This window comes from Caballeronia sp. S22 (assembly GCF_964261745.1).
In the GTDB taxonomy this organism is placed as follows: domain Bacteria; phylum Pseudomonadota; class Gammaproteobacteria; order Burkholderiales; family Burkholderiaceae; genus Caballeronia; species Caballeronia jiangsuensis.
The window spans coordinates 169,289-284,123 of record NZ_OZ180035.1 but is presented as its reverse complement, the minus strand read 5'-3'; the positions used below and the strand labels follow the sequence as shown (position 1 = coordinate 284,123).

General features: G+C 63.0%; 104 protein-coding genes, 1 tRNA gene and 3 riboswitches (2 of these 108 cut by a window edge). Of the genes, 30 read left to right on the top strand and 75 right to left on the bottom strand.

Translation table 11 applies throughout. From position 1 onward, the window contains the following. On the top strand, nt 1-576 hold the 3' portion of the coding sequence (locus ACEN42_RS01305) for a heparin lyase I family protein (RefSeq protein ID WP_371880459.1). It extends 201 nt beyond the left edge of the window; 576 of the gene's 777 nt are visible here — the last part of the coding sequence; its start codon lies beyond the left edge, outside the window; the stop codon is at nt 574-576. Between the two features lie 3 nt (nt 577-579). Here the strand turns inward: ACEN42_RS01305 and ACEN42_RS01300 are convergent, their stop codons facing one another. The 11 genes from ACEN42_RS01300 to ACEN42_RS01250 form a co-directional block, all read right to left on the bottom strand. Beyond that, a complete protein-coding gene (locus tag ACEN42_RS01300; protein WP_187606547.1) occupies nt 580-1,662 on the bottom strand; it encodes a TraB/GumN family protein in 1,083 nt (360 codons plus the stop codon). A 53-nt stretch (nt 1,663-1,715) separates the two neighbouring features. After that, entirely contained in the window at nt 1,716-2,720 is a 1,005-nt protein-coding gene (locus tag ACEN42_RS01295) for a peptide ABC transporter ATP-binding protein (protein ID WP_187606546.1), read from the bottom strand. Continuing rightward, the gene (locus tag ACEN42_RS01290; RefSeq protein ID WP_035499241.1) at nt 2,717-3,709 is read right to left on the bottom strand and encodes an ABC transporter ATP-binding protein; all 993 of its coding nucleotides are present in this window, start codon (nt 3,707-3,709) and stop codon (nt 2,717-2,719) included. Before ACEN42_RS01290 ends, ACEN42_RS01295 begins: the two co-directional genes overlap by 4 nt. 1 nt (nt 3,710) lies before the next feature. After that, nucleotides 3,711-4,628, bottom strand: coding sequence for an ABC transporter permease subunit (locus tag ACEN42_RS01285; protein ID WP_238218119.1), 918 nt, complete (start codon nt 4,626-4,628; stop codon nt 3,711-3,713). A gap of 13 nt (nt 4,629-4,641) precedes the next feature. Then, nucleotides 4,642-5,652, bottom strand: a complete 1,011-nt coding sequence (locus ACEN42_RS01280) for an ABC transporter permease subunit (RefSeq protein WP_187606544.1) — start codon at nt 5,650-5,652, stop codon at nt 4,642-4,644. Nucleotides 5,653-5,778: 126 nt separating this feature from the next. Continuing rightward, nucleotides 5,779-7,410 carry an ABC transporter substrate-binding protein gene (locus tag ACEN42_RS01275; protein ID WP_371880458.1) on the bottom strand — a complete coding sequence of 544 codons (1,632 nt, stop codon included), beginning with the start codon at nt 7,408-7,410 and terminating at the stop codon, nt 5,779-5,781. Nucleotides 7,411-7,730: 320 nt separating this feature from the next. Further along, nucleotides 7,731-8,570: a methylenetetrahydrofolate reductase [NAD(P)H] gene (metF, locus tag ACEN42_RS01270; protein WP_371880457.1), complete on the bottom strand. Its 840-nt coding sequence runs from the start codon at nt 8,568-8,570 to the stop codon at nt 7,731-7,733. A gap of 38 nt (nt 8,571-8,608) precedes the next feature. Next, nucleotides 8,609-8,962, bottom strand: a complete 354-nt coding sequence (locus tag ACEN42_RS01265; RefSeq protein WP_035499250.1) for a phage holin family protein — start codon at nt 8,960-8,962, stop codon at nt 8,609-8,611. Nucleotides 8,963-9,040: 78 nt separating this feature from the next. Further along, nucleotides 9,041-10,459, bottom strand: coding sequence for an adenosylhomocysteinase (ahcY, locus tag ACEN42_RS01260; RefSeq protein WP_309881694.1), 1,419 nt, complete (start codon nt 10,457-10,459; stop codon nt 9,041-9,043). A gap of 31 nt (nt 10,460-10,490) precedes the next feature. Continuing rightward, nucleotides 10,491-10,624, bottom strand: a riboswitch (S-adenosyl-L-homocysteine riboswitch). 80 nt (nt 10,625-10,704) lie between these two features. Then, a complete protein-coding gene (locus ACEN42_RS01255) occupies nt 10,705-11,427 on the bottom strand; it encodes an LrgB family protein (RefSeq protein WP_371880456.1) in 723 nt (240 codons plus the stop codon). A 10-nt stretch (nt 11,428-11,437) separates the two neighbouring features. Beyond that, nucleotides 11,438-11,881, bottom strand: a complete 444-nt coding sequence (locus tag ACEN42_RS01250) for a CidA/LrgA family protein (RefSeq protein ID WP_371880455.1) — start codon at nt 11,879-11,881, stop codon at nt 11,438-11,440. Nucleotides 11,882-11,995: 114 nt separating this feature from the next. On the opposite strand from ACEN42_RS01250, the gene ACEN42_RS01245 reads away from it, so the two are divergent. Next, nucleotides 11,996-12,940, top strand: coding sequence for a LysR family transcriptional regulator (locus ACEN42_RS01245; protein WP_238295155.1), 945 nt, complete (start codon nt 11,996-11,998; stop codon nt 12,938-12,940). Between the two features lie 85 nt (nt 12,941-13,025). On the opposite strand, the gene ACEN42_RS01240 is transcribed toward ACEN42_RS01245, so the two are convergent. Then, entirely contained in the window at nt 13,026-14,705 is a 1,680-nt protein-coding gene (locus ACEN42_RS01240; RefSeq protein ID WP_371880454.1) for an OmpA family protein, read from the bottom strand. 310 nt (nt 14,706-15,015) lie between these two features. On the opposite strand from ACEN42_RS01240, the gene ACEN42_RS01235 reads away from it, so the two are divergent. Continuing rightward, a complete protein-coding gene (locus ACEN42_RS01235; protein WP_371880453.1) occupies nt 15,016-16,713 on the top strand; it encodes an isovaleryl-CoA dehydrogenase in 1,698 nt (565 codons plus the stop codon). Nucleotides 16,714-17,351: 638 nt separating this feature from the next. Here ACEN42_RS01235 and ACEN42_RS01230 read toward each other — a convergent pair. From ACEN42_RS01230 to fliE, 6 genes are all read right to left on the bottom strand, one after another. After that, nucleotides 17,352-17,666 carry an EscU/YscU/HrcU family type III secretion system export apparatus switch protein gene (locus tag ACEN42_RS01230; protein WP_371880452.1) on the bottom strand — a complete coding sequence of 105 codons (315 nt, stop codon included), beginning with the start codon at nt 17,664-17,666 and terminating at the stop codon, nt 17,352-17,354. Next, nucleotides 17,663-18,424 carry a flagellar hook-length control protein FliK gene (locus ACEN42_RS01225; protein ID WP_371880451.1) on the bottom strand — a complete coding sequence of 254 codons (762 nt, stop codon included), beginning with the start codon at nt 18,422-18,424 and terminating at the stop codon, nt 17,663-17,665. The genes ACEN42_RS01230 and ACEN42_RS01225 overlap by 4 nt, the downstream gene beginning before the upstream one ends. Then, nucleotides 18,403-18,765 carry a hypothetical protein gene (locus tag ACEN42_RS01220; protein ID WP_371880450.1) on the bottom strand — a complete coding sequence of 121 codons (363 nt, stop codon included), beginning with the start codon at nt 18,763-18,765 and terminating at the stop codon, nt 18,403-18,405. Before ACEN42_RS01220 ends, ACEN42_RS01225 begins: the two co-directional genes overlap by 22 nt. Before the next feature lie 43 nt (nt 18,766-18,808). Continuing rightward, nucleotides 18,809-19,138 carry a flagellar protein FliT gene (locus ACEN42_RS01215; RefSeq protein WP_371880449.1) on the bottom strand — a complete coding sequence of 110 codons (330 nt, stop codon included), beginning with the start codon at nt 19,136-19,138 and terminating at the stop codon, nt 18,809-18,811. Between the two features lie 28 nt (nt 19,139-19,166). Then, nucleotides 19,167-19,586, bottom strand: coding sequence for a flagellar export chaperone FliS (gene fliS / locus ACEN42_RS01210; RefSeq protein ID WP_035499264.1), 420 nt, complete (start codon nt 19,584-19,586; stop codon nt 19,167-19,169). Nucleotides 19,587-19,809: 223 nt separating this feature from the next. Then, the gene (fliE, locus tag ACEN42_RS01205) at nt 19,810-20,175 is read right to left on the bottom strand and encodes a flagellar hook-basal body complex protein FliE (protein ID WP_035499265.1); all 366 of its coding nucleotides are present in this window, start codon (nt 20,173-20,175) and stop codon (nt 19,810-19,812) included. 276 nt (nt 20,176-20,451) lie between these two features. Between fliE and fliF the strand changes: the two genes are divergently transcribed. The 13 genes from fliF to fliR all read left to right on the top strand — a co-directional run bounded on the left by fliF (nt 20,452) and on the right by fliR (nt 32,520). After that, nucleotides 20,452-22,224: a flagellar basal-body MS-ring/collar protein FliF gene (fliF, locus tag ACEN42_RS01200; protein ID WP_371880448.1), complete on the top strand. Its 1,773-nt coding sequence runs from the start codon at nt 20,452-20,454 to the stop codon at nt 22,222-22,224. Further along, nucleotides 22,214-23,209, top strand: a complete 996-nt coding sequence (fliG, locus tag ACEN42_RS01195; protein WP_035499267.1) for a flagellar motor switch protein FliG — start codon at nt 22,214-22,216, stop codon at nt 23,207-23,209. Before fliF ends, fliG begins: the two co-directional genes overlap by 11 nt. Continuing rightward, nucleotides 23,202-23,876 carry a flagellar assembly protein FliH gene (gene fliH, locus ACEN42_RS01190; protein WP_371880447.1) on the top strand — a complete coding sequence of 225 codons (675 nt, stop codon included), beginning with the start codon at nt 23,202-23,204 and terminating at the stop codon, nt 23,874-23,876. The genes fliG and fliH overlap by 8 nt, the downstream gene beginning before the upstream one ends. After that, complete coding sequence (gene fliI / locus ACEN42_RS01185) at nt 23,831-25,393, top strand: flagellar protein export ATPase FliI (protein WP_371880446.1); 1,563 nt, start codon at nt 23,831-23,833, stop codon at nt 25,391-25,393. The genes fliH and fliI overlap by 46 nt, the downstream gene beginning before the upstream one ends. A 65-nt stretch (nt 25,394-25,458) precedes the next feature. Beyond that, nucleotides 25,459-25,908: a flagellar export protein FliJ gene (gene fliJ, locus ACEN42_RS01180; RefSeq protein ID WP_035499270.1), complete on the top strand. Its 450-nt coding sequence runs from the start codon at nt 25,459-25,461 to the stop codon at nt 25,906-25,908. A 34-nt stretch (nt 25,909-25,942) separates the two neighbouring features. After that, nucleotides 25,943-27,289 (top strand): flagellar hook-length control protein FliK, encoded by a 1,347-nt coding sequence (locus ACEN42_RS01175; RefSeq protein WP_371880445.1) that lies wholly within the window; start codon nt 25,943-25,945, stop codon nt 27,287-27,289. A gap of 765 nt (nt 27,290-28,054) precedes the next feature. Continuing rightward, the gene (gene fliL / locus ACEN42_RS01170) at nt 28,055-28,543 is read left to right on the top strand and encodes a flagellar basal body-associated protein FliL (RefSeq protein WP_187609639.1); all 489 of its coding nucleotides are present in this window, start codon (nt 28,055-28,057) and stop codon (nt 28,541-28,543) included. A gap of 24 nt (nt 28,544-28,567) precedes the next feature. Beyond that, nucleotides 28,568-29,566, top strand: coding sequence for a flagellar motor switch protein FliM (gene fliM, locus ACEN42_RS01165; RefSeq protein ID WP_035499274.1), 999 nt, complete (start codon nt 28,568-28,570; stop codon nt 29,564-29,566). Between the two features lie 4 nt (nt 29,567-29,570). Continuing rightward, nucleotides 29,571-29,990, top strand: a complete 420-nt coding sequence (fliN, locus tag ACEN42_RS01160; RefSeq protein ID WP_371881045.1) for a flagellar motor switch protein FliN — start codon at nt 29,571-29,573, stop codon at nt 29,988-29,990. Then, the gene (gene fliO, locus ACEN42_RS01155) at nt 29,987-30,481 is read left to right on the top strand and encodes a flagellar biosynthetic protein FliO (RefSeq protein ID WP_371880444.1); all 495 of its coding nucleotides are present in this window, start codon (nt 29,987-29,989) and stop codon (nt 30,479-30,481) included. The genes fliN and fliO overlap by 4 nt, the downstream gene beginning before the upstream one ends. Nucleotides 30,482-30,667: 186 nt before the next feature. Further along, nucleotides 30,668-31,438, top strand: coding sequence for a flagellar type III secretion system pore protein FliP (fliP, locus tag ACEN42_RS01150; RefSeq protein WP_187609641.1), 771 nt, complete (start codon nt 30,668-30,670; stop codon nt 31,436-31,438). Between the two features lie 10 nt (nt 31,439-31,448). After that, the gene (gene fliQ / locus ACEN42_RS01145) at nt 31,449-31,718 is read left to right on the top strand and encodes a flagellar biosynthesis protein FliQ (protein ID WP_008352562.1); all 270 of its coding nucleotides are present in this window, start codon (nt 31,449-31,451) and stop codon (nt 31,716-31,718) included. Nucleotides 31,719-31,728: 10 nt separating this feature from the next. Next, a complete protein-coding gene (gene fliR / locus ACEN42_RS01140; protein ID WP_250482755.1) occupies nt 31,729-32,520 on the top strand; it encodes a flagellar biosynthetic protein FliR in 792 nt (263 codons plus the stop codon). A gap of 27 nt (nt 32,521-32,547) precedes the next feature. On the opposite strand, the gene ACEN42_RS01135 is transcribed toward fliR, so the two are convergent. The 13 genes from ACEN42_RS01135 to flgB all read right to left on the bottom strand — a co-directional run bounded on the left by ACEN42_RS01135 (nt 32,548) and on the right by flgB (nt 46,230). After that, nucleotides 32,548-33,441: a hypothetical protein gene (locus tag ACEN42_RS01135; RefSeq protein ID WP_371880443.1), complete on the bottom strand. Its 894-nt coding sequence runs from the start codon at nt 33,439-33,441 to the stop codon at nt 32,548-32,550. A 257-nt stretch (nt 33,442-33,698) separates the two neighbouring features. Further along, nucleotides 33,699-34,934, bottom strand: coding sequence for a flagellar hook-associated protein FlgL (flgL, locus tag ACEN42_RS01130; protein ID WP_371880442.1), 1,236 nt, complete (start codon nt 34,932-34,934; stop codon nt 33,699-33,701). An 11-nt stretch (nt 34,935-34,945) separates the two neighbouring features. Continuing rightward, nucleotides 34,946-36,889 (bottom strand): flagellar hook-associated protein FlgK, encoded by a 1,944-nt coding sequence (flgK, locus tag ACEN42_RS01125; RefSeq protein ID WP_250482757.1) that lies wholly within the window; start codon nt 36,887-36,889, stop codon nt 34,946-34,948. Nucleotides 36,890-37,743: 854 nt separating this feature from the next. After that, nucleotides 37,744-38,496, bottom strand: a complete 753-nt coding sequence (locus tag ACEN42_RS01120; protein WP_238209344.1) for a flagellar brake protein — start codon at nt 38,494-38,496, stop codon at nt 37,744-37,746. A gap of 282 nt (nt 38,497-38,778) precedes the next feature. Then, complete coding sequence (flgJ, locus tag ACEN42_RS01115; RefSeq protein ID WP_187609646.1) at nt 38,779-39,828, bottom strand: flagellar assembly peptidoglycan hydrolase FlgJ; 1,050 nt, start codon at nt 39,826-39,828, stop codon at nt 38,779-38,781. A 13-nt stretch (nt 39,829-39,841) separates the two neighbouring features. Then, the gene (locus ACEN42_RS01110) at nt 39,842-40,969 is read right to left on the bottom strand and encodes a flagellar basal body P-ring protein FlgI (RefSeq protein WP_187609647.1); all 1,128 of its coding nucleotides are present in this window, start codon (nt 40,967-40,969) and stop codon (nt 39,842-39,844) included. 2 nt (nt 40,970-40,971) lie between these two features. Continuing rightward, nucleotides 40,972-41,655, bottom strand: a complete 684-nt coding sequence (locus ACEN42_RS01105) for a flagellar basal body L-ring protein FlgH (protein WP_187609648.1) — start codon at nt 41,653-41,655, stop codon at nt 40,972-40,974. 26 nt (nt 41,656-41,681) lie between these two features. Next, a complete protein-coding gene (gene flgG, locus ACEN42_RS01100; RefSeq protein WP_035499290.1) occupies nt 41,682-42,470 on the bottom strand; it encodes a flagellar basal-body rod protein FlgG in 789 nt (262 codons plus the stop codon). A gap of 35 nt (nt 42,471-42,505) precedes the next feature. Next, complete coding sequence (gene flgF / locus ACEN42_RS01095; protein WP_371880441.1) at nt 42,506-43,258, bottom strand: flagellar basal-body rod protein FlgF; 753 nt, start codon at nt 43,256-43,258, stop codon at nt 42,506-42,508. Between the two features lie 47 nt (nt 43,259-43,305). Next, on the bottom strand, nt 43,306-44,523 hold the full coding sequence (flgE, locus tag ACEN42_RS01090) for a flagellar hook protein FlgE (RefSeq protein ID WP_187609649.1): 1,218 nt from the start codon (nt 44,521-44,523) through the stop codon (nt 43,306-43,308). A gap of 49 nt (nt 44,524-44,572) precedes the next feature. Continuing rightward, entirely contained in the window at nt 44,573-45,226 is a 654-nt protein-coding gene (locus ACEN42_RS01085; protein WP_273591689.1) for a flagellar hook assembly protein FlgD, read from the bottom strand. Nucleotides 45,227-45,315: 89 nt separating this feature from the next. Next, entirely contained in the window at nt 45,316-45,741 is a 426-nt protein-coding gene (gene flgC / locus ACEN42_RS01080; RefSeq protein ID WP_035499295.1) for a flagellar basal body rod protein FlgC, read from the bottom strand. A 9-nt stretch (nt 45,742-45,750) separates the two neighbouring features. Beyond that, nucleotides 45,751-46,230 (bottom strand): flagellar basal body rod protein FlgB, encoded by a 480-nt coding sequence (gene flgB, locus ACEN42_RS01075; protein WP_238209348.1) that lies wholly within the window; start codon nt 46,228-46,230, stop codon nt 45,751-45,753. Between the two features lie 203 nt (nt 46,231-46,433). Here flgB and flgA point away from each other — a divergent pair, with 203 nt between their 5' ends. From flgA to flhA, 5 genes are all read left to right on the top strand, one after another. Beyond that, nucleotides 46,434-47,723 (top strand): flagellar basal body P-ring formation chaperone FlgA, encoded by a 1,290-nt coding sequence (gene flgA / locus ACEN42_RS01070; protein ID WP_371880440.1) that lies wholly within the window; start codon nt 46,434-46,436, stop codon nt 47,721-47,723. A gap of 179 nt (nt 47,724-47,902) precedes the next feature. Further along, nucleotides 47,903-48,229: a flagellar biosynthesis anti-sigma factor FlgM gene (flgM, locus tag ACEN42_RS01065; protein WP_035499547.1), complete on the top strand. Its 327-nt coding sequence runs from the start codon at nt 47,903-47,905 to the stop codon at nt 48,227-48,229. Between the two features lie 100 nt (nt 48,230-48,329). After that, a complete protein-coding gene (locus ACEN42_RS01060) occupies nt 48,330-48,764 on the top strand; it encodes a flagella synthesis protein FlgN (protein ID WP_238209350.1) in 435 nt (144 codons plus the stop codon). 209 nt (nt 48,765-48,973) lie between these two features. Then, complete coding sequence (gene flhB, locus ACEN42_RS01055; protein WP_187609655.1) at nt 48,974-50,182, top strand: flagellar biosynthesis protein FlhB; 1,209 nt, start codon at nt 48,974-48,976, stop codon at nt 50,180-50,182. Next, nucleotides 50,179-52,287, top strand: coding sequence for a flagellar biosynthesis protein FlhA (gene flhA / locus ACEN42_RS01050; protein WP_187609656.1), 2,109 nt, complete (start codon nt 50,179-50,181; stop codon nt 52,285-52,287). Before flhB ends, flhA begins: the two co-directional genes overlap by 4 nt. Nucleotides 52,288-52,296: 9 nt before the next feature. Here the strand turns inward: flhA and ACEN42_RS01045 are convergent, their stop codons facing one another. The 10 genes from ACEN42_RS01045 to ACEN42_RS01000 all read right to left on the bottom strand — a co-directional run bounded on the left by ACEN42_RS01045 (nt 52,297) and on the right by ACEN42_RS01000 (nt 63,756). Beyond that, a complete protein-coding gene (locus ACEN42_RS01045; protein WP_371880439.1) occupies nt 52,297-53,049 on the bottom strand; it encodes a hypothetical protein in 753 nt (250 codons plus the stop codon). Next, nucleotides 53,043-53,507, bottom strand: a complete 465-nt coding sequence (locus ACEN42_RS01040) for a hypothetical protein (RefSeq protein ID WP_371880438.1) — start codon at nt 53,505-53,507, stop codon at nt 53,043-53,045. Before ACEN42_RS01040 ends, ACEN42_RS01045 begins: the two co-directional genes overlap by 7 nt. Before the next feature lie 201 nt (nt 53,508-53,708). Continuing rightward, nucleotides 53,709-55,097 carry an L-serine ammonia-lyase gene (locus ACEN42_RS01035; protein ID WP_187609658.1) on the bottom strand — a complete coding sequence of 463 codons (1,389 nt, stop codon included), beginning with the start codon at nt 55,095-55,097 and terminating at the stop codon, nt 53,709-53,711. Between the two features lie 21 nt (nt 55,098-55,118). After that, a complete protein-coding gene (locus ACEN42_RS01030) occupies nt 55,119-56,222 on the bottom strand; it encodes an alginate lyase family protein (RefSeq protein WP_371880437.1) in 1,104 nt (367 codons plus the stop codon). A gap of 126 nt (nt 56,223-56,348) precedes the next feature. Beyond that, nucleotides 56,349-59,279 carry an aminomethyl-transferring glycine dehydrogenase gene (gcvP, locus tag ACEN42_RS01025; RefSeq protein ID WP_371880436.1) on the bottom strand — a complete coding sequence of 977 codons (2,931 nt, stop codon included), beginning with the start codon at nt 59,277-59,279 and terminating at the stop codon, nt 56,349-56,351. A 54-nt stretch (nt 59,280-59,333) separates the two neighbouring features. Continuing rightward, entirely contained in the window at nt 59,334-59,714 is a 381-nt protein-coding gene (gene gcvH, locus ACEN42_RS01020) for a glycine cleavage system protein GcvH (protein WP_035499312.1), read from the bottom strand. A gap of 62 nt (nt 59,715-59,776) precedes the next feature. Next, on the bottom strand, nt 59,777-60,901 hold the full coding sequence (gcvT, locus tag ACEN42_RS01015) for a glycine cleavage system aminomethyltransferase GcvT (RefSeq protein WP_371880435.1): 1,125 nt from the start codon (nt 60,899-60,901) through the stop codon (nt 59,777-59,779). A gap of 117 nt (nt 60,902-61,018) precedes the next feature. Beyond that, a riboswitch (glycine riboswitch) is annotated at nt 61,019-61,148 on the bottom strand. Between the two features lie 9 nt (nt 61,149-61,157). Beyond that, a riboswitch (glycine riboswitch) is annotated at nt 61,158-61,261 on the bottom strand. Nucleotides 61,262-61,343: 82 nt separating this feature from the next. Then, nucleotides 61,344-61,736, bottom strand: coding sequence for a hypothetical protein (locus ACEN42_RS01010; RefSeq protein WP_250482771.1), 393 nt, complete (start codon nt 61,734-61,736; stop codon nt 61,344-61,346). 2 nt (nt 61,737-61,738) lie between these two features. After that, nucleotides 61,739-62,524 carry a hypothetical protein gene (locus ACEN42_RS01005; protein ID WP_371880434.1) on the bottom strand — a complete coding sequence of 262 codons (786 nt, stop codon included), beginning with the start codon at nt 62,522-62,524 and terminating at the stop codon, nt 61,739-61,741. A gap of 185 nt (nt 62,525-62,709) precedes the next feature. After that, complete coding sequence (locus ACEN42_RS01000; protein WP_371880433.1) at nt 62,710-63,756, bottom strand: oxidoreductase; 1,047 nt, start codon at nt 63,754-63,756, stop codon at nt 62,710-62,712. A 146-nt stretch (nt 63,757-63,902) separates the two neighbouring features. On the opposite strand from ACEN42_RS01000, the gene ACEN42_RS00995 reads away from it, so the two are divergent. Beyond that, nucleotides 63,903-65,990: a UvrD-helicase domain-containing protein gene (locus ACEN42_RS00995; RefSeq protein ID WP_187609666.1), complete on the top strand. Its 2,088-nt coding sequence runs from the start codon at nt 63,903-63,905 to the stop codon at nt 65,988-65,990. A gap of 84 nt (nt 65,991-66,074) precedes the next feature. Here the strand turns inward: ACEN42_RS00995 and ACEN42_RS00990 are convergent, their stop codons facing one another. Then, nucleotides 66,075-66,983 (bottom strand): cytochrome c5 family protein, encoded by a 909-nt coding sequence (locus ACEN42_RS00990; RefSeq protein WP_238286104.1) that lies wholly within the window; start codon nt 66,981-66,983, stop codon nt 66,075-66,077. A gap of 303 nt (nt 66,984-67,286) precedes the next feature. On the opposite strand from ACEN42_RS00990, the gene ACEN42_RS00985 reads away from it, so the two are divergent. Further along, nucleotides 67,287-67,362, top strand: a tRNA-Arg gene (locus ACEN42_RS00985). Between the two features lie 21 nt (nt 67,363-67,383). Here the strand turns inward: ACEN42_RS00985 and ACEN42_RS00980 are convergent. Then, nucleotides 67,384-68,385 (bottom strand): Rieske 2Fe-2S domain-containing protein, encoded by a 1,002-nt coding sequence (locus ACEN42_RS00980; protein WP_371880432.1) that lies wholly within the window; start codon nt 68,383-68,385, stop codon nt 67,384-67,386. 191 nt (nt 68,386-68,576) lie between these two features. Between ACEN42_RS00980 and ACEN42_RS00975 the strand changes: the two genes are divergently transcribed. After that, entirely contained in the window at nt 68,577-69,671 is a 1,095-nt protein-coding gene (locus ACEN42_RS00975) for a diguanylate cyclase (protein ID WP_371880431.1), read from the top strand. Between the two features lies 1 nt (nt 69,672). On the opposite strand, the gene ACEN42_RS00970 is transcribed toward ACEN42_RS00975, so the two are convergent. The 3 genes from ACEN42_RS00970 to flhF are packed head-to-tail and all read right to left on the bottom strand — an operon-like array spanning nt 69,673 to nt 73,135. After that, nucleotides 69,673-70,407 (bottom strand): RNA polymerase sigma factor FliA, encoded by a 735-nt coding sequence (locus ACEN42_RS00970; protein WP_187608075.1) that lies wholly within the window; start codon nt 70,405-70,407, stop codon nt 69,673-69,675. A 15-nt stretch (nt 70,408-70,422) separates the two neighbouring features. Further along, the gene (locus tag ACEN42_RS00965; RefSeq protein WP_187608076.1) at nt 70,423-71,340 is read right to left on the bottom strand and encodes a MinD/ParA family protein; all 918 of its coding nucleotides are present in this window, start codon (nt 71,338-71,340) and stop codon (nt 70,423-70,425) included. After that, entirely contained in the window at nt 71,333-73,135 is a 1,803-nt protein-coding gene (gene flhF, locus ACEN42_RS00960; RefSeq protein ID WP_371880430.1) for a flagellar biosynthesis protein FlhF, read from the bottom strand. The genes ACEN42_RS00965 and flhF overlap by 8 nt, the downstream gene beginning before the upstream one ends. Before the next feature lie 311 nt (nt 73,136-73,446). Here flhF and ACEN42_RS00955 point away from each other — a divergent pair, with 311 nt between their 5' ends. From ACEN42_RS00955 to ACEN42_RS00940, 4 genes are all read left to right on the top strand, one after another. Continuing rightward, nucleotides 73,447-75,153 (top strand): thiamine pyrophosphate-binding protein, encoded by a 1,707-nt coding sequence (locus ACEN42_RS00955; RefSeq protein ID WP_371880429.1) that lies wholly within the window; start codon nt 73,447-73,449, stop codon nt 75,151-75,153. A 78-nt stretch (nt 75,154-75,231) separates the two neighbouring features. Beyond that, nucleotides 75,232-75,495, top strand: coding sequence for a PepSY domain-containing protein (locus tag ACEN42_RS00950; RefSeq protein ID WP_035499328.1), 264 nt, complete (start codon nt 75,232-75,234; stop codon nt 75,493-75,495). 2 nt (nt 75,496-75,497) lie between these two features. Then, the gene (locus ACEN42_RS00945) at nt 75,498-76,031 is read left to right on the top strand and encodes a cytochrome b/b6 domain-containing protein (protein WP_371880428.1); all 534 of its coding nucleotides are present in this window, start codon (nt 75,498-75,500) and stop codon (nt 76,029-76,031) included. Between the two features lie 127 nt (nt 76,032-76,158). Then, nucleotides 76,159-77,058, top strand: coding sequence for an NYN domain-containing protein (locus tag ACEN42_RS00940; protein ID WP_238209363.1), 900 nt, complete (start codon nt 76,159-76,161; stop codon nt 77,056-77,058). Between the two features lie 80 nt (nt 77,059-77,138). Here ACEN42_RS00940 and ACEN42_RS00935 read toward each other — a convergent pair whose 3' ends face one another. The 4 genes from ACEN42_RS00935 to hemE all read right to left on the bottom strand — a co-directional run bounded on the left by ACEN42_RS00935 (nt 77,139) and on the right by hemE (nt 86,600). Next, entirely contained in the window at nt 77,139-78,287 is a 1,149-nt protein-coding gene (locus ACEN42_RS00935) for a branched-chain amino acid ABC transporter substrate-binding protein (RefSeq protein WP_187608080.1), read from the bottom strand. A 100-nt stretch (nt 78,288-78,387) separates the two neighbouring features. Next, on the bottom strand, nt 78,388-82,320 hold the full coding sequence (gene putA / locus ACEN42_RS00930) for a trifunctional transcriptional regulator/proline dehydrogenase/L-glutamate gamma-semialdehyde dehydrogenase (protein ID WP_371880427.1): 3,933 nt from the start codon (nt 82,318-82,320) through the stop codon (nt 78,388-78,390). A gap of 474 nt (nt 82,321-82,794) precedes the next feature. Then, nucleotides 82,795-85,041, bottom strand: coding sequence for a primosomal protein N' (locus ACEN42_RS00925; RefSeq protein ID WP_371880426.1), 2,247 nt, complete (start codon nt 85,039-85,041; stop codon nt 82,795-82,797). Nucleotides 85,042-85,502: 461 nt separating this feature from the next. After that, nucleotides 85,503-86,600, bottom strand: a complete 1,098-nt coding sequence (gene hemE, locus ACEN42_RS00920) for a uroporphyrinogen decarboxylase (protein ID WP_309881754.1) — start codon at nt 86,598-86,600, stop codon at nt 85,503-85,505. A 183-nt stretch (nt 86,601-86,783) separates the two neighbouring features. Between hemE and ACEN42_RS00915 the strand changes: the two genes are divergently transcribed. Beyond that, nucleotides 86,784-87,623, top strand: a complete 840-nt coding sequence (locus ACEN42_RS00915) for a transporter substrate-binding domain-containing protein (RefSeq protein WP_238209367.1) — start codon at nt 86,784-86,786, stop codon at nt 87,621-87,623. 3 nt (nt 87,624-87,626) lie between these two features. Here the strand turns inward: ACEN42_RS00915 and ACEN42_RS00910 are convergent, their stop codons facing one another. The 21 genes from ACEN42_RS00910 to ACEN42_RS00810 form a co-directional block, all read right to left on the bottom strand. Continuing rightward, on the bottom strand, nt 87,627-88,574 hold the full coding sequence (locus ACEN42_RS00910; RefSeq protein WP_238286056.1) for an alpha/beta hydrolase: 948 nt from the start codon (nt 88,572-88,574) through the stop codon (nt 87,627-87,629). Between the two features lie 618 nt (nt 88,575-89,192). Next, entirely contained in the window at nt 89,193-90,923 is a 1,731-nt protein-coding gene (locus ACEN42_RS00905; RefSeq protein WP_371880425.1) for an AMP-binding protein, read from the bottom strand. 277 nt (nt 90,924-91,200) lie between these two features. After that, on the bottom strand, nt 91,201-91,626 hold the full coding sequence (locus tag ACEN42_RS00900; RefSeq protein ID WP_029672474.1) for a F0F1 ATP synthase subunit epsilon: 426 nt from the start codon (nt 91,624-91,626) through the stop codon (nt 91,201-91,203). Between the two features lie 75 nt (nt 91,627-91,701). Next, nucleotides 91,702-93,096 (bottom strand): F0F1 ATP synthase subunit beta, encoded by a 1,395-nt coding sequence (gene atpD, locus ACEN42_RS00895; RefSeq protein WP_222946708.1) that lies wholly within the window; start codon nt 93,094-93,096, stop codon nt 91,702-91,704. A gap of 44 nt (nt 93,097-93,140) precedes the next feature. Further along, nucleotides 93,141-94,025: a F0F1 ATP synthase subunit gamma gene (gene atpG, locus ACEN42_RS00890; RefSeq protein WP_187608087.1), complete on the bottom strand. Its 885-nt coding sequence runs from the start codon at nt 94,023-94,025 to the stop codon at nt 93,141-93,143. Between the two features lie 64 nt (nt 94,026-94,089). Beyond that, nucleotides 94,090-95,631 carry a F0F1 ATP synthase subunit alpha gene (atpA, locus tag ACEN42_RS00885; RefSeq protein WP_035499351.1) on the bottom strand — a complete coding sequence of 514 codons (1,542 nt, stop codon included), beginning with the start codon at nt 95,629-95,631 and terminating at the stop codon, nt 94,090-94,092. Nucleotides 95,632-95,687: 56 nt separating this feature from the next. Then, a complete protein-coding gene (locus ACEN42_RS00880) occupies nt 95,688-96,230 on the bottom strand; it encodes a F0F1 ATP synthase subunit delta (RefSeq protein ID WP_371880424.1) in 543 nt (180 codons plus the stop codon). A 2-nt stretch (nt 96,231-96,232) separates the two neighbouring features. After that, the gene (locus ACEN42_RS00875) at nt 96,233-96,703 is read right to left on the bottom strand and encodes a F0F1 ATP synthase subunit B (protein WP_029672469.1); all 471 of its coding nucleotides are present in this window, start codon (nt 96,701-96,703) and stop codon (nt 96,233-96,235) included. A gap of 133 nt (nt 96,704-96,836) precedes the next feature. Continuing rightward, nucleotides 96,837-97,106: a F0F1 ATP synthase subunit C gene (gene atpE / locus ACEN42_RS00870; RefSeq protein ID WP_007180033.1), complete on the bottom strand. Its 270-nt coding sequence runs from the start codon at nt 97,104-97,106 to the stop codon at nt 96,837-96,839. Nucleotides 97,107-97,195: 89 nt separating this feature from the next. Further along, nucleotides 97,196-98,047 carry a F0F1 ATP synthase subunit A gene (atpB, locus tag ACEN42_RS00865; RefSeq protein ID WP_035499356.1) on the bottom strand — a complete coding sequence of 284 codons (852 nt, stop codon included), beginning with the start codon at nt 98,045-98,047 and terminating at the stop codon, nt 97,196-97,198. Nucleotides 98,048-98,224: 177 nt separating this feature from the next. Beyond that, nucleotides 98,225-98,770 (bottom strand): ATP synthase subunit I, encoded by a 546-nt coding sequence (locus ACEN42_RS00860; RefSeq protein WP_029672587.1) that lies wholly within the window; start codon nt 98,768-98,770, stop codon nt 98,225-98,227. A gap of 210 nt (nt 98,771-98,980) precedes the next feature. Beyond that, nucleotides 98,981-100,117, bottom strand: coding sequence for an SLC13 family permease (locus tag ACEN42_RS00855; protein ID WP_371880423.1), 1,137 nt, complete (start codon nt 100,115-100,117; stop codon nt 98,981-98,983). Nucleotides 100,118-100,129: 12 nt separating this feature from the next. Next, nucleotides 100,130-101,032, bottom strand: a complete 903-nt coding sequence (locus ACEN42_RS00850; RefSeq protein WP_371880422.1) for a ParB/RepB/Spo0J family partition protein — start codon at nt 101,030-101,032, stop codon at nt 100,130-100,132. A 46-nt stretch (nt 101,033-101,078) separates the two neighbouring features. Beyond that, the gene (locus ACEN42_RS00845) at nt 101,079-101,858 is read right to left on the bottom strand and encodes a ParA family protein (protein ID WP_238209372.1); all 780 of its coding nucleotides are present in this window, start codon (nt 101,856-101,858) and stop codon (nt 101,079-101,081) included. 80 nt (nt 101,859-101,938) lie between these two features. Next, complete coding sequence (gene rsmG / locus ACEN42_RS00840; RefSeq protein ID WP_371880421.1) at nt 101,939-102,604, bottom strand: 16S rRNA (guanine(527)-N(7))-methyltransferase RsmG; 666 nt, start codon at nt 102,602-102,604, stop codon at nt 101,939-101,941. Further along, on the bottom strand, nt 102,601-104,565 hold the full coding sequence (mnmG, locus tag ACEN42_RS00835; RefSeq protein ID WP_371880420.1) for a tRNA uridine-5-carboxymethylaminomethyl(34) synthesis enzyme MnmG: 1,965 nt from the start codon (nt 104,563-104,565) through the stop codon (nt 102,601-102,603). Before mnmG ends, rsmG begins: the two co-directional genes overlap by 4 nt. A gap of 158 nt (nt 104,566-104,723) precedes the next feature. Beyond that, complete coding sequence (locus ACEN42_RS00830) at nt 104,724-105,491, bottom strand: ABC transporter ATP-binding protein (protein WP_238209375.1); 768 nt, start codon at nt 105,489-105,491, stop codon at nt 104,724-104,726. After that, on the bottom strand, nt 105,491-107,263 hold the full coding sequence (locus ACEN42_RS00825; protein WP_371880419.1) for an ABC transporter permease subunit: 1,773 nt from the start codon (nt 107,261-107,263) through the stop codon (nt 105,491-105,493). Before ACEN42_RS00825 ends, ACEN42_RS00830 begins: the two co-directional genes overlap by 1 nt. 4 nt (nt 107,264-107,267) lie before the next feature. Further along, entirely contained in the window at nt 107,268-108,323 is a 1,056-nt protein-coding gene (locus ACEN42_RS00820; RefSeq protein ID WP_035499368.1) for a branched-chain amino acid ABC transporter permease, read from the bottom strand. Between the two features lie 146 nt (nt 108,324-108,469). Then, nucleotides 108,470-109,642: an ABC transporter substrate-binding protein gene (locus ACEN42_RS00815; RefSeq protein ID WP_250482789.1), complete on the bottom strand. Its 1,173-nt coding sequence runs from the start codon at nt 109,640-109,642 to the stop codon at nt 108,470-108,472. Between the two features lie 276 nt (nt 109,643-109,918). Continuing rightward, on the bottom strand, nt 109,919-110,989 hold the full coding sequence (locus ACEN42_RS00810) for an ABC transporter substrate-binding protein (protein WP_371881138.1): 1,071 nt from the start codon (nt 110,987-110,989) through the stop codon (nt 109,919-109,921). Between ACEN42_RS00810 and ACEN42_RS00805 the strand changes: the two genes are divergently transcribed. Then, the gene (locus tag ACEN42_RS00805; protein WP_371881139.1) at nt 110,886-111,173 is read left to right on the top strand and encodes a hypothetical protein; all 288 of its coding nucleotides are present in this window, start codon (nt 110,886-110,888) and stop codon (nt 111,171-111,173) included. The genes ACEN42_RS00810 and ACEN42_RS00805 overlap by 104 nt on opposite strands. Before the next feature lie 398 nt (nt 111,174-111,571). Here ACEN42_RS00805 and ACEN42_RS00800 read toward each other — a convergent pair whose 3' ends face one another. From ACEN42_RS00800 to ACEN42_RS00785, 4 genes are all read right to left on the bottom strand, one after another. Beyond that, nucleotides 111,572-112,543 (bottom strand): branched-chain amino acid ABC transporter permease, encoded by a 972-nt coding sequence (locus ACEN42_RS00800; protein ID WP_238210491.1) that lies wholly within the window; start codon nt 112,541-112,543, stop codon nt 111,572-111,574. Next, nucleotides 112,543-113,427, bottom strand: coding sequence for a branched-chain amino acid ABC transporter permease (locus ACEN42_RS00795; RefSeq protein WP_035499373.1), 885 nt, complete (start codon nt 113,425-113,427; stop codon nt 112,543-112,545). Before ACEN42_RS00795 ends, ACEN42_RS00800 begins: the two co-directional genes overlap by 1 nt. A 93-nt stretch (nt 113,428-113,520) precedes the next feature. After that, nucleotides 113,521-114,741 (bottom strand): ABC transporter substrate-binding protein, encoded by a 1,221-nt coding sequence (locus tag ACEN42_RS00790; RefSeq protein WP_035499375.1) that lies wholly within the window; start codon nt 114,739-114,741, stop codon nt 113,521-113,523. Between the two features lie 74 nt (nt 114,742-114,815). After that, on the bottom strand, nt 114,816-114,835 hold the 3' portion of the coding sequence (locus ACEN42_RS00785) for an ABC transporter ATP-binding protein (RefSeq protein WP_035499377.1). It continues 742 nt past the right edge of the window; only the last 20 of its 762 coding nucleotides appear in the window; its start codon lies beyond the right edge, outside the window; its stop codon occupies nt 114,816-114,818.

Sequence of the window (114,835 nt, the reverse complement as noted above, 5' to 3'; positions counted from 1 at the left end):
GTCGCACTGAAAACGTCAATGAATCGCGGCGATGATTTCGCGCATGTTGCGAACGGCGCGCCGCGTGCGGAAATCGCGTTCGACGACGTAGCGCATTTTTCCAACGGCAACGAATACGAAATCAAGTGGTCGATGATGGTGCCGGAACGATACACGTTTGACTCGCAACAACCAGAGATCATCGCGCAAGTGCATCAGAGCCTCGCCGCAGGCTCGCCTCCGTTCTCGCTTCTGCTGGCAGATAATCGGTATCGTGTCGAAGTTCGTAGCGGCCCAGGACGACCGATCAAATCGTTCGCCTTCGGCTCGCCGGAACGAGACGCAGGCAAGGTGATAACCTGGGTGCTTCGGTACCGTCCGGACGACAGCGGAGCGCGAGCGCAAACCGACCTGTACGCAGACGGAATACGTGTAGTTCATTGCATTGATTGCCCGAATGCCTACCCTGCGGAAAAGGAAGCCTATCTGAAGCTTGGCGTCTACAAATGGTGGTGGCAGACACGGTCTTCAGACATCAGTGAGCGCACGATGTACTACGGCGACGTCGAGATTTGGGCTCGGCCTTCTAATCTTTGAACATCACCCCGGCACCACCACAAACCCCCGCTTCCTCAACAGTTCGAGCACGCCCCTCGGCCCCCCGAGATGCAACGCCCCGATGGCAACAAAAACGGGCTTATCCGGAGCAGCCAACCCAACCATCCTCGCGACAAACCTCCGATTCCGCTCATACACGACGCGATTATCGACCTGCGCCGCCAGCGCCGGATTCCTCGCGAGCTTGCCGCTCTTCGCATCATCCCAGGCCTTCAAAGCGTCCGCATCGCCGATACGCCATAACCGATGCAACTCCTTCACATCGACGACATTCTCCGCAGGCGTTTGCACCAGATCCTGCGCGAGCATCTCGCGCTGCTGCGCCGACGTGAGTCGCGTGAATGTAGAGATCTGCTCGTTCAACGTCTCCAGTCCGACGATCTTCCCGCGCGCCCGCAGATACACATTCTGCAATTGCGCCTCCGTGCCGTACTCGCTCTGAAACCCCGCCTTCAACGTGTCGTACGTTTCGATCAGCATCGACGCGAGCCACGGACGCGTATGCCGCAACTCCTTCAACGCCTCCGGATTGCCGCGCATGCGCGTCTCGACTTTCTTCCACATCGAGTCCGGCAGATAATCGATCAGACACTCGCTGCGGCACATGCCATAGCGGTTCACGTCGTCCTGAGACAGCAGCAGTTCATCGGGGGAGATTTCGAGCGCCAGCGTGGGCGATGCATCGAGCGCCGCGAGTATCGATTTGCGAAAGGGCTGCTCCGGCGGATAGTCGCTCGCGAAACCCACATGGAGCGTGCCGAGCACATAGATGGTCGTCGTGCCCTTCGTCGCGACATAGAAGGGCATCCGCGGCGGCTGCGCGCGCACCGGACCGCTCGCGGTCGTGCCGTCCGAGCGATCCGCCCGCGGCGGCGAAGCAGGATTGGCCGGCGCGGCGGCGGACCCGGCATCGCCCGCGGCCTGCGGCGTGCGCGATCCGACCACGGCGAAGCCCGCCGACGGGACCGAAACACCCGCCGTAAACAGCACGAACGACAGCACGATGGCTGTCGTTTTGGCGAACGCCGCGCATGAGAAGCGCGGCTTGTCGTATGAATCCGGCACGGCTCACATCTTAAAACATTCGCGTGACGCACCGAACACCTGCCCGGCGAGATTCAGACTTCGACTTCGCCCACCTCCTCGGCGCGATGACACGACACCTCACGTCCGTCGACCGTGCGCAGCTTCGGCTCTTCCGCGCGGCATCGCTCGATTGCATACGGGCAGCGCTGATGGAACGTGCAGCCCGACGGCGGATTGAGCGGCGACGGCATCTCGCCCTGCAGCTTGATCTTGATGCGGCGGTCTTCCTCGAAGATCGCGGGCGTCGCGGACATCAGCGCGCGCGTGTACGGATGGCGCGGATTCGCGAAGATCGTCTTCTTGTCGCCCACTTCGGCGACGCCGCCGAAGTACATCACCATCACGTCGTCGGCGATATGCTCCACCACCGACAAGTTGTGCGAAATGAACACGTAGCTCGTGCCGAACTGCGCCTGCAAATCCATGAACAGATTCAGGATCTGCGCCTGGATCGACACATCGAGCGCGGACACGGGTTCATCCGCGACGAGGATCTGCGGATCGAGAATCATCGCCCGCGCGATCGCCACGCGCTGACGCTGCCCGCCCGAAAACATGTGCGGATAACGCGTCGCATGTTCGGGCCGCAGGCCGACGGTGCGCATCATCTTCGCGATGCGCTCGGCGCGTTCCGTCGACGAAAGCGACGTGTTGATCGCGAGCGGCTCGCCGAGCGTCTGCTCGACGGTCTTGCGCGGATTCAGCGATGCGAACGGGTTCTGAAACACCATCTGCACGCGCTGCCGCAACTCGGCGATCTTCGCCTTGCTCGCGCCCGCGACATCGTCGCCGTCGATCAGCAAGCGGCCCGACGTGGGCGGCTCGATCATCGTCAACTGGCGCGCGAGCGTGGACTTGCCGCAGCCCGATTCGCCGACGACCGCGAGCGTGCGGCCGCGCCGCAACTCGAACGACACGCCGTTGAGCGCTTTCACCGTGCCGTGCTGGAACGCGCTGCGCTTCACGTCGTAGTACTTCGTGAGCTGGTCGGCGGCGAGCACGATGTCCTGATTGATTTCCTTCGGTACGGCGTTCATCGCGCGCCTCCTTCCACCACCACATCGATGTTCAACGGCCTGATGCAACGCGCGCGCACGGCCGGGTCGTGCTTGTCGAGCTGAAACAGATTCGGCCGGCCCTTCCAGCAATCGTCGACGACGTACTTGCAGCGCGGCGCGAAGAGACATCCGCTCGGCCGGTCGTCCTTGCCCGGCACCATGCCCGGCAGCGCGGCGAGACGCTCCGCGCCGCGGCTATGCTCGGGAATCGCGGCGAGCAGCGCTTCCGTGTACGGATGATGTGGCTCGCTGAAGATCGTCGGCACGTGATTCGTTTCGATGACCTCGCCCGCGTACATCACCGCGACGCGCTGCGCCACCTCCGACACGACCGCCAGATCGTGCGAGATCAGCACCAGCGCCATGCCGCGTTCCTTCTGCAGCGTCACGAGCAGTTCCATGATCTGCGCCTGAATCGTCACGTCGAGCGCGGTAGTCGGCTCGTCGGCGATCAAGAGCTTCGGATTGCACGCGACGGCCATCGCGATCATCACGCGCTGGTTCATGCCGCCCGACATCTGATGCGGAAACGCGTTGATGCGGCTCTTCGCATCCGGAATGCCGACCTGATCGAGCAGTTCGAGCGCGCGCTTGTTGAGCGCATCGCCGCGCAAGCCTTCGTGCAGCTTCAGCACTTCCTTGATCTGATAGCCGACGGTATAGCTCGGGTTCAGGCTCGTGAGCGCGTCCTGAAACACCATCGCGATGTCCTTGCCGATGATCCTGCGACGCGCGCGCGCCGACGCCTTCAGCAAGTCCTTGCCGTCGAACGTGACCTGATCGGCGGTGACCTTGCCGGGCGCGTCGATGAGTCCCATCAGCGCCATCATCGTGACGCTCTTGCCGGAGCCGGATTCGCCCACGACGCCGACCACTTCGCCCGGCTTCACGGAGAGGTCGATGCGATCGACCGCCTGCGTGCCGCCGAACGTCACCTGCAAATTGCGGATAGTCAGAAGATCGTTCATGTCAGCCCATCCGTTTGAGTTTCGGATCGAGCGCGTCACGCAGACCGTCGCCGAGCAGGTTGATGACGAGCACCGAGACCAGAATCGACAGGCCCGGCATCGTCACGATCCACCATGCGCTCTCGATGTAATCGCGCGCCGATGCCAGCATCGCGCCCCACTCCGCCGCCGGCGGTTGCACGCCGAGGCCGAGGAAGCCGAGCGCGGCGGCATCGAGAATCGCGGACGAGAAGCCGAGCGTCGCCTGCACGATCAGCGGCGCGGCGCAGTTCGGCAGCACTTGCGAGAACATCAGCCGCACGGTGCCCGCGCCCGCGACGCGCGATGCCGTCACGTATTCCTTCTGCAGTTCGCCGAGCGCCGACGCGCGCGTCAGACGCACATAGCCCGGCAGCGCGACGATCGCGATCGCGAGCATCGTGTTGACGAGCCCCGGCCCGATGATCGCGACGACGGCGACCGCGAGCAGCAGCGACGGCAACGCGAGCAGCACGTCCATCACGCGCATGATCGGCGTATCGAGCCAATGGAAGAACGCAGCCATGAGACCAAGCACGACGCCCGGAATCAGCGCGAGCACCACCGACACGAAGCCGATCCAGAACGACAGCCGCGCGCCGTACATCAGACGCGAGAGGATGTCGCGGCCGGCTTCGTCGGTGCCGAGCGGGAACATGCGGTTGCCGCCTTCGAGCCACGCGGGCGGAATCTTCACGTAGTCGCGGTATTGCTCGATCGGGCTGTGCGGCGCGATCAGTGGCGCGGTAAGCGCGATGAGGATCAACACGAGCACGATCAGGCCCGCGACCACCGCGCCGCGATTGCGCGAGAAGTTCGCCCAGAACTCGCGCGCCGCGACCATGCGGCCGGAAGGCGGTGTCAGCGCCTGGGGCGGGAGATTGTTTTGAATGTCAGCCATAACTTGTTTGACCTCAGCGAGTATGGCGAATGCGCGGATTCAACACGCCGTAGAGCAGATCGACGACCAGATTCACGACGATCACGAGTGTCGCGATCATCAGAATGCCGCCTTGCACGACCGGATAGTCACGACGCGAAATGGCGTCGATGAGCCACTTGCCGACGCCCGGCCACGAGAACAGCGTCTCGGTCAGCACCGCGCCCGCGAGCAGCGTGCCGACCTGCAGGCCGATCACCGTCACCACCGGAATCAGCGCATTGCGCAACGCATGTACTACAACCACGCGCAGCGGCGACAAACCCTTCGCGCGCGCCGTGCGGATGTAGTCCTCGCGCAGCACTTCGAGCATCGACGAACGCGTCATGCGCGCGATGACCGCTAGCGGAATCGTGCCGAGCACGATGGTCGGCAGAATCAGATGCGACACCGCCGACGTGAACGCGCCTTCATCGGTGGAGAAGAGCGCATCGATCAGCATGAAGCCCGTGACGTGCGGAATGTCGTACTCGACCGCGATGCGGCCCGACACCGGCGTCCATCCGAGCTTCGCCGAGAAGAACATGATGAGGATCAAGCCCCACCAGAAAATCGGCATCGAATAGCCGGTGAGCGCGGTGCCCATCACGCCGTGATCGACGACAGTGCCGCGCCTGAGCGCAGCCGCGACGCCCGCAGGCAGCCCGACGACGAGCGCGAAGATCATCGCGCAGATGGAGAGCTCGACCGTCGCGGGAAAGCGCGCGAGGAACTCGCCCATCACGCTCGTATTCGTGATGATCGAGGTGCCGAGATCGCCTTTCAGCGCATGCCCGACGTAAGTGAGGTATTGAACCGGAAGCGGCTGATCGAGGCCGAGGCGCTTCATGGCTTCGGCGTGCATCGCCGGGTCCACGCCGCGCTCGCCCATCATCACTTCGATGGGGTCGCCAGGGATCAGGTGGATGAGCGCGAACGCGAGAATCGTAATGCCGATGAACGTCGGTATCACCATTCCTATGCGTCGCAAAACGAATCGGAACATGATCGCCCTTTTCGGTATTGGAGGGACTAAAAACGTGTACGGCGGCTTGGATCGTTCTTCGACCCGCGCCGCCGGACCTTTTCGATTAGTTATGGTTTAGTGCAAAAAGCGTTCCGCAGCAAAACCTTATTGCATCCCGACGCCATCGAAACGCACGTAGCCAAGCGGCTCGATCTTCATGTTCGTCACCTTCTTGCTGACAGGCTGATACACGGTCGAGTGCGCGATCGGCGAGAACGGCAGTTGCTGCGCGAAGATCTGCTGCGCGTCGGTGTAGGCCTTGGTGCGCGCGGCGACATCGGTGGTCGAGCGGCCCTTCACGACGAGATCGTCGAACGGCTTGTAGCACCACTTCGAGAAGTTGCTGCCCTTCACGGCGTCGCAGCCGAGCAGCGTGCCGAGCCAGTTGTCGGGGTCGCCGTTGTCGCCCGTCCAGCCGATCAGGAGCGCATCATGTTCGCCCGCGTGCGCGCGCTTCAGATACTCGCCCCACTCGTACGACACGATGTTCGCCTTCACGCCGATCTTCGCCCAGTCGGCCTGGATCATTTCCGCCATCAGGCGTGCGTTCGGGTTGTACGCGCGTTGCACGGGCATCGCCCACAGCGTGATCTCGAAGCCGTTCGGGAAGCCCGCTTTCGCGAGCAGTTCCTTCGCCTTCGCGGTGTCGTACGTCTGACCCTTCAGGTTCTTGTCGTAGGACCACTGCGTGGGCGGCATCGGTGCGGTGGCCGGCTGGCCTGCGCCCTGATACACGGAATCGATGATCGCCTTCTTGTTGATCGCCATGTCGAGCGCGCGGCGCACGTCGGCGTTGCCGAGGTCCTTCTTCGTCACGTTGTACGCGACATAGCCTTCGTTGAAGCCTGCCTGCGACGGCGTATCGACAGTCGACACCGACTTCAGCGTCGAGATATCGCCCGGACGCGGATAGCTCATCACCTGGCATTCGTTGTTCTTCAGCTTCTGCACGCGCACGGCGGCATCCGGCGTGATCGAGAAGATCAGCTTCGAAATCTGCACCGCGTTCGGCTTCCAGTAATCAGGATTGCCGTCGAAGCGGATGGTCGCGTCCTTCGTGTAGCTGCGGAAAATGAACGGGCCCGTGCCGACCGGCTGCTGATTGATGTCGGCTGCCTTGCCGTCCTTCATCAGCTTGTCCGTGTACTCGGCGGACAGGATCGACGCGTATTCCATCGCCATGTTCTGGATGAACGGCGCGCTCACTTCCTTCAGCGTGAACTTCACGGTGTACGGGTCCACCTTCTCGATCTTCGAGATCAGCTTGTCCATGCCGAGGTCCGTGAAGTACGGAAACTGCACGTTGTACGCCTTGCGGAACGGATTGTTCGGATCGAGCATGCGGTTGAACGTGAAGATCACGTCGTCCGCGTTGAATTCGCGCGTCGGCTCGAAGTACGACGTCGTCTGGAACTTCACGCCGTGGCGCAGATGGAACGTGTAGGTGAGGCCGTCGGACGACACGTCCCACTTTTCCGCGAGCCCCGGCTCGACCTTCGTGCCGCCGCGCTCGAACTCGACGAGACGGTTGTACACGGTGAACGTGTTCGCGGTGAAATCGGTGCCGGTCGTGTACTGGGCCGGATCGAAGCCGGCCGGGCTGCCTTCGGAGCAGTACACGAGCGTCTTGTTCGGGATGGCGGCATTTGCCGCGGTCGCTGCGAAGAGCGTCGCCGTGACCACGGCGCCCGCGAGCGCCGAACCGCGGACGGCTCGCAACAGGCTGTTTTTGTTCATGTTTCCTCCAAGTCAATGCCGGCTTCTGGCCGGCGTAGCGCGAGTTTACTTGATCGCACCGCCCGTTTTTCGGCGCGTGTGCGCGAAGTCGGGCGCTACCCTAGCACGAACAAAAGTGACATGCGCGCTTGGTTTTCCCCACTAGAACTTGTCGTCGATGACGCTTCGATAAGGGTAGGTTATCTGCCATGCGTGGAGGTGATAGGCGCAAGGCGAAATATTGCGCGAGACGGCATTTGTTCGCGCAAAAAAGTGAAGAACGAAGGAGGAAGGAAAAGAACCGCGCGGCGAGCGCCGCGCGGGTGAAACATTGATGCTGGTCAGGCGTTCTTCAAGCCGAGACGCTCGCAAACCGTCTTCGACGCCCACGCGCCGTTGAGCGTGTAGAAATGCAGCCCGGGCGCGCCGCCGTCGATGAGGCGGCGGCACAGACCCGTCACCACGTCGACGCCGAATGCGCGAATCGATTCGCGATCGTCGCCGAAGCTTTCGAGCCGGCGCGCGATCCACTTCGGCACTTCCGCGCCGCACATGTCGGAGAAGCGCATCAGTTGCGTGAAGTTCGTGATCGGCATGATGCCCGGCACGATCGGCACGTCGACGCCGAGCTTGCGCGCTTCCTCGACAAACTTGAAGTACGAATCGGCATTGAAGAAGTACTGCGTGATCGCGGAATTCGCGCCCGCCTTCACCTTGCGCGCGAAGTTTTCCAGATCCGCGCGCGGCGACTTCGATTGCGGATGGAACTCCGGATACGCGGCCACTTCGATGTTGAACCAGTCGCCGTGCTCCTGGCGAATGAACGCCACGAGCTCGGACGCATAGCGCAACTCGCCGACCGCGCCCATGCCCGAAGGCAGATCGCCACGCAACGCGACGATATGGCGAATGCCGTGCTCACGGTACTGCGCGAGAATCGCGCGCAGATTCTCGCGCGACGAACCGATGCACGAAAGATGGGGCGCGGCTTCGAAGCCTTCCGCGGCCATTTCGAGCACGGCGTCGAGAGTGCCTTGCTGCGTGGAGCCGCCCGCGCCGAACGTCACGGAGACGAACTTGGGCGAAAGCGTCTTCAGCTCGGCGCGGGTAGCGCGCAGCTTGTCCACGCCTTCCTGCGTCTTCGGCGGGAAAAACTCGAATGAGAGTTCGATCGGTTTCATGATGTTTTCTGACGAACGGCAGCGTTCGCGCTCCAGCGTCACCCGAAATTACGATTCCCGAACACCAGCGCCGACAGCAGCCACGACACGATGCTGTACAGAATCGAGCCGAAGAACGCGGACCAGAAGCCCGATACTTCGAAGCCCTTCAACAGCGACGAGCACAGCCAGAAACACAGCGCATTCACGACGAGTATGAAGAGCCCGAGCGTGACGATCGTCACCGGCAGCGTGAGGATGATGAGGACGGGTCTGATGACCGCGTTGATGAGCCCCAGCACGATTGCGATGATCAGCGCCGTGCCGAAACTGCGAATGTGAATCGACGGCACCAGATACGTGATGATCAACAGCGCGAGCGCGTTGATCAGCCATGTCAGGAGCAGGGTCATCGAGGAATCTCCGGTTGATGCGTGTTGGTTGCGCGGGGCGATCTCCCGCCCCGCGCAACGATTCGCCGCCGCTCGCGATCAGTAGCGGTAGTGGTTGGGCTTGAAAGGACCGTTCTTGTCGACGCCGATGTAGCCGGCCTGCTCGTCCGACAGCACGGTCAGCTCCGCGCCGATGCGGCCGAGGTGCAGACGCGCGACCTTCTCGTCGAGATGCTTCGGCAGCACGTAGACCTTGTTCTCGTATTTCTTGCCCTGCGTGAACAGTTCGATCTGCGCGAGCGTCTGGTTGGTGAACGAGTTCGACATCACGAACGACGGATGGCCCGTCGCGCAGCCCAGGTTCACGAGACGGCCTTCAGCCAGAAGGATGATCTTCTTGCCGTCCGGGAAGACGATGTGATCGACCTGCGGCTTGATGTTGTCCCACGTGTACTGGCGCGTGGAAGCAATATCGATTTCCGAATCGAAGTGACCGATGTTGCAGACGATCGCGTTGTTGCGCATCGCCTTCATGTGGTCGTGGCTGATGACGTGGTAGTTGCCCGTTGCCGTCACGAAGATGTCCGCGCGGCTGGCAGCGTATTCCATCGTCACGACGCGGTAGCCTTCCATCGCGGCTTGCAGCGCGCAGATCGGATCGATTTCCGTGACCCACACCGTCGCGCCCAGACCGCGCAGCGATTGCGCGCAGCCCTTGCCCACGTCGCCGTAACCGGCCACGACCGCGATCTTGCCCGCGATCATCACATCGGTTGCGCGCTTGATGCCGTCGACGAGCGATTCGCGGCAGCCATAGAGATTGTCGAACTTCGACTTCGTGACCGAATCGTTCACGTTGATGGCGGGGAACGGCAGGCGGCCTTCTTTCTCCATCTGATACAGACGATGCACGCCCGTAGTGGTTTCTTCCGTCACGCCCTGAATGTGCGCGAGGCGCGTGGAGTACCACGTGGGATCCGCGTCCAGATGCTTGCCGATGGACTTGTACAGCGCGACTTCTTCTTCGTTCGTCGGCTTGGCGATGACCGAGCGGTCCTTCTCGGCCTTCGCGCCGAGGATGAGCAGCAGCGTCGCGTCGCCGCCGTCATCGAGAATCATGTTGGCGAACTGACCGTTCGGCCATTCGAAGATGCGATGGCTGAACTCCCAGTATTCGTCGAGCGATTCGCCCTTGAACGCGAACACCGGCGTGCCGCCATCGGCGATGGCCGCGGCTGCGTGATCCTGCGTCGAGAAGATGTTGCACGACGCCCAGCGCACGTCCGCGCCCAGCGCCGTCAGCGTTTCGATCAGCACGCCCGTTTGAATCGTCATGTGCAACGAACCGGCGATGCGCGCACCCTTCAGCGGCTGCTGCGCCTTGTATTCCTCGCGCGTCTGGATGAGGCCCGGCATCTCCGTTTCGGCGATGTCGAGTTCCTTGCGGCCCCATGCGGCGAGCGACATGTCGGCGACGACGTAATCCTTGGTATTGGAATCGAGAACTGCGGCGTTCATCACGCCCTCCTTTCTAAATAGTCTAGAAATGTTGACGTGAGCGCCGTTCGATGCGGTGGCTCAGCGGGCGCCTTGCTTGCGTGGCGCTTTCGAACCGTCCGGATTGAATGCTTCCGAGCCTGGCGGCCTGTGTGTTGTCTGGCCGTCGCAACGCTCCTCGGAAGCGAGCATCGATTGTAGCAAAGTCTCGTGGGAACGATCCTATTCTGAGACACGCGCGTGGGCTTTCGCGGTGCCGTCCGGGATCAGAACGGCAGAACGCTCAGCAGCGGCGCGAGCAGCACCATCGCGACGCCCGCGATCATCATCGTGAGACTCGCGACGACGCCCTCTTCGCTGCCGAGTTCGCGCGCCTTCGCCGTGCCGACGCCGTGCGCCGCCGCGCCGAACAACGCGCCGCGCGCAAGCCGCGTGCGCAAGGGCACGAGCGCGAGCACGATTTCGCCGAACAGCATGCCGCAGACGCCCGTCGCGATCACGAAAAGCGCGGTCAAATCCTTCGGCGCGTGGATCTTGTCGGAGACGGCGAGCGCGAAGGGCGTCGACACCGAGCGCGTCGCGAGGCTGCGCTGCAGCTCCGGCGACAGATGCAGCAGCTTCGCGAGCATCAGCGATCCACCGACCGCCACCAGAATCCCGACCGTCACGCCGACCGTCAGCGAAATCCAGTGACGCTTGATGAGCGCGCGGTATTCATAGATCGGCACCGCGAACGCGACGGTCGCGGGACCGAGCAGCCACATGAGCCAGCGCGTGTCGGCGTAGTAAACCGAATACGGAATGCGCGCCATCACGACGACGAGCGCGAGCACGGCCGGCACCGCCAGCAACGGCGTGAGCCACGGCTGCCGGAAGCGCGCGTAGAGATGCTTGGCGGCGAAATACAGCGCGACGGTCAGCACGAAGCAACCCGCCGCGATGAGCCGCGCGGCGTCGTCTTCGATGAGAGCGGCGAAGAAGTGGTTCATGTCGGCGTGCTCAGGCGCGCGCCGCATGCCGCGCCACGAGCGCGCGGCGCAGCGCGAGGCGGCGTTCGAGGCCTGCCGCACGGTCGACCGCGAACGCGACGGCCACCATCACCATCAATGTTCCCCCGACGACGACGAGCGCGAGTCGCCAGCCATCTTCCATGAAAAGGCCGCCGTACTGAACCGCCGCGACCGCCGCCGGAATGAAGAACAGCAGCATGTCCGAGAGCAGCCAGTCCGCGCCCGCCTTCACCCAGCGCGGCGCGATGCCGCCGCAGAACAGAAGCGCGAGCAGGGCGACCAGCCCCACCACGCCGCCCGGCACCGGCAGCGCCAGCTTGCGCGCGACGAAATCCGCCGCGACCCAGATCGCCGCGAGCGCGGCGGACTGCACCACGACGCGCAGAAAGCGGCCGAAGGCGGATTGCGGATGAGTCATGACGACAGCGGACATAGCGGGCTCTTGGATTAGGGTTAACCTGTAGCCCGAGTATATGGGCGCACCTAGCATAATAAAAATGAATTAACCTTATCCAAAATATTCCGAACTGGAATTCTGGAGCCGAACATGGAATTGCGCGCCTTGCGGTACTTCATCGAAGTCGTGAAGCAGAAGAGCTTCACCGCCGCTGCCGAGCACATGTTCGTGACGCAGCCGACTATCAGCAAGATGGTGAAGGCGCTGGAGGATGAAGTCGGTTCGCCGCTGCTTCTGCGCGAAGGCCGTCAGATGGTGCTGACCGACGCCGGGCAGATCGTCTATCAGCGCGGCGTCGAGGTGCTGGCGGCGCACGCGCGGCTGGAGGCCGAGCTGAACGATCTCGGCACTTTCGGGCGCGGCACGCTGACGATAGGCATTCCGCCGATGGGCGGTTCGCTCTTCACGCCCGCGATCGCGGCGTTCCGGCGTCGCTATCCGAAGGTCGAGCTCAAGTTGTTCGAGCGCGGCTCGAAGGCGATCGAGGCGGCGCTGATCGACGGCGAACTCGAACTGGGCGGCGTCCTGCAGCCCGTCGATACCGCGATGTTCGACGTGCTGCCCGTCAGCCGGCAGGTTCTGTGGCTCGTCGCGCAGAAGGGTTCGCGCTGGGACGATGCCCGCGAAGTTGCCCTCACCGATCTCGCCGCCGAGCCCTTCGTGTTCTACGGCGAGAGCCTCGCGCTCAACGACGTCGTGCTCAACGCATGCCGCGAGGCGGGCTTCGCGCCGACGATCGTCGGCCGCAGCGGGCACTGGGATTTCATGGCGGCGCTCGTGCAGGCGGGCATCGGCATCGCGCTGCTGCCCGCGCCGTATTGTCGCCGGCTAGACGCGAACGCGTTCACCTGCCGTCGGGTCGTGGCGCCGGAGATTCACTGGGACATGGCGCTCGGCTGGCGGCGCAACGGTTATCTGTCGCACGCGGCGCGCGCGTGGATCGAAGTCGCGCGCGAAATGCTGCCGGCGAATCTCGATCAGGATTTCATGGCCGATGGATTCCCGCGCGCCCGACGCGACAACCCGGAAACATGACGCGCCGACCCAAAAAGCAAAACGCGCCGGCCGCTGTGAGCGGACCGGCGCGTTTTTTTTCAGCGACTTCAGGGCGTTTCCGGAATCAGCTCATTTCCTTGAACTCGATCCGGCGATTTGCCGCGCGGCCCTCGCGCGTCGCGTTGTCCGCAATCGGATGGGCGTCGCCGAAACCTTCCGCCGTGAGCGTGTCCGCCGGCGCGCCGTGCTGGATCAGATAGCTGCGCACGGCTTGCGCACGCTTTTTCGACAAGTGCAGATTCGACGCCGCATTGCCCGAACTGTCCGAATAACCGCCGATCTGCAGCTTGACCGGCTTGCCCGCCGTGCTGCATTCCTTCAGCGACTTCGCGGATTGGGCGAGTTCGTCGAGTGCGGCGTGCGGCAGCGCGTTCGACGCGAAGCCGAAGGTGATCGGATGCAGATTCAGATTTTTCGCGGCGTCGCTGGCGGCACAACTCGCGGCGGCTTGCGCGTCGGAGGCGGCCAGCGCCTTCGCTGCGGCGGTGGTGTCGGTTGCGGCGATCGTCCAGCCTTCGCCGAAGAACGACTTCAGCTTGTCCAGCCAGCCGAGCTTCGGATCGCCCGCGCGACCGTCCAGATCGATCTTGTCGCCCGCGATCCGCACTTTCGCGCCCGGCAGCGTCATGACCGGGAGCAGGCCGTCGAGCTTGCCGATCCACGTGGCCGGCTTCGTGTCCGGATCGACGGTGATGTTCGCGTGGAATTTGTCCGCGCCGAGCTTCGCCGCGAGTGCGTCGATCAGCTGGTGCTTCTCCTCCTCGCTGTTGACCGTGGCGGTCAGCGTGGGAACGCCGGATGCATCGACCGCGACCGACATCGTCGAGTCCTTGCCCGGTAGCGCGACGGGCGCCGATGACTGATCGGCAACCGCCGACGCCGTCGCCGACGTGTCGGAAGCGGCGGCTGCGTTCGAATTCGAATCGGACAGCGCATCCGGCTTCGCCTGCGGCGCGGCGTCCTGCTCCGGCTTTTCGGTCGAACAACCGCGACCGATCAGAACCGCGAGCAGAGCGAGCGCGGCGGCGAGCGCGACCCACCACCACTTCTTCTTGCGGGCGTTTTCCTTGACGGGCGAATCGATCGCGGCAGGCGCTTCCGGCGGCTGAGAGAAGGCCGCCGCTTCCTGCGTCGCCGGATGTTCGAGGTGCGCCGCCACGGCCTTCAGCCGCGATGCGACGCCTGCAAGGAACGCGCCGACCGAACCGAGACCGAGCGCATTGGCGAACGCGTCCGTCAGGTTCGCGCGCACCACGGGCAACTGATGGCCGAGGAGCGTCGGAAGCTGGTCGGGGTTGCCGTTGTGCTGCGTGAACTGGCGCTTGAGCACGCCGAAGAGCGTCGCGCCGACCACGCCGATCAGCGTGCGCGTGGCGCTCGCCGCAACGCCCGTATATTCGGCGATGCGCTCGGCGAGCACGTTGATGCTGTCGTGCGAGGCAATCGCGGTATCGACATTCGCGCCGGCGTCGACGAGCGTCTTGAAGCCATCGTCCTGAATGGCGAAATGCGGCAGTTCTTCCGCGATCAGCGCGTTCGTGCCCGGCGACATGATCGACGCGAACAGATTGCGCGCGCCCTCTAGCGACGACGCCTTGTTCATCATCGCGCCGATGAGCGCCGGGCCGCACAGCGACACCACGCGCTTGGCCGATTCCGGCGCGCAGCCGATACGCCCGGCGATGTGCTGCAACACGCTTTCTGTCAAAGCGCTCTGGACAACTTGATTGAGGTTCATGCTCATTGAGAATGCTTCCGTGAAAGGCGTTATTGCATCCGCCCGAATAGGCGAGCCGATTATAGGTTCGGGGTCCTGCGCGTCATTGGGGCGGGAGTAACAATCGGATTTATCTCAGTGATCGGCGTTTTAGGACCGCGCATCAGAAAGGCGTGCCGGAGTCTGAAAAGAGCGATGCGTCTACACGTCCGACCAATGCGCGGCCTATGATTCTTGAAATCGAGATGGCGTCCGGGACAGTGAAACGGCTGTTGCGCCCGCCCGACAGTGACGAATTCCCGCGCCGCCGATCCGCGCGCAAAGAAGGAGACCGACGATGTCCGATCCCGCCGATCGCCCGTTCGGGCAGACACACGAAGTCACGAATCAGGCGTCGCCGCTCGTCGGCTACGACGCTTTCGCCTTCGATCCGGCGCTCGCCGCCGCCGTGGAGCGCGAGGGTGCGCAATGGCACGCGGAAGCGCTCTCGCGCGACGGCATGGCGCTGACGCAGCCGGAAGTCGTCGCGCTGGCGGAACTCGCCAACCGGCACGAGCCGGAACTCGCGACGCATAGTCCGCGCGGCGAGCGCATCGACGCTGTCGAGTTTCATCCGGCCTGGCACGAACTGCTGCGGCGTCTGCGGCGCGAAGGGCTGCACGCGCTGCCGTTCGAGCCGTCGGCGCGGGCCGGATCGATGGCCGCGCGATGCGCCGGCTACTACCTGCACGGCCAGCTCGAATCGGGCTCGCTATGTCCGATCACGATGACGTTCGCGAGCATTCCGATCCTGCGCAACGAGCCCGATCTGTTCGCGCGGATCGCGCGGCCGCTGCTGTCGCGAGAGCACGATCCGCGCGACATTCCGCTCGAAGCCGGCAAACATTCGATGATGATCGGAATGGGCATGACCGAAAAACAGGGCGGCTCCGACGTGCGCAGCAACCGCACACGCGCCCATGCGCTGGGCGCGCCGGGACGCGGCGGTGCGTATCGGCTGGTCGGTCACAAATGGTTCTTTTCGGCGCCGCAATGCGACGCGCATCTCGTGCTCGCGCGCACCGCCGACGAAGGCGGCCTGTCCTGCTTCTACGTGCCGCGCTTCACGCCGGACGGCCGCAAGAATGCGGTGCAGGTCCAGCGCCTGAAGGACAAGCTCGGCAACCGCTCGAACGCGAGCAGCGAGGTGGAGTTCTTCGATGCCTACGGACTGATGATCGGCGACGAGGGGCGCGGGGTGCCGACCATCATCGAGATGGCGAACTTCACGCGGCTCGATTGCGTGATCGGCAGCGCGGCGCTGATGCGCGCGGCGCTCGTGCAGGCGATCCATCACGCGCGGCATCGCAGCGTATTCGGTGCGCGTCTCGTCGATCAACCGTTGATGCGCAACGTGCTCGCCGATCTCGCGCTCGAATCCGAGGCGGCGACGGTCCTGTTCATGCGGCTCGCGGGCGCGTTCGAGCAGAGCGGCGCGCCGGGCGGAGCGCTCGCCGAGCGCGCGTGGCGGCGCATCGTGACGCCCGCCGCGAAGTTCTGGGTGTGCAAGCGCGCGCTCGAATTCACCGGCGAGGCGATGGAAGTCTGGGGCGGCAATGGCTATGTCGAGACCGGGCCGATGGCGCGTTTCTATCGCGAGGCGCCGGTCAATTCGATCTGGGAAGGCTCAGGGAACGTGATGTGTCTCGATGTGCTGCGCGCGTTCGAGCGCGAGCAGGACGCCGCGCATGCGCTGCTGGACGACTGGCGGACGACCGCGGGCGCGCATCCGGCGCTGGCGGGGGCGCTGGCGTCGCTCGTCGACATGCTGACGGGCGATCCGGGCGCGAGGGAAGCATCGGCGCGGCGCATCGCGCAGCAACTGGTGCTTTGCGCGCAAGGGGTGTTGCTGGCGCGGCATGCGCCGCGGGAAGTCGCGGATGCTTTCATTGATACGCGGCTAGGTGATGGGCGTGGTGAAACGGGGCGGGTTTATGGCACGCTGCCGGCGCGGTTCGATCATGGGGGGATTGTTGGGCGGGCGTTTGCTGCCTAGGGCCTTGGGCTTCTATGGAGTGCCTGTATTCGCGGTGGTCTATTAGCACTGCCCCTGTGCGGGGCGGCAGTCACTTTCTTTGCTGCTGCAAAGAAAGTAACCAAAGAAAGCAGCTCGCTTAAGCCCGCGGTCACACGCACGTTGGCTATGCTTGCCAGCCGCACGTGGCACTCGCCTAAGTGTGGCTCTCATAGGCCCGAACGGGCTTGGCTCGCGCACGGTCTGACGAGCCATAACCTTAAGCGTGCTGGTTCAGCACGAAAGAGCATCGGCACAGCGCTACGCGCTGCCGTTGGGTATGCAAGGGAAACCGTCGAAGAAGAAGCGCAAGCGGACCCGATTGACCCATCGGCCGCGAAGCGGGCCGGAGCAATTCGGTGCTGAACCAATAACGCAAGCGGCGCGATGCGGCAGACCGTGCGCGATCCAAGCCCGATTGGGCCTTCGAGGGCGACACTTAGGCGAGTGCCATCGACGGCTGGCAAGCATGGCCAACGTGCGTGTGACCGCGGGCTTAAACGAGCTGCTTTCTTTGGTTACTTTCTTTGCAGCAGCAAAGAAAGTGACCCCCGCCCCGGGGAGGGGCAGTGCTAATAGACCACCGCGTATTCAGGCCATCCACAAAAGCCCAGCCAACATCACCTCCCCCCCCGCCCACTCTCCCGCATCGGCTCCTCGTTCTCCAGCCGATAAACCCACGACAGCAACTCCGCCACCGCCTGATAAAGCGCGGGCGGAATGTGCGCATCGAGATCGACCTGCATCAGCAGCGACACCATCTCCGGCGATTCGTGCACATACAAACCCGCTTCTTTCGCGCGCTGCACGATCATTTCCGCGACCATGCCATAGCCCTTCGCGATGACACGCGGCGTCCCCTCGCGGTTGCCCGCGTCGTAGGCGAGCGCGGTCGCCTGTCTGCGCGTATACGGCGGATGATCCTGCCCGCTCATGCTTCGCTCCCCTCGCTCGGCGGCGGGCGAAACAGATGTTCGAGCGGCGAGCGCACCGGTTTTTTCGCGGCGGCATTGTCGCCGGACAGCGCGAGATCGGTCGTGCCGTCCATCGAGCGCACGGAAAGCGACGCCAGCGCGATGCCCGCCGCCTCCAGTTGACGCGCGAACGCGACCCCGTCGGCAGCAAGACGCCGCGCGCCCGAATCGCCCGCCTTGATCCGCGCGACGAGCTTTTCGCCCGTCAGCACGAGTTCGGCGTCGACGGTGCCGAGCGCGGGCAGCGACAGCGTGATGCGCGTGCGCCACGCACGTTCGTCGGCGGCATCGTCGGCGGTGCGCGGATCGTGCGGCTCGCGGGCAACTTCCCACTCGAAGCGCGTGCCGGGCCACGCCTCGCCCTGCCAGCGGAATTGCTGATTCGCGAGCACGTCGAGTTGCTGGCGCACGACATTGAGCGTCGCCGGATGGATGCCCGCCGCGACCGACGCCTGCAACGCCGATTCCTGCTGGCTCGGCTGCGCGCTCTGCGCGTTCATGCCGCCGCTGACGTTTCCGCTTTGCGAATTCGAAAGCGCCGACGGCGACGCATCGCGCACCGACGCCGCGAGCGCGGCCGCCTGCTGCGGCGTCTGCGGCGTCGCGACCGGGCGTCCGTGAAAGTCGGGCAGATCGGGTATGGGTTGCGGCGCGCGGGCGTCGTCCAGCCAGGCGTCGCCGGGCGTCGGGACGTTCGCTAAATCGAACGGCAAGGACATCGAACGCGCATCGGCCCGCGCCTGCGGCTCGTTGCCGAGCGACGCGGCGCTACGCTGGCCCGCGAGCCATTGGTCAGCGCGGGCGTCGCGCCGGGAAAGCGCGAGATCACGTCGAGCGTGCGCGCGACGCTGGAGAACGCGGTTTGCGCCGATGCCGCCGGCGTCGCCGCGCCGGGATGCGTGCCGACGGTCTGCGACATGTCCGTCTGCGTCGTCGTCTGTCCGACGCTCGCGCCGGTGACGCCGCTGCCGCTCACTCCGTTCGGCGCACGGATCGCGGACAACAGGAGCTCGGTGCGGCTGGCGAGCAACGATGCGATCGCGGTATCGAGTCCAGTCATGCCCACATCCTCATATGCGCCGCGATCGGGCGCGGACCAGCGCCTAGCGCAGTCCGATCATTTTTTTCAGTACGCGCGCCGGGCTGTTGACCGTGAACAGCGCCGAAAGACGCGCGAGGCTCGGCGACGTCAGATCGCGGATCGCGGCGTCGTCGGCGAGAATCTTCTTCACGAGGTCCAGCTTGCGTGCACGGGCGCTTTCGTCGAGTTCCGAGCCGGAATCCACTTGCTTCAGTTGCTCGATCAACTCGCGGTACGTGCCTTGCAACGCCTTCAGCTCGCTCCATTCGCCGCCGCGCGCAGCCGCCAGCATCTGGCCGGAAACCGCCGCGATGGCTTCGTAGTGGGCGAAATATTCTTGTGTCGTCTTCATTCTTTCGAGGCAGTCGACGCGCATCGTGTCAAACGGGCGCGGCGGTCATTTGCGCCACTTCCGGTCCAATTCCAACCCAGGCGTCTTCGAGCGTCGCGAGCAGGTTGTCGATCTCGACCAGCATCGTCTCGTCCTGCTTCAGGTTCGCCTCGAGCAGCCGGCGCGTCATATACGTGTACAGCGCGTCCAGCCGCTCCGCGATCTCGCCGCCCGCATCCTTGTTGAGCGCCTGCTGCAAGCCGCTCTCGATGATGCTGATGGCCTTGCTGATCGCCGTGCCGCGCGCGCCGATGTTGTTCTGCTGCATGTGCATGCGCGCCTGCGCGATCGCCTGGCGTGCGCCCTGATACAGCATCACGATCAGACGGTGCGGGCTGGCTCCCATCACCCCTGTCTGCACGCCCACGCGTGCGTAGGCATTGGCTCCAGCGTGTCCTGGGGAATACATCTCTCGATTCTCCTTATGCGATGCCGCGGCGTTCCGCTTGCTTCAAACGGACGCCCTGCTTCTCGTCCGGATCCCCGTGCGCCCGGCAAAAACCGGCGCGGGCAAACGAACCATCGTTCGCCGTGCCGTTATCGGGGTTATCGGAGAAACGCGGCAAAGCTTTAGGACTCGGGACTCTAGAGCCGTCGCAACAACGTTTGGGGGCTGGATCGCGAACGGATCGTCAGACGGAGATCTGCATGATGTCGTTGTAGGCCGACACGAGCTTGTTGCGCACCTGCAACCCGAATTGCAGCCCGACGTTCGCCTTCTGCATGTCCACCATCACGTCGTTGAGCGACACGTTCGGTGCGCCGATCTCGAAAGCGTGCGCCTCGCCGAGCGCCTTGGTCTGGTTGTCGCTGATCTTGTCGATGGACGATTTCAGCGCATCGGAGAAACTGCCGACGCTCGCCGCGCCCGATGTCCCGCTCTGGCCCGTGACGGCGCCCGCTGCGCTGGTCGGGCCGGACACGCCGCCCGCGGCTTGCGATGCCAGCGACTGAATGGCCGAGAGCGCGGCGGAAAGCGGATTGATCGGAAAGTTCATGTTGACTCCGGGTGACAGGGGGAAAGCCGGCGCCTCGCGTGGCGTGGACCTGGGTGCTCGGGATGCGTTTCGCGGAGGTTCACCGAGTACGAAAAAGATTAGCAGCCGGCGGTTTTTCAAAGCGCGGGAAGAACGGGGAAAACCCCGCTCTATTCAGCGAATCGAGTTGCAATCTTCTGCGGATAATCCCCATCGTGAAAAGTCCTCCACCGCCGCTTACATGAAAAGCGGGGAGCGGCGGGAGGAGAACCTCAGGATTCGGAGCTTCGACGCTAAATGGATACGCCCAACAACTCACTCATCACGCCAGACGCCAGAATGGGCCTGGCGGGCGCACAACCGGGAGCAGCCGGAACGGCCGCGCCGGGACTCGCGGGTGGCGCCGATTTCGGCGGTTTCGCGCAGCGCGTGCCGATGCTCAACCAGTTCCGCTCGAATCCGCGCGTGCCGCTCATCGTGGCCGTCGCGATTCTGGCGATGGTGATCGCCGGCCTCGTCATGTGGTCGCGCCAGCCGGACTACCGCGTCCTCTTCTCCAATCTCTCCGATCGGGACGGCGGCGCAATCGTTGCCGCGCTCCAGCAGGGCAACATTCCCTACAAGTTGTCCGATGGCGGCGGCGCCGTTCTCGTGCCGGCCGAGCAGGTTCACGAAACGCGTCTGCGTCTCGCGAGCCAGGGCTTGCCGAAGAGCGGCTCGGTCGGCTTCGAGCTGATGGACAACCAGAAGTTCGGCATCAGCCAGTTCGCCGAGCAGGTCAACTATCAGCGCGCGCTGGAAGGCGAGCTGGAGCGCACGATCGGCGCGATCTCGTCGGTGAAGTCGGCGCGCGTGCATCTGGCGATTCCGAAGCCGAGCGTGTTCGTGCGCGACAAGGAACTGCCGACCGCGTCCGTGATGGTCAATCTGTATCCGGGCCGCGTGCTCGACGAAGGCCAGGTGGTCGCGATCGCGCACATGGTCGCGTCCGGCGTCGCGGACATGCCGGTCAAGAACGTGAATATCGTCGATCAGGACGGCAACCTGCTCACGAGCCAGAGCGCCGTCAGCGGCCTCGACGCGTCGCAACTGAAGTACGTGCAGCAGATCGAGCACAACACGCAAAAGCGCATCGACGCGATTCTCGCGCCGCTCTTCGGCGCCGGAAACGCCCGCTCGCAGGTGAGCGCCGACATCGACTTCTCGAAGCTCGAACAGACCGCCGAAAGCTACGGTCCGAACGGCAACCCGCAAAGCACGGCGATCCGCAGCCAGCAGTCGAGCGAATCGAGCGAAACGACGGGCGGCGGCGCATCGGGCGTGCCGGGCGCGCTCTCGAACCAGCCGCCGCAGCCGGCTTCCGCGCCGATCGACGCGGCAGCTTCGGGCGCCGTCGGCACGAAGGCGACGCCGCAAAACCAGCGCCGCGACACGACGACCAACTACGAAGTCGATCGCACCGTGCGCCATTTCGAGCAGGCGACGGGCGGCATCAAGCGCCTGTCGGTGGCGGTCGTCGTGAACTACGACAAGAAGGTCGACGCGAAGGGCAACGTCACGATGACGCCGCTCGCCGCCGACAAGCTCGCGCAGGTCCAGCAGCTCGTGAAGGACGCGATGGGCTTCGACGAGAAGCGCGGCGATTCGGTGAACGTGGTGAACAGCGCGTTCTCGGCCGACCTGAACGTGACGCCGGACGTGCCGTGGTGGCGCACCCCGCAGATGATCGCGTGGGGCATCCAGGCGGCAAAGTATGTAGGCATCGGGATCGTCGGGCTGTTCCTGTACTTCAGCATGGTGAAGCCGGCAATGCGCCGTGCCTTCCCGCCGCTGCCCGAAGCCGCCCCCGCGCTCGGCGCACCGGATGAACTCTCGCTGCTCGATGGCCCGTCGCTCGACGGCGGCCAGAAGAAGGAAGACGAGGACAAGGATGCCGAGGTCAGTCTCCTCGGTCATGAAAGCAAGAAGGCCAAATTCGATCGCAACCTCGACTACGCGCGCATGGTGGCGCGTCAGGACGCGAGAATCGTTGCGACGGTCGTGAAGAACTGGGTGTCCGATGAACGCTGAAGGCCTGAATAAAGCCGCTCTCCTCCTGATGTCGATCGGTGAGGAAGAAGCCGCCGAAGTATTCAAGTATCTCGCTCCGCGCGAGGTGCAGAAGATCGGCGCGACCATGGCGGCGCTGAAAAACGTGACGCGCGAGCAACTCGACAACGTGCTGACCGAATTCGTTTCGGAAGCGGAGCAGCACACCGCGCTGTCGCTCGATTCGAGCGAGTACATCCGCTCGGTGCTGACCAAGGCGCTCGGCGAAACCAAGGCCGGCGCGCTGATCGACCGTATCCTGCAGGGCAGCGATACGAGCGGCATCGAAGGCCTGAAGTGGATGGACTCGGGCGCGGTCGCGGAACTGATCAAGAACGAGCATCCGCAGATCATCGCGACGATCCTCGTGCATCTGGACCGCGATCAGGCTTCGGAGATCGTGTCGCTGCTGGCCGACCGTCTGCGCAACGACGTGCTGCTGCGCATCGCGACACTCGACGGCATTCAGCCCGCCGCGCTGCGCGAACTCGACGACGTGCTGACGACGCTCCTCTCCGGCAGCGACAACCTGAAGCGCGCGCCGATGGGCGGCATCCGCACGGCCGCCGAGATTCTCAACTTCATGTCGAGCAATCACGAAGAAGGCGTGATCGCGAACGTGCGCGAATACGACGCCGAACTCGCGCAGAAGATCATCGACCAGATGTTCGTGTTCGAGAACCTGCTCGACCTGGAAGACCGCGCGATCCAGCTTCTCTTGAAGGAAGTGGAGTCCGAGACGCTGATCGTGTCGCTCAAGGGCGCGCAGCCGGCGCTGCGCCAGAAGTTCCTGTCGAACATGTCGCAGCGCGCGGCCGAACTGCTCGCCGAAGACCTCGATTCGCGCGGTCCGGTGCGCGTGTCGGAAGTCGAGCAGCAGCAACGCAAGATTCTGCAGATCGTCCGCAATCTCGCGGAAAACGGCCAGATCCAGCTAGGCGGCAAGGCGGAGGATGCATATGTCTGACGCTCGCGTGCAAAAGACTCCGCTCTCGGCGTATCAGCGCTGGGAAATGGCCTCGTTCGATCCTGTCGAAATCAAGGTCGACGACAGCGCGGCGGAACAGGCCGCGCTCGAAGCGCACTTGCGCCGCGTCGAGGAAGACGCGCATCAGCACGGGCTCGCGAAGGGGCATGTCGCGGGCCAGGCGCTCGGTTATCAGGCGGGTTACGAGCAAGGTCAGGCGAAGGGTTTCGAGGATGGCCGCAAGGAAGCACTTGCCCAGGCCGCGCGTCTCGCCGAAATCGCCGATACGTTCAGGACCGCGTTGCAGGCCGCCGATGCGGCCATCGCGGAGTCGCTCGCCGAACTCGCGATCGATATCGCGCAGCAGGTCGTGCGTCAGCATCTCGCGCTCGATCCGACCGCGCTCGTCGCGGTGGCGCGCGAAGTGATCGCCGCCGAGCCGGAGCTTTCGGGCGCGCCCACGCTCGTCGTGAATCCGGCCGACATGCCGATCGTCGATGCCTATCTGAAAGACGAACTCGAGTCCGCGGGCTGGACCGTGCGTCCCGATCCGGAAGTCGAGCGCGGCGGCTGCAAGGCGTACGCCGCGACCGGCGAAATCGACGCGACCGTCGTGTCGCGATGGGAACGCGTCGTGGCTGCACTGGGGAGAAACAAGCCGTGGTGAGCCGAATCACTCAGGATGGTTTGAGCGAGCTGGAACAGGAGCTCGCACGCGCTTCGTTCGGCCCGCTCGCCGTCGATGAATCCGTCGGCGACGAATCCGCCGACGAACTCGCCGCGCGCACCATCGCGGAACTGGCGCATATCGCCGGCAATCCGCACATCGATACGTGGCGCGAGAAGCTCGACGCGCTCAGGTCGCGCAATGCCATCGCGAAGCCGCTGCGTCCGTGCGGGCGTCTCACGCGCGCGGCCGGGCTCGTGCTGGAAGCGGTCGGCCTGAAGATGGGCGTCGGTTCCGAATGCATGATCGAACTGCCGCCGGGCAGCGCGATTCCGACCGCCGAAGCCGAAGTCGTCGGCTTCGCGGGCGACAAGCTCTTTCTGATGCCGACCACCGAAGTGGCCGGCCTGTTGCCCGGCGCGCGCGTCTATCCGCTCGAAAGCGCGCCGATCAACGATCCGATGGCGGGCGCGAAGCGCTTGCCCGTCGGCTGGGAAATGCTCGGCCGCGTCGTCGATGCGTCCGGCCGTCCGCTCGACGGGCTCGGCCCGCTCGGCGCGAAGGTCGATGCGCCGCTGTCCGCGCCGGTCATCAATCCGCTAAACCGCGAGCCGATCCACAAGGTGCTCGATGTCGGCGTGCGCGCGATCAACACGCTGCTGACGGTCGGGCGCGGCCAGCGCATGGGCCTGTTCGCGGGTTCGGGCGTCGGCAAGTCGGTGCTGCTCGGCACGATGGCGCGCTACACGAGCGCGGAAGTGATCGTGATCGGGCTGATCGGCGAACGTGGCCGCGAAGTGAAGGAATTCATCGAGCAGATTCTCGGTGAGGAAGGTCTCGCGCGCTCGGTCGTCGTGGCGGCACCGGCGGACGTATCGCCCGTGCTGCGCATGCAGGCCGCCGCGTACACGACCTCGCTCGCCGAATATTTCCGCGATCAGGGCAAGCATGTGCTGATGCTGATGGATTCGCTGACGCGCTACGCGATGGCCCAGCGCGAGATCGCGCTCGCGATCGGCGAGCCGCCGGCGACGAAAGGTTATCCGCCCTCGGTGTTCGCGAAGCTGCCGGCGCTCGTCGAGCGCACCGGGAATGGACCGGAAGGCGGCGGCTCGATCACCGCGTTCTACACCGTCCTCACCGAAGGCGACGATCAGCAGGACCCGATCGCCGACTCGGCGCGCGCGATTCTCGACGGCCATATCGTGCTGAACCGCTCGCTCGCTGAGGCGGGGCACTATCCGGCTATCGACATCGAACAGTCGATCAGCCGCGCGATGACCGCGCTCATCGACGACAAGCATCTCGAGCGCGTGCGCCTCTTCAAGCAGATGCTTTCGCGCTATCAGCGCAACAAGGATTTGATCAACGTGGGCGCGTATTCGAGCGGGCGCGATCAGCTCCTCGACCGTGCGATCGCGCTGTATCCGCGCATGGAGTCGTTTTTGCAGCAGGGTTTTCGCGAGCAGGCGCCGTTCGAGCCGAGCATCGCGATGTTGAATCAGCTCTTCGAATAGTTTTCGACTAGTATCCGAATCATTCATCACAAGAAAGCCAAAAGACCATACGGGACCGCCACGCCATGTCCAAGAATCTGCCGATCAACACCCTCATCGGCCTCGCCGAAGAGGAACTCGACGCCGCCACGAAGAAGCTAGGCAAGCTGCAGCAGGAACGCAACGAAGTCGAAACGCAATTGAACTCGCTCATCACCTACCGTGACGAGTACCACGCGCGGTTCACGGCATCGGCGCAAGAGGGCACCACGGCGCAGACGCTGCGCAACTTCCAGGCGTTCGTCGACACGCTCGATTCGGCGATTGCGCAGCAACGCACGGCGCTCGTCATGGCCGATCAGCGCATCGAGGCGGCGAAACCCGACTGGCGTCTCAAGAAACAGAAGCTCGGCAGTTATGAAGTGCTGGCCGCGCGCGGCGAGGCGATGCTCGCGAAGAAGGCTGCGCGCGTCGAGCAGCGCGAATCCGACGAGCACGCCGCGAAGATACTGCGCATGCGCGCCGAGCGTGCCTGAGCCGTTACCCAACCATTGCATTTGAGAGACTCGTATGTCCTCCGTATCACTTCTCGGCGCGATGACCGCCGCCACGTCATCGAGCAAGTCCGCGGCACAGCGCGCGGCGAGCGCGGGCGCGTCGTTCGGCATGACGCTGCAAGGCATCACCGATAAGGCAAACGCCGACGCGCAGGCGGCGAAGGCGCTGGCGGATTCGTCCGCCGACAAATCGAGCGTGCACGACGCGCCGAAGCCGGATGACAGCGCTTCCGCGGCTGCGTCGAAGAGCGATGACGCGTCGGATGCGCAGGCCGCCGCGAAGCCCGATCAGGCCGGCGCGCCGAAAGAGGCATCGAAGAATACGGGCAAGACCGATACGGCGGACGCATCGAAGCCGGCGGCGCAGACGCCCGGTTCCGCGTCGGATGCTGCGACGGCTGCGGCGCAGGCGAAAGCACGCGCGGACGCCGCCAACGCCGACGAAGCCGACACGGACACCACGCTCGCCGATCTAACGGACGCGGCCACTGCGGCGACGGCCACCGCTTCGACCGACGACACCAAATCGACTGGCGAGACGCATAAGAGCGCGGACGCGAAACCGGCGCAGGACGCGCTTCAGGCGGCGCTCGCGGCGATGAACAATGCTGCGCCGAACGCAGTGCCGGCGAACGGCTCCGTGGCGACGGCGCGCGAAGGTGCGGACAGCGAGGATCAGGGCGGTTTGTTTGCCAAGGGCGGAAAGGGCGCGAGCCTCGCCGTGTTGGCGAACAACGTGAACGCGGATGCGAAGGCGACCGATGCGACGGCGCTGGCTGTCGCGACGATGCCCGCGGATGCCGCGACCGCCGCGTACAAGCAAGCCGCGGATGCGGCGGCGCACGCGGTGTCGATGCAGACGGCATCGGCGAATTCGGCGGTATCGAGTCCGCAAGGCGCGATGGCATCGGCGACGAGCGCGGCGATTGCGCCGCACGTGGGCGCGTCCGGCTGGGACGATGCGTTCAGCCAGAAGGTCGTGTTTCTGTCGAAGGCGGATCAGCAGAGCGCCGAGTTGACTTTGAATCCGAGAGATCTCGGGCCGTTGCAGGTGACCTTGCAGGTTTCCGAAAGCCACGCGCACGCGCTGTTCGTGTCGCAACATGCGCAGGTGCGCGAGGCGGTCGAGGCCGCCATGCCGAAGCTGCGTGAGGCGATGGAGGCGAATGGCATCAGTCTTGGGAGTGCTTCGGTTTCGGATGGGTCGGCGTTTGGAAGGCAGTCGCAGCAGGAGGAGCGCTCGTCGGGCTCGCGGGGGGCTGGGGGCGCTGGTGGGATCGGTGGGGTCGATTCTTCGGCCTCCGCCAGTGTGAGTGTGCCGGTGCGGCGCACCGTGGGGCTTGTTGATACGTTTGCTTGATTTTCGTTTTTTCGCTGGATCCCGTTAGCGTGGTGGTCTATTGGCACTGCCCCTCCCCGGGGCGGGGGTCACTTTCTTTGCTGCTGCAAAGAAAGTAACCAAAGAAAGCAGCTCGTTTAAGCCCGCGGTCACACGCACGTTGGCCATGCTTGCCAGCCGTCGATGGCACTCGCCTAAGTGTCGCCCTCGAAGGCCCAATCGGGCTTGGATCGCGCACGGTCTGCCGCATCGCGCCGCTTGCGTTATTGGTTCAGCACCGAATTGCTCCGGCCCGCTTCGCGGCCGATGGGTCAATCGGGTCCGCTTGCGCTTCTTCTTCGACGGTTTCCCTTGCATACCCAACGGTAGCGCGTAGCGCTGTGCCGGAACTCTTTCGTGCTGAACCAGCGCGCTTAAACATTTGGGGCGGCAGACCGTGCGCGGTCCAAGCCCTTATCTGCTTGTGGGGGCACTCGCTACTGCCGGGCCATTCAGCCAATCGTCTGTGCCGCGGCCGGTGTGAAGTGCTTAGGCTGGGGATAGCTGCTTTCTTTGGTTACTTTCTTTGCAGCAGCAAAGAAAGTGACTGCCGCCCCGCACAGGGGCAGTGCCAATAGACCGACACGAACACAAGTTTCCCGAAAACGCCCCGTTAACCCAACAAAGCCCCCCAAGTCGAAAGACAAAAGCAATCAGATGGAATAACCCCAAATCCCCCCTCTGTTCGACCCATCGCTTTACACGGCGATAGCCAACAATTCACCCTATCGAAAGAGGCACGCATTCATGGCTACCACGACCGCAAACCAGCAACCCATCGTTCCCGCAAAGAGCGGCAAGCTCAAAAAGATCCTGATCATCGCCGTCGGCGCGATCGTGCTCCTCGGCGCGGGAGCCGGCGGCGCTTACTTTTTCCTCGGCAAGAATCACGGCCCGGCCAAGCCCGCACCGGAACCGCCGCCCGTGTTCTTCCCGCTCGAATCGCTCACGGTGAACCTCCAGTCCGACGACGGCACCATGCACTATCTGCGCGCCGGCCTCACGCTCAAGCTCAAGGACGAAAAGGTCCAGTTGCTCGTCACCGAGCACATGCCCGAAGTCCGCAGCCGCGTGCTGCTCCTGCTCTCCGGCAAACGCCCCGACGATCTCGCGACCGTCGACGGCAAGAAACAGCTCGCGGGCGAGCTGCGCGCAGCGGTCGAAACCGCGGCGAGCTCGGCCGAGAAGCCAGTGCGGGTCGAAGAGGTGCTGTTCACCGAATTCGTCGTCCAGTAACGCCGCATCAGCGAGTAAAGAGTCATGGGCCACGAAGAGTTCATGTCGCAGGAGGAGGTCGATGCCCTCCTCAAGGGCGTCACCGGCGAAATCGATCAGGAAGCTGACGAGAAAAAGCCAGTCGGTGTACGTCCGTACAACATCGCGACGCAGGAACGCATCGTCCGGGGCCGGATGCCCGGCCTCGAAATCATCAACGACCGCTTCGCGCGCCTGATGCGCGTGGGCATCTTCAACTTCATGCGGCGCTCGGCGGAAATTTCCGTCGGTCCGGTGAAGGTGCAGAAGTACAGCGAATTCACGCGCAACCTGCCGATCCCGACCAACCTCAACCTGGTCCATGTGAAGCCCCTGCGCGGCACGTCGCTGTTCGTGTTCGACCCGAACCTCGTGTTCTTCGTGGTCGACAACCTGTTCGGCGGCGACGGGCGCTTTCACACGCGCGTCGAAGGCCGCGAATTCACGCAGACCGAGCAGCGCATCATCAGCAAGCTGCTGAATCTGGTGTTCGAGCACTACGCGACGTCGTGGCGCAGCGTGAAGCCGCTGCAGTTCGAATACATGCGCTCGGAGATGCACACGCAGTTCGCCAACGTGGCGACGCCGAACGAGATCGTCATCGTCACGCAGTTCACGATCGAATTCGGTTCGACAGGCGGCACGCTGCACATCTGCATGCCGTACTCGATGATCGAGCCGATCCGCGACGTGCTCTCATCGCCGATTCAGGGCGAAGCCCTCGAAGTGGACCGCCGCTGGGTGCGCGTGCTGTCGCAGCAGGTGCAGTCGGCCGAAGTGGAGTTGACGGTGGATCTCGCCGAGATTCGCTCGTCGTTCGAACAGATTCTCAACATGCGCGCGGGCGACGTGCTGCCGATCGATATTCCGGAACAGGTCGTCGCGAAGGTGGATGGCGTGCCGGTCATGGAATGCGGCTACGGAATGTTCAATGGTCAATACGCGCTGCGCGTGCAAAAGATGATCAGCGCAAGCGACACGATGAAGGAAGGTGGATATGAGTGATCTGATGCAGAACGATGCGCCCGGCGCGCAGGAAAAAGGCGACGAGCTCCTGTTGGACGACTGGGCGAGCGCGCTCGCCGAGCAGAACGGCAACGATGCGCCAGTGGCAGCGAGCGCGGGCGTGTTTCAGCCGCTGTCGAAGGCGGCGGCGCCCTCGACGCGCAACGACATCGACATGATTCTCGACATCCCCGTGCAGATGACGGTGGAGCTCGGGCGCACGAAGATCGCGATCCGCAACCTGCTGCAACTCGCGCAGGGTTCGGTCGTGGAACTCGACGGCCTCGCCGGCGAGCCGATGGACGTGCTCGTGAACGGCTGCCTCATCGCGCAAGGCGAAGTGGTCGTGGTGAACGACAAGTTCGGCATCCGCCTGACCGACATCATCACGCCGTCCGAACGTATCCGGAAGCTGAATCGATGAAACGCCTGGCCGTCGCGCTGCTTTGCTCGGCGCCTCTTCTTTCCGTCGCCGCCGACATGAACGCGGTGAACCACGCCGCGCAGATCGCCTCAGGCGTCGGCGCGGGCACGGCGGTGCCGTCGCTCGGTTTCGGCGCGGTGCTGCAGACGCTCGTCGGGCTCGTCGTCGTCATCGGCTTCGTATTCGGCTGCGCGTGGCTTGCGCGCAAGTTCGGCGTTCACGGCGGCAAGCGCGGCGGTCTCGTGAAGGTGGTGGGCGGCGCATCGCTCGGCAACAAGGAGCGCGTCGCGGTCGTCGAAGTGGGCGATACGTGGCTCGTGCTCGGCGCGGGTCCCGGCAACGTGCGTCTCCTGCACACGATGCCCGCCGGATCGGCGGAAGTGGAAAGCGTGGGCGTTGCGGCGCCGTCGTCGGCCGGCAGCTTCGGCGCGAAGTTCCGCGACGCCCTCGCAGGCGAAGCCAACAAGCGGCTCCAGAAGTTCGTCAAGTAAGTTCGTTCGGTTCGACCGATGCATCGGGCGTGGTCCGCAAGGATCGAACGCCCGATGTTCGTTTACGGCGGGCGCTTCGCAATAGAACGAGTTGGCGCGGGTTTTCCCCTCTGTTCGCGCCATCGTCCGACAATCGCCTGGCCGACAATCCAGCCTATCGAAAGAGTTCGTAGGCGGGAGCAAGTAATGCAGGTCAGTCGCAATATCGTGCGTGGCGTGAAGATCGCGCTGCCGGTTTTCCTCGGCTTGATGCCGTATCTCGCGTTCGCGCAGAGCACGGCGGGCCTGCCGGCCTTCAACACGAGCCCCGGCCCGAACGGCGGCACCACGTATTCGCTCAGCGTGCAGACGATGCTGCTGCTGACGATGCTCTCGTTCCTCCCCGCGATGGTCCTGATGATGACGAGCTTCACGCGCATCATCATCGTGCTGTCGCTGTTGCGCCAGGCGCTCGGCACGACGAGCACGCCGCCGAATCAGGTGCTAGTCGGCCTCGCGCTGTTTCTCTCGTTCTTCGTGATGTCGCCCGTGCTCGATCGCGCGTACACCGACGCGTACAAGCCCTTCTCCGATGGCCAGATCGCGATGGATCAGGCGATGACGCGCGGCGTCGCGCCCTTCAAGCAATTCATGCTGAAGCAGACGCGCGAAACGGATCTCGCGCTCTTCGCACGCATTTCGAAGGCCGCGCCGATGAACGGTCCGGAGGACGTGCCGCTGTCGCTGCTCGTGCCGTCGTTCATCACGAGCGAGTTGAAGACGGGCTTCCAGATCGGCTTCACGATCTTCATTCCGTTTCTCATCATCGACATGGTGGTGGCGAGCGTGCTGATGTCGATGGGCATGATGATGGTTTCGCCTACGACTATCGCGCTGCCGTTCAAGCTGATGTTGTTCGTGCTCGTCGATGGCTGGCAGTTGCTGATCGGCTCGCTGGCTCAAAGCTTCGTATCCTGAGGAGACGCGCATGACACCCGAATCCGTCATGACGATGGCGCATCAGGCGATGTACGTCGCCTTGTTGCTCGCCGCGCCGTTGTTGCTGGTCGCGCTCGTCGTCGGTCTGGTCGTGAGCCTGTTCCAGGCGGCGACGCAGATCAACGAATCGACGCTGTCGTTCATTCCGAAGCTGATCGCCGTGGCTGTCACACTGGTGATCGCGGGTCCGTGGATGCTGTCGACATTGCTCGACTACATGCGTCACGTTTTCACGATCACGCCCGCGATCACGGGCTGAGCTTCGTTCGATGTTCTCCGTCACCTATGCGCAACTGAACGGCTGGCTCACGGCGTTTCTATGGCCGTTCGTGCGCATCCTCGCGCTGATCGCCACGGCGCCCGTGCTGAGCCACATGGCTATTCCGATGCGCGTGAAGATTGCGGTCGCCGCGTTCATTTCGCTGATCGTCGCGCCGACGCTTCCCGCCATGCCGCAGGCGACGGTGTTTTCCGCGGCGGGCGTGTGGATCATCGTCAATCAGTTTCTGATCGGCGCGGCCATCGGCATGGTGATGCAGATCGCGTTCGCCGCCGTCGATGCGGCCGGCGAGTTCATCGGCCAGCAGATGGGCCTCGGCTTCGCGATGCTTTACGATCCGCGCGCGGGCGGCAATGCGGTGGTCGTTTCGCGCTATTTGAACACGCTCGCGATGCTCGCGTTTCTCGTGTTCGATGGGCATTTGCAGTTGATCAGTGCGCTTATCGCTACGTTTCACAGCGTGCCGATCGAGGCGAACGTCGTTGCGGCGGCGTCGCATGCGCAAGGGTGGCGCATTCTTGTGGGATATGGCGGCAGTGTCTTTTCGACGGGACTGCTGCTTGCGTTGCCGATCGTGGCGGCGTTGTTGATCGCCAATCTCGCGCTCGGGATTCTCAATCGGGCGGCGCCGCAGATCGGGATTTTTCAGGTTGGGTTTCCGGTGACGATGCTCGTCGGGTTGCTTTTGCTGCAGCTTATGGTGCCTAATTTGATGCCGTTTTTTCAGCGGATTTTCGATGTGGGGATTGGGGAGGTGGGGCGGGTGGTGGGGGGGCTTTGAATGCTGCCACGTATCGCCCGTGCCGAATCAGAGAAGTGTCTGTTGCAGAGGCGCGCGGTGCTCATGAACCTTGACGATTCGGTACTCGGTTTTTAGCGTGCCCGCTTCGATCGTCTGTATCTGGCGAACGTCCACAACCAGAACATCGCCTTTTCCGAAGCGTTCGCCGTCATTCACTTTGGCCAGAAACTCTTCGTCGTCAAGTGCCGCAAAGAACGGATACTGGCCGTCGTGAACGCGCCATTTGTTTCCATCCTTGAAAACGACGGATTCGACGAGCAAGACTTTCCTTGCAACGAAGTCCGATACGACTTCACCGCTGTCATTGTTGAATGTGGCAAACGACGCAAGCTCGTCGTCTTCGACAATGAGTTCCACTTGCTCGCCACGCACGATACCGAAGTTCGAAATGCCTTCGCGCTCGAGAGGCGACAAGGTCTTGCTCAAACTGGCGCGCACAACCTTACTGCGCCAAAGACGCACGACACTGGCCTCGACCTCGACAGATTCAGTTTCCGTGATCCATACGCGTGACACTTCACCGATCTGTTCGATGCGATGCGGCCGGCGTCCGCGCAGCTTGCGCTGAAGTCCGACGACGCCACCGCCCCCGATCAGCCCGAGGATGGTGAGAATCGTATAGGCGTTGGAGATCGCGGAAGCACTGGACCCGGCAAAAATATCCCGTATCTGTGTCAGCAGTTGCTGCACGAAGATGAGATCGAGTTCGAACGACCCCGCCTTGAAGCTGCCCTTGACTTCGACGCGAACATCGGCGGAATCGCCGTTCAGCTCCTTGTTCGCTGCCGTGAACAAATCGGCGATGGCCACGAGCGCCGGCGCGAGATCGCGCACATCCATTCGATGTTCCGCGAGTGCAGGGCCGTCATAGACGACGTTGAAGCGCTCATGGTTGCTCATGTCGTTGTGATGACCGGAATTCTGGAAGTTGCTGCCCCGCCCGAGAGCATGCCGAGCCGATGTTACCACGCAGCCTCCTTAGGTCGCGTTCCCCGAAGGGCAGTGACTGCGCGGCAGCCGGAGGCATCGACGATATGCAGATTCCCTGGTGCCGCACGGCAACATCATGTCTAACGGCGCACGACGGGACTACGCGAAATCTCCCATTTCGCAGGCGCCGTTCATAGCTGGCCGTTCGGCGCCCGAAGTAAAGCGCATCAACTTCCGATGTAATCAAACAACGACATCTTCTGAATCTGCGAAAAAGCCATCTGCGCGGCCTGCAACGAATTCTGCGTCAACTCATACTGGCTGATCGACGATACCAGATCGATGCTCGTCAGATTGGCGATATCACTCGCCGTCTGCGTCTGGCTCGTCTGCATCGCGGTCTGCGTCGATTGCACTTGCTGCTCGCGTCCGCCCACCACCGTCTGCGCCGACAGCACGTTGTTGAACGTGTTGTTGATCTTCGTGCCCGCCGTCGTCAACGCATTCGTCAGCGCTGCCCCGGCGCTCGGCGATCCCGTCGTTTGCTTGAGCGCGTTCACGAGCGTGTCGAGCGTCGCGAAGATGTCGTTGTTTTCGCTCGCCGCCGGCTGCACGGTGAACGAGTCCTTGTCCGCGGGCGTGCCGTCGAGCGTCACCTTCTGGCCGCCGAGCGTGATGTCCGTCTTGCCCGTGTAGGCCACGTTCGTCGGCAGCGTGTTGTCCGCCGGATCCGACGTGATCGAATAGGTCGTCGATCCATCCGTCTGCGAAACCGAGAACGAGATCGTGTACTTGCTCGCGTTGCCCGGATTGCTCGTGTCGCTCACGCTCACCGAGCTGATCGTCGCCGTGCCCGTGTTCGTATCGGCCGCGCGCGACACCGGATCGCTTTCCATCGGCGATACGCTCTGGAAGATCGACTGGCCCGTGTCGCCGACAGGAATCGAACGCCCCTCGCTGATCTGCACGGTGCGCTGTCCCTGGTCGCCGGAATAGCTCGCGCCGGTGCCCGACGCATTGTTCGAGAACGGCGCCGTGCCGCCCTTGAGCCCCGAGAAGATGTAGTTGCCGTCGCTGTCCGTGGTGTTCGCAAGACCGAAGAGCTGATCGCGCAAACCCTGGATTGCGGTCGCGACCGCCGAGCGGTCCGAATCGGTGAGCGAACCGTCGCCCGCATGCACGATCTGCGTCTGGATGCTCTGGATCACGTTGCTCACGTTGCTCAACGTGGAGTCTTCCTGCTGCAGCGAAGACAACGCGGTCGTCTGGTTCGTGCTGTATTGCGCGAGCGCGCCGCTCTTCAACGTGAGCTGCACCGCCTGCGCCGCACCGAGCGGATCGTCGGACGCGGTGAGAATGCGCTTGCCCGATGAGATCTGCTGATACATCGACGCGAGCGTGCTCTGCTGGTCGCTCATCGAAGCGACGTTCATGTTGAAGTACTGGGAACTGGAAATCCGCATCGCGTTTAACCTCAGTTGAACATGCCGAGCAGCGACTGGAACAGCGTCGCGGCGGTCTGAATCACCTTGCTGTTCGCTTGATAGAGCTGCTGATACTGAATCAGGTTGGCCGCTTCTTCGTTCAGGTTCACGCCCTGCACGGATTGCTGCGCCGAAGTTGCTTGAGTCAGGAGCGCGGTCTGCGCCGTGCTCGTCGCCTTGAGCTGGTTGGTCGTGTTGCCGATCGTGTTGATGTAGCCCGCGTACGAGCTCGTCAGCGTCTCGGTGCCGCCGTTGAGCGACTTCGACGACACCAGGTTCGCCATCGCGAGCGCATTGCTGCCGTCGCTCGTGCCGCCCTTGTTCTGCGCGATCTTGAACGCGTCGCCGTCCTTCGGCGTGCCGCTGATGGTCGCGGAAACGCCGTTCGCCGAGACCGTCAGGCCCTTCGTCGCATCGTAGGGAATCGTCTGGCCGACGGCGTAACTGGTCCCGCCGACTGTCACCGCCACGTCCGACGTGAAGCCGTTCGCCGTCGCGCTGTACTTCAGGTTGATGTCCGACGACATCGCGTTGCTCGTCACCGTCGCCGACGAGATCGACGCCGTGCCCGTGTTCGTGCTTGCCGCCGACGTCACCGCGGGCGATGCCGCTGCGATCGCTGCGCCGTTGCTCGTCGTGAGCTTGAAGTTGTCGAGCGAAGCGCGTGTCGGCTGAATCGTGAACGAGTCGCCCTTCTGCACGCCGGTCAGCGAAGACACGTCGATGTTCAGGCCGTTGATCGTCTTCTGCGTCTCCGTCGCCGGATCGATCGAGCCGAGTTGCTGGCCGGTCGCCGGGTCGGTCACCGTGTACTTGCTGCCGTCGTAGGTGACGGTGAAATCGTTGGCGGGCGGCTGCGTGCCATCGACGATCGTCGCCGTCGGCGTGCCGGTACCCTGGTTGCGCGCGTTGGCGATGATGTTCGGATCGCCGGTCGAGAACAGCTTGCCGCCGGGCTGGCCGTTCAGGTCGAGGCCGAGCGCGTTCTGGCCGTTCAACTGGCTGGCGAAGCTCGTCGCGATGGCGCCGAGTTGCGCCTGCGCCGGATCGAGCGTCTGCGTGCGAAAGTCGATGAGCCCGCCGACCACGCCGCCCGTGAGCGCCGAGTTGTCGACGTATTGCGTGTTCGCGGCGGTTTGCGTGGTGCCGTCGCGGCTCTTGAACGCGACCGCGAGTTCGCTCGGATCGGAAGCCGACGGCACCGCTTGCAGCCCGTATTGCGTATTGCCGACGACGAGCGGCTGCCCGTTGCCGATGAACACGTTGTAGTTGCCGTCCTGCTGCACGACCTGCACGCCGATCATCGAGCTCAGGTTCGTGACGAGCTGATCGCGCTGATCGAGCAACTGGTTCGGCTGCTGGCCGCCCGCGCTGGCGATGTTGATCTGCTTGTTGAGATCGGCGATCTGTTGCGAGTAGCTGTTGATCTGCGAGACGGCGCTCGTCAGTTGCGTGTTGACGCTCTGACGCAACTGGTCGTATTGCTGGCCGGCCGAGTTGATCTGATCCGCGAGCGTCTGCGCGCTGCTCATCAGCGACTGGCGCGCGGCGGTGCTGCTCGCGGAGTTCGCGACCGACTGCAGGCCGGAAAAGTAATTCGTGATGCCTTGCGCGATGCCCTTGGTCGGATCGCCGACGAGGTTGTTCAGCTGCGAGATCAGCGAATAGTACGTGCTCGCCGCGCTGCTCGACGCCTGCGTGTTGTTCACTTGCGTCGTCAGGTACTGGCTGTACTGACGCGTGACGGTGACGGCCTGAACGCCGTTGCCGAGATAACCCGAGCCGGTGAACTGACCGGACGACTCCTGATACGAGACCTTCTCGAGCGTATAGCCCGGCGTCGCGGCGTTGCTGATGTTCTGTCCCGTGGTCGTCAGGCCCCACTGGGCCGCATTCAGACCGGAAAGACCAATGCTGAAGATGTTATTGGACATGCGTGAATCCTGGTGAGGCGGCGATTGAGCGTGCGCTGCCGCATGGCTGTTTTGTATATCGGCCGATTGCCGGGGAAGTTGAGCGTTTGCGCGCTTTGTGGACGGTTGTCGCGATGGGGCCATTATCGGAGGGGGGCTGCAATGGCTATTGCCGGAAGAGCGGGAGTTTTATGGCTTATTTCTTTGGTTTTGGTTTTTTTTGCCGGATCCCGGTTTCGCGGTGGTCTATTAGCACTGCCCCTGTGCGGGGCGGCAGTCACTTTCTTTGCTGCTGCAAAGAAAGTAACCAAAGAAAGCAGCTCGAGACGCCCGCGGTCACACGCACGTTGGCCATGCTTGCCAGCCGCCAGTGGCACTCGCCTAAGTGTCACCCTCAAAGGCCCAGCCGGGCTTGGCTCGCGCACGGTCTGCCGCACCAAATGTTTAAGCGCGCTGGTTCAGCACGAGATAGCTTCGGCACAGCGCTACGCGCTGCCGTTGGGTATGCAAGGGAAACCAGTGGGATGTGAATGCAGTGGATGGAAACGTAGCGAGTACGTGTGCGCCCGCAAACCCGATTGACCGGTCGGCCGCGAAGCGGGCCGGAGCCATTTGGTGCTGAACCAATAACGCAAGCGATGCGATGCAGCAGACCGTGCGCGAGCCAAGCCCGATTGGGCCTTCGAGGGCGACACTTAGGCGAGGGCCATCGACGGCTGGCAAGCATGGCCAAACTACGTGTGACCGCGGGCTTAAGCGAGCTGCTTTCTTTGGTTACTTTCTTTGCAGCAGCAAAGAAAGTGACCCCCGCCCCGGGGAGGGGCAGTGCTAATAGACCGACACGAACACGGGATCCGGCGAGCCAGCGAAAAAAACTACTTCGCCAACGACCGCCGCTTCATCTCCAACTGAGTAATAAGCCGCTGCAGCGTATTCTCCGCCGACCCCGGCATCGAAACAAACTTGAACCCGATGGTATATCGGCAATCACCCTTCGCCGTAGTCGATTCCCGATGCGAAACAAGCTTCATATCCAGCGTAACCTTCCCATTAGCGCTGAAATGCAGCTCGGCATCCTGAATCACGATGCCCATCTCGAGATTCGCAACGCGCTCATCCGTTGTGCGCAAAGCAACGCCGCCCAGCGACAAATCATGCACCTCGAAGCGAAACCGCTCCCCTTCCGGCAGCGAGCCCGTGCAGATATAAGGATCGAGCACCGGCGCCTCGACGCGGAAATACTCGCGCCGCTGCATGTAATACAGCACCGGCGGAAACTCGACTTCAAACGCCGGGCGTCCATCGAACACCGTCTCACGCGGCGTCGGCGTCGTGAATTCCACCCGCACGCCTTCCGGCGCCGCGTTGAAAACGAGCTTCTGCGAGGCGAGCACGCCGCGGTTCTGCTCCGCCACGCCGCCCCAGTCGAAAGTGAATCGATGCGCGGTCACATCGACGTCAAGCAAACGCGTGACGATTTGCCCGTCGCCATATTGCGCCGTCAGAAAGTCGCCGCGATTGGCGAGATTGCGCAGCGCCACGCCGATTTCCAGCGGATTGCGCCGGCCGAAATCCACGTTCGGCGCGATGTCGTCGTCGGCAACGTCATGCTTGAGATAGGTGTTCATGGTGCTAGCCGTGTTCATTGTGCTCGCGCCGCCCGAATGCTCGAACGTCGCGCGTCGATCCGAACCAGAATCGGTCCGGCACTTCGATTATTCAGGTTAGCGGCATACTTCTTCGAAAGTTTAGGGTTGGCCACCGAAAAATGTATGTGGTGCGCCGTCCCTACGAACGTAAAACGTTTGCTGCCGTAAAAGATCCGAACAATCGCGCTGTCCGCGCACCGGAATTCGCGCATGCGACGCCTTCTACAGCAAGAAGACGGCCGCAAACATCGGCTGATTGCGTCAGACGATCTGACGCATGATCGAGATGAGCTTCTTCGCGTACTGCGGGTCGGTCGCGTAGCCCGCCTTCTGCATGCCGTGCGCGAAGCCCGCGACATCGCGCGATGCCTGAATCACCGGCGCATAGCGCGGATTGTTCTTGATGACGCTCGCGTAATCGGTCAGCGCTTCCTCGTACGAATCGTAGGCGCGGAACTTCTCGACCACCTTTTGCGGCCGGCCGTTGACATATTCGGTCGTGACCGAATCGACAGTCTTGCCGGTCCAGTTGCTCGACGCCTTGATGCCAAAGATATTGTGGCTCGTCGAACCGTTCGCGTTCTTGATCTCGCGCTTGCCCCAGCCCGATTCGAGCGCCGCCTGGCCGATGATGAAGCGCGCCGGAATCCCGGTCGCCGCGCTCGCGGCTTGCGCCGGCACCGCAAGGCGGTCGACGAACGCGTTGACCTTGTCCGAACCGTTGCCGCGCGCCGGCGCTTCGAGCGAGTCCGCTGCCGTGTAGCCCTTGCCCGCGAGCGACCCGCTTGTCTTGTTGGCCTGCGCCGCCGCGTACGCCTTCGCCATCGCGTTCATCGCGGCGATGTTGCCCGCGTTCGCTTCGAGGTCGCCGCTGCCGCCCGACATGCCGCCGAGCGCCTGCATCGCGTTCATCGCGCCTGCGCCGCCCTTGCCGCTCGCGTCGGGCTGACCGCCCGCGTTGCGCATGAGTTGCTTGAGCATCATGTCCGCGACGCCGATGCCCTTCGACGACATCTGCTGCGAGAGCTGCTGATCGAGCATCGACGTGAACGACTTCGTATCGTTCGATTCGAACGGGCTGTCCGAAGGCGTCGCGTCGCGCATGCTCTTGAGCATCATCTGCGTGAAGACCGCGTCGAATTGCTTCGCCGCTTCCTTGAGTCCCTGCTGCGGATTCGCGCCGGCCTGCGCGCGCAGCGCGTCGAAGCCCTGCGTATCGAGCGCGAAACGGTTCGACAGGCTCGAAAAGCCGCTCGTCGTATCGGTCGATGCCAACGCGGTGCTGGCGATGCCGGTCGTGTTCGAGTTCATGCGCTTTCGTTCCTTAGATGATTTCGAGGTCTGCGCGCAGCGCGCCCGCGGCCTTCATCGACTGAAGGATCGAGATGAGATCCGCCGGCGTCGCGCCGAGCGCGTTGAGCGCCTTCACGACATCCGCGAGATTCGCGCCCGCGTTCAGCATCTTGAGCGCGCCGCTGTCCTGCTTCAGTTGAATCGACGATTCCTTCGCCGCCACCGTCTGCCCGTTCGAGAACGCGCCCGGCTGGCTCACCGCCGTCTTCGTGTTGATGACCACCGAAAGGTTGCCGTGCGCGACCGCGCAGTTCTGCAGCGTGACCATCTGGTTCATCACGATCGAGCCGGTGCGCGCGTTCAGGATCACCTTCGCGGCGGCCTGCGCCGGACGCACGTCGATGTTCTGCAACTGCGCCATGAACGACACCTGCTCGCTCGCATCCTGCGGCGCGCGCAACTGAATCGTGCGGCCGTCGAGCGCGAGCGCCGTGCCCATGCCGAACTGATTGTTCACCGCCGCGACGATGCGCTGCGTCGTGTCGAAGTCCATCTCGCGCAGTTCCATCTGCATGACGCCGCCCTGCTGCTGCAACGCCGACGGCACCGCGCGCTCGACGATCGCGCCCGCCGAGATGCGCCCGACCGCGAGCTGGTTCACCTGCACCTTGCTGCCGTTCGCGCTCGCGCCCGCGCCGCCGACGACGAGGTTGCCCTGCGCCATCGCGTACACCTGGCCGTCCGCGCCCTTCAGCGGCGACATCAGCAGCGTGCCGCCGCGCAGGCTTTTCGCATTGCCGAGCGAGGACACGGTCACGTCAATCGCTTCGCCGGGGCGCGCGAACGGCGGCAGCGTCGCGGTCACCATCACGGCGGCGACGTTCTTCAACTGCATGTTCTGCGTGGTCGCCGAGTTCACCGTGATGCCGAGATTGCCGAGCATGTTGGTAAGCGACTGCGTCGTGAACGGGGTCTGCATCGTCTGGTCGCCGGTGCCGTCGAGGCCGACGACGAGACCGTAACCGATCAGCGGATTGTCACGCACGCCCTGGAACGAAACGAGGTCTTTCAGACGCTCGGCGTGTGCATGCGGCGCGGAGCCGATCGCGACGAGCGCGGCCGCGAGTGAGAACGAAACGAAACGGAGAAACGGATTCATGATCAGAACGGCGCGACGTTGAGGAAGAAGCGCTGGAGCCAGCCCATGTTCTGCGCTTCGTCGATGTAACCCTTCGCCGAGTATTCGATCTTCGCGTCGGCGACTTGCGTGGAGAACACGGTGTTGGTGCCCGAAATGGTCGTCGGATTGACGACGCCCGAGAAGCGCACGAATTCGTTGCCCTGGTTGATGAGCATCTGCTTTTCGCCGCTCACCATCAGATTGCCGTTGGGCAGCACGTCCGTGACGGTAACCGTGAGCGTGCCGCTGAACGTGTTGGCCGCGCTCGCGCCGCCCGTCGCGGCGAACTTGTTGGCGCCGGTGGCCGACAGGTTCGTGTTGTTGAAGAGGCCGCCGAAGAGTGCCGGCGTCGTCGGCACGGCGAACGAGCCGTTGCCGGCGCGGTTGGTGTTCGCCGCCGACGACTTCGTCGCGTTGACGTTTTCCGAGATCACGATGGTCAGGATGTCGCCCACGTTGCGCGGACGCTGATCTTCGAACAGCGGCCGTCCCGCGTAGCCCGCGTTGTAGATCGCGCCGGGCGAACGCGTGCCGACGGGCGGCTGCGGCGGACGCGCGGTCATCGGCTGCTGGACGATCGGCTCTTTCGGCACGAGGCCGCACGCGCCGAGCGCTGCAATGAGCGCGGCAATCGTTGCACGCGAGAGGATTTGAGTAGGCGACATCGTGGTGACTCTGGTTAAGCGTTACTTCAAACCTGCATCTGCGAGAGCGTCTGCAGCATCTGGTCGGACGTGGTCACGGCCTTGCTGTTGATCTCGTAGGCGCGCTGCGTCTGGATCATGTTGACGAGTTCCTGCACCACGTTCACGTTCGACGCTTCCACGTAACCCTGCTGGAGCGAGCCCGCGCCGTTCAGGCCCGGCTGCGACACGTTCGGCGCGCCCGAGCTGCCCGTCTCGGAGAACAGGTTTTCGCCGCGCGCTTCGAGGCCGGCCGGGTTGATGAAGGTCGCGAGCTGGATCGCGCCGACCGTCGTGTTCGCCGTGCTGCTCGGCTGCGTGATGGACACCGTGCCGTCGGAACCGATGGTGATCGACGTCGCGTTCTGCGGAATCGTGATCGCCGGATTCAACTGATAGCCGCTCGACGTGACGAGCTGGCCTTGCGCGTTGGTCTGGAACGAGCCGTCGCGGGTGTAGGCGGTCGTGCCGTCGGGCATCGTCACCTGGAAGAAGCCCTGGCCGTTGATCGCGACGTCCTTCGAATTGCCGGTCTGCTGGAGATTGCCCTGCGTGTAGAGGCGCTCGGTCGCGACCTGTTGCACGCCGGTGCCGAGCTGCACGCCCGATGCGAGTTCGGTTTGCTGCGTCGAGTTCGCACCCGGCTGGCGCGTGGTCTGATACAGCAGATCCTCGAACACCGCGCGCGAGCCCTTGAAGCCGTTCGTGCCCACGTTGGCGAGGTTGTTCGAGATCACGTCCATTTGCGCCTGTTGCGCATTCATGCCGGTCGCGGCGATGTAGAGAGAGCGATTCATGTTCTTTCGTATCCTGTTTAGCTTGCGTTCGCCGCTTAGGAGAAGTTGAGCAGCTTGTTGGCCGACTGTTCGTTCTGGTCCGCCGATTCCATCAGCTTGGTCTGCATCTGGAACTGCCGCGCGTTGGTGATCATCGAGACCATCGCGGAGACCGGATTCACGTTGCTGCCTTCGAGCGCGCCGCCGGCGACGACCACGTTCGGGTCCGCATCGGCGGGGTCGCCGGTCGCGGTCCGGAAGAGGCCATCGTCGCCGCGCGTGAGCGTCGCCGGATCGGGATTCACGAGCTTCAGTTGATCCACGACCGCGATCGCCGTCGGCGGGTCGCCCGGAATCAGCGCGGAGATGGTGCCGTCGCGGCCGATCGTCACTTCCGCGCCCGGCGGAATCGACAGCGGACCGCCGCCGCCGAGCACCGGCTGATTGTTCGCCGTGACGAGCTGGCCGTTCTGATCGACGTGCAGATTGCCCGCGCGCGTGTACGCCTCGCTGCCGTCCGCCGCCTGCACGGACAGCCAGCCGGGGCCCTGAACCGCGACGTCGAGCGGATTGCCGGTCTGCTGCACCGGCCCCGCCGAGTAGTCCGCGTTCGGCGTGGACGACAGCACGAAGGTGCGCGTCGTGCCATCGGCGGACTGGTTCTCGAACGACATCGGCACCTGGCGGAACGCGGCGAGCTGCGCCTTGAAACCCGTGGTCGACGCGTTCGCGAGGTTGTTCGCCACGACGGCTTGTTGTTCGAGCGCCTGGCTTGCGCCAGTCATCGCGGTGTAGATCAGACGGTCCATGAATCGCTTCCTTCTTCCCTGATGCGTTTATTGCGTGCGACCGATGCTTACAGATTGATCAGCGTCTGATCGACGGTCTGCTGTGTCTTGATCGTCTGCGCGTTCGCCTGATAGTTGCGCTGCGCGGTGATCAGATTCACGAGCTCGCTCGTCAGGTCCACGTTGGAGTTCTCCACCGCGCCGCCCTGCAGCGTGCCGTGGTTGGTCGAGCCCGGCACGGAAACCTGCGCCGCGCCCGAAGCCGCGGTCTGCGCGTACACGTTGCCGCCGAGGTTCTGCAAACCGTTCTGGTTGTTGAAGTTCGCGACGGCGATCTGGCCGAGCGCCTTGGTTTCGCCGTTCGAGTAGTTGCCCGTCAGCATGCCGTCGCTGCCGACCGTGAAGCCCGTCAGTTCGCCCGTGCTGTTGCCGTCCTGATGCAGGTTCGTAAGGCCGCTCTTCGCGCCGTACTGCGTCGTGCCGGAGAGATCGAGCGTGAGCGTCTGGGTCGCGCCGGCCGTTGCGCTCGCGCCGTCGGGGATCGTGAACGAGAACGTCTTGCCCGAGGTCAGGTTGCCCGACGAATCGAACGTGACGGGGCCGAGATCCGTCTTTTGCGAAACCGGATCGCCGTAGCCCGCGAATGCTTCCCACGAGTTCGTGCCGGACTTCGTGAAGTACACCGACACCTTCTGCGTGCCGCCGACCGAGTCGTAGGCATCGACGGACGTCGACGCGTTGTAGGTGTTGCCGTTGGTCGGGTCGAAGTCAGCGGCTGCCTTGACGTCGTCCTGCGAGTTCAGGTTGAACGCGGCGGTGATCTTCTTGGTCGCGGTCGGCGCGATGTTCGCCGTCGGCACCGTGAGCGGCACCGTGCTCGCGCTGTTGACGACGCCGCTCGAATCCGCCGCGTAGCCCATCAGTTGCAGGCCCGACGAATTGACGATGTTGCCGTTGTTGTCGAGATGGAACACGCCGTTGCGCGAGTACACGACCGAGCCGTTGTTCGACAACTGATAGAAACCGTTGCCGTTGATCGCGACGTCGAGCGCCTGATTGGTCGTGGTGATCGTGCCTTGCGAAAACTGCTGCTGCACTTCGGACAGGCGCGTGCCGATGCCGATCTGGTTGCTGACGGCCGTGGCCATCGAGCTCGCGTACATGTCGGCGAATTGCGCCGAGCCTTGCTTGAAGCCGACCGTGTTCGCGTTCGCGATGTTGTTGCCGATCACGTCGAGATCGCTCGATGCAGCGCCCAGACCGCTCAGTGCTTGTTGGTAACTCATTTGATGTTTCTCCGTGACGAGACCACGCTCGTCCAAAATGAATGTGGAATCAGAGGATCGAAGCGACGCCCGTCAGCGCAACCGTCGAGCCGTTCGAGAGCTTGAGACCCGGCGCACCACCCGACATCTGCACGACGCTTTGCACCTGCGAGGCCGACAGCGTCGTCGCGGTCGCCTGCTGGCCGTTGATCGTGCCTTGCGCGGTGATCGTGTAGCTGCCGTCGGCGAGCGTGGCGCCCTTCGAATCGACCGGCGTCCAGCCCGTCACCGGGACGACGCCTGCGCCCTGCGCGCCGAGATCGAGCGTGTTGACGATCTGGCCCGACGAGTTCTTCACGACGATCTGCAGGTCGCTCACGTCGCTCGCCAGTTGCACGCCGAAGCTCGACGACGCGCCCTTCGACACGGTCACGCCGTTGCCCGCCGAGAGCACGCTCGAACCGATGAGCAGCGCGGCCTGCGTCTGCTGGCCGGCGGAAAGCTGCGTCGCGAGCGAGGACAGCGACGTGTTCAGCTGGCCGATGCCCGACACCGTGTTGATCTGCGCGAGCTGCGAGGTCATCTGCGAGCTGTCGGCGGGATTGGTCGGGTCCTGGTTCTTCAACTGCGTCACGAGCAGCGTGAGGAAAGTGTTCTGCAGATCCTGCGCCGACGTGCCCGACGTGGATGACGTCGACGAACTCGACGACGACGCGCCGTTCATGGTGTCGAGCAGCGTCTGCGAGACGGTCGTGCCGTTGCTGCCGATAGTGGTGCTGGAGGAGCTCACGTGGTGTTCCTTAAGTTTCTCGATCAGGTTCCGATGGTCAAAGTCTTGAGCATCAATTGCTTGGCGGTATTGAGCGTCTCGACGTTCGCCTGGTAGGAACGCGACGCGGAAATCATGTTGACCATCTCCTGCACCGGATCGACGTTGGGCAGCGTCACGTAGCCGTCCGCGTTCGCCGCCGGGTTGCTCGGGTCGTAGCTGGTTTTCATCGGGCTCGGATCGTCGATCACGCCGGTCACCTGCACGCCGCCGACCTGCTGGCCCGACGCGGTGCGCGCGCCGCCGAGCGGATCGACCGCGAACACGACCTGCTTCGCCTTGTACGGCTGGCCGTCCGGGCCGGTCGTGCTGTCCGCGTTCGCGAGGTTCGACGCGGTGACGTTCAGGCGCTGCGCCTGGGCGGACATCGCCGAGCCGGCGACGTTGAAGATGTTCATCAAAGAGGGCATGGGTATTCCTTAACTGTTCGATGTGATCGCCGAGAGCATCGACTTGATCTGCGACGACAGCACCGTCATGCCCGCCTCGAAGTGCAGCGCGTTGTCCGCGAACTGCACGCGCTCGGCGTCGAGGTCGACCGTGTTGCCGTCGAGCGACGGCTGGTTCGGCACGCGATAGGCGAGCTTGCCGTAGTCGTCGCTCGAACCGCCCGATGCCGAAAGCGTCGACGTGCCGCTCATGTGTCCTTTCGCCGTCGCGGCCAGGCCGCCGCTCACGCTCACGCTGACCGGTTGCGCCATCTTCAGCGTCGTGTTGTTCGTCGCGCCGCCGCCCTGCTTGAGCGCACCCGCGAGCGCGCTCGAGAAATCGACGTCGCGCGCCTTGTAGCCTGGCGTGTCGGCGTTGGCGATATTCGACGACAGCAATTCCTGCCGATACGCGCGCACATCGAGCGCCTCACGGCCAAAAGCGAATTCCTTGTCGAGTCTGTCTAGCATTGCGGTTTCTCCTGTCGGCAGCGCCGAGGCCTTTTTGCATGACACGAATCTTAGGAGCGGCGCGCAAGAACTAATCCGACGAATAACCGGGAAACGGGGCCTCTATTCGACGCTTGCCCGCGCCCGCCGATATCTAGAATTCGTTTCGTTGGAAGTTGCCGCGTGTTTTCGCGGCTCGATCGGATCAGGTACGGAGAAAGTTGATGAGCAGGTCCGCGCAGCGTGCATCGAACCCCACGGCTCGCGTCGCAGCGACGTTCGCGCGCCGCACGCTGGGCGCATCCCTTTTCATGGGCGTCGCTCTGCTCGCGCATGCCGAGCAGAGCGACGGCCCGATCGTCATTCCGGGCAACGCCGAGACCAATCCGGCCGCGGCGGCCGATATGGCGAAGAGCCTGAATGCGCCCGTTTCGCGGGCATCGGCTCCCGTCGCGGCGATGCCCGCGTCTGAAATCGCGCGTGCGAGCGGCTATCGCGCCGCGACGAAAGCCGCCGACGCCGCGATGCGCAACGCCGCGCTCGAACTCGACGCCCGCGCCGACGCCGCCGATGAATCGATGAACGATGCGAGCGGCATGATCGTGATTCCCGGACCGAGCGAAGCGAAGCCCGCGCGTGCGTCCGTTGCTCCGGCGCCCGCGCTCGTGAAGGCGCCCGCGCTTTCCGCATCGCGCGATGTGATGCCTGTCGTCGTGACGCGCGACGATGGCGTTGCTCGCGCCACGAATGCAAAACCCGTCGCGGCGAGTCCCGCGACGCCCGTCGCCGGCGCCGCTTCGCCGATGAGACGCGTGAGCTTCAATCCATCAACGGCCGCAGCCGCGCCCGTCGCCGCCGCGTTGCCGCAAACTCCAGGCGCGCCCGCCGCGACGATGCAGGACGGCGAATCGATCCGCGTCGCCGCGCTCAATTTTCTGCAGCAGCAGGCGGCCGGCTTGCCGGGCAAGGTCGAGATCACAGTCACGCCCGTTTTCCCGCGCGGCCTCGCCGCCTGCTCCGCGCTCGATCCGTTCATGCCAACCGGCGCGCGCCTCTGGGGCCGCATGACCGTCGGCGTGCGCTGCGTCGGCGAGCGCCCGTGGACGCTCTACGTGCAGGCGCGCGTGTCGATCAACGCCACTTTCTATACGGCCGCGCGCGCCATCGCGCCGGGCGAAGTGCTGAGCAACGCCGATCTGGTCGCCCGCGACGGCGACATCACCGCGATGCCGCAGGCCATCGTCACCGATCCGGCGCAGGCCGTCGGCGCGGTCGCGCTGTCGCGCGTGCCCGCGGGCCTGCCGCTGCGCACCGACATGCTGCGCGCGGCAAGCTCGGTGGCGATCGGTCAGAGCGTGCACGTGGTCGCCGGCGGCTCCGGCTTTTCGATTTCGGCCGAAGGCACCGCGATGAACAACGCGGCGCCCGGCCAGCAAATACGTGTAAAAACTGCCGGCGGCCAGATCATCTCCGGCATATTGAAGGACAGTCAGACGGTCGAAATCGCGCTCTGAAGAGGGCTATGTTCGGTTCCCCACGCTTGTTTCATTTTGTTTCAAATGCGCTGAATGCCCGCCCGACAAGGCTTTGAGGGCGATGAGCGCGTCGAACGGCAGTTGCGGTTCCATCGGCAGGGTAAAGTTTTCAAGCTCCCTCGCCGTTAAAGGACTCAACACGTTCGGGAATGGACATCGTGAAGATCGATACGACTAGCAACACCACACTGGCAGGCCTTCAAGACAACCTGCAACGCGCGTCGCAAAACGACGCGAAGGGCGCCGCGAGCACCGTGCAGCAATCGGGCACGAGCACGGCGAAGAATTCGACAGTGAGCCTGTCGTCGCTGTCGACGGACCTGCGCGCATCGAACAGCTCGGACATCGACACGGCGAAAGTCGAGTCGATCAAGGCTGCGATCCGCGACGGCAGCCTGAAGATGGACACGAGCAAGATCGCCGATGGCATTCTGAGCACCGCCCGCGACCTGCTGCAAACGAGAACCCCGCCGACCGGCGGCTGAACGCAGTGACCCGGCCGCGCCTTGCGAGAAACAGGCGCGCGGCGGCAAGCGGCGTTCATGGCACCGGCGGCTTTTGTGAAACCGCTATTCGAGCGATGCAATGAGAGACGCCCTGCTTGCCACTGTCACCGAAGAAGTCGCCGCTGTTCTGGCCTTCGAATCCCTCCTCGTCGATGAGGAAAAAGCGCTGATCGCGGCGCAACCGCTGCCGGCGCTGCCCGGGATCATCGAGCACAAGACCGCGCTAACCGAGCGCATCTCCGCGCTCGAAAAGGCGCGCGACGAGCAGTTGAACGCGCTCGGTTTCCCCGGCGGTTTCGTCGGCATGGAAGCAGCCGCCGCGGACGACGCCGCGATCGCCGCGCAATGGGCGCTCTTGACCGCCGCCGCGCGTCGCGCGAAACAAGGCAACAACAACAACGGCGTCCTGATCCGCACGCGCATGGAATACAACCGCAAGGCGCTGGCCGCTTTGCAGGTTGCGCCGTCGAAGAGCGGCTTCTACGGCCCGGATGGCCGCGTGCCCGGCGCCTGATCACCGTTTTCCGCATTCCGAACGGCGCGTGCTTCTTGCGAGGCACGCGCCGCTTTCGTTTCCCGCGCTTTCATCTACCGAATAACCCCCTTTTCCCCGGCTTTATCCGCCGATGGCCGCTCGACGCCTTCCGCAATAATCGCTTTCATCCAAAAGCGGCTTCGCGCCGCTCGCATGTGCAAACGATGGAAGCAACGGAGTAAGGCCCGGTGGCAGAAGAAAGCGATCTCGAAAAAACCGAATCAGCCACTCCCAAGCGCCTGGAAAAGGCGCGGGAGGAAGGCCAGGTTGCGCGTTCGCGGGAACTCGCGTCGTTCGCGTTGCTGGCGGCGGGATTTTTCGGCGTGTGGGGTTTGTCGGGGCCGATCAGTCAGCATCTGCAGTCGATTCTGCGCGGCGCATTCACCTTCGATCACGCGACCGTGCTCGACTCGCGCCAGATGATGATCGGCGCGGCGAACGCGGGCAAGGAAGGGTTGTTCGCGGTGCTCCCGGTTCTGCTGCTGACGGGTTTCGCCGCACTCGCCGCGCCGATGGCGCTCGGCGGCTGGCTCATCACGACGAAGCCGCTCGCGCCGAACTTCGGCCGTCTGAATCCGATCAGCGGCCTCGGCAAGATTTTCTCGGTGCAAGGGCCGGTTCAGCTCGGCATGTCGATGCTGAAGACGATCGTCGTCGGTGGCATGGCGGGCTCGGCGATCTGGAGCCGCAAGGCCGAAGTGCTCGGCCTCCTGACGAAGCCGCTCGATCTCGCGCTCGCCGACGCGATGCACCTGATCTTCGTGTGCTGCGGCATGGCGATCGGCGGGCTCTTTCTCGTCGCGGCCGTCGACGTGCCGTACCAGCTCTACTCGCACGCGAAGAAGCTGCGCATGACGAAGGAAGAGGTGAAGCGCGAGCACAAGGAAAGCGAAGGCGATCCGCACATCAAGGGCAAGATTCGCGCACAGCAGCGCGCGGCCGCTCGACGCCGCATGATGCAGGCGATTCCGACCGCCGACGTGATCGTCACGAACCCGACGCACTTCGCCGTCGCGCTGAAGTACGCCGATGGCCAGATGCGCGCGCCGAAGGTCGTCGCGAAGGGCGTGAATCTGGTGGCGGGGCGCATCCGCGAATTGGGCCGCGAGCACAACGTGCCGCTGCTCGAAGCGCCGCCGCTGGCGCGCGCGCTGTATCACAACGTAGAGATCAATCGCGAGATTCCGGGCGCGCTCTACGGCGCGGTGGCGCAGGTGCTGGCGTGGGTGTACCAGCTCAAGCGTTACAAGGAAGATGGCGGCGTGAAGCCGGACGAACCGTCCGATCTCGACGTGCCGAAGGAACTCGACAAAGGCGGCGTATCCGACGCCGACGCCGATCAGGAAGCCGCAGAGGCCCTGGCTGGCGACAACACTGACAATGGAGCCGCCGCATGAACGCGCGCGCTGGATTTTTCGCCAAACGGCCCGACGCGCTGGGCACGCAGAACTTGCGAGCCCTCGCCGGCCCGATCCTGATCTGCATGATCTTGGGCATGATGATTCTGCCCTTGCCGGCGTTCCTGCTCGATCTGCTGTTCACCTTCAACATCGCGCTGGCGGTGATGGTGCTGCTCGTCAGCATGTACACGCAAAAGCCGCTCGACTTCGCGGCGTTCCCGAGCGTGCTGCTGTTCTCGACGTTGCTGCGCCTGTCGCTGAACGTCGCGTCGACGCGTATCGTGCTGCTCGAAGGCCACACCGGCCCGGATGCCGCGGGTCAGGTGATCGAATCGTTCGGGCACTTTCTCGTCGGCGGGAACTTCGCGGTCGGTATCGTCGTGTTCGTGATTCTGATGATCATCAACTTCATGGTGATCACGAAGGGCGCGGGGCGGATCGCGGAAGTGGGCGCGCGCTTCACCCTCGACGCGATGCCCGGCAAGCAGATGGCCATCGACGCCGACCTGAACGCGGGCCTCATCAACGAAGAAACCGCGAAGAAGCGCCGCCAGGGCGTGGCGCAGGAAGCCGAGTTCTACGGCTCGATGGACGGTGCGAGCAAGTTCGTGCGCGGCGATGCGATCGCGGGTCTGTTGATCATGGTGATCAACGTGGTGGGCGGGCTGATCGTCGGCATGCTCCAGCACGACATGGACTTCGCGCACGCGGCGACCAACTACACGCTGCTGACCATCGGCGATGGCCTGGTCGCGCAGATTCCGTCGCTCATTATCTCGACGGCGGCGGGCGTGATCGTCTCGCGCGTCGCGACCGAAGAGGACATCGGCACGCAGTTGACCGGCCAGTTGTTCCAGAATCCGCGCGTGCTGATGATCACAGGCGTGATCATCGGCATCATGGGTCTGATTCCGGGCATGCCGCACTTCGCGTTCATGCTGCTCGGCGGCGGTCTCATCTACGCCGCGCGCTCGATGAACAAACGCGCCGAAGCGAAGAAGAAAGCGGGCGCCGTCACCGATGTCACGCCTCTTACGGCAAGCGCGGCGGCCGCGTCGGCGGAGAATGCGGAAGCGAGCTGGGAAGATGTATCGCTCATCGATCCGCTCGGGCTGGAAGTGGGCTATCGGCTGATTCCGCTCGTCGATCGCAACAGCGACGGCGAGTTGCTCAAGCGCATCAAGGGCATTCGCAAGAAGTTCGCGCAGGAGATCGGGTTTCTGCCGCCGGTCATTCATATTCGCGACAATCTCGAACTTCGGCCGAATGGCTATCGCATTGCGCTGAAGGGCGTCGAGGTGGGTGTGGGCGAAGCGTTCCCGGGCCAGTGGCTTGCGATCAATCCGGGTCAGGTGTCGGCCGCGCTGCCTGGCGCGCAGACGCAGGACCCGGCGTTCGGCTTGCCGGCGGTGTGGATCGACACGAATCTGCGCGAGCAGGCTCAGGTGTACGGCTACACGGTCGTCGATGCGAGCACGGTCGTCGCGACGCATTTGAATCATCTCGTGGTGACGCATGCGGCCGAGTTGCTCGGGCGTCAGGAAGTGCAGGCGCTGCTGGAGCGCATCGGCAAGGACACGCCGTCGCTCACGGACGATCTGGTGCCGAAGGTGCTGTCGCTCACGACGCTGCAGAAGGTGTTGCAGAACCTGCTCGACGAAAGCGTGCCGATCCGCGATATGCGCACGATCCTCGACGCGTTGCAGGAACACGCGCCGCGCATGTCCGATCCGTACGATCTCACGGCGGCGGTGCGTCTTGCGCTGGGCCGCGCGATTACGCAGCAGTGGTATCCGGGCGCCGACGATTTGCAGGTGATGGGCCTCGATCCGACGCTGGAGCGTGTGTTGTCGCAGGCTTTGTCGACCGGGACGAATCCCGGGCTCGAACCGGGCCTCGCACAGACGCTGATGAACTCGACGCAGAACGCGATCATGCGTCAGCAGAATCTGGGCTTGCCGCCGGTGTTGCTCGTGCAGCATTCGCTGCGGGCGATGCTGGCGAGGTTCCTGCGCAGAAGTCTGCCGCAGTTGAAGGTGCTGTCTTATGCGGAAGTGCCGGATACCAGGAATGTGAAGGTGGTGAATTTGATTGGGGCGTGAAGCAACGCGTCAATGAAGCACTGAACCGATCAGACTCCGAAGGTTCCGCGCATCGAAGACGACGGTCTTCCACGTGTAATAGTTCGCACGCTCGAACTCGGTCTTGCCTACTGCCTGCTGATTTTCCGCAATGGCAAGCACATGTCCCGGCATGTGCATGGCGCGATACTGCATGTGTATGAGTTCACCCTGGAGCAACCGGTTCGCGCTGGTCGCGGCGATGATGATCGACGGCGTGGGTGTCTCGATCACGTGATCCGCAATCAAGCCGCCCGAAATCGGCAGTTCGACTTCGGAGCGGTGTCCGAGACCGAACTCGTCGGCTATCTCCGCGATGATACGAGTCAGCCGTTCCTTGAAATCGCTGCTCGACTGGCGTTCGGGCCGCGAGGTCGCGACGGCGTAAAGCTGCTGGGCTGCTTCGGCCACGCGAAACACGTACGGCACGAGAAACCGCTCGTCGGTGGTCGTCGCGCGGATCACCTCGTCTTCACACAGTCGCGCCGGGCTGAGTCGCGCGTGTTCTTTAGCCCAATGCTCGACGATGCCGGATTCGACGTCGCCGCCCGCCATGCTCGCGGAAAAGCAGGCTTCGCCGTTCTCGTCTATGACCCATCCGTCGTCGCGAGGGCGAATGCGGACGATGACTTGATCCCCCGTTCCGGGATACTGCAGAGGCGTGACGATGCGCTGCACGCCATTGCTGTCGTCGTGCACCTCGAACAGCGTGCAAATCGTTCGCTTGAGAATGTCCGTCAGCACAACAAGTCGCCTTGCCCGTATTGTTCGTTTGAAATCGATATGCCCGTCGTCTCGCAGAACAGGACGATCAGCGCGGCACGATCTTCAGACATACGCGGATCGAAACGTCTCGAAGTTTTCAGGTTAAGCTCGGGCGCTCCGGGCACCAAGCGATTCCGATAATCGGAGGCAGTCTGACAAGGCATTTTGCAATGCAAGCCCTTGTGACTCGGGTGATAGTGAAATTCGAGCAGCGGGTACAGATCGCCGCGCGGCAACACGCAAACCAGATGCCCATAGAATGAGCGATCTTCGAGCTCGTCTCCATCGCGCCACATGAAAAGCACGGAGTGATCGTCGGAGACGCGAGTGAGCTCAGTAGCATGAACGCGTGGCCGCGCCATTCTGTTGAACGGCTTAGGCCACTTCGTCTTGTTCATTGGCTTGAATTGCAATGCGCCGCTCAACGTCTTGCGCATGTTTCTGTGCGCAGCAAGTTCCTTCGGTTCCAATGCGATGCTCTCAGGTATTCCTACCGAGCGCATGGGTTCGAGATCGAGATCGCGATCGGTAGAGTCGTTCTTGTTCTACCGATGCTAACTGCTTCATTCCGCGCTTCGAGCGCCATCCAACGAATGTTTCAGTCGCCGAGATGACGCCTGCTCGAAGGCATGGATTCCTCAACACTCCACAATATTCACCGCCAACCCACCGCGCGACGTTTCCTTATATTTGGTCTTCATATCCGCGCCAGTCTCCCTCATGGTCTTGATGACCGAATCGAGCGAAACGTAGTGAGACCCGTCGCCGCGCATCGCCATCCGCGCGGCGTTGACGGCTTTCACGGATCCCATCGCATTGCGCTCGATGCACGGAATCTGCACCATCCCGCCGACCGGATCGCAAGTCAGCCCGAGGTTATGCTCCATCCCGATCTCGGCCGCGTTCTCCACCTGCGCCGGCGTTCCACCGAGCACCGCAGCCAACGCACCCGCCGCCATCGAACACGCGACGCCGACTTCCCCCTGGCATCCGACTTCCGCGCCGGAGATGGACGCATTCATCTTGTACAGAATGCCGATCGCGGCCGCCGTCAGCAGAAAATCGACGACGCCCTGCGTGTTCGATCCCGGCACGAACCGGTCGTAGTAATGCAGCACCGCCGGAATGATCCCCGCCGCGCCATTGGTCGGCGCCGTGACGACGCGCCCGCCGATCGCGTTCTCTTCATTCACCGCGATCGCGTAGAGATTGATCCAGTCGATCATGGAGAGCGGATCGCGCAGCGCCTGCTCCGGCTTGCCCGTGAGCGCCCTGTACAACTGCGGCGCGCGTCGCTTCACCTGAAACGGCCCCGGCAAGTGTCCTTCCGCCGCCGGATTGCCGATGCCGCACCCCCGCGCGACGCAATCCTGCATCACGTCCCAGATGCGCAGAAGCCCGGCGCGAATCTCGTCTTCGCTGCGCCACACGCGCTCGTTTTCCCACATCAGCTGCGCGATCGATTTGCCCGATTCCGCACACATCTTCATCAACTCGTCGCCGGTGTGGAACGGATACGGTAAGTGCTCGTGCGCCGTCAGCACCGCCGTGTTCGCCGCGCCCGCCGTCACGACGAAACCGCCGCCCACCGACAGATACGTCGCTTCGCGCAGCAACGCGCCGTTCGCGTCGAATGCGTAGAGCTTCATGCCGTTCGGATGCTCCGGCAGCGCCTGCCGATAGAACGCGATGTTCTCCTTGATCGTGAACGGAATCTTGCGCTTGTCCAGCAACGCGAGCGTCTTCGACGTACGCACGGTTTCGAGCCGGGGAACGATGCCCGATGCATCGACGGTATCGGGCGCGTCGCCCATCAGGCCGAGCATCACGCCGCGGTCCGTGCCGTGGCCCTTGCCCGTCGCGCCGAGCGAGCCGTACAGCTCGCATTTCACGGATGCGGTCGATTCCAGCAGCTCGTCGCGCTCGAGCCCTTGCGCGAACATCAACGCGGCGCGCATCGGTCCCACTGTGTGCGAGCTCGAAGGTCCGATGCCGATCTTGAAGAGGTCGAATACGCTGACTGCCATGACTGCTCCTGCCTGTAAGAGTTAGCGCGCCGGCAGCGGCAGACACACCGCGAGCCACGCGGGCGGTGTCGGCGCGAGCCGCAGCGCGACCGGCGCGTAGCGGCCGTCGAGCCGCGCCGCCAGATGAAAGAGTTCCGCCGAGTTCTTCGGGTCCCATTGACCCGAAAATCCCGGCAAGCCCGCCTCGCGACGCTTGGCGTCGAACGGCACGGACGACTTCACGAATTCATCGTGCGTCTTCGTGCCGAGCGCGTAAGGCGTGAGCCAGTTGAGCGCTTCGGCGAGCGTCGCGCCCGACTGCGCGCGTTCCGGCAGCCAGTTGCGGTTGTGCCGCCGCGCGGCGAGCGCCGCCGTCACGAGCGGCTGAAGATCGTATGTCACGTAGCGGAGCGCATCGCGTTCGGCGAAATCGACCGTCGATCCATCAGGCGCGATGTTGTCACCGATATGCTCGACGAACAGCCGCTGCGCCGCGTTGATGAGCTTGCGGTCGTCGATCGTGAACGCGCCCATCGCCACCAGTTTTACGCGATGGCTCTGCCAGTTGTTCCGGTAATTGCCCGTGAGCGGCCGGGGCTGCTTGTCCATATCGGCGATGTAGCCGGTCACCATTTTCGTGATGAACGCGTTCGCCGTGTTGCGCGTCCTGACCGGCAACGCGCTTGCCGTGAGGTCGTATGCGAGGATCAGCGATTCGAAATTCGTCTCGTCGATCGGATTGAAGCTCGGCTGATAGGTCGTCGTCCATGCGAGCAGGAAGCGGTCGACGAGCCGCAGATAGCGCTCGTCACCCGTCGCGCGCCACGCGAGCGCGGCGTCGCGCATCAGACCGAGGTCTTTCTCCGCTTCGACGCTCTCGTCGTAGATGCCCTCGTGCGGCAGCGTGCCTTCGGTGTGCAGTTTCGCGCGCGCCTTCGGCTGATCGTTCACGTGCGACTGCACCATCTTCACCAGCGCCTTCACGCCGGGATCGGCATTGGTGCGCTCGCTCGTCTGCATCGCGGGCGCGGCGCAGAAATTCATCGCGGCCTGCGCGGACGACGCGACGATGAGCATCGCCGCCAACATCGCTCGCACCCCGCGCGCGCGGATCGTCCCTTTCACCTCTCGCACCTTGAACGCCATGTGAACTCCCTGGTTTGGCTTTTTGGTCCGGGGTGAGATGTTAGCTGTTCTGGAACGCGCCGCAAAACCGCCCGACAATGCTTTACGCTTTCGGGCGGCGCTTTCTCTCAGGTTCTGCGCGAAACCTTACTCGTCCGCGTATTCCGATACCGGCACGCACGAGCACATCAGGTTGCGATCGCCGTACGCGTTGTCCGCGCGACCCACCGGCGACCAGTACTTGCGCGCCACCAGCGACTTCACCGGATACGCCGCCGCTTCGCGCGTGTACTTGTGCGTCCAGTCGTCCGCAGTGACGACCGCTGCCGTGTGCGGCGCGTTCTTCAGCACGTTGTCGTCGCGATCTGCGCGGCCTTCTTCCACCGCGCGAATCTCCTCGCGGATCGCGATCATCGCGTCGATGAAGCGGTCGAGCTCTTCCTTCGATTCCGATTCCGTCGGCTCGACCATCAGCGTGCCGGGCACGGGGAAGCTCATCGTCGGCGCGTGGAAACCGTAGTCGATCAGACGCTTCGCCACGTCTTCAACCGAGATGCCGCTCGATTCCTTGATCGGCCGCACATCGAGAATGCATTCGTGCGCGACGAGTCCGCCCGCGCCGCTGTACAACACCGGATAGTGCGGCGCGAGGCGCTTCGCGACATAGTTCGCGGCGAGAATCGCGCTTTCGGTGGCGGCGGTGAGACCTTGCGCGCCCATCATCGCGATGTACATCCACGAGATCGGCAGGATCGCGGCCGAGCCGTAAGGCGCCGACGATACCGCGCCGATGCCCGCGTCATCGCGCTTGTATCCGGTCGCTGCCTGATTCGGCAGGAACTTCGCCAGATGCGCGCCGACCGCGACCGGACCGACGCCCGGTCCGCCGCCGCCGTGCGGAATGCAGAACGTCTTGTGCAGGTTCAGGTGCGACACGTCGCCGCCGAACTGGCCCGGCGCGCACAGTCCGACCATCGCGTTCATGTTCGCGCCATCGACATACACCTGGCCGCCGTGCGAATGCACGATGTCGCAAATCTCGCGAACGTTGCGCTCGAACACGCCGTGCGTCGACGGATACGTGATCATGATCGCCGCGAGATTCGCGGAATGCTTCCCGGCCTTCGCCTTCAGATCTTCAATATCGACATTGCCGTTCGCATCGCACGCGACGACGACGACCTGCATGCCCGCCATCTGCGCCGACGCCGGATTCGTGCCGTGCGCGGACGCCGGAATCAGGCACACGTTGCGATGCCCTTCGCCGCGCGATTCGTGATACGCGTGGATGATGAGCAGGCCCGCGTATTCGCCTTGCGAGCCCGCGTTCGGCTGCAGCGAGACAGCCGCGTAACCCGTGCACGCGACGAGCATCTGTTCGAGCTGATCGATCATCGTGCGATAGCCGAGCGTCTGCTCCGCGGGCGCGAACGGGTGAATCTGCGCGAACTCGGGCCACGTGACGGGCAGCATTTCCGATGTCGCGTTGAGCTTCATCGTGCACGAGCCGAGCGGGATCATCGTGCGGTCGAGCGCGAGATCCTTGTCGGCAAGGCTGCGCAGATAGCGCAGCATTTCATGTTCGGAGTGATGGCGGTTGAAGACCGGATGCGTGAGGTAATCGCTCGTGCGATGCAGTTCGGCAGGCAGCGAATCGGTGGCGGCCTGATCGAGCGCGTCGATATCGAACGTTTCGGTCTTGCCCGCGACTTCGGCGAACAACGCGAAGAGCTTGAGCAGATCGTCGCGCGTGGTGGTTTCATCGACCGATACGCCGACTTGCGTCGCGCTCACGTGGCGCAGATTGACATGCGCGGCGTAAGCAGCCTGATGCAGCGCGGTCGTGCTCGCGCCGCTGTCGATCGTGATCGTGTCGAAGAACGTGTCGTTGGCGATCGTGTAGCCGAGCTTCTTCACGCCCGCCGCGAAGATGGACGCCACGCGGTTCACGCGCGACGCGATCGTCTTCAGGCCGCGCGGGCCGTGATAGACGGCATACATGCTGGCCATGATCGCGAGCAGCGCTTGCGCCGTGCAGACATTCGACGTCGCCTTCTCGCGGCGAATATGCTGTTCGCGCGTTTGCAGCGCGAGGCGCAGCGCGGAGTTGCCCTGCGCATCGACGGTCACGCCGACGAGACGCCCCGGCATCTGGCGCTTGAATTCGTCGCGCACGGCCATGTAAGCCGCGTGCGGGCCGCCGAAGCCGACCGGCACGCCGAAACGCTGCGTATTGCCGATCGCGACATCCGCGCCCCATTCGCCCGGCGGCGTGATGAGCGTCAGCGCGAGCAGATCCGCCGCCGCGACGACATGGCCGCCCGCAGCATGGATTGCTTCCGCGAGCGCGCGATAGTCGCGCACATCGCCATTCGCGCCGGGATATTGCAGCAGCACGCCGAACGCGTTCGCGCTCGCGGCATCCGCGGCCGGACCGACCTTCACTTCGATGCCCGCGGGCTTCGCGCGCGTCTGCACCACTTCGATGGTCTGCGGCAGCACGTCATCGGCGACGTAGAACACGTTCGATTTCGGCTTTCCGACGCGTTGCAGGAGCGTCATCGCTTCGGCTGCGGCGGTGGCTTCGTCGAGCAGCGAGGCGTTCGCCATCGCGAGGCCCGTCAGGTCCATCACCATCTGCTGGAAATTGAGCAGCGCTTCGAGACGGCCTTGCGAAATCTCCGGCTGATACGGCGTGTAAGCCGTGTACCACGCCGGATTTTCGAGCACGTTGCGCAGGATCACCGCCGGCGTGTGCGTGCCGTAGTAACCCTGTCCGATCCAGGTTCGAAACACCAGATTCTCGTCCGCCAGCTTGCGCAGCGACGCGAGCGCTTCCGCCTCGCTTTTCGGCTGCGTGAACGCGCCGAGCGGCAGCGTTTCCTTGCGGCGGATCGATTCAGGAATCACCGCGTCGATGAAGGCCGCGCGCGACGCGAAACCGAGCGCATCGAGCATTGCGCGCTGGTCCGCGTCATCGGGGCCGATGTGCCGCTCGGCGAATGCGTCGTGGCATTCGAGCGCGGCGAGTGACAGGGAGGTGCGGTTCATCAGGCGATCCGGGTGTTCGAGCTTCATGTTTTGTCCTGCGATTGCGGCTCTCCGTCGAGCCGCAATCGTCATTGAGATGAGTTATTCGCCAATCGACTTGCCGTAGCCTTCGGCGTCGAGCAGCTTGTCCAGACCGGCGTCGCCCGCCGGCTTGATCTTGAAGAGCCAGCTTTCGTACGGCGCGCCGTTCACCTGATCGGGCGCCGAGGTGAGCGCGTCGTTCGATTCGACGATCTCGCCCGAAACCGGCGCGTAAATGTCGGATGCCGCCTTCACCGATTCGATGACGGCGATCGCATCGCCCGCCGTAACGGTCTTGCCCGCCGCGGGCAGTTCGACGAACACGATGTCACCGAGCGCTTCCTGCGCGTGATCGGTGATGCCGATGGTCAGCGTGCCATCGGATTCGGTGCGGACCCATTCGTGCGATTCGGTGTATTTCAGATCGGCCGGGATGCTCATTGGATGCTCCTTGCGTGGTTCTTTCGTGAGTTTCTTGATCGGAGGGAACGGGCGCGACGGCGTTATGAAAGCTCGACCAACACTCGGCCGTTGCGCACGAACGGAAGTTTTACCACGCGCGCCGGAAGTTGCTTGTCGCGGATGACGACCTGCACCGTGTCCCCGACGGCAACGCCTGTCGGCACGCGCGCGAACGCGATGGATTCCTGCATCGACGGCGAAAAAGTGCCGCTCGTGATCTCGCCGTCGCCGTGTTGCGTGACGACTTTCTGATGCGCGCGTAGCACGCCGCCCGCCTTGCCGTTTTCCTTGATCAGCACGAGCCCGACGAAATTCGCCTTCGAGCCGTTCGCTTCGAGCGCGTTGCGGCCGACGAAATCGCGTTCCGTTTTCAGATCGACGGTCCACGCGAGGCCTGCGTCGAGCGGCGAGACGTTCTCGTCCATGTCCTGGCCGTACAGATTCATGCCGGCTTCGAGGCGCAGCGTGTCACGCGCGCCGAGGCCTGCGGGCTTCACGCCCGCGGCGGCGAGCGCGTTCCACAACGCCTCGACCTGCGTCGCCGGAACGACGATCTCGAAACCGTCCTCGCCGGTGTAGCCGGTGCGCGCGAGCATCAACTCGCCATATTGCGTCGACGGGAAAACGGCCGCGTTGAACGGCTTGATGTCCTGAGTTTGCGTGCGCGTGTCCGGCAGCACTTGCCAGGTCTTTTCGCGCGCGTTCGGGCCTTGCACGGCGATGATCGCGAGATCGCGGCGCGGTGTGATCGAAAGATTGAATTTGCCTTCGGCGTTCAACTGCCCGAACCAGGCGATGTCCTTCTCCGCCGTGCCGGCGTTCACGACGACGCGGAAATTCGTTTCGGAGAAGTAGTAGACGATCAGGTCATCGATCACGCCGCCGTTGCCGTTGAGCAGGCACGAGTAGAGCGCCTTGCCCGGCGTCGTGAGCTTGTCGACGTTATTGGCGATTGCGTGCTTGAAGAATTCGCGGACGGCGTCGCCCTCGAAATCGACGACGCGCATATGCGACACGTCGAACATGCCGGCGTCGGTGCGCACCGCGCGATGCTCGTCGATCTGCGAACCGTAGTTGACGGGCATGTCCCAGCCGCCGAAATCGACCATGCGCGCGTTGAGCGCGAGGTGGGCGGCGTGCAGGGGCGTGTGTTGAAGTTCGGTCATCGGGGCCTCGGTTCGCGAAACAAAAAAGGCCACGCAGCGCACATTTCGCCTGGCCGGATGCGCCTTCGTGCTGCCTGATGCAGCGCGCAAGGCGCATGCCGCGAAGCGGTTGCGATGCGTGACCCCTCTGTCCTCGGTACCTGAGAGATTGCGCGAACCATCAGCGTGACTGATGGTTCATCGCGCGCCCCTTCGGTGGGCAACTGGCTTCATGCTGAAGCCGCTGCCGCTCTCCAGAGTGCGAGGAAACGAATTCCTCGACGCAGTCGGTCCTTTTGCCTGAGAGTTTGCGGGTGTGCCCCTTCGGCGGCGCGGTCTTCGCTGCATGAACGAAACCACGCGCTCTCCCGACGCGTGCGGCAGAATTTACGCGACCGAATTGGGGTTGTCAAACGGATTCGGGCGCGTCTGATGGACGGTGGAGGCGTTGGCTGAACTGTGTTCAGACTGCCGCGGATGTGCCGTTAGTTTGTCGAGTCGCAAATTCATCCGCTCTCGGCAAGAACGCAATGCAATTGGCCACCAGATCTGTTGCATCGTGCTGACGAAACGATTCTGTGAGATGGTAATCAGCAAGCGTTCGCACCTTTTTGAGGTCTATCAGCACATATGCAAGCGCTTTGCCCTTTTTTCCTTCCGCAATGTACCGATCCGCCAGGCGCTGATGTTCTCCGGCTAAAAAGGGATTGGGTGGTAGGCACTTATCCGCAACCAGGAGTGCCTTGTGATATGCAGCGTAATAGGCGCGCGACGCCCCCGATCGCCACTCACACTCGCTGTCGCCCGCAGATAATTGCTGCGCCAAACCAATTAAATCTGCAACGTCAATGCTCATCGTTAAATTTCAATAGAGATACCGCGCGGCGTGAATGATCCAAGCGGGCGGCAAACAAAAGTGATCAACTCCGGATATGCTTCTTCGAATTGCTCGACGAGGCCTTCAGCGATTGCGAAGTTCACGCTGGCACACTGACTGGCCGACTCTTCAACGAACAGTTCGTATCTCATCGTGCATTCGAAATATCGAACAGGACGCGCCCGTCTGATTTCGCAACCTGTTGCGCGCACGATCGATGTCGCCGATTCCAATAGGGCTTGGCGAAGTTCAGCATGAACGCCGGCGGTTTGAAACAAAGTGATCGTGTCACTTAAATCGCGGAGGAAACCATCGTCTTGGCTGAGCAAAGACTCGGCATTCCGAACGCACATTACGTCCGCTGCTTCTTCAAAAAGAAGAACGCCATAAAGCGCACGGGCGGCGTTGATCGCCAATCTCGGATCACTGTGACTTAAAGCTGCAAATTGGCGAGCGTATTTCGCGCCAAGTTCAGGTTCCCCGAGGTCGCACATAAGCGTCGCCGCGTTACCCAGTATCGTCACGTCGCGGTTTGCCAGCGCGTTGGCTGCTTCGACGCAACGAATGCAGTCGCCACGATTTCCTTGCAAGAACGCGATGAACGAGAGTACAAGCCAGCACATTTCCGGCTGGCCCGCATTTTTCTGGAGGAGCGCTCGCGCTTCTCGTTCGATGCGCTTTATCCGGAGCTCGTTTCCACTTGCTGTGATCGTCATGTCGATCACTTCGCTGAGCCATTCCGAGGTAGCGGATTTTGGAAGATTCAATGACGCTTGCTCCAGACGTTAATGCGTGCGTGTCTGGATACTAGCAGCGTCATCGAGTTCATGGATTATCTTGTTAAAAATAAGAAATAAACCACTGTCAACGCGCATTGAAACATTGGAAACGGCAAATAATTTAAGCGGCGTCTCGGTGCCGCCACCAGTTCCACGCGTTGCTCGACGTCGGATTACTCTCCCCGTGCGAACGGCACACTCCGCCCTTCCCTATCACTCTGAATCGCCAGCTCAATAATCGTCATCGTATCGACCGCGTCCTGCGGCGAAACCGGAAAAGGCTTGCCGTCCTGAATCGACGCCGCCAGCGCGCGATAAAACTCGACATACGCGCCATCCTTCGTGGCGAATTCATGACGCAGATCGTGATCGCCATCGACTTCGCGCAGCACGCCCGGCGGATTCTTCGCAAACTCCGCATTGCCCGGCCGCATACCCGAACGCAACTGATCTTCCTGCGTGTCGAGCCCGTTCTTCACGTAACTGCCGCGCGTGCCGTGGATCGCGAAACGCGGCGGCTCCAGCGCCGCGAGCGCGCTCGCGTGCAGGATCACTTCCTTGTCCTCGTAACCGAGCACGAGATGCACGTAATCCGGCGCGTGCGCGTGATCGCGATGCGCCTTCACGAACGCCGTCACCGTCTGCGGCGCGCCGAAGAGCGTCAGCGCCTGATCGATCAGATGCGGACCCAGATCGAACAGCAGGCCGCCGCCGCGCTCCGCTTCCTCGCGCCAGCGCTGCGGCACTTTCGGACGAAAACGGTCGAAATGCGATTCGTAATGCGTGATGCGCCCGAGCCGCCCGCTTTCGACGAGCGCGCGCACCGTCATGAAATCGCCGTCCCAGCGGCGATTGTGGAACGGCGCGAACACGAGCCCTTTCTGCTGCGCGAGATCGGCGAGCGTGCGGGCATCGCGCGCGGAAAGCGTGACCGGCTTGTCGACGACCACATGCTTACCCGCCGACAACGCGCGATGCGCGAGATCGAAGTGTGTGTCGTTCGGCGTCGCGACGACGACGCATTCGAGGCCGTCGACGGCGAGCAGCGCATCGAAGTCCGCGACGATCTGCGCGTTCGGATAATCCGCGGCCGCGCGTTCGGCCTGGCTCGTCGCGATGGCCGTGACTTCCGCCCGTCCGCAGTGCTCGATGACGGGCGCGTGAAACGTCGCGCCGGCGAGGCCGTAGCCCATCACGCCGACTTTCAGTGCTGTGCTCATGCGGGCATCGTCCTGTCGTGAATTCGATCGGTTATTGTGGCACGAACAGGGGCCGGAACCGCGCCGCCGCTATCGTGTTAACATCGCGCTCTCCTCCGCGCGCAGGTTTTCAGCTAAGCGCGCCCGAACTCCAAAAGTCCAAAACGATGTCCGCTGGTCTGAACGCCGCGCAAAGCGAAGCCGTGCGCTATCTCGATGGTCCCTGTCTCGTGCTCGCCGGCGCGGGCAGCGGCAAGACGCGCGTGATCACGCAGAAGATCGCGCATCTGATCGAAGGACGCGGCTTCGAGCCGAAGCACATCGCCGCGCTCACTTTCACGAACAAGGCCGCGCTCGAAATGCGCGAGCGCACCGCGAAGCTGCTCGAAGGCAAGACGCTCACCACGCCCGGCAAGGAAGGCCGCAAGATTCCCGTCAATCAATTGACGATCTGCACCTTCCACTCGCTCGGCGTGCAGATCATGCGGCAGGAAGCGGAACATGTCGGACTGAAACCGCAGTTCTCGATCATGGATTCGGACGACTGCTTCGGCATGGTGCAGGAACAACTCGGCACGACCGACAAGGGCCTGATTCGCAAGATCCAGTCGATCATCTCGCTATGGAAGAACGCGATGGTCTCGCCGGATCAGGCGTCCGTGCTCGCGAATAACGAGGACGAGCATCAGGCGGCGATCGTCTTTCGCAGCTACGCGGCGACGCTGCACGCGTATCAGGCGCTTGATTTCGACGATCTGATCCTGCGTCCCGCGCAGCTTTTCGCCGAGAACGAGCAGGTGCGCGACAAGTGGCAGAACCGCCTGCGTTATCTGCTGATCGACGAATATCAGGACACCAACGCCTGTCAATACGAATTGCTGAAGCAGCTCGCCGGCCCGCGTGCGGCGTTCACGGCTGTCGGCGACGACGATCAGGCCATCTACGGCTGGCGCGGCGCGACGCTCGAAAACCTCGCGCAGCTCGGCAAGGATTTCCCGAAGCTGCACGTCGTCAAGCTGGAGCAGAACTATCGCTCGACGGTGCGCATTTTGACGGCGGCGAACAACGTCATCGCGAACAATCCGAAGCTGTTCGAGAAGAAGCTGTGGTCCGAGCACGGCATGGGCGACACGATCACCGTCACCGGCTGCAACGACGAAGAGCACGAGGCCGAGTCCGTGGTGTTCCGGCTGTCGGCGCACAAGTTCGAGCGGCGCACGCAGTTTCGCGATTACGCCATTCTTTATCGCGGCAACTTTCAGGCGCGCATCTTCGAGCAGGTGCTGCGCCGCGAGCGCATTCCTTATGTGCTGTCGGGCGGGCAGTCGTTCTTCGACAAGGCGGAGATCAAGGATCTCATCGCGTATCTGCGTCTGATCGCCAATCCCGACGACGATCCCGCGTTCATCCGCGCGATCACGACTCCGCGGCGCGGCGTCGGCAATACCACGCTCGAAGCGCTCGGCGCGTTCGCGGGCGCCGCGAAGGTGTCGCTGTTCGAGGCGGTGTTCATGGGCGGCATCGAGGCGCGTCTGTCGGCGCGGCAGGTCGAGCCGCTGCGCACGTTCTGCGAATGGATTCGCCGGCTGTCGGACCGTGCGGCGCGCGATCCGGCGACCGAAGTGCTCGACGACATGATGGAAGCCATCCACTACGAGTCGTATCTCTACGATGCCTACGACGAACGGCAGGCGCAATCGAAGTGGCAGAACGTGCTCGAGTTTCTCGAATGGTTGAAGCGCAAGGGCACGAAGCCGGAAGCCGCGCCGGGCGCGGAGCAGACCGGCTACGACACCGCCGACGGTTTCGCCGATGAAGGTAAGAACCTGCTCGGCCTGATCCAGACCGTCGCGCTGATGTCGATGCTCGAAGGCAAGGAAGAAGATCCGGATGCGGTGCGGCTCTCGACGGTGCATGCGTCGAAGGGACTGGAGTATCCGCACGTGTTTCTGGTGGGCGTAGAAGAAGGGATCATGCCGCATCGCGGCAGCTCGGACGATGACGCGCCCGTCGACGATTCGCGTATCGAGGAAGAGCGCCGGCTGATGTACGTCGCGATCACGCGGGCGCAGCGCAGTCTGCATCTGAACTGGTGCAAGAAGAGAAAGCGCGCGCGGGAGACGGTGGTGTGCGAGCCGTCGCGCTTCATCCCCGAGATGCTGCTCGACGACGCACCGCCGCCGACGGCCGAGGAGAAGCCGTTGTCGCCAAAAGATCGGATGGCGATGCTCAAGGCGATGTTGCAGAAGACCTGACGCTTTCGCTTTCTTCGCGCTTCAAAATGAAAAACCCTGCGCCGCTTGAACCGACGCAGGGTTTTCTCATTGCACGCGCGATCGTTACTTCGCCGCGTTCACCATGTAATCGACGGCGGCCTTCACGTCCGCATCCGGTGCGTTCGATCCGCCCTTCGGCGGCATCGCGCCTTTGCCGTGCAATGCGTAGTTGTAGACGGTGTCCATCGGCTCTTTCAGGCGCGGCGCCCATGCGGCCTTGTCGCCGAACTTCGGCGCGTTGAGCACGCCAGCCGCGTGACATGCCTGGCAGACTTGCTCATAGAGCGCCTTGCCGGCTTGAGCCGCATCGGCGCTTTGGCCACCCGCTGCCGGTGCTGCAGCCTGCGGCACCGATGCCAGTGCTGCGACGGCTGCCGCCGCCTGCGCGTTCTCATTCGCGCTCGCGCCTGCCGGAGCCGCTGCGCCCGATGCCGCTGCCGCCCCCGATGCGCCCGCGCTCGCCGCCGCGCCCGATGCGGGTTGCGCCGGTTCCGCCAGCTTGCCGCCGCTGCCGTTGGCCATATAGACGACCGCGCGCGCGATTTCGAAGTCGCTGTAATCGTCGGGGCTGGTGCCGCCGCGTGCGGGCATCGCGCCCTTGCCATTGAGCGCGTTGTGCAGGAGCGTGTCGTAGCCTTCACCGATACGCGGCGCCCACGCGCCGGCATCACCGAACTTGGGTGCGCCAGCGGTGCCCGCTGCGTGACAGGCGGAGCACACGGCCTTGAAGACTTCCTCGCCGGACTTGTAGACGCGCGGCGCGTTGGCGTCGCGGATATCGACTTGCGCGGCGGGCGCGATGCGCTCGTTCACCGACTGCTCGATGTCCGTGCCCGCGCCGGTACGCGTCGAGTTGTTCACATAAACCGCGAGCAGGATGATGATGGCGACCGGGATGCCGAATCCCGCGATGATCGCGGCGATGAGTTGGCCGGGCGTCTTGATCGGGGCTCCGTGGGGTGCTTCGCTCATGCTTGTCTCGTCTCCCGTTTTTTGGTGTGAGTCGGTTCAGTGACAGCGTGACAGCTACCGCATTGCGCTTGGGCGCGCCTGGGGAAAGGCACGGTCGATTATAGACGGAACGCTTAACTGTCGGCGCGAGGTGGCTGTGGCGGCAGTGCGGGCGTTTACCCGAATCGTGTGATGCTTCGCGCGATGCGTCCAACCCCGTGCGATGGACGAAGTCACGGAAAACAGGTATTCTCTCGGATTCGTTGGGCCTTGCAGCAGCCGTTTGTCTTTTGGCGCTTCCCTCACGCAAGGCCTCTCCCCGATGCGCCCGTAGCTCAATGGATAGAGTACTGCCCTCCGAAGGCAGGGGTTGCTGGTTCGATCCCAGCCGGGCGCGCCAATCCTTCTCCGCGACGCGCGATCATTCGGCTTCCGCGAGAATCGTCCCCCAGCCGAACCCCATCCCCGCCAGCCATCTCCGGTAAGCCACCGCCATCCGATCACACCGCTGATGCAACTCCGCATCGAGATCGAGCGGCAGACGCCGAGGCCATTGCGACTCGACGATCGGCGTGTCCTGCATCAGTATTTCCATATTGAAGTCGTAAAGCGCCTGATCGGAATGCGTCGCGTCGTCCTCATGAATCGACACGAGCCACGCGCGCGTTTCCGTCTGCGTCACCGGCGACGCCGCCAGCATGATATGCAGCGCACCCTGTCCGCCTGACGCCATCTTCGTGAGACTCGCGATCAACGGACGCTTCGCGCGATACACATAATCGATCATCGCGCCGCCGCCCTGTCCAGGAATCCCCGCGGGTTGCCAGTACCGACACTGCCGCGCCTCCAGTCCGCCATCGGAAGTCTGCACGACTTCATAATCCGGCACTTCCGTGTGCGCGTCCTCGCCCAGAATCCCCACATGCACGAACGAAAAGTGCGCCATATCGAGAAAATTTTCGACGACGCGCGGCGCCGATGACCTCACCGTCTGCGGCGCGAGATTGATGCGCCGGCCACCGGGAATCGCGGCTTCGGGAAAGAAATCGAGCGCGTAGGCCGGCTCGCCGAAGCACATCCACACGACGCCGTACTTCTCCTCGCTGACGAACGTCGTCGCGCAGGCACGCTTCGGAGGACGCAAAGATGGATTCGATGGAATCCGCAAGCACTGCCCTTCGATGTCGTAACGCCAGCCGTGATACGGGCACACGATCTGATCGCGCATCACGTGCCCGAGCGACAACTGCGCGCCGCGATGCGGACAGTAATCGCGCCACACATGCGCCGCGCCGATACTGTCGCGCCACACGACGATGCGCTCATCGGCGACGACAAAGCCGCGCGCGCCGCCTTCGGGAACGTCTTCGCTATTGCAGACCGGCAGCCATTCGCCGACCAGAGAAATGGATTCGTCGCGCATCACGGTGAATCGGAAATAGAAGTGCGAAAGCCGTTATTACACGAAACACAGCGTCTTCGCAAAACGTTGCAAAATAGCGGATCGCTCGCTCGGCGCAATTCGATACCACGCCATAAAGCCGATGCCACGCGACGGGGCCGCAGTACACGACAGCAAGATAAAAGAAAGAAATCACCATCCAGGGGTTCAGTATGGAGCAGGCGCATCAACCGGCACGCCGGCCTTATGCCTTCGCATGGTCCGAGCACCGGAATCCCGAGCGCGAGCAGGCCACGCTGCGGGTCTGGATGGGGGCGGCGGTTCTTCTGGCCTACGGCATCTTCGCGTGGCTCCGCCCTTCCTACGATGCACTGGCGGTCGCGCGTCTCATCGCGCTCTACGTGTCTTACGGTGCGGCCACGCTGCTGATCGTCAGCCGCATGAGCACGCCGTCGGAGAAGCGTCTCACGGTCACGACCATCGCCGATCAAACGCTGCTCGGGCTCGCGCTTGCAGCGGGCGGCGCGATCGCGCTGCCGCTCATCTGGGTGATGTTCTGGTTTCTGATCGGCTCGGGATGCCGTTACGGCAAGCGCACGCTCGCGGTGTCGTGCGCGACGGCGCTTATCGTCGTGATGGCGCTCGGCGTCTGGCAGCCGTGGTGGCGCGCCAATCTTCCCGCCGCGATCGGGCTCGGTTTGAGCGTGCTGGGCGCATCGGTGTATTTGAGCGTACTCGTCGATCGCCTCGGCAATGCGAATCGCGATCTCGCGCGTCAGGCATCGACCGATCCGCTCACGGGCCTGTCCAACCGATACGCGCTCGAACGGATCGTCGATCGTGCGATGACCGCGCGCGAAACCGATGGCGACGATGCCACCGCGCTCCTTCTCATCGATCTCGACGGCTTCAAGGAAGTGAACGATACCTACGGTCACGCCGTCGGCGACATGCTGCTGCAAGCCTTCGCGCAATCGCTCGCGAAGCGCATGCGCAAGTCGGACACCATCGCGCGTCTGGGCGGCGACGAGTTCGTCGTGCTCGCACATCAGGTGCGCGACCGCGCGGCGGTGCTATCGGTGGCCGACAGCATTCACTCGATTCTCGACGCGATGACATCGGTGCAGGAGCGGCCGGTGTCGGTATCGGCGAGCATCGGCGCGTGTCTGCTTTCGAGCGCGACGAGCGCGCAGCAATCCGGCATCACCGCCGTGCTGCGCGCCGCCGATCGTGCGATGTATCGCGCGAAAAGTCTCGGCGAAGGGAAAACGGTCTTCGCCGAAACGCGCGACTTCGAAACGAACTGAATCAGGCCTCGACGCTCGTCCACGCCTGCTCGCGCAGCTTCGTGCGCAGACGTGCGACCGCCTGGCTGTGCAGCTGGCACACGCGCGATTCGCTCACTTCCATCACCGCGCCGATTTCGCGCAGGTTCAGGCCGCGTTCGTAGTAAAGGCTCATGAGCAGCTTCTCGCGCTCGGGCAGCTTGTCGATCGCTTCGATCAGCGCGCCGCGCAGGCTGTCGTCGAGCAGCGCCGAAAGCGGGTCCGAGCGATCGACACAATAACGGTCGAGGAACGGCTCGTCGTCAGCGGAGCGGTCGAAGTCTTCGTAGTAGATCAGCTGGCTGCCGTGCAGATCCTGGAGCATCGACTGATATTCATCGAGCGGCATCTTCATGTGCTCGGCGATCTCCGTCTCGCTCGCGGAGCGGCCGAGGTTCTGCTCGACCTTATGCACCGCCGATTCCACTTCGCGCGACGTCTTGCGCATGCTGCGCGGCAGCCAGTCGTTGGCGCGCAGCTCGTCGAGCATCGCGCCGCGAATGCGCTGGCTCGCGTAGGTTTCGAATTGCGCGCCTTGATCTTCCTTGTAGCGGCTCGCCGCGTCCAGCAGACCGATCATGCCGGCCTGGATGAGATCGTCGAGATCGACGCTCGCCGGCATCTTGGCGACGAGCTGAAGCCCCAGCCGACGAACGAGCGGCGCATATTTCGTCAGGACGTCCGACTGTGAGAGTTTGCCTTGGGCGTTATACATCATGGTCACCTATCTTGATCACATCGACGCCGTGCTGCTCATTGCAAAGTCGTGAAGCGCGGCCACACGATGCGCCGCCTCCCGCCCGCCCTGTTCAGAGTCGCCAACCGGAATTCGCGCGTCTGGCTGGCCGTTCGCCGCGCGCATGTACGGCGCGGGGCGCATCGGCCAGTGGAGGAGCTCCGCCGCGATCGCGCGGTAGTCGCGTGCCGCGGCCGTGGCCGGGAACGCTTCGACTGCGCAGCGTGAGAGTTCCTTTGCCCGAGCGACGCGCGCATCCTCGGACACATACCCTGCCTGCACGAGCGACACGGCCAGATACCGGCTCGCGACGCCCGACAGGTTGTCGAACGCGACCGCCGCGTCAGCCGGGTTCTGCACGTGATTGATGAGCACGCGGAACTGGCCGATCGCATGGGCGTAGTGCAGGCGCTTCATGCACGCATACGCCTCGGTGATCGCCGACGCGGCTACCCGCGTCACGATGAGAAAGTCATGCGCCTGAGCCGCGAGCGTCGACAGCGCGCCGTGACGGTCCAGCTGCGCATCGATCAAAACGATGTCGGCCGGACCATCGAGCAATGCGCGGCACTGCGCGGCGTCGTGGCTGATGCGCTCGTCGCGCGGCGCGGCGATCTGCGAGAAGCCGAACGGCGTGCGCTCGACGACATCGGCGAGCGCGCGGCGGCCGGACATCACCGCGGCGAGCGTGCCTGCATCGGACAAACCCAGCATGCGGCTCACCGATCCCGCGTCCTGATGCTCGTCGATCACGAGCACATCCTTGCCGTGCACGGACAGCGCCGCGCCGAGATTCACCACCGCCGACGTGCACCCGATGCCCGCCGGCCCGCCCGCAACCGCCACCACGCGCGAACCGGCACGCGTGAGCAGCCGTCGCAGACCTTCCGCCTGGTCGAGCACGAACTTATCCAAAGTGCACCCCATGCAGTTCGGTCGTGGCGCGCGCGGACAATGCGGAGAGCAGCGCCGGCACTTCTTCGTCCTGCGGAACGAACGGCGAGCCGTCGCGGGGAATGCAGAATGCGCTCTTGATGAGAAAACGCTTGGTCGCGACGTACAGGTTCTCCGGCACCTTCTGGCCGGTCGACACGTAATGCACCGGCAGCTTGTAGCGGATGACCGTATCGAGCACGCCGCCGAGATTCGTCGCCTCGTCGAGCTTGGTCAGGATGCAGCCCGCGAGCGGCGGCTGATCCGCCGCGCTCTTGTATGCCTGCACGACTTCGTTGAGCGTGTCGCCGTGGCTCGTCGCGTTGAGCAGCAGGATGCGCTGCACCGGATGACCCGCGCCGCACAGCATCGCGATCTGGTCGGAGACCATGCGGTCGCGCTGGCTCATGCCGATCGTGTCGATCAGCACGATATGTTTGTTGCGCAGCTCGGAAAGCGCGAGCTGCAGGTCCGCGGCGTCCTTCACCGCGTGAACCGACACGCCGAGAATCTTGCCGAAGATGCGCAGTTGCTCGTGCGCGCCGATCCGGTAGCTGTCGGTCGTGAGCAGCGCGACCTTGCTTGCGCCGAAGCGCATCACGCAGCGCGCCGCGAGCTTCGCGGTGGTCGTCGTCTTGCCGACGCCCGTCGGGCCCATCAGCGCGAACACGCCGCCGCGTTCCATCAGCGCATCTTCGCTATCCATCACCGGGATGTTCGATTCGAGCACTTCCTGCACCCATTCGAGCGCGCCTTCCACGCTTTCCATCTCCGGCATGTTGTCCACCATCATGCGGACGAGTTGCGCGGAGAAACCGGCGGCGAAGAGACGCTTGGTCAGCGCGCCGCCCGTCGGGTTGCGGCGCTGGCGCTCGCCCCAGAGCAGACCGGAGAAGTGCTCTTCCATCATCGAGCGCATCGACGAAAGCTCGTTCATCACCGTTTCGTTGACGACCTGCTCCATGCGTGCGCGGATCGCTTCCGTCACGACCGCCGCCGCGTTCGCCGGCAGACCTTCGAAGGCGCCTTCCTGCGCAGCCGGCGCGGTGCTCGCCGCCGGTGCTTCGGCGTGCGGCGCGCTCGCGTTGATCTTCTGCGCGGCGCGGCGTGCGGCGACCTGCGCGGCTTCGCGTGCCCAGTCGGGCGTTTCGACCTTCGATTGAACGCGCGCCTGAGCGATGGCCTCCGCGCGGTTCGCTTGCGCATGCGCTTGCTGGCGAATCGCGTACTTGCCTGCTTCCGGCGTTCTGTCGGCGCGCGTCTCTTGCGCGGCGACAGGAACCGGCACGCCCATACCGCGAGCGATCGCGGCGGACGCCGTCAGCGGTCGGTTCGACGGCATCGTCGCCTGCTGCGCGATGCGCTTCGCATGCTCGATCAGCCACGGGTTCGAGTCGGCCATCGTGCGCGGCGCTTCTTCGTCGGAAGCGGCTTCGTGTTCGTGCGCGAAATCGTCTTCATCGTCGGCGTCGGTGTTTGCGCCGAAGACCGACGAAAACACGTCCCCGCTCGCGTAGGGATTCGCGGCGGATTGCTTCGCCGGCAGCGCGGCGGCCGCAGCGGCCAGCGCGGCGCGCGACGAGCCCCCCGAGCGCACGGCCTGTTCCTTCGCGGCCGGCGAGATCGACGCGATATCGCTGTCCGCGACACCGACGATCTCCACGGAACCATCATCCAGCGTGCGATTGGACAGCACCACGGCATCGGGGCCGAGCGCTTCACGAACCTGGCGCAATGCGTCGCGGCTGTTCGCGCCGATGAATTTACGAATGTTCAAACTTGCCCCCGATGAGGTGAAACTGCGATCTTTGCGAGGCGGACCCGCTTGGCTCGTTGCCGTGTCCGCTTTTCAGTGAAGCCATTATTGCGAACTCCACCCTTTCTCCATCGCTGGATAAGGGGCGAGAAAAAGGGGTATTTCGGCTGATGGAAATGCCGCGGGCAGCGCGAACAGGTCGCGCGCGCCGGGAAAAAATTCCGCTTTGCTTCTGGCCGCGTGCTCGCCCGACGGCGTAAGCTTTAGGGCAATTCGCTCACGGTCCGGCCCGCATCCGCGACGATCCGGACACTCACAGGAGAGTTCTTCGCATGGCGTCCGCTGTCCCCTCCGCGCAATCCGCTTCTCCCGACAATCAAACTACCGGCGCGCGTCTTCTCGTCGATGCGCTCGTGCATCACGGCGTCGAGCGCGTGTTCTGCGTGCCCGGCGAGAGCTTTCTCGCCGTGCTCGATTCCCTGCACGACGAAACCTCGCAGATTCAGACGATCGTCTGCCGCCACGAGGCGGGCGCGGCAAACATGGCCGAAGCGGTCGGCAAGCTGACGGGCAAACCGGGCGTCGCGATCGTCACGCGTGGGCCGGGCGCGACGCACGCGTCGATCGGCGTGCACACCGCGTTTCAGGATTCGACGCCGATGATCCTGCTCATCGGCCAATGCGCGCGGGATCACATGGACCGCGAGGCGTTTCAGGAAATCGACTATCGGCGCATGTTCGGGCAGATGGCGAAATGGGTCGCGCAGATCGACGATCCGCGCCGCGTGCCGGAGTACATGAGCCACGCGTTTCACACGGCGACCTCGGGCCGTCCGGGTCCGGTCGTGCTCGCGCTGCCCGAAGACATGCTGACCGAAGCGGTCGCCGCAGCGCCGCCCGCGCCGCGTTATCAGCGCGTGGCGGCATCGCCGTCGACGGCGCAGATCGACCGGTTGCGCGAACTGCTCGCCAACGCGAAGAAGCCGTTCGTGATCGCGGGCGGCAGCGGCTGGACGCTCGAGGCGACGCAGGACTTCGCGCGCTTCGTCGAGCAATGGCGGTTGCCGGTGGGCTGCGCATTCCGCTATCAGGACACGCTGTCGAACGAGCATCCGAACTATGCGGGCGATGTCGGCCTCGGCATCAATCCGGCGCTCGCGGCGCGCGTGCGCGATGCCGACGTGCTCTTCGTGCTCGGCCCGCGCATGGGCGAATCGACGACGGGCGGCTACACGCTGCTCGACATCCCGAAGACGAAGCAGACGCTCATCCACGTGCATCAGGGCGCGGAGGAACTCGGGCGCGTGTACAGCGCCGACCTGCCGATCGTCTCGGGCATGCCGGAAATCGCGTCGATGCTCGCGGCGCTGACGCCGCCCGCGAATATCGCGTGGAATGGCGAAGCCGAGGCCGCGCACGCCGCGTATCTCGAATGGCGCACGCCGCGTCCGATGCTCGGCGATGTCCAGCTCGGCGAAATCATGCGCCAGCTCGCGGAAACGATTCCCGCTGATTCGATCCTCACGAACGGCGCGGGCAATTACGCGACCTGGCTGCATCGGCACTATTCGTATCGGCATTTCCGGTCGCAGTGCGCGCCGACGAGCGGGGCGATGGGTTACGGCGTGCCCGCCGCGATCGCCGCGAAGTCGCTTTATCCGGACCGCACGGTGATCGCGTTCGCGGGCGACGGCTGCTTCATGATGTCGAGTCAGGAACTCGCCACGGCGATGCAATATGAATTGCCGGTGATCTTCATCGTCGTGAACAACGCGCAGTACGGAACGATCCGTATGCACCAGGAGCGGCATTACCCGAACCGCGTGCATGGAACGGGGCTGACGAATCCGGATTTCGTCGCGTTTGCGCACGCGTTCGGCGCGCACGGCGAACTCGTCGAAACGACGGATCAGTTCATGCCTGCATTCGAACGCGCCCGGAAATCGGGCCTGCCCGCGTTGATCGAGATTCGCATTCCGCAGGATCAGAGCACGCCGGGCGCGACACTCGAACAAATTCGCCGGCAAGGACAGCGCTAAGAGACAAACTTTCAATCTTCTTGCAGACCGCTCCCGGTGGCAGTAGAGTAGCCAGTTCGAAAACACAGGGAGTTAGCGATGCTTAAGATTCTGGCGTTGTCATTGGCGTTGGGCTTTTCGGGCGCGGCTTTCGCGAAGGCAGACTGCACCGCGCATCCGAAGAGCGAATGGATGAAGGAATCGGATGCCAAGGCTCAACTCGAGTCGCAAGGCTACAAGATTCGCAAGTTCAAGGTCGATGGCAACTGCTATGAGATCTATGGCCACGACAAGAACGGCAAGAAAGTCGAGATCTATTACGACACGAAGACGCTGGCTGTCGTGAAGTCGGAAGTCGAGTAAGCGTGACGGACTTTGCCCGCGTGAAAGTCTGGGACGCGTGGGTGCGGCTCACGCACTGGGCCGTGGCGGGCATCGTCTTGTGGAATCTGTTCGGGCCGACGGATTCCACGCATCGTTTGCTTGGATATGTCGCGGCGGCGCTCGTTGTCGCGCGTGTCGTGTGGGGTTTCATCGGATCGCGTCACGCGCGATTTTCAGCGTGGTGGCCGACGCGTTCGCATCTCTCCGACTATCTGAAATCGCTTGCGAACGGCAAGCCGATGCATCACGTTTCGCACAATCCGCTCGGCGGATTGATGGCGCTGTTTCTCTGGTTTCTGATTCTCGCGCTCGCGGTGTCAGGCTGGATCATGAGACTCGATGCGTTCTGGGGTGAGGAGTGGCCGCAAGAGGTTCATACGTGGCTGTCGATTGCGGTCGAGGTTTGCGTATGCGTGCATGTCGCGGCGGCGGTGCTGATGAGCGTGTGGACGCGGGAGAATCTTATTCGCGCGATGGTGACGGGTTGGAAGCGACCCAAGAGTTCGTCCGATTGATCTGCTCTCTGGCAACCTTAATTCAGCATCCTGCACTACCGAAGACATCTGCTCGCTTCCGATAATCGGATCCGCACTCTCGATACAGGGAGTCGATTCGATAATCGACAAAAGGAGCGACTGCACGATGTCACATGCAGCGAGGCAACTGACCAAGATTGGCGTTTTCTACGACGGAAATTATTTCGATCGCGTCAGCAAGTACTACAACCATCGGCATGATAAAAGGGCCTGGATTTCGATTCCCGGGCTTCACGATTACATCTGCTACAAGGTTGCGGACGAAGAAAAGGTCGATCCGCGCAACTGTCAAGTAATCGACGCGCACTATTTCCGTGGCCGCTTCTCTGCGCAGAAAAGCAAAGAGAAGGGCAACGACGCGCTTCTGAACGACCGGGTCGTCGATGAGATTCTGATGCGCGCGAACGTCACCGCGCACTACCTGCCGATGAACTTCGCCGGCAAGGAAAAGGGCATCGACGTCTGGCTCGCACTGGAGGCCTTTGAACTGTCGATCCACAAGCAATTCGATGTCGTCGTGCTGATCGCCAGCGACAGCGACTTCATACCGCTCGTACGTAAACTCAAGACGCTTGGCATCCGCGTGATGGCGATCAGCTGGTCGATTACCCGTGACGCGGTGGATGGCGACGCCAACGTGGAGCGGCCCAGCCAGATGCTACATAAGGAAGTGACTTATTCGGTCACGATGTCGGAGGTTATCGACAGGATGGACCAATCCAAAGGACCGGAACGTGACGCGCTGAGCACCTTATTCAAACGACAACGCGACCGGCAGCCGGCCGCCGGGGCGGTGGAGTCGGACTGGAAAGTCGGCGTGATCGGCACGCTGAAAGAGCATTGGGGTTTTATCAAACCGGAGACGGGTTCGAAGGATGTGTATTTCCGCTATTCCGTACTGGCGGATCTCGATCCCGACGATCTGGAAGCGGGCATGGAAGTGAGTTATCTCGAAGCTGCGGAGAACTCCAAAGGCCCGATGGCCGACAAAGTGAGAACGAGCTAGGGCATTCGCAAGAGTCAACGCAAAACGGCCCGGCCGCAAACGCGGACCGGGCCGTTCGATACAACGCAGAAAACGAAACCTTACTTCCCGCCCACGCTCTGCAACGTCGTCCACTTCCCGCCGACGACCTTGTACAGCGTGATGCCGCCGTTCTTCAGATCGCCCTTCGAGTCATACGACAGGTGCTTCGCCGTCACGCCCTGCATGTCGGTTTTCGCGAGGAACGGCAGGTACTTCGCCGGGTCCGTCGAGTTGGCCGCCTTCATCGCGTTGAACATCGCCATCGCGCCATCGTAGGCGTACGGCGAGTAGGTTTGCACGTCTTCGTTGAAGCGCTTCTTGTACTTCGCTTCGTAGTCCGCGCCGCCCGGCATTTCGTTCATCGGCAGGCCGGCGAGCGATGCCACCGTGCCTTCAGCCGCGTCGCCCGCGATCTTGACGAAGGTATCGGTCTTCACCATTTCGCCCGCCATCAGCGGCGCGCGGAAGCCGAGCGTCTTCATCTGCTTGACCATCGGGCCGGCTTGCGAATCCGCACCGCCGTAGTACACGAGGTCCGGGTTCATCGACTTGATCTTGGTCAGAATCGCCTTGAAGTCGACAGCCTTGTCGTTCGTGAATTCACGGTCGACGATCGTGCCGCCCGCCGCCTTCGCCGCCTTCTCGAACTGGTCGGCGAGACCCTGGCCGTACGCCGTGCGGTCATCGACGATCGCGATCTTCTTGACCTTCAGGTTCTTCACCGCGAACTCGCCCGCGACCGAGCCTTGCTGCGTGTCGGAGGTCATCATGCGGAAGGCCGTCTTGAAGCCTTGCGTCGTGTATTCGGGCGCCGTCGCCATCGCGATTTCGGGGATGCCCGCGTTCGCGTAGATGCGCGATGCCGGGATCGTCGTGCCCGAATTGAAGTGGCCGAGCATGCCCTTGATGCCGTCATCGACGAGGCGCTGCGCGACGGTCGTGCCCGTGCGCGGGTCGGCCTGGTCGTCGGCCGAGTTCAGCACGATGCGAACCGGCTTGCCGCCGATCGTCGGCTTCGTGGCGTTGAAATCTTCGACGGCGAGCGTGATGCCGTTCTGCATGTCCTTGCCGTAGTGCGCCTGCGCACCGGTCAGCGGTCCGGCGTAACCGACCTTCACGTCCTCGGCTTGCTGTGCGAATGCGGTCCCCGCGAGCGACAGGCCGGCGAGCGTCATGGCTGCTGCCAGCTTGGTCATCGTTTGCTTCATAGCTTCTCCTGGTTCCAGTGTGGATGGCAGCTTGTGCCGGGATCGCCGTGCCTGCTGCCGCTTGTTTGAATTCGTTTGAATCGAGCGCTCGAGGGGTGTCTCAACCGATCGTCATCAAATTCGCATTGCCGCCCGCCGCCGCCGTGTTCACGCTCACCGAGCGTTCCGTCAGCAGACGTTCGAGCGCGTAGTCTTCGCCATCGTGGCCAGCGTCGGCGAACGCTCCCGCAGCCACGCCCTGCACCGATACGATCGGTCCCGCGCGCTTCGCGACTTCCTTCACGAGCGACAGCAGTTCATCGCTGTCGCCTTCGAACAGAACGGCGTCGAAGTCCTCCGCCGCTCGGCGCACCTGGACATATGGCTTGAGCGATGCCGGCAGCGACGCCGCCAGTTGCTCGCCCGCCGATCCGCTGAACAACGCGCGGTTGCCCGTCGCGAGCGCGGCGGCCAGTTGCGCGCGCGCGCCGCTCGATGTCGCCGCCACGCACAGCACCGTGCCGCGCGCGCCGAGCGTGTACGTGTTGCGCTCGCCCGTCGGGCCGTTCAGAACTGCCGTCGCGCCTGCCATCACATGCTGCAGATAGCCATCGCAGCGCGCGGCCGTCTGCGGATCGCGTTCGCCGATCGCCCAGTCGCGCAACGCGGTGAGCGCTGCCGTGGGCGTGTCCTTCGACGCGGTCTGATCGACGACGAGCGTGCTCGCGAGCGACTTCGGCAAACCGGTCGGGCGCTTCGCCAGGAGACGCTGCAAGTACAGCGCGCCGCCCGCCTTCGGACCCGTGCCCGACAAACCTTCGCCGCCGAACGGCTGCACGCCGACCACCGCGCCGATCACGTTACGGTTCACGTAGATGTTGCCCACATGCGCCCGCGCGATCACATGCGCGATGGTTTCGTCGATACGCGTATGGATGCCGAGCGTAAGGCCATAACCCGTCGAGCGAATTTGGTCGAGGAGTTTATCAAGGTTCGATCGGCGATAACGCACCACATGCAGCACCGGGCCGAACACTTCGCGCTTGAGCTCGTCGATGCTGTCGAGTTCGATGAGCGTCGGCGGCACGAACGTGCCTTGCGCGCACGCGTCCGGCAGCGGCAGTTGCGTGACGTTGCGGCCCTTGTCGCGCATCCCGGCGATATGCGCGTCGATGCCGCGCTTCGCGTCCGCATCGATCACCGGGCCGACATCCGCCGACAGACGATCCGGATTGCCCACCGCAAGCTGCTTCATCGCGCCGGTCAGCATTTCGAGCGTGCGATCGGCGACGTCGTCCTGCAGGCACAGCACGCGCAGCGCCGAGCAGCGCTGGCCGGCCGAGTCGAACGACGACTGCAGCACGTCCGCGACCACCTGCTCCGCGAGCGCCGACGAATCGACGATCATCGCGTTCTGGCCGCCGGTTTCCGCGATCAGCGGAATCGGACGGCCGTCCGGGTCGAGGCGCTCGGACAGCGTCTTGTTGATGAGGCGGGCGACTTCCGTCGAGCCGGTGAACATGACGGCGCGCGTGCGCGGATCGGCGACCAAAGCCGCGCCGACCGTTTCGCCGTTGCCCGGCAGCAATTGCACCGCGCCCGCGGGCACGCCCGATTCGCGCAGAATGCGCACGGCTTGCGCGGCGATCAGCGGCGTTTGTTCGGCGGGCTTCGCGAGCACCGGATTGCCCGCCGCGAGCGCAGCGGCGACCTGACCCATGAAGATCGCGAGCGGGAAGTTCCACGGGCTGATGCACACGACCGGCCCGAGCGGACGATGTGTATCGTTCGAAAACTCGGCGCGTATCTGCGACGCGTAGTAACGCAGAAAATCGATGGCCTCGCGGATCTCCGCGATCGCGTTCGGCAAGGACTTGCCCGCTTCGCGCACGACGAGGCCCATCAGCGTGTGCATCTGCGCTTCGAGCAGATCGGCGGCGCGCGCGAGGCAATCGGCGCGGTCTTCGACAGGCGTCGCCTGCCAGATCGGCGCGGCGGCCACGGCGTTGGCGATCGCCGCGCTCACCTGTTCCGGCGACGCTTCCACGACCGTGCCGACGATATCGCGCAGATCCGACGGATTGCGCACGTCGCGCGCCGGCATGCCGTTCTCGATGATCGTGCCGCCTTCCAGCATTGGTTCGGCGCGCCACGGATGATGCGCGCTCGCCAGCAACGCCGACGACAGCGACGCCAGCCGATGCTCGTTCGACAGATCGAGGCCCATCGAGTTGAAGCGCTCGCTGCCGTACAACTGACGCGGCAGCGGAATCTTCGCGTGCGGCGCGCCGAGCGGCGTGATCTCCTGCGCCTCGTCGATCGGATCGCGCACGAGCTCCTTCACCGGAATGGATTCATCGGCGATGCGGTTCACGAACGACGTGTTCGCGCCGTTCTCCAGCAGGCGGCGCACGAGATACGCGAGCAGCGTTTCATGCGTGCCGACCGGCGCATACACGCGGCACGGACGGTTCAGCTTGTCGCGGCCGGTCACTTCTTCGTAGAGCGGCTCGCCCATGCCGTGCAGGCACTGGAATTCGTACTGGCCGGGATAGTAGTTCTGTCCCGCGAGGTGATAGATCGCCGACAGCGTGAACGCGTTGTGCGTCGCGAATTGCGGATAGACGGCATCCGGCGCGCCGAGCAGCTTCTTCGCGCACGCGAGATACGAGATGTCCGTGTAGATCTTGCGCGTGTAGACCGGATAGCCTTCGAGGCCATCGACTTGCGCGCGCTTGATTTCCGTATCCCAGTACGCGCCCTTCACGAGGCGAATCATCAAGCGATGGCGGCTGCGGCGCGCGAGATCGATCAGATAGTCGATCACGAACGGGCAGCGCTTCTGATAACCCTGCACCACGAAACCAATGCCGTTCCAGCCCGCCAGTTCCGGATCGAAGCACAGCGCTTCGAGCAGATCGAGCGAGATTTCGAGGCGATCGGCTTCCTCGGCGTCGATGTTCAAGCCGATGTCATAGCGCCGCGCCAGTTGCGCGAGCGAGCGCACGCGCGGCAGCAACTCGGTCATCGTGCGTTCCTGCTGCGAGCGCGAGTAACGCGGATGCAGCGCGGAGAGCTTGATCGAAATGCCCGGGCCTTCGTAGATGCCGCGCCCGCCCGCCGCCTTGCCGATCGCGTGGATCGCCTGCTCGTAGGACGCGTAGTAGCGCTGCGCGTCTTCTTCCGTCGTCGCGGCTTCGCCGAGCATGTCGTAGGAATAGCGGAAACCGCGCGCCTCGTACTTGCGGCTGTTCGCGAGCGCTTCGGATATGGTCTCGCCGGTGACGAACTGCTCGCCCATCAGGCGCATCGCCATATCGACGCCCTTGCGGATCAGCGGTTCGCCGCCGCGGCCGATCAGACGCGTGAGCGCGGAGGACAGGCCCGCTTCGCTGTTCGTCGTCACGAGCTTGCCGGTGATCATCAGGCCCCACGTCGCGGCGTTCACGAACAGCGACGGCGCCTGGCCCATGTGCGATTTCCAGTCGCCCTTGCTGATCTTGTCGCGGATCAGCGCGTCGCGCGTGGCGCGGTCGGGAATGCGCAGGAGCGCTTCGGCGAGGCACATCAGCGCGACGCCTTCCTGGCTCGACAGCGAGAACTCGTGGATCAACCCTTCGACGCCGCCGCCCGAGCTTTTCGCGCGGAGCGCTTCGACGAGCTTCGTCGCGAGCTTTTCCGTTTCGGCGGCGACGGTTGCGGGCAGGCGCGCCTGGCCGATGAGGAACGGCACGCACTCCGGCTCGGGCCGGCGATACGCGGCCGTGATCGCCGCGCGCAGCACGGATTGCGGCTGCACGTTCTGCGCGAAATCGAGGAAGGGATGCGGCGCGCCGTCTTCGTCGCCATCGACGGGCGTGGCATCGGCCAATTCGGACGAACCGTTCGCGCCCGACAGTTCGGGCGGGAGCTGACCGTGCTCGATACGCTCCAGATAAGCGAAGATCGCCTGCTTGATCAGCCAGTGTGGAGTGCGTTCGAGGCGCGTCGCGGCATCTTTGAGCCGGGAACGCAGCAGATCGTCGACTTTGACGCCTAGGGTTGTGCTCGCCATATTTCCTTCGTTTGCCGGTCGTGCCCAACCCGGCCCATGACTAAAAAGTTGGCGAATCGTACTCCGCTGATTTAAAAGGTGCAACCGAGATTTTCGCTAGGGTTGCACCACAATGAAACCCTTATGGAACAAGGCTTTGAGCAGCGCGCCGCCGGCTGTCGCTTGGCGCCTGTCGCCTAGTAGTTTCCCTAGTCGGGAATTTTCGGGACGCGCCCTACGTAAATCCTTTAACGCCGCCGATATAAACGCAATGCGCCGCCCACGGCGCTGCTTTCGCCGTCAGCGCACGGCGACTTCGGGGAGAGCAACGAGCATGAGCACTTGGATGGTGGTAACCGGCGTTTGGGCGATGATCGCGGTCTGCGTCGTGCTGTTCGTTCGGGGCGCGTCGCCGCACGTTCGCCGATCCGATGACGCTTCCGACCGGGGCGGACGGGCCGCGCGCGACGTAATCTGACTCGCTTTTTTATCGACTCAAACGTCCAGCGGATCGACTTCGACGTTCCATCGCAATACGCCCTTGAGCGAGCGCAGCGCCGGTTGCCACGCGCGCAACGACGCCTGCAACGCCGCCCGCGACGCACTTTCGAGCAGCAGTTGCGCCCGATGGACATTGAACACTTTGACGATGGTGAGCGGCACCGCATCGTAGACGGTCACGCGATCCGCGCCGGGTAAAGGTGCGAACGCCGCCGCCGCATCCTCCAGAAACTTGAGCGCGGCTTCGAGCGTGCGGCCTTCGGCGCGCAACATCGCCTGATAGACGAACGGCGGCAGGCGCGCGTCGCGCCGCTCGGCCAGCGTCGAGTTGGCGAAACCCACATAGTCTTGCCGCGACAGCGCCTGATACAGCGCGTGACGCGGATAGCGCGTCTGAATCATCACTTCGCCGGGCAAGCCCGCCCGTCCCGCGCGGCCGCTCACTTGCGTCAGTTGAGCAAAGAGCCGTTCGCTCGCGCGAAAGTCGTGCGAGAAGAGCGCGGTGTCGGCATTGAGCACGCCGACGAGCGTCACGCGCCGGAAGTCGTGGCCCTTCGCGATCATCTGCGTACCGACGAGAATATCGACCTCGCCCGCGTGCACATCGGAGAAGAGCGCTTGCGCACTACCCTTGCGGCGCGTGCTGTCGGCGTCGATGCGCAGCACGCGCGCGCCCGGCACCACGCTCGCGAGCGTCTCCTCGACGCGCTGCGTGCCGCGGCCCATCGGCGCGATATCGATGTTGCCGCAGTCCGGGCACGACTTCGGAATGCGCGATTCCCAGCCGCAGTGATGGCAGCGCAGCGCCCGCTCGGGCTTATGCAGCACGGCGTAGGCGCTGCAGCGCGGGCAGCCCGCGACCCATCCGCAGGCGTCGCACGACAGAATTGGCGCATAGCCACGTCGATTCAGAAACACGAGACTTTGCTCGCCCCGCTCGACACGCGTTTTCAGCGCGGCGATGAGCGGACCCGCGAGCCCTTCGACCGATGCGCGGCCGCGCCGTCTCTCCTCTTCCAGATCGATGAGCTTCACGGTCGGCAACGCCGCTTCGGCGACGGCCCGGCGCGTAAGCGTCAATCGCGTGTAGCGGCCCTGCTCCGCTTGCCACCAGGTTTCGAGCGACGGCGTCGCCGAGCCGAGCACGACGGGAATATCGAGCTGTTTCGCGCGATAGATCGCCAGATCGCGCGCCGAGTAGCGCAGACCTTCCTGCTGCTTGTAGGCAGGATCGTGCTCTTCATCAACGACGATGATCGCCAGTTGCGGCATCGACGCGAGAATCGCGAGACGCGTGCCGAGCACGATGCGCGCGCTGCCCGTGTGCGCCGCCAGCCAGTTGCGCGCGCGCTCGCCTTCGGCGAGACCGCTGTGCATCGTGACGATGGAACCGTCAGCGAGCGCCGAAAAACGCGCACGGAACGCGGCTTCGAACTGCGGCGTCAGGTTGATTTCGGGAACGAGAACGAGCGCTTGCGCGTCCGGCCGGGCCGCGAGCAAAACGGCGAGCGCATGCAGATAGACCTCGGTCTTGCCGCTGCCCGTCACGCCGTGCAGCAGGAACGGCGCGAAGCCTTGCGCGCCGGAAATCGCATCGACGGCATCGCGTTGTTCGTCCGTCAGAATCGGCAGCGGCGCGGCGCCGGTTGGGAGCACTTGCGCATTCGTATCGGGCTCGACAGTTTGTGTCGTCGCCGTCTCGATCCAGCCGCGCGCGAGCCAGTCGTCGAAAGTCACGCTTGCTTTGGGATGCAGCGCGCGGGCATCGGAAAGAGCGAGGAACGGTTGCTCCGCGAGCGCTTCGGCCAGACGGCGCAGGGCGCTGGCGCGCGCGGGCAACGCGTCGGGAAGTTGTGCGCGTCCCTCCGGCAAAAGTCGATAGCGCGGCTCCACGGCGAAAAGTCGATTCCAGCGCGAGGCGTCGCGCAACGCTTGAGGCAGCGCAGGCAGCGCGACTTCGCCGAGTCCACGCTGGTAGTAATCGGCAGCAAAAGCCGCAAGCGCGACCCAGGCGTCGGACAGCGGCGCGCAGCCATCGCAGATTGCGCTAACAGCGCGCAGTTTTTCGGCGGGCACGTCGCTTGAATGGGCGATTTCGCAGATCAGCCCGACGACCTCGCGTCGCCCGAACGGCACCTTTACCAGCATGCCGACCGCAGGCGCGTCCAGCAGCGCATAGCGGTAGTCGAACAGCACGGGCATCGGCTGATCGACGGCGACGCGCACGAAAAGGCCAGTCACCGCGCACGACCCCGCGTGCAACGGTCCGACACTGGAATCTGGCTGAACGGGGTGAAGTTAAAGTGAAACATCAGAATCGTCTGTAAACCGCCGATTATTTTTGGATTTCCGATGCTTTCCACAGGCCTGTGGATAACTTTGTTGAGAAGTGCGTTCGACGTCGCCGCAAACAATGTCACGAAACCCTTATGTGCGCTGGCCCACATTTCGGGCAAAGCTCTCGAAATTTCTTAAAAATCATAGGGTTAAAGCATACATAGAGACACGTTATTGGTTGCTGGAGGCCATACGTCTGATGGCGCGCCGCAGCGAACGAAATGTGCATAAGTTCAGTCTTGACATCGAGGAACGCCGCCTGAGATGGGCGATGCGGACGAAATGTTCCAGCCCTCGATTGCCGATTCCGAAGCGCCGACATTGCGCTGCAACATGCACTCGCAACGCCGGCTCTTGTATATGAGCTATCGCGTGGCTTGTTTCGCGCGCATCGCACGGCTGTGACGATGGACTTCGTCGACGAGCTCCGCGACGCTCTCCGGCGGCGTGAACTGCGAGATTCCGTGGCCCAGGTTGAAGACGTGGCCCGGAAAATTCCCGAAACTCTCCAGCACGGCGCGCGCTTCTGTACGGATCGCCGCGGGCGGCGCGAAGAGCACGTTGGGATCGATGTTCCCCTGCAGCGCCACGCGTGCGCCCACTTTTTCCCGAGCCTTGCCCAGATTCATGGTCCAGTCGAGACCGACCGCATCGACACCGGTCGCGGCGATTTCCTCAATCCACAATCCGCCGCCCTTCGTAAAGGTGATGACGGGCACGCGCGCGCCGTCGTGCTCGCGCTTCAGACCCGCGACCACCTTCGCGATGTATTCGAGCGAGAAGCGCTGATACGCGCCATCGGCGAGCGCACCGCCCCACGTGTCGAAGATCATCACGGCCTGCGCGCCCGCTTCGATCTGCGCATTCAGGTACGCCGTCACGGCTTGCGCGTTCACATCGAGGATGCGATGCATCAGGTCCGGACGCGCATAAGCCATCGATTTGACCGTGCGGTGATCGTCCGAACCGCCGCCTTCGACCATGTAGCACGCAAGCGTCCACGGGCTGCCGGAGAAACCGATCAGCGGGACCTTTTGACGGCCTTGTGCGTCGGTGAGCGCGCGGCGGATCTGGCGGACGGCGTCGGTGACATAGGAGAGCGTCGCGCCGATGTCCGGCACGGCGAGGCGCTTCACGTCGTCCTCGGTGCGCACGGTGCGCTCGAAACGCGGACCTTCGCCCTGCACGAAATTCAGGCCGAGGCCCATCGCGTCGGGGACGGTAAGAATGTCGGAGAAGAGAATCGCGGCGTCGAGCGGAAAGCGTTCGAGCGGCTGAAGCGTCACTTCGGTCGCGTAGTCGGGATTCTTCGCGAGCCCGAGAAAACTGCCCGCGCGGGTGCGCGTGGCGTTGTACTCCGGGAGATAGCGCCCCGCCTGGCGCATCAGCCAGATCGGCGTGTAGTCGGTCGGCTGGCGCAGGAGCGCGCGCAGGAAGGTGTCGTTCAGAAGAGTGTGTGCCACGTCGCTCGATGCTGAAGGCAAAGAATCATTCATTCTACCGGACCGGCCGGGCGTTTTCGTTGACTGAGCCCGGCAATTCGGGAAGTCTCATGCAGCGCGGCCTATGCGTTTCGGACGAGTGTCCGGCGACGCGAACGCCTCGGTATCATCGACGGAACCCTACAACTAGAACCAGGAGAATCGATGCAACGCACGTCTGTCAGTCTCGCCGCCTCGGCCCTTGTCATGTCGCTCGCGCTCCCCGGCGTCGCGCATGCTCAAACGGTTCAGGCGGGCACCGTAGCCGGCGCGAAGCCTGCCGCGCCCGCGCCAGTCGCAGCACCCTCGCGGCTCGACGATATCCTCGCGCGCCACACGCTGCGCGTCTGCACGACGGGCGACTACAAGCCGTACTCTTTCCTTCGCCCGGACGGCCAGTTCGAGGGGATCGACATCGATCTCGCGGAGAGTCTCGCGAAGTCGCTCGGCGCGAAGACGGAGTACGTGAAGACGTCGTGGTCGAACCTGATGAACGACTTCGTCGCCAAGTGCGATATCGCCGTGGGCGGCGTCTCGACCACGCTCGAGCGGCAGAAGCGTGCCTTCTTCACGGCGCCGTACATGGAAGACGGCAAAACGCCGATTGTCCGTTGCGACGATGTCGACAAGTACCAGACTGTCGCGCAGATCGATCAGCCGAACGTGCGCACGATCGTCAATCCGGGCGGTACGAACGAGCGCTTCGCGAAGCAGTTTTTCCCGCACTCGCAGTTGATCGAGTACCCGGACAACGTGACGATCTTCAAGCAGATCCTCGAAGGCAAAGCGGACGTGATGGTCACGGACGCATCCGAAACGCTGCTCCAGCAGAAGCTCAATCCCGGGCTGTGCTCGGTGCATCCGGACAAGCCGTTCCAGTTCGGCGAAAAGGCGTACCTGTTGCCGCGCGGCGATGTGCCGTTTCAGCAGTATGTCGATCAGTGGCTGCATCTCGCCCGGTCGTCGGGCGAGTTCCAGGCCGTCTATGACAAATGGTTGAAGTAACGCTCAGCGCCCGGCGCGCACGAGTTCGCCTGCGCGCGTGCCGATCTTGCGCAGCCAGCCGAGCGCCGCTTCCGACTGCGAATGCATGCGCCCGAATCCGTGCGTCATGTCGTGCGCTTCGATCATCTCGACGCGGCCGCCGTTGGCTTCCAGGAAACGCTTGAGTTCGAAGGCGTCGTCGTAGAGCGGATCGTAGGCCGCCGCGACGACGAGCGCGGGCGCCGGCGTGCGCTCGAACGGTTCGGACAGCGGGAACGCGCGCACGTCGTGCTCTTCTGGCGCATCGCCCGATAGAAATTGCGTCCAGTACCACTTCATTTCATCGTTCGTGAGCCCCGGACCCTTTGCATTCGCGATGCAACTGGGGCTTTCGAACTGGCGGCGCATCACCGGATAGAGCAGCAATTGCAAGCCGACGAGGCCAGCCACCCGCTCGTTCGCTGCGCGCGCAGCGACGACCGCCAGATGCGCGCCCGCACTGTCGCCGCCTACGGCCAACCGGTCGACCGCGAAACCGAGCCGCGAGCGATGCTCCGCGAGCCAGATCAGCGCGTCGAGCGCGTCCTCGCACGGCGCGGGAAACGGATGCTCCGGTGCGAGCCGGTAATCGACGCTCGCCACGGCGCATTGCGAATCCAGTGCGAGCCGTGCGACGAGTCCGTCGTGCGTGTCCAGGTCACCGACCACCCAGCCGCCGCCGTGAAAGTACACGATGAGCGGCAGCGGCCCCTGCACGCCCGTTGGCTTGTAGACCCGCGCGGCGAGCGTACGTCCTTCAAGGGCGATCTCGATGTTTTGCGCGATCACGGCATCGTCAGGCTTTCGGGCGTAAGCTTTTGCAATGTTGCTGAAGCGGTCTCGCACCGTCCGTGCATCCGCATCGGGCGCCAAAGCCGGGAAGGCTTCGTCGACGGCGCGGTAGTAACGGAGCAAGGCTGCGTCGATCGTCATGCGTGTCTCCATAGCGTTTTCTCGTTGAATGATCATTTGCGGGCAACTTGCGCATCGATTTCATGCGTCCGCACGTTCGATTTTCGCGGAAATCCAAAAATATCGCTCTGGTCCGAAAATCGGCATTTGGCGGCGAGGTCAGGCCGATCGAATAAATGATCCGAATAACAGACAATATATCCGTGAAAATCGGATGATTCGCGCGACAAAATTTCCCCTCCGCCTTATCCGACGCGGGTTACAACCTGAAACACTTTGTTACGGCGACTCTGAATCAATTCGCCCACAATCTGTGAAACGGTTTCAACACGGATGTATTGGGCTGCGCTGTGCGAAAGTCGCGTGGTCCGATAGCTGGCTGTGGCCTAAGCGCTCAGATTTTGGGGCATCGGTGCTGGGATCGTTATTCGAATGTAATCCGTTCGAAATCCCACGTGTGGTCTCCTCGCGCTAACCCCGTAGCGTGTGGTTTTTAGCGGGCTCCAGGCCCGCTTTTTTTTCGCCCGGACAAACGTTTGCGTTTCTTGAGAGATTCGGAACTCAAACGTTTCATCCAATGACAGAAGGGAGCGCCGCGGCGCTCCCTTCGTCGTTTCGTGATTTCGAATACTGCGAGTCTCAGGCCGTCTTGGTCTCGGCGAGCTTCAGTTCATCGATCATGCGCGCTCGCATCACGAACTTTTGCGCCTTGCCGGTGACGGTCATCGGCAATTCGTCGACAAAGCGGATATAGCGCGGAATCTTGTAATGCGCGATCTGCCCTTTGCAGAAGTCACGAATCTCGTCCTCGCTCGCTTGTTCGCCGGGACGCACGACGATCCACGCGCACACTTCCTCGCCGTACTTCTGATCCGGCACGCCGAACACCTGCACCGACTGGACCTTCGGATGGCGAAACAGGAACTCCTCGATTTCGCGCGGATAGACATTCTCGCCGCCGCGAATCAGCATGTCCTTGAGGCGTCCGACGATGTTGCAATAGCCTTCTTCGTCGAGCGTCGCGAGGTCGCCGGTGTGCATCCAGCCGTCGACGATCGCCTCGCCCGTCTTGGATTCGTCGCCCCAGTAGCCCTTCATCACCGAGTATCCGCGCGTGCAGAGTTCGCCGGTCTCGCCGACGGGCACGATGTTGCCCGATGGATCGACGATCTTCACCTCGAGATGCGGCTGAATGCGTCCGACGGTCGTCGTGCGCTTGTCGAGCGGATCGGTGGTCGAACTCTGGAACGACACCGGGCTCGTCTCGGTCATGCCGTACGCGATCGTGATCTCGCTCAGATGCATCTTCGAAACCACGCGTTTCATCGTTTCGATCGGACACGGCGAGCCTGCCATGATGCCCGTGCGCAGACGGCTCAGGTCGTACTTCGCGAAATCGGGATGATCGAGTTCCGCGATGAACATCGTCGGCACGCCGTGCAGCGCGGTGCATTTTTCGTCGTGGACAGCGGCGAGCGTCGCGCCGGGGTCGAACGCTTCGCCCGGAAATACCATCGTGCAGCCGGTCGACACGCACGCGAGCACCGCCAGCACCATGCCGAAGCAGTGGTAGAGCGGCACCGGGATGCAGAGCGAATCCTGCTCGGTGAGGCGCATCGCCATCGCGATATAGCGCGCGTTGTTGACGATGTTCCGATGCGTGAGCGTCGCGCCCTTCGGATTGCCCGTGGTGCCGCTCGTGAACTGGACGTTGATCGCGTCGTCCGGACCCAGCTTCGCTTCGAGCGCGTCGAGCTTCGCTGCGTCGAGTTGGGTGGCGCCCGTGCGCATCACATCATCGAAGTTGAGCATGCCGGGCGTCTTGCCGTCGCCCATGCGGATGACCGCACGCAGTTCCGGCAGCTTCGCGGCGTCGAGCGCGTTCGGCGCGGCATGGGCGAGTTCGGGCGCGAGCGTCTGCAACATCTCCAGATACTTCGATGACTTGAACTGCTCAGCCGCGATGATCGCTTTGCAGCCGACCTTGTTCAGCGCATATTCGAGCTCGGCCAGCCGGTACGCCGGATTGATGTTGACCAGCACCGCGCCCATGCGTGCGGTGGCGAATTGCGTGAGGAGCCATTCGGCACGATTCGGCGACCAGATGCCGACGCGATCGCCCGCCTGAATGCCAAGCGCGAGCAGCCCGCTCGCGAGTACGTCGACCTGGTTCGCGAACTCGCGCCAGGTCCATCGGATGTTCTGCTCGCGGAACACCACGGCGGGTCGTTCGGGAAAGCGGTTCGCGGTTTCGAGAAGGAAACGCGAGACGGTTGCGTCGCTTAGAGCGATGTCGGTCGCGCCGCGAACATGGGAAATGCCGTCACGCGGTTTGATCTGCGCGCCGGCCTGCGTCGGTTCAGTTGCCATCGATGGTCTCCGCCAATATGAGTCGCCGCCCGATGAAGGCTAATTGGAGGCTATTGTGCATCGCAAACACGCGCGCGGGCATTGAGTGTTTCCCCGCAACGCCGTCCTGGGGAAGGCGAGTAAAACCTAGCCGAATCAATGCGTTACGCAGACTCTGCCATCGATACACATAACCGATATGCACTAATGCCTGCGCGATTTGCCGATTTGGAGCATAAAAAAAGCAGCCCGAAGGCTGCTTTCTTTGAACTGCTGAACGTCGCTTGACGCGTCACGCTTAGTGCTTTGCGTGCGCCTTGCGCAGACGCTGGATCGCCGCGAGCTGAGCCGTCGCGTACGCGAGTTCCGCTTGCGCGGTCGCGTATTCGAGTTCCGAGGTGTTGTTTTGAATCGCTTCCTCGGCACGCTTTTTCGCCTGCTCCGCCTTCGCCTCGTCCAGATCGGCGCCACGGATGGCGGTATCGGCGAGCACGGTCACGATGCCCGGCTGAATTTCGAGAATCCCGCCTGCAACGAACACGAACTCTTCCGAGCCGTCTTCCGCCTCGATGCGCACCGCGCCCGGACGAATGCGCGTGATGAGCGGCGTGTGGCCGGGCAGAATGCCCAGTTCACCCGCTTCGCCCGGCAGCGCGACGAACTTCGCCTGGCCCGAGAAGATCTGCTCTTCCGCGCTGACGACGTCTACCTTGATGGTTGCCATTTATGTCGACTCCTGGATTGAGTGTAGTTCGCGGGCGTCAACCGTCAGACTGACGCCCTTGTAGACACCCAATCTTTACTGGATCTTCTTGGCCTTTTCGAAGGCTTCGTCGATCGTGCCGACCATGTAGAACGCTTGCTCCGGCAGATGATCGCATTCACCTTCGACGATCATCTTGAAGCCGCGGATGGTTTCCTTCAGCGGCACGTACTTGCCCGGCGAGCCCGTGAACACTTCCGCAACGTGGAACGGCTGCGACAGGAAACGCTGGATCTTGCGCGCGCGCGAGACCGACAGCTTGTCTTCCGGCGACAGTTCGTCCATGCCCAGAATCGCGATGATGTCGCGCAATTCCTTGTAGCGCTGCAGCGTTTGCTGAACACCACGGGTGATCGCGTAGTGTTCTTCGCCGATCACGTGCGGGTCGATCTGACGCGAGGTCGAATCGAGCGGGTCCACTGCCGGATAAATACCCAGCGAAGCGATGTCACGCGACAACACGACGGTTGCGTCCAGGTGGCCGAAGGTCGTAGCCGGCGACGGGTCGGTCAAGTCATCCGCAGGGACGTACACGGCCTGAACCGACGTGATCGAGCCGGTCTTGGTCGACGTAATACGCTCTTGCAGCTTGCCCATTTCTTCAGCCAGCGTCGGCTGATAGCCCACTGCCGAAGGCATACGGCCGAGCAGTGCGGACACTTCCGTACCCGCCAGCGTGAAACGATAGATGTTGTCGACGAAGAACAGCACGTCGAGGCCTTCGTCACGGAAGTGCTCGGCCATCGTCAGACCGGTCAGCGCGACGCGCAGACGGTTGCCCGGCGGCTCGTTCATCTGGCCGTACACCAGCGCGACCTTGTCGAGAACGTTCGAGTCCTTCATTTCGTGATAGAAGTCGTTCCCTTCACGGGTACGCTCACCCACACCGGCGAACACGGAATAACCGCCGTGTTCCTTCGCGATGTTGTTGATGAGTTCCATCATGTTCACGGTCTTGCCCACGCCTGCACCGCCGAACAGACCCACCTTGCCGCCCTTCGCGAACGGGCAGATCAGGTCGATAACCTTGATGCCCGTTTCGAGCAGTTCGGTCGACGGCGACAGGTCTTCGAACGCCGGCGCCTTCTGGTGGATCGAGCGCATCGTTTCCGATTCGATCGGACCGGCTTCGTCGATAGGACGGCCAAGCACGTCCATGATGCGGCCGAGCGTCGGCTTGCCGACCGGCACGCTGATGGGCTTGCCCGTATTCTTGACCATCGTGCCGCGGCGCAGACCGTCGGAGGCACCCAGACAGATGGTGCGCACCACGCCGTCGCCCAGCTGCTGCTGGACTTCGAGCGTCAGTTCGGTGCCTTCCAGAATGAGCGCGTCGTAGATCTTCGGCATGTGCTCACGCGGGAATTCCACGTCGATAACGGCGCCGATGCACTGTACGATCTTGCCTTCTACCAAAGCAGTAGTACTCATCGCATTTCCTTTAGATACTGTGTTCTTTCAAGCGGTCAGCAAAATCAGACCGCTGCGGCGCCGCCGACGATTTCCGACAATTCTTTCGTAATCGCGGCCTGGCGGCTCTTGTTGTAGACGAGCTGCAGTTCGTTGATCACGGTCTTCGCGTTGTCCGACGCGGCTTTCATCGCGACCATGCGCGCCGATTGCTCCGACGCCATGTTTTCCGCGACCGCCTGGTACACGAGCGCTTCGACGTAGCGCACGAGCAACTCGTCCACCACGGTTTGCGCGTCCGGCTCGTAGATGTAATCCCACGAGGTCTTCGGCGTGACGCCGTCTTCGTCCTTAGCGTCGAGATCATCCACCGACAACGGCAGCAGCTGCTCGATCACCGCTTCCTGCTTCATCGTGTTGATGAAGCGCGTGTACGCCAGGTACACCGCGTTGATCTTGCCTTCCGAATACAGGTCGAGCTGCACCTTGATCGCGCCGATCAGCTTTTCCAGATGCGGCGTGTCGCCCAGTTGCGTAACTTGCGACACGACACTGGCCTTCAGGCGATTCAGGAACCCGAGACCCTTGCTGCCGATCGCCGACGCCTCGATCTTGACACCGCTCTGATCGAGTTCCTTGATCTTGCTCAGCGACGCACGCAGGACGTTCGTGTTCATGCCGCCGCACAGACCCTTGTCGGTCGTGACGAGGATCAGGCCGGCCGTCTTCACGCCCTTGTTCTCGACCATGAACGGGTGGCGATACTCAGGGTTCGCCTTGCTCATGTGCGATGCGATTGCGCGGACCTTGTCGGCATACGGACGGGCGGAACGCATACGCTCCTGGGCGCGGCGCATCTTGGATGCGGCGACCATTTCCATCGCTTTCGTGATCTTGCGCGTGTTTTGCACGCTCTTGATCTTGCCGCGAATTTCCTTCATTCCAGCCATTGCTTACTCCTTGATCGAAGCCGCGCGACGTTCAACGACATCGCGCGTTGCTCCTCAGTCCCGATCAATAAGCGCCCGACTTCTTGAAGTCCTTCAGCGCGGCATGCAGTGCGCCTTCGTCGTCCTTCGACAAGTCTTTGTTGTCTTCGATGCGCTTAATCAGATCGGCGTGGCTGGTCTTCAGGAATTCGCGCATGCCCTTTTCGAACGGCAGAACTTGCGAGACTTCGAGATCGTCCAGATAGCCATTGTTGGCTGCGAACAGCGCGACAGCCAGTTCCCACACCTGCAGCGGCTGATACTGCGGCTGCTTCAGCAGTTCCGTCACGCGGCGGCCGCGTTCGAGCTGCTTGCGGGTGGCTTCGTCGAGGTCCGATGCGAACTGCGCGAACGCAGCCAGCTCACGATACTGCGCGAGGTCGGTACGGATACCGCCCGACAGCTTCTTGATGACCTTGGTCTGAGCCGCACCACCGACGCGCGACACCGACACGCCCGCGTTGATTGCGGGGCGGATACCGGCGTTGAACAGGTCGGTTTCGAGGAAGATCTGGCCGTCGGTAATCGAGATCACGTTCGTCGGAACGAACGCGGTCACGTCGCCGGCTTGCGTTTCGATGACGGGCAATGCCGTCAGCGAGCCGCTCTTGCCCTTGACTTCGCCGTTGGTGAACTTCTCGACGTACTCTTCCGAGACGCGCGCAGCACGCTCGAGCAGACGCGAGTGCAGATAGAACACGTCGCCAGGATACGCTTCACGGCCCGGCGGACGGCGCAGCAGCAGCGAAATCTGGCGATACGCCCATGCTTGCTTGGTCAAATCGTCATAGACGATCAGCGCATCTTGACCGCGATCGCGGAAGTATTCGCCCATCGTGCAGCCGGCGTACGGTGCGAGGTATTGCATCGCGGCCGATTCCGAAGCCGAAGCCGCCACGACGATGGTGTACGCCATCGCGCCGGTTTCTTCGAGCTTGCGCACCACGTTCATGATCGACGAAGCCTTCTGGCCGATCGCGACGTAGATACAGATGAGGTCCTTGCCCTTCTGGTTGATGATCGCGTCGACGGCCACCGCGGTCTTGCCGCACTGACGGTCGCCGATGATCAGCTCACGCTGGCCACGGCCGATCGGCACCATCGAGTCGATCGACTTCAGACCCGTTTGCACCGGCTGCGACACCGACTTACGCCAGATCACGCCCGGAGCGATCTTTTCGATTGCGTCCGTAGCTTTCGCGTTGATCGGGCCCTTGCCGTCGATCGGGTTGCCGAGCGCATCGACCACGCGGCCGATGAGTTCCGGACCGACCGGCACTTCGAGAATGCGGCCCGTCGTCTTGACGATGTCGCCTTCCGAGATGTGCTCGTATTCACCGAGAATAACGGCGCCGACCGAGTCACGTTCGAGGTTCAGCGCGAGGCCGAAGGTGTTGCCCGGGAATTCGAGCATTTCGCCCTGCATCACGTCCGACAGGCCGTGGATACGCACGATACCGTCGGTCACGGAGATCACGGTGCCCTGGTTGCGAACATCCGCGCTCGCTTCAAGGCCCTGGATCCGGCTCTTGATCAGCTCGCTGATCTCAGAGGGATTGAGTTGCATTATTCGCTCCTGATAGTCAATTCTGTTGCGTGCCAGCTTCAGACACGGTTGATCGCTTAAGCGGTCAGAGCCGTCTGCATGCTGGCGAGGCGCGCGCGGACCGAGGTATCGAGCACTTCGTCGCCAACCGTCACGCGAACGCCGCCGATCAGCGACTGATCGATTTCGACGATCGGTTTCAGCTTGCGCTGGAACTTGCGTTCGAGGCTTGCAACGAGGTCGTTCAACTGTTCGCCTTCGAGGGGGAACGCGCTCACGATGTGAGCATCGGCAGCACCTTCACGGGCGTTCTTCAGCTCGTCGAACTGGACGGAGATTTCCGGCAGCAGCGACAGGCGATGGTTCTCGACCAGCATGCCGACGAAGTTCTTCGCCCGAGCATTGCTTTGTGCAAGCGGCGACTTCACTGCTGCGAGCAGGAGATCGACGATCTGCTGTCGGTTTACCTTCGGGCTCGAAGCGACCGATTCCACTTCGGGCAGACGCGCAACCTGTGCCAGCTCCTCGACGAAGGTGGACCAGCCCGCGAGATCGCCGGTTTCGGCTACGCGGAACAGCGCTTCTGCGTAAGGACGAGCGATGGTTGCAAGTTCGGCCATGATCAGAGCTCGGTTTTGAGTTGATTCAGCAGATCGGCGTGAGCTTTCTGATCGACTTCGCGCTTCAGAATTTGCTCGGCGCCCCTGACGGCCAGAGCCGCGACTTCGGCACGCAGCGTTTCGCGCGCTTTCACGACTTGCTGGTCGGCGTCAGCCTTGGCTTGCGCGACGATGCGCGCGGCTTCGGCCTGAGCGTTGGCCTTGATTTCTTCTGCGACTGCGGCGGCGCGCTTTTCGGCGTCGGCGATGCGCTGCTGGCCGTCGTTACGCGCTTGCGCGAGTTCCTGGTCGACGCGCTTGTGCGCCGCTTCGAGTTCCGCTTTGCCCTTGTCGGCGGCGGCGAGGCCGTCGGCAATCTTTTTCGAGCGCTCGTCGAGGGCGTTGATCAACGGCGGCCACACGAACTTCATCGTGAACCACGCGAGGATCAGAAACACGACCATTTGCGCAAACAGGGTTGCGTTGAGATTCACGGTGTTTCCTTAAACGTTGCTTGATCGGAGGTGAAACGGTTAAAAGGCGCTCATCGGCTTGTTGAGCTCGATCAGCGCCTCATCCGTTCCGTTCAGGCGTCTTTAAAAATCAGACGCACAGTTCCGAGGAACCTCAGCCTGCGAGCTTCGAGAGCAGCGGGTTCGCGAACGCAAACAGCATTGCCACACCAACGCCGATCAGGAACGCCGCGTCGATCAGACCAGCCAGCAGGAACATCTTGGTCTGCAGCGGGTTCATCAGTTCCGGCTGGCGAGCGCACGCTTCAATGTACTTGCCGCCCATCAGACCGATACCGATACAGGCGCCGATTGCACCCAGGCCGATGATGATGCCGATACCGATGGCGGTCAGACCCTGGATGTTGGCGATGAAAGCTTGCATGATCACTCCTTTGATTAAAGACTTTGGAACTGGATTTATAAAAAACGAAAACCTAAAACCTGAACGATTCCGGAACGTGCCGCAACGCGTCAGTGTGAGTCATGCGCCTGGCCGATATACACCAGCGTCAGCATCATGAAAATGAACGCCTGCAACAGCACGATCAGAATGTGGAAGATCGCCCAAACCGTGCCCGCGACCACGTGGCCGATGAAGCCGAGCACAGAAGCGTCCGCACCGAACGTCCACATGCTGCCCAAAAGGGCGATCAGCAGGAACAGCAGTTCGCCGGCGTACATGTTGCCGAAAAGCCGCATGCCGAGCGAAACCGTCTTGGCGACGAACTCGATGATGTTCAGCGCGAGGTTCGGAATCCACAGGAGCGGATGCGCGCCGAACGGAGCGGACAGCAGCTCATGCACGAAGCCGCCGGCGCCCTTGATCTTGAAGTTGTAATAGATCATCAGCACGAACACGCCGAGCGCGATGCCGATGGTGCCGTTCAGATCGGCCGTCGGCACGATGCGATGATGCGGCAGCGCTTCCGACAGACCCAGCCAGCCGATGACACGGCCCGGCAAATCGACGGGGATGAAGTCGAGCGAGTTCATCAGGGCGACCCAGACGAACACGGTCAGCGCGAGCGGAGCGATGAAACGGCGGCTGCCGTGAATCATCGACTTCGACTGATCTTCGACCATTTCGACCAGCATCTCGATAGCGCACTGGAACCGCCCGGGAACACCGGAGGTCGCCTTGCGTGCGGCAAGACCGAGGATGAGGATGGTTGCGAGACCGCACACGATCGACCAGAAAAGCGTGTCGAGATTCCAGACGTGGATGTCGAAAATCGACGTCTGTGCGTGCGTGGAAAGATTCTGCAAGTGGTGCGCAATGTACTCGGACGGATCCAGAGCGTGCGTTCCTTCGCTAGCTGCCATATCGTTAAAGCCACCCAAATTGTCAAAAATCTTTCGCCGCCTGTCGCTTCCGAGCCGCCGCTTCGCTGAGCGGCTCCGGGTCGAGAGGCCTGAGTGCGGAACAGGGTCCGCACGTCTTCATATGTGATGCTACTTGCAACCTGTGCTGCAGGCACTTACCTGGGACGTCAAGAATCGTCACCGTAGCGCCATTGCAACCCAGTAAGTCTTCAGGGCGACGATGTACGTGACGAGCAGCGGCAACCACAACGCGCTCTTGTACCAGTACGCGACCGCCACGAACATGGCGATCGTCGCTCCCATCTTGAGCGCCTCGCCGATCATCCAGCTCATGATCGTCTCCGCGCCGCTCTTCGCTCTCAGGCGCGCGGCGAACAAAGCGCTCGGCACCCAGCAGATTGCTCCCCCCAGAAATGCGGACAGCGCAGCATCACCCGGTGGCTTGTAGAACAGCCACCAAAGCAGCGTCGCACCCAGGGACAAAACCATTTGCGCTGCCACGACCTTAAACGGCGTGACACGCGATGGACGACTCACCTCGGGCCCAAACAGCTTCTGTGCCTGATCCCGCGTGAGCGGAACGATATTGTTATCTTGCGCTTCGGCATCCCACGCGTCGGCAGACGAGCTGCGCGGCTGATTTCCGGAGGCGTTCGCATCGCCGGTTGCGTGAGCGTTCGGCGCTCGATTTTCCTCTCGCACCGTCTTCAAACCTTCAACCAAGAGTCCGGAAAATCACCTTGCGCTTTCGCTGCGCTTTCGAGGTGGCCTAGCTGATAAATCCGGGCGATTGTAAGCGATTGTTGTCGCGGATTCAATAGTTTAGGTGTGTCAAAAGCCAAGCGGACGAAGCTTAAAAATCAATCTCAAAAGCGAGACTTTTCTTGCAATTGCAAGGAGATTCTCATTCGATGGCAGAGCCTTCGGCGAGCGTCAAATGAGCGCCCAACCGATGACCATTGCCACGATCCAGAATGGTATCGACACCATGTGAAACGGCATCCACATACCCTTTTCACCGGACAATCGCACGGCGATGAGATTGGCCAGCGAGCCGATTGCCACGCCGAATCCACCGACACTGACACCGAATGCGAGCGCGCGCCAGTCCTTCGTGAATTCCGCGAGCACGATGGCCGCGGGCACGTTGCTGATCGCTTGCGAGAGCACGGCGCCGGCCGCATACGCGCGCGCTGGCGTCGCGATTCCAACCTGAGCGATGGCTGCGTGAATCGACGGCAACGCGGCCGCGCTACGCAGCACGATGAACATCATCACGAAGATGAGCAGCAACAGCCAGTCGATCCTGAACACGATCTCGCGACGCCACAGCAGGAGGACGACCGCGAGCGCGGCAAGCGCCGGGCCGACATGATGCGCATCGGCGAGCGCCACGAATATAGCGAATGCAAGCACACTCACGCTGCACAACACGCGATCGACGCGGTGCTCTTCGACATCGCCGGATAGATCGAGCGGTTTCGCACGGAACATCGCGAACGTGACGATGCCAAGCAGCGCCATCAACGCGGCGCATAGCGGCAGCATCGCCCACACGAACGCGGGGAACCCGACGCCGCCCGTCTGCCATAGAAAGAGGTTCTGCGGGTTGCCAAGGGGCGTGAGAATCGAACCTGCGTTGACCGAGAGCGCGATCACGATGACGAGCCGCTTGATCGGCAGCGGTGCGAGCTTGTGCAGCGACAATGTGAGCGGCACGACGGCAAAGAGCGCGACGTCGTTGGTCAGCACGGTCGAAAGTCCCGCAGCAAGCGCCACGAGCAGCAGCGCCAGAGTCCGCTCGCCATGAATGTGATGCACGAGCCGATGCGCCGCCCACATCAGGAATCCTGATAATTCGATCGCCTTCGTCAGGATCAGGAGGCCGGCGAGCGTGAGCACCGTCTGCCAGTCGACGAGACCTGGCAGCGACATCCACGGACGCGTATGCGCGATCTGCAGCGCGAGCAGCGCGAAGATGAGAATCGCGAGAACCGGCTCTTTCGAGACGGTCCTCCAGACAAGCGCGAGGAAGTCAGAACGCGTGCGCTTCGCGTTGAATTCGGACAAGATCCGTGCGAATCAGTTGGCGGGAGTCGGCGCTTCGATACTGCCGCGCAACTTGGTGAGGATGCCTTCGAGCGAGTCCAGATTGCCGAAATCGATCGTAACCTTGCCGCGCCCTCTTCCGCCCAATTTGATCTTCACGTTCGCGGAAAGCAGATCCGACAGCTCTTCTTCGAGGCGACGCGTATCACGTCCGCCGTCGTTTGCGGCGCGTGCTTTTGTCGCAGGCGCTTCCTTGGTCGTCGCCGCCACCAGGCGTTCGGTTTCACGAACCGACAAGCGGCGATTGACGACGTGATTGGCAAGCTGGATCTGCGTCGCCGCATCGACCGCGAGCAGCGCGCGCGCGTGGCCCATGTCGAGATCGCCGGCGAGGAGCATGGTTTGAACTGGCGACGCGAGGTTCAGCAAACGCAGCAGATTCGATACCGCGCTGCGCGAACGCCCGACCGCTTCGGCCGCCTGTTCGTGAGTAAAACGGAATTCGTCGAGCAGACGCTGGATGCCCTGCGCCTCTTCCAGCGGATTGAGATCCTCACGCTGAATGTTTTCGATCAGCGCCATCGCGGCGGCGGCCTGATCTGGCACGTTTTTCACGAGCACCGGAACTTCGTCGAGTCCCGCAAGGCGCGCGGCACGGAAACGTCGCTCGCCCGCGATGATTTCATAGCGATCGTCGCCGATGGAGCGCACGAGAATCGGCTGCATCAGGCCCTGCGCGCGAATGCTCGCCGCGAGTTCCTGGAGCGCGCCCTCGTCCATCCGCGTGCGCGGCTGGTACTTGCCGGCCTGCATCTTATCGAGCGGCAACACCGAGGGCGCGCCCTCGCCGCGCACGGCTTCCGTAATGTCGACGCTGCCGCCGAGCAATGCATCCAGGCCTCGGCCTAGACCTTTCTTCTTCATCACAGCGCTCATTTCGGTTCCTCCGTCAGCGTTCTCTGTCGCATCGAATGGGTTTTGCTTAGTTGACGTTGAGCGCACGCACACGCTCGATCATTTCCGTGCCGAACTGGATATACGCCTGCGCGCCGCGCGACGACTTGTCGAAAACGACGCCAGGCAGTCCGTAGCTCGGCGCTTCGGCAAGGCGCACATTGCGCGGGATCACAACGTCGAACAACTTGCTGCCAAAGTGTTCCTTCAATTGGTCCGACACTTGCTGTTGCAGCGTAATTCGGGGATCGAACATCACGCGCAGCAGGCCGATGACCTTGAGATCGCGATTCAGATTCGCGTGCACTTGCTTGATGGTGTTCACGAGGTCCGACAACCCTTCCAGTGCGAAATATTCACACTGCATGGGGATCACGACACCGTGGGCAGCGCACAGCGCGTTGAGGGTCAGCAGCGAGAGTGCCGGGGGGCAATCGATCAGTACAAAGTCATAGTCATCGACTACCTCGGCGATCGCCGCCCGAAGGATACCCTCGCGATTCTCCATCTGCACGAGTTCTACTTCGGCGCCCGCCAGCTCGCGGTTTGCGGGCAGTACGTCGTAGCCGACGGCCTCCGGGCGCGTCCGCGCCTCGCGTAGCGTGACGCCATCGACGAGCACCTCATAGACAGTGTTCTCGCATGCGGCCTTGTTGATGCCGCTGCCCATGGTCGCGTTGCCCTGCGGGTCGAGGTCGATCAGCAACACGCGCTGGTCGAGCCCTGCGAGGCTGGCCGCGAGATTGACCGCTGTCGTGGTCTTTCCAACGCCGCCCTTCTGATTTGCGACGCAGAAGATTTTTGCCATCGTTTAGTGTCCTCGTTTTTCGCTGTCAGAAGATCAGCGTGCCTGGCTGGAATGCTGGATGGAACCTGTACGACGGACCGTCAACCTGGCTCGACGGCAATCTCGACGAGGTGCCGCTCCGCGTCGAGCATCGGAACGTTCAGTCGCTCGATGCCGAGCACTGTTGCGCCCGCCGGCACACACGCGGCTTCGGCTTCGGGCCTGACGCCCTTCATCGCCAGAATTCGCCCATTGTCGGCAACCAGGTGACGCGCAAGTGTAACGAAATCGGAGAGCTCTGCGAATGCGCGCGACACGATTAAATCGAATTTTCCTGGGACTTCGACTCCCGGACGTAAACTTTCGACGCGGCCAGTCACAACCGACAGATTGTTCAGACCCAATTGCACCTTTGCCTGCGACTGAAACGCGGTTTTCTTATGAACGATGTCGTTGAGCGTGACGCGCAGTTCCGGCAGCGCGACCGCCAGTACGATGCCAGGTAACCCGCCTCCGGAGCCGACATCCAGCGCTGTGGCAGGCTTGCGCACGGACACTGCCGGAACGATCGCGAGCGAATCCAGGATGTGCTGAATCAGCATCTGCTGCGGATCGCGGATCGCCGTCAGGTTGTAGACGGAATTCCACTTGCCGAGCAGTGCGACGTAATCGAGAAGCTTCTGAATTTGCGAGGGCGACAGCGCAATATCGAGTTCGGCGACGCCCTTCTCGAGCGTCGTCGCCAAGGATGGATTGCGCTCCGTCATTGAACCGCCGTCGGGTTATCGGTGATTGAATCGTCGCCGGCCGCATTGCGACCACGCCGGCCAGCGCCGCGCTTCAGATGGACCATAAGAAGCGAGATCGCAGCCGGCGTGATGCCCGAGATACGCGAAGCCTGCCCGATCGTCTCCGGGCGATGCTGAATCAGCTTCTGGCGGGCCTCGAAGGACAAACCTCGGACTTCGTTATAGTCGAGAGCTTCCGGCAGGCGCGTATTTTCCTGCGCTCCATTCCGCACGATTTCGTCCGCCTGACGATCGATGTAGCCCTGATACTTCACACCGATTTCGATTTGCTCCTTGATCTGAGCGAGAAGAACCGGGTCATCTGAAAGTGATGTCTCGGGACCGCAGGCACCATCACGCAGCGAGCAGATTCCGTCGTAAGAAACGCCAGGCCGTCGCAGAAGATCGGCAAGACTGTATTCGTGATCGATCGGCTTACCCAGCAACACGGTCGCCTCTTCCGCCGGAAGCGTCTTCGGATTGACCCACGTAGAACGAAGGCGTTGTGTTTCACGTGAAACAGCATCGCGCTTGCGGCTGAAGGCGTCCCAGCGGACGTCATTGACGACACCCAACTCGCGCCCGATCTCCGTCAGACGCATATCCGCGTTGTCTTCGCGCAGCGACAGGCGGTACTCGGCGCGACTCGTGAACATCCGATACGGCTCTGACACACCACGCGTGACGAGATCATCGACTAGAACGCCGAGATACGCCTGATCGCGGCGCGGCGACCACGCTTCTTTCCCTTGAACCTGCAAACCGGCGTTGATGCCCGCCAGCAAGCCCTGAGCGGCAGCCTCTTCGTAGCCAGTCGTCCCGTTGATCTGCCCGGCAAAGAACAGCCCGTTGATCGCCTTCGTTTCGAGCGAAGCCTTCAGCGCGCGCGGATCGAAGTAGTCATATTCGATCGCGTAGCCAGGTCGCAGGATGTGCGCATGCTCAAGGCCGCGCATCGAGCGAACGAGTTCGAGCTGGACGTCAAAAGGCAGACTGGTGGAAATGCCGTTCGGATAGAACTCATTCGTGGTCAACCCTTCCGGCTCCAGAAAGATCTGGTGCGCGTCCTTCGAAGCAAAACGATGAATCTTGTCTTCGATAGACGGGCAATATCGCGGCCCGACGCCTTCGATCACGCCTGTGTACATCGGCGAACGATCGAGTCCGGAGCGGATGATGTCGTGCGTCTGGGCGTTCGTATGCGTAACCCAGCAAGGCAGTTGACGCGGATGCTGCTCCACGCGCCCAAGGAACGAGAACACTGGGATCGGATCGAGATCGCCCGGCTGCTCTTCGAGCTTGGAGAAATCGATCGTCCGGCCATCGATTCGCGGAGGCGTGCCCGTCTTGAGACGGCCTTGGGGCAGCTTTAGCTCCTTGAGCCGCGCCGAAAGCGATACTGCGGCAGGATCGCCCGCCCGGCCACCGACGTAGTTATTCAGTCCGACGTGAATTTTCCCGTCGAGGAAGGTGCCAGCAGTCAGCACGACCGCGCGGCCTCGAAAACGAAGCCCAACCTGCGTCACCGCGCCGACAACTCGATCGCCTTCGACCATCAAATCGTCGACGGCCTGCTGAAACAGCCACAAATTGGGCTGATTTTCGAGTCGATGTCGGATTGCCTGCTTGTACAGCAGACGATCGGCCTGCGCGCGCGTTGCCCGCACAGCCGGCCCCTTCGACGAGTTGAGAATGCGGAACTGAATCCCCGATTCGTCCGTCGCCGCTGCCATTGCCCCGCCGAGCGCGTCGACTTCCTTGACAAGATGGCCCTTACCGATCCCGCCGATCGACGGATTGCAGCTCATCTGACCCAACGTCTCGATATTGTGGGTCAAAAGAAGGGTCTTACAGCCCATACGTGCAGAGGCGAGCGCCGCCTCTGTGCCTGCGTGACCGCCGCCAACGACGATCACATCAAATTCTGTGGGATAAAGCATTGGGATATCGTGTGCGAACGACACGAACCTGGGAGAGAGAATAACTCTGAATTATAACGGCTTCTTCTCTGCCTCGAATTCGACCGATCGGCCGAGGACGAAAAAAAAGGCGTGTTTCACGTGAAACACGCCTTTTGATGGCACTTCAGCCGTCGTGCTTACGCGACTTTCTTCGTCAAACCGAGATAGGTTTCGATGACTTGTGGATTGTGTTGGAGCGCGTCTGCGTTTCCTTCCAGCGCGAACTCACCCGTCTCAAGCACGTAGCCATAATCGGAAATCTGCAAGGCAGCGCGTGCGTTTTGCTCGATCAACAGCGTTGCAACGCCCGTCTGACGAAGCGCGCTGATGATGTGAAAAATCTCTTTCACGATTAACGGTGCAAGTCCGAGGCTCGGCTCATCGAGCATCAGCAGTTGCGGCTTGCCCATCAACGCACGGCCCACTGCCAGCATTTGCCTCTCCCCGCCCGACAACGTCCCAGCCGCCTGTTTCCTCCGTTCCTTCAGCCGCGGAAAAAGCTCGAACACGTGATCGAGTTGGTCGAGAAAATTACGCTCGCCCGCCCGCTTGCGTCGATATGCACCGAGCACCAGATTGTCTTCAACCGTCATCGTCGCGAACAATTCGCGCTTTTCCGGCACCAGACACATTCCACGTGAAACGCGACGTTCAATCGCCAGCGCGGATACATCTTCAGCGAGATATCGCACGACGCCCTTGGCATGCCCCGTTTGCGGCAACGCGCCCATGATCGCGTTGAGGAGCGTCGATTTACCTGCGCCGTTCGGCCCGATGACCGAAACGATTTGCCCTGGCCCGACGGTAAGCTTGCCATCGTGCAACGCTTCGACCTTGCCATAGCGCACCGACAAGCCGTCGACCTGCAAAATCGGATTCTCGGCCGTATTCGATTCCTTTGCCATCACTCCACCCCGCCCAGATACGCTTCGAGAACCGCCGGATCTTTTTGGACTTCGGTTGGCAAGCCCTCCGCGATCTTCGTCCCGAACTCCATTACGACGAGCCGATCGGTCAAATTCATTACGAAATCCATGTCGTGTTCGACCAGCAGAATGCTCATCCCTTCAGCGCGCAGCTTCCGCAGCAACTCGGCCAATTGCAACTTTTCTTGATAACGCAGACCCGCCGCCGGTTCGTCGAGCAAGAGAAGAGTCGGGTCGCAGCACAACGCCCGGGCGATTTCTAGAATCCGCTGTTGGCCAAGTGCCAGACTGCCGGCCTCGCTATAGATATGCTTCTCTAGACCCACACGCTTGATCTGCTTCGCAGCTTCGGACATCAAGCGCGCTTCCTCGGCAGCATTCAATCGCACGACACTGCGCCAGACGCCAGTGTTGCCGCGCAAATGCGCACCGATTGCGACGTTCTCCAGCACCGTCATCCCCGGAAGCATCTTGACGTGCTGGAACGTCCGGCCAATTCCGCGTTTGACGATTTCACGTGAAGTGAGCTTTTCGATGCGCTCCCCGTGAAAACTGATCGCTCCGCTCGTGGCCTGAAGCACGCCCGTCACGAGATTGAAGGTCGTGGATTTTCCCGCACCATTCGGGCCGATCAACCCGATGATCTCACCCGCCTTTACTTCGAAGCTCACATCGTTGACCGCGACGAGTCCGCCGAACTGCTTGCGCGCTTTTTCCACCACCAGCAAGCGCTCGCCCGCGTTCGGCTTGCTGCGCTGCGGCAAAACATCGCCGTGATCCGGGACGTGCGCACGCGGCCCGCGCGGGAAAAGGCGAGCCACGAACGGCCAGACGCCCTGCCGCGCGTATTGCAGCAGCAACACCATCACGACACCGAAAACGATAATCTCAAAATTGCCGTTCGCGCCGAGCAGCTTGGGCAGAAGCGTCTGAAGATAGTCCTGAAGAACGGTGAGGATCGTCGCGCCCAGAATCGCACCCCACACATGCGAGACACCGCCGACCACCGCCATGAAGAGAAACTCGATGCCGTGATTCAGTCCGAACGGCGTCGGATTCACGGCACGCTGTAAATGGGCGTACAGGAAGCCGGAAATAGCCGCGAGAACCGCTGCATAGACGAAGATGACGACACGCATCCAGGCGGTGTTGATGCCCATTGCTTCGGCCATCGTGCCCCCGCCCCGCAGTGCGCGGATCGCCCGCCCCGGACGACTATTAAGCAAATTCTGAACAGAAATCACCGCGAGCAATACCACGACCCAGATCAGGTAATAGATGCTGCGGCCCGATTCGAGCTCCCAGCCGAACACGTTGAGCACGGGAATGCCGTTGATGCCGTCGTACTTGCCCAGCAGTTCCATGTTGCCGAACAGGTAGAACAACGACAGCCCCCACGCGATCGTCCCGAGCGGAAGGAAATGCCCGGAGAGGCGCATCGTGATGAGGCCGAGCAACAGCGCGATGAACGCCGTCAGCACGACGCCTGCGATCAGCGCGAGCCACGGCGAGACACCGTATCGCGTCGTCAGGAAGGCCGTCGCATACGCACCTACGCCGACGAACGCAGCCTGCCCGAAGCTCGTCATCCCGCCGATGCCGGTCAGCAGTACGAGTCCGATCGCGACGATCGAATACAGGCCGATGTAGTTCAGCAGCGTGATCCAGTACTCGGGCACGGCGATCGGTCGAGGCAGGATCGGCAGAGCGAAGACGATCAACAAAAAGATCCAAAAAGAACGGAATTTCATCGGCTTACTCCTCGTCTTCATCCGAATGCGGGCTTGCCAGGCTGCGCCATAGCAAAACCGGAATAATCAAGGTGAAGACGATCACCTCCTTGTACGCGCTCGCCCAGAACGACGAATACGATTCGAGCAGACCCACCAGCAGCGAGCCTGCAGCCGCGAGCGGATAGCTCACGAGACCGCCGACGATGGCGCCGACGAAGCCCTTCAGGCCGATCAGAAAGCCGGAGTCGTAGTAAATGGTCGTGATCGGCGCCACGAGCACGCCGCACAGTGCGCCCAGGCCAGCCGCGAGCGTGAACGCGAGGCGGCCTGCCTGTGTCGTGCCGATGCCCACGAGCCGCGCGCCCAGCCGGTTCACCGACGTCGCGCGCAAGGCCTTCCCGGAGATGGACCGATCGAAGTAGAAATACAGCGCGGCGATTAACACCACCGCCGTGCCGACGACCCACAAACTCTGCCCGGAAATCGACACGCTGCCGAGATTGAACGTGGCGTCCGAAAACGCCGTCGTGCGCGAGCCTTCCGCGCCGAACATCACGAGTCCGAGGCCGACCATCGCGAAGTGCACCGCCACCGCCACGATCAGCAGCAACAGCGTGCTCGCCTCCGCGATCGGCTCATACGCGAGGCGATAGACGAACGGTCCCATCGGCACGACGATCAGAAGCGTCAGCGCGATCTGCACGATCATCGGCAGAGGCTGTGCGAAGGCTGCCTGCGTGATTCCCCAGACCGCGACGGGAAACAGCAGATACTTGCCCGCCAGCACGGCAAGCAGGCGTCCGATCTGGTGATATCGTGCAGGATGCCGAACGATACCAGCGAGTTCCGCGACAAAGCAGCCGACGCCCATCGCGATGAGCAGATAGCAGGTCGCGGGCAGCTTCTGCGTTTGAAGCGCGGCCAGCGTGAGCGCGCCATACGCGACGAACTCGCCCTGCGGAATGAAAATGACGCGTGTCACTGAGAACACGAGCACCAGAGCGAGCGCGAGCAAGGCGTAGATCGCGCCCGTGGTGATCCCGTCCTGCGCGAGGATCGCCGCAATCGATAAGTCCATACTTCCTCTTCAAAGCTTCTTTTGAAACAGGCGCCTCAATAACAGCCGCCGGAACATGGTCAAAGCGGCGCGCCGTTGCCGGTGCGCCGCTCGTTCATCTCAAAATCAAGAAACAAGAACGCGCGATGAAGCGCGTCCTCTGACGCTCAGTCGTTCAGCAATTTCCACTTGCCGTCGACGATCTGCACCATCACGCGCGCGCGATTGTCGAAGCCGTTGTGATCGGTCGGCGTCATGTTCATGATGCCGTGCGACACCGGCAGATCCTTCAGGTTTTCCAGCGCCGCGCGCAGCGCTTCGCGGAATTCCGGCGTGCCCGGCTGGCCCTTCTTCAGCGCCTCGGGAATCGCGCGCTGGAGCATCTGGCCCGCATCCCATGCATGTCCGCCGAAGGTCGACAGCGAGCCCGCGCCGTACGCCTTCTCATACGCTTCCTTGTAGGCGGCCGAAGACTTCTTCACCGGATTGCCGTCCGGCAACTGCTCGGTCACGAGCACCGGACCCGCGGGCAGAATCTCGCCCTCGCAGTCCTTGCCGCAGACGCGCAGGAAGTCGTTGTTGGCGACGCCGTGCGTCTGATAGACCTTGCCCTTGTAGCCGCGCTCCTTCAGCGCCTTCGCCGGCAGCGCGGACGGCGTGCCCGCGCCCGCGATCAGCACCGCGTCCGGGTTCGCGCCCATCGTCTTCAGGACCTGGCCGGTGACGGACGTGTCCGTGCGGTTATAGCGCTCGTTCGTGACGATCTTCAGCTTGTGCGCCGCCGCCGCCGTGTTGAACACGTTGTACCAGCCGTCGCCGTAGGCATCCGCGAAGCCGATGAAGCCCACCGTCTTCACGCCGTGCTTCTCCATGTAGCTCGCGATTGCATCGGCCATCAGCGCGTCGTTTTGCGGCGTCTTGAAGACCCACGCCTTCTTCGCGTCCATCGGCGCGATGATCGCTGCGGACGCGGCCATCGAGATCATCGGCGTTTTGCCGGCGGCGGCCGCATCGATCATCGCGAGCGAGTTCGGCGTCACGGTCGAGCCGACGATCGCATCGACGTGATCTTCATCGATCAGCTTGCGCGTGTTCTGCACGGCGCGGCTCGTGTCGGAACCGTCATCGAGCACGATGTATTCGACCGATTTCCCGCCGATTTCCTTCGGCAGCAGCGCGACGGTATTTTTCTCGGGAATCCCGAGCGATGCGGCCGGTCCCGTCGCCGAGAGCGTCACGCCGATCTTCACCTGAGCGAACGCCGCGCCCGATCCTGCCAGCACGCTGCCCGCGATGGCGAGCGCGATGCCCGTCCTGATCCATGCCTTCTTCGTTTTCATTGCTTGTCTCCAAACGCGACTTGCGGTTCACGCACCCCTGCGGTGCGCTGCTGCGAGTTGTTATCGATGCTGCTTCCCTGGGCTAACCAAAGAGCCGCCCCAATCTATTTACCGCGTTACTGCGTGCCAAGGCTGGTTTTCCCTGACCGTTGCGCCGTTGCGATCGAGGCTTCGCGCCCTCTTCTTCGCTTCGGGTTCCTCTGCACGGCACAGAAAAAAAGGCGCGTTGTGTTGCTAACGCGCCTTTGTTCTCCGAATCGTTCACATGCGAATGCGTCAGTTGCCCGAGAGCTTCCACTTGCCGCCGACGATCTCCACCATCACGCGCGCGCGCTGGTCCAGTCCGGAGTGATCGTTGGGGCTCATGTTGAAGATGCCGTGCGATGCAGGCAGATTCTTCGTCACTTCGATAGCCGCGCGCAACGCTTCGCGGAACGCCGGCGTGCCCGGCTGGCCCTTCTTCAATGCGACGGGAATCGCGCGCTGCAGAATGAGGCCCGCGTCCCACGCGTGACCGCCGAACGTCGACACGGAACCCGCGCCGTATGCGCCTTCGTAGGCCTTCTTGTACGTGAGCGCGGCCTGCTTCACGGGATTGCTGTTGGGCAACTGCTCCGCGACGAGCAACGGGCCCGCGGGCAGGAACGTGCCTTCGCAATCCTTGCCGCACACGCGCAGGAAGTCGTTATTGGCGACGCCGTGCGTCTGATAGATCTTGCCCTTGTAGCCGCGCTCCTTGAGCGTCTTCTGCGGCAGCGCGGCCGGCGTGCCCGCGCCCGCGATCAGCACCGCGTCGGCGTTTTGCGACATCATCTTGAGCACCTGACCCGTCACCGACGCATCGTTGCGCGCAAAGCGTTCGTTCGCGACGATCTTCAGCTTCGCCAGATCGGCGGCCTTCGAGAATTCCTTGAACCAGCTCTCGCCGTAAGCGTCGGAAAAGCCGATGAACGCGACCGTCTTCACGCCGTGATTCGACATGTGTTGCGCGATCGCGGTGGCCATCAGAATGTCGTTCTGCGGCGTCTTGAAGACCCACGCGCGCTTGCTGTCCATCGGTTCGACGATGCTCGCGGCCGCCGCCATCGAAATCATCGGCGTGTGCGTTTCGGAGGCGATGTCGATCATCGCGAGCGAATTCGGAACGACCGTCGAACCGACGAGCGCGTCGACGTGATCTTCGCTCGTCAGCTTGCGCGCGTTCTTCACGGCCTGGGTGGAATCGGTGGCGTCGTCGAGAACGATGTATTCCACCTTCTGCCCGCCGATTTCCTTCGGCAACAATGCGACGGTGCTCTTTTCCGGAATGCCGAGCGAAGCCGCCGGGCCCGTCGCCGAGACCGTCACGCCGATTTTCACGTCCGCCAAAACGGGATTGCTGAATGCCGCCGAGAAACTAATGGAAACTGCCGCGACGGCCATTGCGACCGTCTTGCCGCGTAAAGCCAACTTCATTGATTTGCGCCCCGTAAATCAGTTTTCTGCGTGGAGAATTGCCTGCGAATATGCCGCTGATTCGCGCCCGTCGTGAATTACCGACCATCGGGTCGGGAAATGCAGTTTAGCGGACGAAACCACCGCGCAGCAAGCGTTTTGAAGGGTTTAGCGTGCGCTGGAACCCCGGGAAAACCCGCGTTAAATCAATCGCGGGATTTTATTCGTATTATCGATGGGGAATAAAAAAAGCGCTGTTGGAATCATCCAACAGCGCTTTTCGGTCGGGCACTTTGTGCCTCATGTCTCCTCGTTCTCCACCTCAAAAAATCTGGGTGCAACAGAACTAGGACGCATATTAAAGAACGCATCAGTATGCGACAACCTAGCATTTACCCTAGTGGTGCATAAAAGCACCTCAAAAGGGCGTATTTCTTGCAATACAGCGGTCTTCTCGCAAGTGCCCGATTCGTTCGTATTTCCAACTAAATCGCGTCAGCCTTGCAGCGGCCGAACCCGCGCGATGATCTCCCCGACGATCCCGCGACGGAACGCCAGCACGCACGCGATGAAGATCAACCCCGTCACGATCGTCACCGATTCGCCGAGCGAATTGAACCACGACACGCCCGTGATCCGCGCAATGCCGCTGCCGATGTCGCCGAGCTTGTCTTCCAGCGCGACGATGATCGCCGCACCGAGCAACGGCCCGAACATCGTGCTCATGCCGCCGACGAGCGTCATCAGCACGACGAGACCGGACATCGTCCAGTAGGCGTCGCCGAGCGTTTCGAAGCCGAGCACGACCGTCTTCATCGCGCCCGCGAAACCCGCAAGACCCGCCGACAGCACGAACGCGAGCAGCTTGTAGCGCGCCGTGTCGTAGCCGAGCGAAATCGCCCGCGGCTCGTTCTCCTTGATCGCGATCAGCACTTGCCCGAACGGCGAATGCACGATGCGCACGATCAGCGCGAACGCGAGCAGCATCACCACGAGCACGACGTAGTAGAGCGTGATGTCGTTGCCCAGATCGAGCACGTTGAAGAGCTTGCCGCGCGGCACGCCTTGCAGACCGTCTTCGCCATGCGTGAACGGCGCCTGCAGGAACACGAAGTACACCATCTGCGCGAGCGCGAGCGTGACCATCGCGAAGTAGATGCCCTGGCGCCGGATCGCGAGCAGTCCGGCGACGAGCCCGAGCAGCGTCGCCGCCGCCGTGCCCGCGATCACGCCGAGCTCCGGCGTGAAGTTCAGCGACTGGATCGCATAGCCGGCGACGTAGCCGGCGGTCGCGAGGAACATCGCGTGCCCGAACGACAGCAGCCCGGTATAGCCGATCAGCAGATTGAACGCCGCCGCGAACAGCGCGAAGCACAGCACCTTCATCATGAACAGCGGATATACGCCGACGAACGGCGCCGCAATCAGGCCGATCAGCAACAGGCCATAGAGCGCTTTTCTCTGCATCATTTTTCCTTGCCGAAGAGTCCTGCCGGGCGAATCATCAACACGATCGCCATGATGACGAAGACGACCGTCGCGGACGCTTCCGGATAGAACACGCGCGTGAACCCCTCGATCACGCCGAGCAGCAGGCCGGTCAGGATCGAGCCCATGATCGAGCCCATCCCGCCGATCACGACGACCGCGAACACGGTGATGATCATCGACTGGCCCATCAGCGGCGACACCTGGATCACGGGCGCCGCCAGCACGCCCGCGAACGCCGCGAGCGCGACACCGAAGCCGTAGGTGAGCGTGATCATCATCGGCACGTTGACGCCGAACGCCTCGACGAGCTTCGGATTCTCCGTGCCCGCGCGCAGATACGCGCCGATGCGCGTCTTTTCGATCACGAACCACGTCGCAAAGCACACGACGAGCGACGCGACGACCACCCACGCGCGATAGTTCGGCAGGAACATGAAGCCGAGATTGGTCGCGCCCTGAAGCAGCGAAGGCACGTCGTACGGCTGCCCCGATGAACCGTAAACCGAGCGGAACACGCCTTCGATCACGAGCGTGAGGCCGAACGTGAGCAGAAGCCCGTAGAGATGATCGAGCTTGTAGAGCCAGCGCAGCATCGAGCGTTCGATGACCACGCCGAACAGGCCGACCACGATGGGCGCGAGCAGGAGCATCGCCCAGTACGGGATGTTGAAGTAGGAATAGCCCATCCACGCGAGCATCGCGCCCAGCATGAAGAGCGCGCCGTGCGCGAAATTGATGACGTTGAGCAGGCCGAAGATCACCGCGAGCCCGAGGCTCAGGATCGCGTAGAACGAGCCGTTCACCAGCCCGAGCAGCAGCTGGCTCATCATTGCGGCGAGCGGAATGCCGAAAATTTCCATTGAACCTGCCGTCAGAAACGTGTTGACGCGGTTGCGACGGCGAGGCGACCCTTCGGCCGCCCGCCGCGCGAACGCTTGCGCGCTACCGAACGCTTACTTCCAGAGCTTGCAGCGCGATTCGGCCTTGGTGCCGAACGCCTGATCGCCCGGAATCGTCGCGGTGATCTTGTAGTAATCCCACGGCTCCTTCGATTCCGACGGCTTCTTCACTTCCATCAGGTACATGTCGTGAATCATCGAGCCGTCTTCGCGGATGTAGCCCTTCGCGTAGAAGTCGTCGATCTTCGCCTTCTTGAGCTGCGCCATGACCTTGTCGCTGTCGGTCGTGCCCGCCGCCTTCACCGCATTCAGGTACGTCGTGACGGCCGAGTAATCCGCCGCCTGCAGGCTGCCCGGCATCTTCTTCATCTTGTCGAAGTAGCGCTTCGCCCAGGCGCGCGTCTTGTCGTCCTTGTTCCAGTACCAGCTATCCGTTGCAACGAGACCTTGCGTGGTTTCGAGGCCGAGGCTGTGGATATCGGCGATGAAGACCAGCAGCGCGGCGATCTTCATCGACTTGGTGATGCCGAATTCCTTCGCGGCCTTGATCGAGTTGATCGTGTCGCCGCCCGCGTTCGCGAGGCCGAGCACCTGCGCCTTCGAGCCCTGCGCCTGCAGCAGGAACGACGAGAAGTCCGACGCCGACAGCGGATGGCGCACTTCGCCGAGCACCTGGCCGCCGTTCGCCTTCACGACATCAGCCGTGTTCTTTTCCAGCGCCTTGCCGAACGCATAGTCGGCCGTCAGGAAGTACCACGACTTGCCGCCCTGCTTCGTCACCGCGGAACCGGTGCCCTTCGCGAGCGCCATGGTGTCGTAGGCGTAGTGAACCGTGTAGGGCGAGCATTGCTCGTTGGTCAGGTTGTCCGCGCCCGCGCCGATGTTGATGTACGGCGTCTTCTTCTCCGCCGCCACCTGCGCGCTCGAAAGCGCCGTCGCCGAGTTCGTGCCGCCGATGATCACGTTCACGCCGTCGCGGTCGATCCACTCGCGCGCACGCGACGCCGCGATGTCCGCCTTGTTCTGGTGATCCGCATACACCAGTTCGATCGGCTTGCCGTTCACCTTGCCGCCGAAGTCCGCGATCGCCATGCGAATCGCTTCGAGTCCGCCTTGTCCGTCGATGTCCGCGTAGAGGCCCGACATGTCGGTGACGAAGCCGATCTTCACCGTGTTGCCGTCGGCGGCATTGGCGCTCGTGCTCATCACCGCCACACTCGCCGCCGCAGCCGCAAAGCACAGAGTAGAGAGGCGCGCGAGGGTCTTCTTTTTCATTCCAGTCTCCAAGAGTTTTGATTTGATGCGGTGTTACTGGTGTTGCCCTTTCCGATGTGCCGCGCCGGGATCGATTACACCCCGAGCAATTCGT

Excerpts from the sequence above, each read along its gene's own strand:
- ACEN42_RS01295 (WP_187606546.1), bottom strand. The coding sequence starts at position 2,720 with ATGAACGCCGTACCGAAGGAAATCAATCAGGACATCGTGCTCGCCGCC.
- ACEN42_RS01290 (WP_035499241.1), bottom strand. The coding sequence starts at position 3,709 with ATGAACGATCTTCTGACTATCCGCAATTTGCAGGTGACGTTCGGCGGC.
- ACEN42_RS01285 (WP_238218119.1), bottom strand. The coding sequence starts at position 4,628 with ATGGCTGACATTCAAAACAATCTCCCGCCCCAGGCGCTGACACCGCCT.
- ACEN42_RS01280 (WP_187606544.1), bottom strand. The coding sequence starts at position 5,652 with ATGTTCCGATTCGTTTTGCGACGCATAGGAATGGTGATACCGACGTTC.
- ACEN42_RS01275 (WP_371880458.1), bottom strand. The coding sequence starts at position 7,410 with ATGAACAAAAACAGCCTGTTGCGAGCCGTCCGCGGTTCGGCGCTCGCG.
- metF (WP_371880457.1), bottom strand. The coding sequence starts at position 8,570 with ATGAAACCGATCGAACTCTCATTCGAGTTTTTCCCGCCGAAGACGCAG.
- ACEN42_RS01265 (WP_035499250.1), bottom strand. The coding sequence starts at position 8,962 with ATGACCCTGCTCCTGACATGGCTGATCAACGCGCTCGCGCTGTTGATC.
- ahcY (WP_309881694.1), bottom strand. The coding sequence starts at position 10,459 with ATGAACGCCGCAGTTCTCGATTCCAATACCAAGGATTACGTCGTCGCC.
- ACEN42_RS01255 (WP_371880456.1), bottom strand. The coding sequence starts at position 11,427 with ATGAACCACTTCTTCGCCGCTCTCATCGAAGACGACGCCGCGCGGCTC.
- ACEN42_RS01250 (WP_371880455.1), bottom strand. The coding sequence starts at position 11,881 with ATGTCCGCTGTCGTCATGACTCATCCGCAATCCGCCTTCGGCCGCTTT.
- ACEN42_RS01245 (WP_238295155.1), top strand. The coding sequence starts at position 11,996 with ATGGAATTGCGCGCCTTGCGGTACTTCATCGAAGTCGTGAAGCAGAAG.
- ACEN42_RS01240 (WP_371880454.1), bottom strand. The coding sequence starts at position 14,705 with ATGAGCATGAACCTCAATCAAGTTGTCCAGAGCGCTTTGACAGAAAGC.
- ACEN42_RS01235 (WP_371880453.1), top strand. The coding sequence starts at position 15,016 with ATGTCCGATCCCGCCGATCGCCCGTTCGGGCAGACACACGAAGTCACG.
- ACEN42_RS01230 (WP_371880452.1), bottom strand. The coding sequence starts at position 17,666 with ATGAGCGGGCAGGATCATCCGCCGTATACGCGCAGACAGGCGACCGCG.
- ACEN42_RS01225 (WP_371880451.1), bottom strand. The coding sequence starts at position 18,424 with ATGTCCTTGCCGTTCGATTTAGCGAACGTCCCGACGCCCGGCGACGCC.
- ACEN42_RS01220 (WP_371880450.1), bottom strand. The coding sequence starts at position 18,765 with ATGACTGGACTCGATACCGCGATCGCATCGTTGCTCGCCAGCCGCACC.
- ACEN42_RS01215 (WP_371880449.1), bottom strand. The coding sequence starts at position 19,138 with ATGAAGACGACACAAGAATATTTCGCCCACTACGAAGCCATCGCGGCG.
- fliS (WP_035499264.1), bottom strand. The coding sequence starts at position 19,586 with ATGTATTCCCCAGGACACGCTGGAGCCAATGCCTACGCACGCGTGGGC.
- fliE (WP_035499265.1), bottom strand. The coding sequence starts at position 20,175 with ATGAACTTTCCGATCAATCCGCTTTCCGCCGCGCTCTCGGCCATTCAG.
- fliF (WP_371880448.1), top strand. The coding sequence starts at position 20,452 with ATGGATACGCCCAACAACTCACTCATCACGCCAGACGCCAGAATGGGC.
- fliG (WP_035499267.1), top strand. The coding sequence starts at position 22,214 with ATGAACGCTGAAGGCCTGAATAAAGCCGCTCTCCTCCTGATGTCGATC.
- fliH (WP_371880447.1), top strand. The coding sequence starts at position 23,202 with ATGTCTGACGCTCGCGTGCAAAAGACTCCGCTCTCGGCGTATCAGCGC.
- fliI (WP_371880446.1), top strand. The coding sequence starts at position 23,831 with ATGGGAACGCGTCGTGGCTGCACTGGGGAGAAACAAGCCGTGGTGAGC.
- fliJ (WP_035499270.1), top strand. The coding sequence starts at position 25,459 with ATGTCCAAGAATCTGCCGATCAACACCCTCATCGGCCTCGCCGAAGAG.
- ACEN42_RS01175 (WP_371880445.1), top strand. The coding sequence starts at position 25,943 with ATGTCCTCCGTATCACTTCTCGGCGCGATGACCGCCGCCACGTCATCG.
- fliL (WP_187609639.1), top strand. The coding sequence starts at position 28,055 with ATGGCTACCACGACCGCAAACCAGCAACCCATCGTTCCCGCAAAGAGC.
- fliM (WP_035499274.1), top strand. The coding sequence starts at position 28,568 with ATGGGCCACGAAGAGTTCATGTCGCAGGAGGAGGTCGATGCCCTCCTC.
- fliN (WP_371881045.1), top strand. The coding sequence starts at position 29,571 with ATGCAGAACGATGCGCCCGGCGCGCAGGAAAAAGGCGACGAGCTCCTG.
- fliO (WP_371880444.1), top strand. The coding sequence starts at position 29,987 with ATGAAACGCCTGGCCGTCGCGCTGCTTTGCTCGGCGCCTCTTCTTTCC.
- fliP (WP_187609641.1), top strand. The coding sequence starts at position 30,668 with ATGCAGGTCAGTCGCAATATCGTGCGTGGCGTGAAGATCGCGCTGCCG.
- fliQ (WP_008352562.1), top strand. The coding sequence starts at position 31,449 with ATGACACCCGAATCCGTCATGACGATGGCGCATCAGGCGATGTACGTC.
- fliR (WP_250482755.1), top strand. The coding sequence starts at position 31,729 with ATGTTCTCCGTCACCTATGCGCAACTGAACGGCTGGCTCACGGCGTTT.
- ACEN42_RS01135 (WP_371880443.1), bottom strand. The coding sequence starts at position 33,441 with ATGAGCAACCATGAGCGCTTCAACGTCGTCTATGACGGCCCTGCACTC.
- flgL (WP_371880442.1), bottom strand. The coding sequence starts at position 34,934 with ATGCGGATTTCCAGTTCCCAGTACTTCAACATGAACGTCGCTTCGATG.
- flgK (WP_250482757.1), bottom strand. The coding sequence starts at position 36,889 with ATGTCCAATAACATCTTCAGCATTGGTCTTTCCGGTCTGAATGCGGCC.
- ACEN42_RS01120 (WP_238209344.1), bottom strand. The coding sequence starts at position 38,496 with ATGAACACCTATCTCAAGCATGACGTTGCCGACGACGACATCGCGCCG.
- flgJ (WP_187609646.1), bottom strand. The coding sequence starts at position 39,828 with ATGAACTCGAACACGACCGGCATCGCCAGCACCGCGTTGGCATCGACC.
- ACEN42_RS01110 (WP_187609647.1), bottom strand. The coding sequence starts at position 40,969 with ATGAATCCGTTTCTCCGTTTCGTTTCGTTCTCACTCGCGGCCGCGCTC.
- ACEN42_RS01105 (WP_187609648.1), bottom strand. The coding sequence starts at position 41,655 with ATGTCGCCTACTCAAATCCTCTCGCGTGCAACGATTGCCGCGCTCATT.
- flgG (WP_035499290.1), bottom strand. The coding sequence starts at position 42,470 with ATGAATCGCTCTCTCTACATCGCCGCGACCGGCATGAATGCGCAACAG.
- flgF (WP_371880441.1), bottom strand. The coding sequence starts at position 43,258 with ATGGACCGTCTGATCTACACCGCGATGACTGGCGCAAGCCAGGCGCTC.
- flgE (WP_187609649.1), bottom strand. The coding sequence starts at position 44,523 with ATGAGTTACCAACAAGCACTGAGCGGTCTGGGCGCTGCATCGAGCGAT.
- ACEN42_RS01085 (WP_273591689.1), bottom strand. The coding sequence starts at position 45,226 with ATGAACGGCGCGTCGTCGTCGAGTTCGTCGACGTCATCCACGTCGGGC.
- flgC (WP_035499295.1), bottom strand. The coding sequence starts at position 45,741 with ATGCCCTCTTTGATGAACATCTTCAACGTCGCCGGCTCGGCGATGTCC.
- flgB (WP_238209348.1), bottom strand. The coding sequence starts at position 46,230 with ATGCTAGACAGACTCGACAAGGAATTCGCTTTTGGCCGTGAGGCGCTC.
- flgA (WP_371880440.1), top strand. The coding sequence starts at position 46,434 with ATGAGCAGGTCCGCGCAGCGTGCATCGAACCCCACGGCTCGCGTCGCA.
- ACEN42_RS01060 (WP_238209350.1), top strand. The coding sequence starts at position 48,330 with ATGAGAGACGCCCTGCTTGCCACTGTCACCGAAGAAGTCGCCGCTGTT.
- flhA (WP_187609656.1), top strand. The coding sequence starts at position 50,179 with ATGAACGCGCGCGCTGGATTTTTCGCCAAACGGCCCGACGCGCTGGGC.
- ACEN42_RS01040 (WP_371880438.1), bottom strand. The coding sequence starts at position 53,507 with ATGCGCAAGACGTTGAGCGGCGCATTGCAATTCAAGCCAATGAACAAG.
- ACEN42_RS01035 (WP_187609658.1), bottom strand. The coding sequence starts at position 55,097 with ATGGCAGTCAGCGTATTCGACCTCTTCAAGATCGGCATCGGACCTTCG.
- ACEN42_RS01030 (WP_371880437.1), bottom strand. The coding sequence starts at position 56,222 with ATGGCGTTCAAGGTGCGAGAGGTGAAAGGGACGATCCGCGCGCGCGGG.
- gcvP (WP_371880436.1), bottom strand. The coding sequence starts at position 59,279 with ATGAAGCTCGAACACCCGGATCGCCTGATGAACCGCACCTCCCTGTCA.
- gcvH (WP_035499312.1), bottom strand. The coding sequence starts at position 59,714 with ATGAGCATCCCGGCCGATCTGAAATACACCGAATCGCACGAATGGGTC.
- gcvT (WP_371880435.1), bottom strand. The coding sequence starts at position 60,901 with ATGACCGAACTTCAACACACGCCCCTGCACGCCGCCCACCTCGCGCTC.
- ACEN42_RS01010 (WP_250482771.1), bottom strand. The coding sequence starts at position 61,736 with ATGAGCATTGACGTTGCAGATTTAATTGGTTTGGCGCAGCAATTATCT.
- ACEN42_RS01000 (WP_371880433.1), bottom strand. The coding sequence starts at position 63,756 with ATGAGCACAGCACTGAAAGTCGGCGTGATGGGCTACGGCCTCGCCGGC.
- ACEN42_RS00995 (WP_187609666.1), top strand. The coding sequence starts at position 63,903 with ATGTCCGCTGGTCTGAACGCCGCGCAAAGCGAAGCCGTGCGCTATCTC.
- ACEN42_RS00990 (WP_238286104.1), bottom strand. The coding sequence starts at position 66,983 with ATGAGCGAAGCACCCCACGGAGCCCCGATCAAGACGCCCGGCCAACTC.
- ACEN42_RS00980 (WP_371880432.1), bottom strand. The coding sequence starts at position 68,385 with ATGCGCGACGAATCCATTTCTCTGGTCGGCGAATGGCTGCCGGTCTGC.
- ACEN42_RS00975 (WP_371880431.1), top strand. The coding sequence starts at position 68,577 with ATGGAGCAGGCGCATCAACCGGCACGCCGGCCTTATGCCTTCGCATGG.
- ACEN42_RS00970 (WP_187608075.1), bottom strand. The coding sequence starts at position 70,407 with ATGATGTATAACGCCCAAGGCAAACTCTCACAGTCGGACGTCCTGACG.
- ACEN42_RS00955 (WP_371880429.1), top strand. The coding sequence starts at position 73,447 with ATGGCGTCCGCTGTCCCCTCCGCGCAATCCGCTTCTCCCGACAATCAA.
- ACEN42_RS00950 (WP_035499328.1), top strand. The coding sequence starts at position 75,232 with ATGCTTAAGATTCTGGCGTTGTCATTGGCGTTGGGCTTTTCGGGCGCG.
- ACEN42_RS00940 (WP_238209363.1), top strand. The coding sequence starts at position 76,159 with ATGTCACATGCAGCGAGGCAACTGACCAAGATTGGCGTTTTCTACGAC.
- ACEN42_RS00935 (WP_187608080.1), bottom strand. The coding sequence starts at position 78,287 with ATGAAGCAAACGATGACCAAGCTGGCAGCAGCCATGACGCTCGCCGGC.
- putA (WP_371880427.1), bottom strand. The coding sequence starts at position 82,320 with ATGGCGAGCACAACCCTAGGCGTCAAAGTCGACGATCTGCTGCGTTCC.
- ACEN42_RS00915 (WP_238209367.1), top strand. The coding sequence starts at position 86,784 with ATGCAACGCACGTCTGTCAGTCTCGCCGCCTCGGCCCTTGTCATGTCG.
- ACEN42_RS00910 (WP_238286056.1), bottom strand. The coding sequence starts at position 88,574 with ATGACGATCGACGCAGCCTTGCTCCGTTACTACCGCGCCGTCGACGAA.
- ACEN42_RS00905 (WP_371880425.1), bottom strand. The coding sequence starts at position 90,923 with ATGGCAACTGAACCGACGCAGGCCGGCGCGCAGATCAAACCGCGTGAC.
- ACEN42_RS00900 (WP_029672474.1), bottom strand. The coding sequence starts at position 91,626 with ATGGCAACCATCAAGGTAGACGTCGTCAGCGCGGAAGAGCAGATCTTC.
- atpD (WP_222946708.1), bottom strand. The coding sequence starts at position 93,096 with ATGAGTACTACTGCTTTGGTAGAAGGCAAGATCGTACAGTGCATCGGC.
- atpG (WP_187608087.1), bottom strand. The coding sequence starts at position 94,025 with ATGGCTGGAATGAAGGAAATTCGCGGCAAGATCAAGAGCGTGCAAAAC.
- atpA (WP_035499351.1), bottom strand. The coding sequence starts at position 95,631 with ATGCAACTCAATCCCTCTGAGATCAGCGAGCTGATCAAGAGCCGGATC.
- ACEN42_RS00880 (WP_371880424.1), bottom strand. The coding sequence starts at position 96,230 with ATGGCCGAACTTGCAACCATCGCTCGTCCTTACGCAGAAGCGCTGTTC.
- atpE (WP_007180033.1), bottom strand. The coding sequence starts at position 97,106 with ATGCAAGCTTTCATCGCCAACATCCAGGGTCTGACCGCCATCGGTATC.
- atpB (WP_035499356.1), bottom strand. The coding sequence starts at position 98,047 with ATGGCAGCTAGCGAAGGAACGCACGCTCTGGATCCGTCCGAGTACATT.
- ACEN42_RS00850 (WP_371880422.1), bottom strand. The coding sequence starts at position 101,032 with ATGAGCGCTGTGATGAAGAAGAAAGGTCTAGGCCGAGGCCTGGATGCA.
- ACEN42_RS00845 (WP_238209372.1), bottom strand. The coding sequence starts at position 101,858 with ATGGCAAAAATCTTCTGCGTCGCAAATCAGAAGGGCGGCGTTGGAAAG.
- rsmG (WP_371880421.1), bottom strand. The coding sequence starts at position 102,604 with ATGACGGAGCGCAATCCATCCTTGGCGACGACGCTCGAGAAGGGCGTC.
- mnmG (WP_371880420.1), bottom strand. The coding sequence starts at position 104,565 with ATGCTTTATCCCACAGAATTTGATGTGATCGTCGTTGGCGGCGGTCAC.
- ACEN42_RS00830 (WP_238209375.1), bottom strand. The coding sequence starts at position 105,491 with ATGGCAAAGGAATCGAATACGGCCGAGAATCCGATTTTGCAGGTCGAC.
- ACEN42_RS00825 (WP_371880419.1), bottom strand. The coding sequence starts at position 107,263 with ATGAAATTCCGTTCTTTTTGGATCTTTTTGTTGATCGTCTTCGCTCTG.
- ACEN42_RS00820 (WP_035499368.1), bottom strand. The coding sequence starts at position 108,323 with ATGGACTTATCGATTGCGGCGATCCTCGCGCAGGACGGGATCACCACG.
- ACEN42_RS00815 (WP_250482789.1), bottom strand. The coding sequence starts at position 109,642 with ATGAAAACGAAGAAGGCATGGATCAGGACGGGCATCGCGCTCGCCATC.
- ACEN42_RS00805 (WP_371881139.1), top strand. The coding sequence starts at position 110,886 with ATGTATTCCACCTTCTGCCCGCCGATTTCCTTCGGCAACAATGCGACG.
- ACEN42_RS00800 (WP_238210491.1), bottom strand. The coding sequence starts at position 112,543 with ATGCAGAGAAAAGCGCTCTATGGCCTGTTGCTGATCGGCCTGATTGCG.
- ACEN42_RS00795 (WP_035499373.1), bottom strand. The coding sequence starts at position 113,427 with ATGGAAATTTTCGGCATTCCGCTCGCCGCAATGATGAGCCAGCTGCTG.
- ACEN42_RS00790 (WP_035499375.1), bottom strand. The coding sequence starts at position 114,741 with ATGAAAAAGAAGACCCTCGCGCGCCTCTCTACTCTGTGCTTTGCGGCT.